80 protein-coding genes and 6 pseudogenes are annotated in these 81,459 nt (G+C 39.8%); 53 read left to right on the top strand and 33 right to left on the bottom strand.

The features are described from left to right. Positions 1–106: 106 nt before the first annotated feature. Together trhA and ACFOSE_RS02230 are read right to left on the bottom strand one after the other, a co-directional pair. Positions 107–763, bottom strand: a complete 657-nt coding sequence (gene trhA, locus ACFOSE_RS02235) for a PAQR family membrane homeostasis protein TrhA (protein WP_380429934.1) — start codon at positions 761–763, stop codon at positions 107–109. Beyond that, positions 753–1,196, bottom strand: a complete 444-nt coding sequence (locus ACFOSE_RS02230) for a DUF1836 domain-containing protein (RefSeq protein WP_380429931.1) — start codon at positions 1,194–1,196, stop codon at positions 753–755. Before ACFOSE_RS02230 ends, trhA begins: the two co-directional genes overlap by 11 nt. Before the next feature lie 242 nt (positions 1,197–1,438). On the opposite strand from ACFOSE_RS02230, the gene ACFOSE_RS02225 reads away from it, so the two are divergent. Both ACFOSE_RS02225 and ACFOSE_RS02220 read left to right on the top strand, forming a co-directional pair. Beyond that, positions 1,439–3,286 (top strand): acyltransferase family protein, encoded by a 1,848-nt coding sequence (locus ACFOSE_RS02225; protein WP_380429928.1) that lies wholly within the window; start codon positions 1,439–1,441, stop codon positions 3,284–3,286. Between the two features lie 52 nt (positions 3,287–3,338). Continuing rightward, the gene (locus tag ACFOSE_RS02220; RefSeq protein WP_380429925.1) at positions 3,339–3,836 is read left to right on the top strand and encodes a YkgJ family cysteine cluster protein; all 498 of its coding nucleotides are present in this window, start codon (positions 3,339–3,341) and stop codon (positions 3,834–3,836) included. A 424-nt stretch (positions 3,837–4,260) separates the two neighbouring features. On the opposite strand, the gene ACFOSE_RS02215 is transcribed toward ACFOSE_RS02220, so the two are convergent. Continuing rightward, a complete protein-coding gene (locus ACFOSE_RS02215; RefSeq protein ID WP_380429922.1) occupies positions 4,261–4,611 on the bottom strand; it encodes a nuclear transport factor 2 family protein in 351 nt (116 codons plus the stop codon). 96 nt (positions 4,612–4,707) lie between these two features. Here ACFOSE_RS02215 and ACFOSE_RS02210 point away from each other — a divergent pair, with 96 nt between their 5' ends. From ACFOSE_RS02210 to ACFOSE_RS02095, 24 genes and pseudogenes are all read left to right on the top strand, one after another. Then, a complete protein-coding gene (locus ACFOSE_RS02210) occupies positions 4,708–5,010 on the top strand; it encodes an ArsR/SmtB family transcription factor (protein ID WP_380429919.1) in 303 nt (100 codons plus the stop codon). Between the two features lie 323 nt (positions 5,011–5,333). Next, a complete protein-coding gene (locus tag ACFOSE_RS02205; protein ID WP_380429916.1) occupies positions 5,334–5,954 on the top strand; it encodes a PepSY domain-containing protein in 621 nt (206 codons plus the stop codon). 173 nt (positions 5,955–6,127) lie between these two features. Next, complete coding sequence (locus ACFOSE_RS02200; protein ID WP_380429914.1) at positions 6,128–6,799, top strand: response regulator transcription factor; 672 nt, start codon at positions 6,128–6,130, stop codon at positions 6,797–6,799. Continuing rightward, entirely contained in the window at positions 6,783–8,138 is a 1,356-nt protein-coding gene (locus ACFOSE_RS02195) for a sensor histidine kinase (protein WP_380429911.1), read from the top strand. The genes ACFOSE_RS02200 and ACFOSE_RS02195 overlap by 17 nt, the downstream gene beginning before the upstream one ends. Positions 8,139–8,258: 120 nt before the next feature. Then, positions 8,259–8,505, top strand: a pseudogene (locus tag ACFOSE_RS02190) (NADP-dependent oxidoreductase); the annotation flags it as partial. 255 nt (positions 8,506–8,760) lie between these two features. Further along, positions 8,761–9,201, top strand: coding sequence for a VOC family protein (locus tag ACFOSE_RS02185; protein WP_380429908.1), 441 nt, complete (start codon positions 8,761–8,763; stop codon positions 9,199–9,201). A gap of 9 nt (positions 9,202–9,210) precedes the next feature. After that, positions 9,211–9,579: a glyoxalase gene (locus ACFOSE_RS02180; RefSeq protein ID WP_380429905.1), complete on the top strand. Its 369-nt coding sequence runs from the start codon at positions 9,211–9,213 to the stop codon at positions 9,577–9,579. A 2-nt stretch (positions 9,580–9,581) separates the two neighbouring features. After that, positions 9,582–10,079 (top strand): phage tail protein, encoded by a 498-nt coding sequence (locus ACFOSE_RS02175; protein WP_380429902.1) that lies wholly within the window; start codon positions 9,582–9,584, stop codon positions 10,077–10,079. A 700-nt stretch (positions 10,080–10,779) separates the two neighbouring features. Then, positions 10,780–12,048 carry a PTS transporter subunit EIIC gene (locus tag ACFOSE_RS02170; protein WP_380429899.1) on the top strand — a complete coding sequence of 423 codons (1,269 nt, stop codon included), beginning with the start codon at positions 10,780–10,782 and terminating at the stop codon, positions 12,046–12,048. 96 nt (positions 12,049–12,144) lie between these two features. Further along, entirely contained in the window at positions 12,145–12,366 is a 222-nt protein-coding gene (locus tag ACFOSE_RS02165) for a hypothetical protein (protein WP_380429895.1), read from the top strand. Positions 12,367–12,390: 24 nt separating this feature from the next. Continuing rightward, positions 12,391–13,032, top strand: coding sequence for a YczE/YyaS/YitT family protein (locus ACFOSE_RS02160; protein ID WP_380429892.1), 642 nt, complete (start codon positions 12,391–12,393; stop codon positions 13,030–13,032). Positions 13,033–13,264: 232 nt separating this feature from the next. Further along, a pseudogene (locus ACFOSE_RS02155) lies at positions 13,265–13,760 on the top strand (glycoside hydrolase family 66 protein). A 417-nt stretch (positions 13,761–14,177) separates the two neighbouring features. Next, complete coding sequence (cas1, locus tag ACFOSE_RS02150) at positions 14,178–15,176, top strand: CRISPR-associated endonuclease Cas1 (RefSeq protein ID WP_380429889.1); 999 nt, start codon at positions 14,178–14,180, stop codon at positions 15,174–15,176. A 5-nt stretch (positions 15,177–15,181) separates the two neighbouring features. Further along, positions 15,182–15,511: a CRISPR-associated endonuclease Cas2 gene (cas2, locus tag ACFOSE_RS02145; protein ID WP_380429886.1), complete on the top strand. Its 330-nt coding sequence runs from the start codon at positions 15,182–15,184 to the stop codon at positions 15,509–15,511. A 335-nt stretch (positions 15,512–15,846) separates the two neighbouring features. After that, the gene (gene cas6, locus ACFOSE_RS02140) at positions 15,847–16,581 is read left to right on the top strand and encodes a CRISPR-associated endoribonuclease Cas6 (RefSeq protein WP_380429883.1); all 735 of its coding nucleotides are present in this window, start codon (positions 15,847–15,849) and stop codon (positions 16,579–16,581) included. Next, positions 16,562–18,877, top strand: a pseudogene (gene cas10, locus ACFOSE_RS02135) (type III-A CRISPR-associated protein Cas10/Csm1). The gene cas6 and the pseudogene cas10 overlap by 20 nt, the downstream one beginning before the upstream one ends. Before the next feature lies 1 nt (position 18,878). After that, positions 18,879–19,289 (top strand): type III-A CRISPR-associated protein Csm2, encoded by a 411-nt coding sequence (csm2, locus tag ACFOSE_RS02130; protein WP_380429880.1) that lies wholly within the window; start codon positions 18,879–18,881, stop codon positions 19,287–19,289. Next, entirely contained in the window at positions 19,289–19,954 is a 666-nt protein-coding gene (gene csm3 / locus ACFOSE_RS02125; RefSeq protein WP_380429877.1) for a type III-A CRISPR-associated RAMP protein Csm3, read from the top strand. The genes csm2 and csm3 overlap by 1 nt, the downstream gene beginning before the upstream one ends. A gap of 1 nt (position 19,955) precedes the next feature. Next, a complete protein-coding gene (gene csm4 / locus ACFOSE_RS02120) occupies positions 19,956–20,858 on the top strand; it encodes a type III-A CRISPR-associated RAMP protein Csm4 (RefSeq protein WP_380429874.1) in 903 nt (300 codons plus the stop codon). Between the two features lie 2 nt (positions 20,859–20,860). Continuing rightward, a complete protein-coding gene (gene csm5, locus ACFOSE_RS02115) occupies positions 20,861–21,910 on the top strand; it encodes a type III-A CRISPR-associated RAMP protein Csm5 (protein WP_380429871.1) in 1,050 nt (349 codons plus the stop codon). Continuing rightward, positions 21,911–23,065 carry a type III-A CRISPR-associated CARF protein Csm6 gene (gene csm6 / locus ACFOSE_RS02110; RefSeq protein ID WP_380429868.1) on the top strand — a complete coding sequence of 385 codons (1,155 nt, stop codon included), beginning with the start codon at positions 21,911–21,913 and terminating at the stop codon, positions 23,063–23,065. It abuts the gene before it with no gap. Between the two features lie 8 nt (positions 23,066–23,073). Then, a complete protein-coding gene (csm6, locus tag ACFOSE_RS02105; protein WP_380429865.1) occupies positions 23,074–24,363 on the top strand; it encodes a type III-A CRISPR-associated CARF protein Csm6 in 1,290 nt (429 codons plus the stop codon). Positions 24,364–24,862: 499 nt separating this feature from the next. Next, positions 24,863–25,063 (top strand): helix-turn-helix transcriptional regulator, encoded by a 201-nt coding sequence (locus tag ACFOSE_RS02100; RefSeq protein ID WP_380429862.1) that lies wholly within the window; start codon positions 24,863–24,865, stop codon positions 25,061–25,063. 9 nt (positions 25,064–25,072) lie between these two features. Further along, positions 25,073–25,210, top strand: coding sequence for a hypothetical protein (locus tag ACFOSE_RS02095; protein ID WP_380429859.1), 138 nt, complete (start codon positions 25,073–25,075; stop codon positions 25,208–25,210). A 3-nt stretch (positions 25,211–25,213) separates the two neighbouring features. Here ACFOSE_RS02095 and ACFOSE_RS02090 read toward each other — a convergent pair whose 3' ends face one another. Further along, positions 25,214–26,473, bottom strand: coding sequence for a hydroxymethylglutaryl-CoA reductase, degradative (locus ACFOSE_RS02090; RefSeq protein WP_380429856.1), 1,260 nt, complete (start codon positions 26,471–26,473; stop codon positions 25,214–25,216). Between the two features lie 128 nt (positions 26,474–26,601). Here ACFOSE_RS02090 and ACFOSE_RS02085 point away from each other — a divergent pair, with 128 nt between their 5' ends. The 15 genes from ACFOSE_RS02085 to ACFOSE_RS02015 all read left to right on the top strand — a co-directional run bounded on the left by ACFOSE_RS02085 (position 26,602) and on the right by ACFOSE_RS02015 (position 41,082). Continuing rightward, complete coding sequence (locus ACFOSE_RS02085; protein WP_380429854.1) at positions 26,602–27,888, top strand: homoserine dehydrogenase; 1,287 nt, start codon at positions 26,602–26,604, stop codon at positions 27,886–27,888. A gap of 1 nt (position 27,889) precedes the next feature. Next, positions 27,890–28,750, top strand: a complete 861-nt coding sequence (thrB, locus tag ACFOSE_RS02080; protein WP_380429852.1) for a homoserine kinase — start codon at positions 27,890–27,892, stop codon at positions 28,748–28,750. Then, entirely contained in the window at positions 28,743–29,645 is a 903-nt protein-coding gene (gene rarD, locus ACFOSE_RS02075) for an EamA family transporter RarD (protein WP_380429849.1), read from the top strand. Before thrB ends, rarD begins: the two co-directional genes overlap by 8 nt. 70 nt (positions 29,646–29,715) lie before the next feature. Continuing rightward, a complete protein-coding gene (locus tag ACFOSE_RS02070) occupies positions 29,716–30,975 on the top strand; it encodes a bifunctional folylpolyglutamate synthase/dihydrofolate synthase (protein ID WP_380429847.1) in 1,260 nt (419 codons plus the stop codon). Between the two features lie 40 nt (positions 30,976–31,015). Next, entirely contained in the window at positions 31,016–31,579 is a 564-nt protein-coding gene (folE, locus tag ACFOSE_RS02065; protein ID WP_380429844.1) for a GTP cyclohydrolase I FolE, read from the top strand. Between the two features lie 2 nt (positions 31,580–31,581). Next, a complete protein-coding gene (folP, locus tag ACFOSE_RS02060) occupies positions 31,582–32,382 on the top strand; it encodes a dihydropteroate synthase (protein ID WP_380429842.1) in 801 nt (266 codons plus the stop codon). 8 nt (positions 32,383–32,390) lie between these two features. Continuing rightward, positions 32,391–32,750 (top strand): dihydroneopterin aldolase, encoded by a 360-nt coding sequence (folB, locus tag ACFOSE_RS02055; RefSeq protein WP_380429839.1) that lies wholly within the window; start codon positions 32,391–32,393, stop codon positions 32,748–32,750. Continuing rightward, the gene (gene folK, locus ACFOSE_RS02050) at positions 32,747–33,229 is read left to right on the top strand and encodes a 2-amino-4-hydroxy-6-hydroxymethyldihydropteridine diphosphokinase (RefSeq protein WP_380429837.1); all 483 of its coding nucleotides are present in this window, start codon (positions 32,747–32,749) and stop codon (positions 33,227–33,229) included. Before folB ends, folK begins: the two co-directional genes overlap by 4 nt. An 83-nt stretch (positions 33,230–33,312) precedes the next feature. After that, entirely contained in the window at positions 33,313–34,215 is a 903-nt protein-coding gene (gene murB, locus ACFOSE_RS02045; RefSeq protein WP_380429834.1) for a UDP-N-acetylmuramate dehydrogenase, read from the top strand. Between the two features lie 25 nt (positions 34,216–34,240). Next, complete coding sequence (locus ACFOSE_RS02040; protein ID WP_380429831.1) at positions 34,241–35,398, top strand: ABC transporter ATP-binding protein; 1,158 nt, start codon at positions 34,241–34,243, stop codon at positions 35,396–35,398. Next, positions 35,382–36,170, top strand: a complete 789-nt coding sequence (locus ACFOSE_RS02035) for an ABC transporter permease (protein ID WP_380429829.1) — start codon at positions 35,382–35,384, stop codon at positions 36,168–36,170. Before ACFOSE_RS02040 ends, ACFOSE_RS02035 begins: the two co-directional genes overlap by 17 nt. 1 nt (position 36,171) lies before the next feature. After that, positions 36,172–36,948: an ABC transporter permease gene (locus ACFOSE_RS02030; RefSeq protein WP_380429827.1), complete on the top strand. Its 777-nt coding sequence runs from the start codon at positions 36,172–36,174 to the stop codon at positions 36,946–36,948. Then, on the top strand, positions 36,941–38,014 hold the full coding sequence (locus tag ACFOSE_RS02025) for an ABC transporter substrate-binding protein (RefSeq protein WP_380429824.1): 1,074 nt from the start codon (positions 36,941–36,943) through the stop codon (positions 38,012–38,014). The genes ACFOSE_RS02030 and ACFOSE_RS02025 overlap by 8 nt, the downstream gene beginning before the upstream one ends. Before the next feature lie 138 nt (positions 38,015–38,152). Then, complete coding sequence (licT, locus tag ACFOSE_RS02020; protein WP_380429821.1) at positions 38,153–38,995, top strand: BglG family transcription antiterminator LicT; 843 nt, start codon at positions 38,153–38,155, stop codon at positions 38,993–38,995. 200 nt (positions 38,996–39,195) lie between these two features. Then, complete coding sequence (locus ACFOSE_RS02015) at positions 39,196–41,082, top strand: beta-glucoside-specific PTS transporter subunit IIABC (protein ID WP_380429818.1); 1,887 nt, start codon at positions 39,196–39,198, stop codon at positions 41,080–41,082. Between the two features lie 238 nt (positions 41,083–41,320). Here ACFOSE_RS02015 and ACFOSE_RS02010 read toward each other — a convergent pair whose 3' ends face one another. Further along, the gene (locus ACFOSE_RS02010) at positions 41,321–42,250 is read right to left on the bottom strand and encodes an AraC family transcriptional regulator (protein WP_380429816.1); all 930 of its coding nucleotides are present in this window, start codon (positions 42,248–42,250) and stop codon (positions 41,321–41,323) included. 154 nt (positions 42,251–42,404) lie between these two features. On the opposite strand from ACFOSE_RS02010, the gene ACFOSE_RS02005 reads away from it, so the two are divergent. The 8 genes from ACFOSE_RS02005 to queF all read left to right on the top strand — a co-directional run bounded on the left by ACFOSE_RS02005 (position 42,405) and on the right by queF (position 49,588). Continuing rightward, the gene (locus ACFOSE_RS02005; protein ID WP_380429813.1) at positions 42,405–43,844 is read left to right on the top strand and encodes a glycoside hydrolase family 1 protein; all 1,440 of its coding nucleotides are present in this window, start codon (positions 42,405–42,407) and stop codon (positions 43,842–43,844) included. Between the two features lie 210 nt (positions 43,845–44,054). Further along, on the top strand, positions 44,055–45,386 hold the full coding sequence (gene trmFO / locus ACFOSE_RS02000) for a methylenetetrahydrofolate--tRNA-(uracil(54)-C(5))-methyltransferase (FADH(2)-oxidizing) TrmFO (protein ID WP_380429811.1): 1,332 nt from the start codon (positions 44,055–44,057) through the stop codon (positions 45,384–45,386). Between the two features lie 56 nt (positions 45,387–45,442). Beyond that, on the top strand, positions 45,443–46,594 hold the full coding sequence (locus tag ACFOSE_RS01995; protein ID WP_380429809.1) for an AI-2E family transporter: 1,152 nt from the start codon (positions 45,443–45,445) through the stop codon (positions 46,592–46,594). 69 nt (positions 46,595–46,663) lie between these two features. Further along, a complete protein-coding gene (locus ACFOSE_RS01990) occupies positions 46,664–47,065 on the top strand; it encodes a hypothetical protein (protein WP_380429807.1) in 402 nt (133 codons plus the stop codon). Between the two features lie 203 nt (positions 47,066–47,268). Beyond that, entirely contained in the window at positions 47,269–47,922 is a 654-nt protein-coding gene (gene queC / locus ACFOSE_RS01985) for a 7-cyano-7-deazaguanine synthase QueC (RefSeq protein ID WP_380429804.1), read from the top strand. A gap of 1 nt (position 47,923) precedes the next feature. Further along, positions 47,924–48,367, top strand: a complete 444-nt coding sequence (queD, locus tag ACFOSE_RS01980) for a 6-carboxytetrahydropterin synthase QueD (RefSeq protein WP_380429801.1) — start codon at positions 47,924–47,926, stop codon at positions 48,365–48,367. Beyond that, on the top strand, positions 48,364–49,080 hold the full coding sequence (gene queE, locus ACFOSE_RS01975; protein ID WP_380429798.1) for a 7-carboxy-7-deazaguanine synthase QueE: 717 nt from the start codon (positions 48,364–48,366) through the stop codon (positions 49,078–49,080). Before queD ends, queE begins: the two co-directional genes overlap by 4 nt. 16 nt (positions 49,081–49,096) lie before the next feature. Then, positions 49,097–49,588 carry a preQ(1) synthase gene (gene queF / locus ACFOSE_RS01970; RefSeq protein ID WP_380429795.1) on the top strand — a complete coding sequence of 164 codons (492 nt, stop codon included), beginning with the start codon at positions 49,097–49,099 and terminating at the stop codon, positions 49,586–49,588. Between the two features lie 300 nt (positions 49,589–49,888). On the opposite strand, the gene ACFOSE_RS01965 is transcribed toward queF, so the two are convergent. Beyond that, positions 49,889–50,719 (bottom strand): PrsW family intramembrane metalloprotease, encoded by an 831-nt coding sequence (locus ACFOSE_RS01965; protein ID WP_380429792.1) that lies wholly within the window; start codon positions 50,717–50,719, stop codon positions 49,889–49,891. Positions 50,720–50,818: 99 nt separating this feature from the next. Next, a complete protein-coding gene (locus ACFOSE_RS01960; RefSeq protein ID WP_380429790.1) occupies positions 50,819–51,514 on the bottom strand; it encodes a CPBP family intramembrane glutamic endopeptidase in 696 nt (231 codons plus the stop codon). Between the two features lie 227 nt (positions 51,515–51,741). On the opposite strand from ACFOSE_RS01960, the gene ACFOSE_RS01955 reads away from it, so the two are divergent. Continuing rightward, positions 51,742–52,392, top strand: a complete 651-nt coding sequence (locus ACFOSE_RS01955; RefSeq protein ID WP_380429787.1) for a response regulator transcription factor — start codon at positions 51,742–51,744, stop codon at positions 52,390–52,392. A 1-nt stretch (position 52,393) separates the two neighbouring features. Continuing rightward, positions 52,394–53,761: a sensor histidine kinase gene (locus ACFOSE_RS01950; RefSeq protein ID WP_380429785.1), complete on the top strand. Its 1,368-nt coding sequence runs from the start codon at positions 52,394–52,396 to the stop codon at positions 53,759–53,761. A 91-nt stretch (positions 53,762–53,852) separates the two neighbouring features. Here ACFOSE_RS01950 and xerS read toward each other — a convergent pair whose 3' ends face one another. From xerS to ACFOSE_RS01880, 14 genes and pseudogenes are all read right to left on the bottom strand, one after another. After that, a complete protein-coding gene (xerS, locus tag ACFOSE_RS01945) occupies positions 53,853–54,923 on the bottom strand; it encodes a tyrosine recombinase XerS (protein ID WP_380429782.1) in 1,071 nt (356 codons plus the stop codon). A 201-nt stretch (positions 54,924–55,124) separates the two neighbouring features. Continuing rightward, a complete protein-coding gene (locus ACFOSE_RS01940; RefSeq protein WP_380429779.1) occupies positions 55,125–55,853 on the bottom strand; it encodes an ABC transporter ATP-binding protein in 729 nt (242 codons plus the stop codon). Between the two features lie 34 nt (positions 55,854–55,887). Continuing rightward, positions 55,888–57,441, bottom strand: coding sequence for an FtsX-like permease family protein (locus ACFOSE_RS01935; protein ID WP_380429777.1), 1,554 nt, complete (start codon positions 57,439–57,441; stop codon positions 55,888–55,890). Between the two features lie 41 nt (positions 57,442–57,482). Next, complete coding sequence (locus tag ACFOSE_RS01930; protein WP_380429775.1) at positions 57,483–58,097, bottom strand: hypothetical protein; 615 nt, start codon at positions 58,095–58,097, stop codon at positions 57,483–57,485. Positions 58,098–58,243: 146 nt separating this feature from the next. After that, positions 58,244–59,503 (bottom strand): MFS transporter, encoded by a 1,260-nt coding sequence (locus ACFOSE_RS01925; RefSeq protein WP_380429772.1) that lies wholly within the window; start codon positions 59,501–59,503, stop codon positions 58,244–58,246. A 91-nt stretch (positions 59,504–59,594) separates the two neighbouring features. Further along, the gene (locus tag ACFOSE_RS01920; RefSeq protein ID WP_380429769.1) at positions 59,595–60,122 is read right to left on the bottom strand and encodes a TetR/AcrR family transcriptional regulator; all 528 of its coding nucleotides are present in this window, start codon (positions 60,120–60,122) and stop codon (positions 59,595–59,597) included. 14 nt (positions 60,123–60,136) lie between these two features. Next, positions 60,137–60,518: pseudogene (dhaM, locus tag ACFOSE_RS01915) on the bottom strand (dihydroxyacetone kinase phosphoryl donor subunit DhaM). A 51-nt stretch (positions 60,519–60,569) separates the two neighbouring features. Continuing rightward, the gene (locus ACFOSE_RS01910; RefSeq protein WP_380429767.1) at positions 60,570–61,304 is read right to left on the bottom strand and encodes a DUF3307 domain-containing protein; all 735 of its coding nucleotides are present in this window, start codon (positions 61,302–61,304) and stop codon (positions 60,570–60,572) included. Next, on the bottom strand, positions 61,297–61,974 hold the full coding sequence (locus ACFOSE_RS01905) for a SatD family protein (RefSeq protein WP_380429764.1): 678 nt from the start codon (positions 61,972–61,974) through the stop codon (positions 61,297–61,299). The genes ACFOSE_RS01910 and ACFOSE_RS01905 overlap by 8 nt, the downstream gene beginning before the upstream one ends. A 61-nt stretch (positions 61,975–62,035) precedes the next feature. Further along, positions 62,036–63,838, bottom strand: a complete 1,803-nt coding sequence (locus ACFOSE_RS01900) for a hypothetical protein (RefSeq protein WP_380429762.1) — start codon at positions 63,836–63,838, stop codon at positions 62,036–62,038. Between the two features lie 38 nt (positions 63,839–63,876). Continuing rightward, positions 63,877–65,439 (bottom strand): signal recognition particle protein, encoded by a 1,563-nt coding sequence (gene ffh, locus ACFOSE_RS01895; RefSeq protein WP_380429759.1) that lies wholly within the window; start codon positions 65,437–65,439, stop codon positions 63,877–63,879. A 36-nt stretch (positions 65,440–65,475) separates the two neighbouring features. Beyond that, the gene (locus ACFOSE_RS01890; protein ID WP_380429756.1) at positions 65,476–65,808 is read right to left on the bottom strand and encodes a putative DNA-binding protein; all 333 of its coding nucleotides are present in this window, start codon (positions 65,806–65,808) and stop codon (positions 65,476–65,478) included. 104 nt (positions 65,809–65,912) lie between these two features. Next, a complete protein-coding gene (locus ACFOSE_RS01885) occupies positions 65,913–66,611 on the bottom strand; it encodes a GntR family transcriptional regulator (protein WP_380429754.1) in 699 nt (232 codons plus the stop codon). A 105-nt stretch (positions 66,612–66,716) separates the two neighbouring features. Then, entirely contained in the window at positions 66,717–68,261 is a 1,545-nt protein-coding gene (locus ACFOSE_RS01880; protein WP_380429752.1) for an HlyD family secretion protein, read from the bottom strand. A 138-nt stretch (positions 68,262–68,399) separates the two neighbouring features. On the opposite strand from ACFOSE_RS01880, the gene guaA reads away from it, so the two are divergent. Continuing rightward, positions 68,400–69,953: a glutamine-hydrolyzing GMP synthase gene (gene guaA / locus ACFOSE_RS01875; RefSeq protein ID WP_380429749.1), complete on the top strand. Its 1,554-nt coding sequence runs from the start codon at positions 68,400–68,402 to the stop codon at positions 69,951–69,953. Between the two features lie 553 nt (positions 69,954–70,506). Here the strand turns inward: guaA and gloA2 are convergent. The 10 genes from gloA2 to ACFOSE_RS01825 are packed head-to-tail and all read right to left on the bottom strand — an operon-like array spanning position 70,507 to position 80,359. After that, a complete protein-coding gene (gene gloA2, locus ACFOSE_RS01870) occupies positions 70,507–70,920 on the bottom strand; it encodes an SMU1112c/YaeR family gloxylase I-like metalloprotein (RefSeq protein ID WP_380429747.1) in 414 nt (137 codons plus the stop codon). A 9-nt stretch (positions 70,921–70,929) separates the two neighbouring features. Next, on the bottom strand, positions 70,930–72,654 hold the full coding sequence (locus tag ACFOSE_RS01865) for an ABC transporter ATP-binding protein (protein ID WP_380429744.1): 1,725 nt from the start codon (positions 72,652–72,654) through the stop codon (positions 70,930–70,932). Next, positions 72,651–74,381, bottom strand: a complete 1,731-nt coding sequence (locus ACFOSE_RS01860; RefSeq protein ID WP_380429741.1) for an ABC transporter ATP-binding protein — start codon at positions 74,379–74,381, stop codon at positions 72,651–72,653. The genes ACFOSE_RS01865 and ACFOSE_RS01860 overlap by 4 nt, the downstream gene beginning before the upstream one ends. Positions 74,382–74,386: 5 nt before the next feature. Continuing rightward, positions 74,387–74,992, bottom strand: coding sequence for a lysozyme family protein (locus tag ACFOSE_RS01855; RefSeq protein WP_380429738.1), 606 nt, complete (start codon positions 74,990–74,992; stop codon positions 74,387–74,389). A 1-nt stretch (position 74,993) separates the two neighbouring features. Further along, entirely contained in the window at positions 74,994–75,971 is a 978-nt protein-coding gene (locus ACFOSE_RS01850) for a nucleoid-associated protein (RefSeq protein WP_380429735.1), read from the bottom strand. Between the two features lies 1 nt (position 75,972). Next, the gene (gene glyA, locus ACFOSE_RS01845; RefSeq protein WP_380429733.1) at positions 75,973–77,223 is read right to left on the bottom strand and encodes a serine hydroxymethyltransferase; all 1,251 of its coding nucleotides are present in this window, start codon (positions 77,221–77,223) and stop codon (positions 75,973–75,975) included. Positions 77,224–77,280: 57 nt separating this feature from the next. Further along, positions 77,281–77,874: an L-threonylcarbamoyladenylate synthase gene (locus ACFOSE_RS01840; RefSeq protein WP_380429730.1), complete on the bottom strand. Its 594-nt coding sequence runs from the start codon at positions 77,872–77,874 to the stop codon at positions 77,281–77,283. Continuing rightward, positions 77,867–78,697, bottom strand: a complete 831-nt coding sequence (gene prmC / locus ACFOSE_RS01835; protein WP_380429727.1) for a peptide chain release factor N(5)-glutamine methyltransferase — start codon at positions 78,695–78,697, stop codon at positions 77,867–77,869. Before prmC ends, ACFOSE_RS01840 begins: the two co-directional genes overlap by 8 nt. Further along, positions 78,694–79,773 (bottom strand): peptide chain release factor 1, encoded by a 1,080-nt coding sequence (gene prfA, locus ACFOSE_RS01830; protein WP_380429724.1) that lies wholly within the window; start codon positions 79,771–79,773, stop codon positions 78,694–78,696. The genes prmC and prfA overlap by 4 nt, the downstream gene beginning before the upstream one ends. Before the next feature lie 4 nt (positions 79,774–79,777). Continuing rightward, on the bottom strand, positions 79,778–80,359 hold the full coding sequence (locus ACFOSE_RS01825) for a thymidine kinase (protein WP_380429722.1): 582 nt from the start codon (positions 80,357–80,359) through the stop codon (positions 79,778–79,780). Between the two features lie 234 nt (positions 80,360–80,593). Here ACFOSE_RS01825 and ACFOSE_RS01820 point away from each other — a divergent pair, with 234 nt between their 5' ends. Then, entirely contained in the window at positions 80,594–80,779 is a 186-nt protein-coding gene (locus ACFOSE_RS01820) for a 4-oxalocrotonate tautomerase (RefSeq protein ID WP_057490821.1), read from the top strand. A gap of 59 nt (positions 80,780–80,838) precedes the next feature. On the opposite strand, the pseudogene ACFOSE_RS01815 reads toward ACFOSE_RS01820, so the two are convergent. Both ACFOSE_RS01815 and ACFOSE_RS01810 read right to left on the bottom strand, forming a co-directional pair. Next, positions 80,839–81,180, bottom strand: a pseudogene (locus ACFOSE_RS01815) (solute carrier family 23 protein); the annotation flags it as partial. Between the two features lie 138 nt (positions 81,181–81,318). After that, a pseudogene (locus ACFOSE_RS01810) lies at positions 81,319–81,396 on the bottom strand (IS200/IS605 family transposase); the annotation flags it as partial. Between the last annotated feature and the right edge of the window lie 63 nt (positions 81,397–81,459).

Here is an 81,459-nt window from a genome sequence, read left to right as displayed (position 1 = left end):
TCCATTTTTCATCTTAAAGATAAGAGACACCAAAAAAGACAAACCTCCAAAAAGAAGTTTGTCTTCGGTCTGAGCGAGCGGGATTTTATCCCGCTTTCTTTTTGCATTATAGCATACAGTAAACAATGGCAATGTATTGGAGAGCAGAAGCTAATAGAATGAAAAGGTGCCAAATCATATGATCATAGGGACGCTTTCTAGCATAGAAGAATGCTCCTATGGTATATGATAAGCCGCCGGCCAACATGAGTGACCAAAAGGCAGGACCAGTTTTGGTAATAATGGCTGGGATGATGAAGATAACTAACCACCCCATCATTAGATAGAGGAAGAGGCTGAATTTTTCATTAATCTTCTTGGCAAAAATTTTGTAAAGAATACCGTAGATAGTACTCCCCCACTGCAGGAGGATAATGAGATAACCTAGCCAACCACCGACTAGTGAGATGGCAACAGGTGTATAGGATCCGGCAATAGCGATATAAATCATGCTGTGGTCAATGATGCGTAAAACATACTTCTGAGGGGAATCATACTGCATGGAATGGTAAATTGTAGAGGATAAAAACATCAGAAAGAGACTGATGACAAAGACGGACATGCCGACTGCGGCCTTGAATCCATAGAGCTGGTAGCTATAAGAAGCTGTAATAGGCAGCAGGATCAGCATAGCAACTGATCCGACAGCATGGGTGACACTGTTAGCGACCTCTTCACCGAATGTAAGACGTTTGCTGAGTTTAAGCGTTTGACTAGTGCTCATGATTTTGACCTCCTTGAAGATCTAAGGCAAGTTGGTGTGTGTATTGATAGAGTTTAAGTGTCCGACAGGCTGAAATGATAATTTCTGGGATATCACGGTCTGTGTCACCGTTCATGCAGGCAACAAAATTATCATAACAATCTTGAGACTTTCCATCACTTGTTAATAAACTTAAGACATGACTGACTTCCTGAATGGAAAAGACGGGTTTGAAAGTCGTAATAGCTATCAGACGAGCCAGTTGCCGACGATTATATTTCTTCTTGATAGGTTTATCAACCAGTCCATGTTTAACATAGTTATTGATCATTGAGGACGTCAAGCCTTTGTCTGCATTAACAAAAGCAGCTACTTGATTGACATAGAGTAGCACCTGATCTAAATATAAATCAATCTCAGGCAGCTCATCCCATTTTGGAAACGATTGTGGCATTAAAGATTACCTTCACATTATCTAGTTTTGATAACTAGATTATACATTTATAAAAAACCTTAGTCAAGCAAAAAATCCATAAAAGCCCTAAAAGTTTAATATTCATTTAAAAACTAAAGTCTTATTTTACAATCAAAAAGCCTATGAAATAAGACTTTCCCAGCAAGATCACCTTGCGAAGAAAGCGATTTTGTGGTATATTTTGGTCAATAAATGACGATGAGACCAAAGGGAGAGCTCTGATGAAAAAACGATATATCACCGGATTTGATGGCTTGAGAATGATTGGGATCTTTGCTGTTATCTTCTACCATATCTATCCCTCCATTTTTAAAGGGGGCTACTTGGGAGTGGCTCTTTTCTTTGTGTTATCAGGCTATTTGATTACGGATCTTTTACTTAAGGAGTATAAAACCAGTGGTAGAATTGACATCAAGGCTTTCCTCCTGAGGCGGCTCAAACGGCTCTATCCCAACATGATAGTGGTTATGCTGCTCAGCACTCTCTATATGTATTTCTTTCAAAGAAACCTCTTAAATGAGATGCGGATGGTTTTTATCTCCAGTATTTTTTCAGTTAATAATTGGTGGCAGATTGCTAAAGGCGGCTCTTATTTTGCCAAGTTGATGGCGGAAGCGCCTTTCCAACATTACTATAGTCTCTCGATAGAAGGGCAATTCTATCTTTTTTGGCCTTTGATTGTCATTGTTTTAATGAGAGTTTTCAAGCGAAATCGGACGGCCATCTTCAATGTTTTAGACATCGTTTTACTCCTTTCCTTCTTAGAAATGACCCTTCTCTTTAAAGCCGGTGTTGATCCTACTCGTATTTACTATGGAACAGATACGCGATTATTTAGTATTCTAATGGGTTCAGCCTTGGCTTTCATCTATCCTAGTGATAGTGCTGAAAGAATCAAGCTAGCCAAGTTTGATCGTTGGGTTTTCAATATCGTAGCCTTGGTTACAATGCTGGTTTTAGGAATTTGTTTCTTCTTTCTACCGGATCAGGAGTGGTTCGCTTATCGCGGTGGGATGTGGCTTTTTAGCTTTTTAGTCTGCATCCTAATCGCTGCTACTGTTCATCCTCAGTTGCTCGTTAATAGATGGTTGTCCAATCCAGTGACGGCTTATCTAGGATCTCGCTCTTATGGTATGTATCTCTGGCAGATCCCAGTTTTGACTTTTGTAGAACTAAAGTTAGCTCACCCTAAGTCCTTACCTTCGATTTTACTAGCCCTGGTTATCTTATTTATCTTGACCGAGGCGACTTATCGTCTGGTTGAGGTTCCTTTACGCCGTATCACTTGGCAGCAGATACGCACTTTTTATACTGAAAAGGGTAGGCGGTATTTCTTGGGGGTTAAGTTACCCATCACTCTTGTGACAGGCTTTGTGCTTGCAGTTGCTCTCTTTTTGGTTTTCACCTCACCAGATAAAAGCAAGGCTCAAAATGCTATCACGGATCAGTTGAAGAACAATGAGGCTCAGATGGCTCAGCAGTCCAAAAATCCTCAGCCTGTCACTACAGGAACCCCAGCTAATCCAGAAATTCTCAATAAATACGGCATCAGTCAAGAAGACTATGATGCCGTCAATCAAATGAAGGTCGCTATTCTTGGAGATTCCATGATTGCTATGACCTATAATGATTTATCTCAAGTATTTACAGGAGCTGTGTTTGATGGGGCTACAGGACGTAAACCTTCAATGGGGTTGGAAATGGTTCAAGAAACTGTGACACAACACCCAGAAGTTGATCATCTGGTTATCGGCTTGGGCATCAATCGCAACGAAGACCAAACGAGCCTACAAGTTAGTCAGATTGACCAAATCATGCAGGTGGCAGGCAATCGGCAGGTCTATTGGATCAATATCAATCTGGATAAGTCCCAATATTACTGGACAGATGAAGTCAATAAAAACTTGACGGAAGCTGATCAAAAATATCAGAATTTCCACGTCATTGATTGGTATGGAATGACCCACGATAAGGAAGATCAATACATGACGGAAGATATGATTCACCCCAATGATCAGGGAGCTATTGCCTATACCAAAATTATTGTGGAAGCCTTGACTAAAAAGTGATTGGCTGGAAGCTATCAGATAATTAAAATCGACTAAGGATAAGAAGTGGATAATGACCCAATTAAATATTGACATCGAAAAATATCATCAGCTAGCTCTGCAAAAGCGCAAGGAGCACCGTCTTTTCTTGCTTTCCTTGAAGCGAAAGGCGCCTAAAAATCTGGATCAAATCGTACAAAAAGTACATAGGGAAGTCTTTGAAGAGATTGATTGTACGGCTTGTGCTAATTGCTGCAAGAGTTTGGGCCCGCTTTTTACGGAAAAAGATATTACAAGAATTGCCAAACACTTTCGCATGAGGCTTCCTGTTTTTGAGGATATGTATCTAAAAGTGGATGAAGATGGTGACAAGATTTTCCAGTGCATGCCCTGCCCATTTCTGGGTGAGGATAACCTCTGCAGTATTTATGATATTCGTCCCAAGGCCTGTCAGGAATTTCCACATACGGATCGTAAGAAAATCTATCAGATTAACCATCTTACCATCAAAAATACCCTAACTTGTCCGGCAGCCTATCTATTTGTGGAAAAATTGAGAGAGCGATTATAATATGGTCAAGACAGTAGGACAAAATTGATGAATTATAACCATATACAATGATACAAAATCGAATTACTGGAACTGAAGGTCTGACATGCCGTCAGACTTTTCTTATATACCTATTTTTCTTATTTTATCTAGAATGATACGATAAGTAGCTAAAAAACTTGATTGTAAAGATACGTTGCTTGTTATGCGCAACTTAATTTAATATATTTGGATTATAAAAAAAGGAGGATACAAAATGATACTTGCAGAAACATTAAAAAAATTAAGAAAACAAAAAAGTAGGCATTATGCATATGGACCGCATCATTAAAATCAAGATTGAGGATATTTATAAGAAATAGGATATATAAAGTAAGAGACTGATACACTTCTCAGTCTCTTTTTTGTATGGATATGTACTCCTTTTGAAGAAAATTTTATACTCTTATTGATCTCCTATAATTTTGAGCTTGATAATTTTATTATTTTTAATTGTGGCAATGTCTCTACCTGTTAAGGTAAAGTAGTCTCCAGATTTTCTTTGTCCAACTACTGCCCAGTTAGCTTGGAACACTCCATCATCTATTGACTGAATATCCCATAAGTGTCTTGTTGCTAAATTGCGGCTAAAAAAGCTTTTAAAGAAAGGAATAATTTCTTTGTCACCTATGTAGGTATGCCCATCATTGGCCTCAATGACCGCTTCGGGGTCAAATAGCTGGCAAAGTTTTTGTAAGCTGTTTTTGTCTTGAACCGCTAAATCAGATAAATAAAAATAGTTATTAAATGTCTTCATGATATGTGACCTCCACTTTTTGTTCGATTATTATTGAACAATTGTAGTATAAACCTTTTTCTGCTAAAATACAAGTAGAAAGAGAGGCTGGCTGATATGGCAGTATTGCACCATCCATCCATAGAGGATATTCGACTTGAACAGGTTCTTTATGCCTTGAGTGAATCTACTCGACTAATGATTTTTAAAAGACTTTACACTTCTAATCAGGAGAGAAACTGTAGTTATTTTGAAGATTTGGGTCGAAAAAATAATTTATCACATCATTATAAAGTGCTACGTGAAAGTGGAATTATTCAAGTTAGGATAGAAGGTCGTCAACGTTTGATATCTCTTAGATTAAATGAGTTGAATAATTGCTTTCCAGGGTTGTTGGATAGTATTTATAAAAATATATGAATTCTATTGATGAAGCGTACAAGAGAGAGTGGTAAGAATCAGCAACCCAGTCAACTCTAGTCGAATTTGTGGAGTCATTCCAATATCAACGTCAACGACCCGTAAAAAATAGAGAATACAACCAAGGTGATACTATGGCAAATAGATTTGATAGGCTTTCTTCACCAGTATTAAAGACAGATATCATAAGAATATTGTTTATGATAATTGTTGTGCTTACTATGTAAATTTTTTCTTTTCATTCATTTTCCCTTCATTTTTCTTTTTTATAATAAAACCATCAAATAAAGATATTTGATAAAAAAAGAAAGAAGGTAAAACAAATGAAAAATTTACTACAGAAAAAATGGGTTTTGGCAACGGCGGCAGGAATTGCTTTGCTGGGCGCTGGAGCAGTCGGTGCTGGAGCGGCTTATGTTTACACTCATGAGCAAGGTGAGCATCGTATGTTTGATGACGATAAAGAGCATCACGACCACGATAAAGACAGTATCGCTTTGGCCAAAGCCAATCCTAAGTTATCCCTTAAAGAAGCTGCGGATAAAGCCTTGGCAGAAGCTAAGTCTGGAACGATCACTAAGATTGAATTGAAGATTGACGACAACAAAGTCTATTATGAAGTTGATATTCAGACTAATAGCACTGAAAAAGAATATGAACTGGATGCGGACACAGGTAAGGTGCTCAGTGCTAAGACCGAGCAATTGGATGCCCAAGACAAGCTGTCAGGAACAGCCAAGAAGACTTTTGAAGACGTGGAAAAAGCGGTTAAGGCTAAATATTCATCAGCCAAAGTTACCGAGATCAAGCTCTATAATGATGGTAAAACAGTAAGTTACAAGGTGGAAATCTTGGATAATAATCAAGAAAAAGACCTTAAACTCAATGCTCAAGACTTAACAATCACAGAGCAAACTGCCAAAGACCACGAAGATAAAGACTAACAAACACAAAAAAACAGGAGTCATGGTTAAAGGTGGGGCGGTTTGCCCCACCTTTTTGACGCTTAGAGCAAAACGACTGATGGGAATGTTCTCTCTTAGCGAAAAAAACAACTAGGAACTCAGTCTGTCAGTCCTATGATATAATAAAAGTAAAAAATGAGAAGGATATGCCCATGAAGTTATTGATTGTTGAGGATGAGCGTGATTTGAATCTCAGTCTTGCCAAACTGCTAAAGACTCATTCCTACAGTGTGGACAGTGCTTTTGATGGCAAGGAAGGGATGGACTTTCTAGCGGTGTCTGACTATGATGTGATAATTTTGGATATTATGATGCCCAAGATGGATGGTTATGCCTTTATTCAAGAGCTCAGACATTCAGGATCTAAGATCCCTGTTCTCGTATTAACCGCCAAAGATACGGTAGAGGATAAGATTACAGGATTGGATTTGGGTGCGGATGATTATCTGGTCAAACCTTTTGAGTTTGGTGAGCTTTTGGCGAGACTCCGTGCTATGTTGAGACGTGACAATCGCGAAGTCCTGACCAGCACCATTCAGCTTGGTTCAGTGACCGTTGATCTTGCAGGGCACCATGTTTCAAAAAATGGACAAGCTGTTGATCTGACGGCTAAAGAATACGAAGTGATGGAATTTCTAGCCCGTAATCCAGGAGTGGTCATGAGCCGTGACAAGATTCGTGAGCATGTCTGGGACTATGATTACGAGGGTGATTCCAACATCATTGATGTCCTGATAAAAAATATTCGACGGAAACTAGACGAGAACAGCAAGGATTCTCTCATTCAGACCAAGAGGGGGCTAGGCTATGTTATTTACAAATAATCTGAAGCAGAATCAACGTCAAAAGAAAGGTTCTAGCATCGTCAAGCAGGTTACCCTTTGGTATTCGATTTTTATCTTTCTCCTCTTGCTAGGGATTTTTGCTTTTGCCTTCTTTGTGTCGGGATCTCTAGCAGATTCTACGGGCAAACAACGGTTGGAAAATGCTGCACTGGAGATGAGTCAGGATATCGAAGATTATGAAGCCTTTGATGATGGTGCCTACTACGCTATTTATGCCAAAGATGGGCGCCTGTTAAGAGGCACTTTCCCTAGGAATTTTGATGCCAATCTGCCTTTTTCAAAGGATAAGGTCAGGACGACTAAGGCAAAAGGTGATTCTTTTTATTACTATGATGTCAAGATTGAGCACTCTAGCCGTTGGCTGCGGGCTGTGAGAGCAAGGACACATATCAGCGAGGAATACCGTTTTTTCCTAATTTCTCTGGGAATTATTGCGCCGTTGCTTTTGGTTTTCATTGTCTGGGGTGGATATCTCATTTTGAAGAGAGCCTTTGTTCCAGTGATCCATATTTCTGAGACGGCTCAGCTTATCACGCAAAGCCAGGATTTTTCTCAGCGTATTTCTGTGACGAATCGATCGGATGAATTAACCCAGTTAGCGGTAACTATCAATAAGATGTTAGAAACCATTGACACTTCCTTCGAACGTGAGAAGCAGTTTAACCATGATGTTTCCCATGAGTTGCGGACGCCTTTGACCGTTATCTTGTCAGAAAGCGAGTATGGCCAGACCTATGCTTCTACTTTGGCAGATGCCAAGGAATCCAACGCTATTATTCATCGACAGGCGCAGCATATGAAAGCCATGGTTGAGCAGATTTTGGAATTATCCCGCTTAGAAAGTCATAAAGAACTATCTCTAGTATCGCTGAACCTATCAGACCTAACCAAGCAAAAGCTGCAAGACTATCAGCGGCTTTTGACAGAAAAAGATATCCAGCTAAGCAGCGATGTTGACGATAATCTGCATGTTTTGGGCAATGAACTTCTCCTCAGCCGTCTGCTGGATAATATTTTCTCCAATGCCATGAAATTTACCAAAGATCAGATTGAAGTGCGTCTGAAGGCGCAAGGAAGGGAGTGTCAGTTAATCATTGCGGACAATGGTCTGGGCATTTCCAAGGCTGAAAAGGAAAAAATCTGGCAAAAATTCTATCAGGTGGATGCTGCCCGCAGCAAGTCACAGCAGCAGGGTGTCGGGCTAGGTCTATCGCTGGTCCAAGAAATTGTTCGCCAGCATCACGGAAGGATTGAAGTGGTGTCATCAGAAAATCAAGGGGCGCAGTTTATTGTGGTTTTACCTTTGAAGGCTGACTAAAGTTGGGTGATGAATATAAAAAAGTTGAGACTTACAGCTAGCAAGATTTGGATTGGACGGATTCGACCAGTAGGGACAAGTGTGAACAGGTGGTTTTAAATAGCAGAGTTGCTATAGACAGATGGCAGTTTCGCCAAACGTATGAATCTTCCAAATGGAGGCAAGTTCTTTTTGGTCTAGCAGGATGCAAGTTTGACAAGATAGTCGCTAAGTATGTGTCCATTATGACTTCATTTGTGTAGAGTGCAACTGCAAGAAATCACTGGTATCTTTAGCCAATTAGAGATACCCCTTTCTATATGATAGCGTCTATCCATTTGAAGAAGTTAATGCCGCACTTGATGAAATCGCTAATAGACGCTCATGAGGAAAAACCATTCCTACTTTCACAGAAAAAAAGAAGATTGATGCCTTATCCTAAAACCAAAAATCAATACCTAGACTTCAAGAGTTAGCAAACCATTTATCATGAGCTTGGGTAGAGTAGTGTTCCGAGGTTTATATGATTTTGGGGAGGCTTAGTCATTTTTTACAACGTGACAAAGAATACCTACCGAACCAATTCTTTGCCTTTTCCTTGCCAAGACGGTAAAATGGAGGAATAATTGAAAAGGAGAAATGAATGATTAAATCACTGGAACTCTATTTGGTTACCAATAATAATGGTTTGGAAGCTGTGGACTTTTACAAAGATGTCTTTAATGCAGAAGTTGTATCTTGCACGACTTTTGGTCAGGCTATTCCTGATACACCTGAGGACAATAAAAATTTGGTCTTAAACGCTAATTTAAATATTGGTGGTATCCGTCTGCAACTGTCTGACAATGGCTCTGAGCATCCTTATGTTCAAGGGATGAATATGACAGCTTGTATTCAGTTGGATGATGCGGCAGAGGCGCGGGCTATTTTCCAAAAGTTGGAAAAAGGAGCACAGCGAATTGATCTGACTTTACAAGAAACACCTTGGAGTCCGGCCTATGGTATTGTGGTGGATAAGTTCGGTATGACCTGGCAAATCAATACTGAGGTTGAAGGCTTCGTGTCTGAGACGGTGTCATTTTAGGGAGAAGTCATGTTTTCAAAAAATACAGCTATCATGCTTTATGTAGAAGATGTAGCAGCTGAGCGCGATTTTTGGTCAGCGATTGGTTTTGAGATTCTTAACAAGACTGAAATGATGGGCTTTGAGACTTTCGATATGAGGCCTCATGCGGATAGCAGCCTGACCTTCACGGTTTATTCTAAAGAGTTTATCTATCAGGTATCGCCGGAGGTGATTGATATGAAGCCAAGCGTTCTTTTTGAAACGACTGATATCGAAGGACTTAGAGCTCGTATCGCAGCAGTTACGGATACAGCTAGTCAGATTAATAGTGAGCCTTTTCCTAACTTTAACTTTGCCAATCCAAGCGGTCATTATTTTGCGGTTAAGGGAATTTAAGTATGATTATTGATTTTAAGACAGTGTCAACATCTGGGTTTGAAAGATCACCAGTTGCTGAGGCGCTTGCTGGTCTTCGTGCCAATGAAGCCCGCTACTTTTGGAATAAATTCAAGGTTCAATTTGAAACCTTCCCTGTTTTGACAAAAGCAGAGCTGATGTCAGATATTGAGGCGCTTTTGGAGCGTGAGCGTGGTCTGATTTTTTCTGCTAAACCGCTGGAAATTGCCCAGCATTTTCTTGAAGATAGAATTCTCTGGACCCACGTTTTCTACGAAGATGGTTTAGCTATCAATGTTCTTTACGAATTGGATAATCCTAAAAAGAGAGCTGTTGGGCTGAAGCTGTCAGATGGCATGGAGATTCCAGCAGAGTTGGTTAATGAGTTCAAATTTGCCCGTCAAAAATCTAAGCTCGCAGGGACTATCAGAGGATCTTACTTTACCCTCAAAGGTGACAACGAGGATCTGATAGCTAAGTGGCTGCAAAACCTGAAATAAGAAAAACATCATTTATAAAAGAACATGCCTCGGTTAGAAAAGCCAGTTGGGGCATGTTTTTTATAGCGAAAGTTAGCGGCGGACCCAGTTAAAACTAGTCTTTCCAAGCAGCTTTAATCTTCTAATGGGAAAGTTGAAAAGTAGGTAAAATTGGAGTTTGCAAAATTTCTGTGAAGGTCTCGGAAGTATTTTGGACTAGAGATTTTGCCTGTGGGATCTGATTTTCAACCTAGTTGAAAAGAATTAGTGAATATTGATCTTGCTTAAGAGTTGGGACGATAATTTCAGCTTTGAAGGTGTTGAGAATTTATAGTAATTTCTTCTTCAAGTGGTCAATCAAGTGGGATTGGACGTCTCCAATTAAAAATAAGCCTTTCAAGACTATTTGGCTTTAAACGATATTCAATTTTTTAATAAGCATGTATAGCTCCCATCTGTATATTGAATCAATCGCATTTTGAAAACAATGTTTTTTCGTCTGAACATGATTCTAACAAATTGTAAACAGTGTTTACAAAAATAAGGTTTCATTCTGACCCTGACTCTGTTATGATATAATTGGTTAGGAATTATCCTAAAGAAAAATTAGTGAGGTGACTTATGGACAATAAAAGATTAGCACTGACTATTCTAGAATTAGTCGGGGGGGCAAGAAAATATCACCAGTCTGACGCACTGCGCGACAAGATTGCGATTTGTCTTGAAAGACGAAAGCAAACCTAAAACTGATGAGATTAAGGCCTTGGAAGGTGTCATGGGAGCTGTTCAAAATGGGGGACAATATCAAGTGGTTATAGGCCCAGATGTGCCGAATGTTTATCAACCTTTGGCGGAGATCATAGGACTTAGCCCAGATGATAAAACACCAGCTGAGCAGGCAAAAGGGCACAAAACCTGGATCGAAAAACTCATGGCAACCATATCGGGAATCTTTACACCAATTTTACCTGTTATCACAGCTGCTGGTATGATTAAAGCAGTTTTATCTTTGTTGGTTGTCTTCAAGCTGGTAACCGCAGATGATCAAAGCTATCAAATTCTAAATTTTATTGGTGATGCAGCCTTTTACTTTTTACCAGTATTTCTTGGTGGAACAGCTGCCAAGCAATTTAAGGCAAATCCTTATCTTGGAATGTTAGTGGGAGCTATTTTGATCCACCCAACCTTTGTAACTATGGTAACAACCGTTAAAGAGTCTGGGGGCAGTATCAATCTTTTTGGTTTGCCAATCTATGCGGCGACCTATTCTTCAACAGTTATTCCGGTTATTTTGGGTGTTTGGTTTATGTCTTATGTGGAACGTTTTGCAGATCATATTTCACCAAAATCCATCAAATTTTTCTCAGTCCCTTTGGTTACGGTTCTTATTACGGCACTAGTTACTTTCTTCATTTTAGGGCCAATTGGCTCCATTGTAGGGACATGGCTAGGATCATTCTTCATGTGGTTGGAAAACTTCGGACCTTGGGTTGTGCCTACTGTTGTTGGTATTATCTCACCGTTCTTGGTCATGACTGGCACCCACTACGGCTTGGTCTCTATTGGAATCAATAACCGTATGACTCTGGGCTATGACACGGTCGCTCAGCCAGGAATGCTGGCTTCAAATGTTGCCCAAGGTGGCGCAGCACTAGCTATCGCATTTAAAACAAAATATACTAATAAAAAAGCCTTGGCATCATCTGCTGGTATCACAGCAGTTTTCGGGATTACTGAACCAGCCTTGTATGGGGTGACTTTACAAAATAAAGCCGCTTTAATTAGTACCATGATTTCTGGTGGTATTGCAGGATTTTTCCTTGGCATCTTTAATGCCCGTAACTTCTCAGGTGGCTCCCCAGGTCTTTTGACGATTGCCAGCTACATTGGTGGCAATACACTCTATTATTTCTATGTGGCAATTGCCGGTTTAGTGATTTCCTTAGTAACATCATTTGTGTTAACCTTGTTCTTGTATAAAGAAAATTAAAAGCAGAAAGCTGGGCTAGTCCCAGCTTTTCGGTTATGAGTAAAGAAAGGATGACTTTGTGACACGATTAAGAGATGATTTTACGAGGTGGAGCCTATGGCTGCCAATCAAATTGGGGGAGGCTATCTAGAAGGTGTTGACCTCATGGGCTATACCCTATGGGGCTGGATGGATTTGGTCTTTGCTTCAACAGGTGAAATAAAAACGTTATGGTTTAGCTATGTTGATAAGGACATGATGGGAAGGGTAGTCTTAAACACTGCCCTAAAAAATCTTTTATCTGTATCAAAAAGTCATTGCACAAATGAAGAAGATTAAAAATGATATTAGAAATAGGGTTCCATGCTTAAACGATTAGTAGTTTTTTGCTTTGGTGTTATAATCTTGGCATTTGGGATTGTTGTAAATACCAAAACAGCTTTAGGCGTCTCATCTATTTCATCGCTGCCTTATGTGTTGAGCCGCACTAGCAGCTTGACCTTAGGGCAAGCTACAATGGCTATGTATATTATTTATATAGTAAGTCAGGCGATTTTGCTAAAAAAATTAACCTTAAAGATGATCTTGCAAATCCCTTTTTCCTTCCTCTTTGGAGGGATTGTGGATTTCTTCGATCAACTCTTGCATATTGTGCCATCTAATGTGTTTTGGTCGCTTTTTTCCCTAGCGCTAGCTATTATCGTGACTGCTTTTGGTGCTTATCTTGTGGTTACTATGGATCTAGTGTTCAATCCGCCAGATGGGATTGTCAATACATTAGCCCAAGTCCTAAACAGGGAGTTTGGGCAGGCTAAGCTCTTTTTTGACTGTAGTGTGGTGACCCTGTCGCTCATCATCTCTTGGGTTTTCAGTCACCATTTGCTAGGATTTGGCATTGGGACCGTTGCTTCAGCCCTCTTTATCGGACGGATGATTTCGGTATTTAATAAACTATTGGATAAACATGTTAAACTAATTGGTCAAAATAGTCAAAAAAGTACATAGATCAAAGAAATCTAAGAAATTAAGAGCGACAAGTCAGATTTACACTTGATTGAAGTGGCATGAGAACAAGGAATTATAACATAGATTACTGCGCGGTGAAGGGTTACGTGAGGTGCCGCAAACTGCAAACATTACGAATGCAGAGGACGAAATGATCGGTTCAGCGGCTGGCTAATCTAACAAGGTTTACACCTTCTCGAAAGAAACGAGTAAGGGTGACCAAGTTGTCCATCTGATCAATCTCATAAATGCTGATAACAAGTGGAATAACAATACAAACAATCCTGCCCCTTCAAAATATTAAGGTAAGTATTCTGTTAAAGCAGGGTGTGACTGAAAAACAAGCAACCAATGCTCGTGTTTACCTAGCCTCCCCTGATGGGCGAGATATCTCTTTATCAAAAATTAGCTTTGGAAAGGCAACTAACTGCTATCAGCTATCTGTTACGCTTCCAAGCCTTGATATTTGGGATATGCTGTATGTTACCAATCTCGTAGAAAATGAAACGCCAGAAGAAGTTGTAAGACCAACTCAGCCATCAACACCGATTGTACCTGATCAACCAAATGTTCCAACAGAGCCGGTAATGCCAACGCCTCAAGTGGAGCCTACTGAACCAACTGCTTCAGAAGTTTTAGGTCCTTCCTTTGAGTCAGGTGAAAAAACAATTAATGCCTCCATCGTAGCAGGTTTGGTTGGTATTGTCTCAGCGATTGCACTGATCTGATGTTGATTAAGCGTCGTCGCAAGGATAGCTAATCCTGAAATTTTTAGAAAGTCATCTTAATAGATGGCTTTTTGTCGTTATTAACTTAAGAATTTGGCTTAATATCGATGGTATATTACATACAACGCTTTTTACTTAATATCAATACGAATGACGAAAAGCGAGATCTCGATTTAATAACCTCTCAAATCATTAAAAGTTTAATGACAAGATAGGGAATATCCCTACCTTAGCCTTTGCTAATAATAGAGTCAGATTGAAGGCAAAGTCCTTAGAAGATATTTTTCTAAAGGGAAAACACACTAATCAAAACTATGACATCATAAAACGCTCTTAGCAAATAAATATAATATTATTCTTGACAAAAAGCGAGTAGGTGATATAATAATTTCCTTTATCAAAATTTAAGGAGTGGATATGTCAGATATTTATTTACAGGGCTCGCAGTTGCATCTGTCATTGCATAATGAAAAGATAATTGTGCGAAATGAGGAAAAAGAGATTGTTCGTGAAGTAGGTTTAGATAAGATAGATAATATCTTGATTTTTGGCCAATCTCAGCTGACTACTCAGCTCATCAGACGCCTTGCCTTAAAAAAAGTTAATGTGTTTTACTTTACGACGGAAGGCCGGTTTATTTCTTTTCTTGATACAATGCGAGAGGCAGATTTTGAGAAGCAGAAGTATCAAGCCAAGTCTCATTTTGATGATGTTTTCAGACTAGAGATAGCACGGTCGATTTTATCAACTAAAATGAAACACCAGATTCATTTGCTCAAAGCCTTTGATGAAGATAAAATGCTAAGTCAAGAAGACTATCAGCGGTTTAACAACTCCTTGAAGCAACTAGAAACTGCAGTTACTATTGCTGAGATGATGGGATTTGAAGGAAGGTGTGCTAAATCCTATTTTTATTATTTGAACTTGTTAGCACCCAGTCAGTTTCGTTTTTATGGCCGTTCCCGTAGACCGGCAAAAGATTGTTTTAATACCTTGCTCAATTTCGGCTACAGTATTTTATATAGTTTTATGATTGGAATGATTCGAAAGAACGGCTTAAGTCAAGGTTTTGGAATGATTCATGATGACCGACATCATCATGCGACATTAGCAAGTGATTTGATGGAAGAGTGGCGTCCAATCATTGTCGATAATACTGTTATGACTATACTGAGAGATGGTTTGTTGACCTTGAAAGATTTTGAAGAATGTGCTGGCGGTGTTTATCTGACCCAACATGGTCGCAAAGTATTTTTGAAAGCTCTCTCGTCTCGTATGTTAGAAATTCATTCTTTTATTGAAGAGGACAGAAAAAGGTATAGTTTTATCTACATGGCAGATATGCAAATTTTATCTTTAATTAAGGCTTTTCAGGAAAATAAACCGGAGTTATATATTAGAAGTTATACAGGTTAATGAAAATGGGACTTTATTTTAATTTGGATGAGGATGAATTGGCTTTTGCTAGAACACAGGACGTTTTTTGTTTGGTGATTTATGATATTATTAGCAATAAGCGGAGGGTGAAATTATCTCGTTTGCTTGAGGCGTATGGAATTCGTGTTCAGCGCTCGTGTTTTGAAATAGCAGTAACCAAGAGTATTTATAAAAAGCTAATAAGGGCGCTTCAGGAATTTTATGATGAGACTGAGAGAGATCAAATTTCGGTTTATAAGGTTTATAATGATGGACAAGTGATTTTTAATGAATACTGTGGTGCTAAAAGCGAAGAAATACAGATTTTCCTTTAATTTGAGATTGGTCACTAAAAATGGTAAACTTAAGTACGGATGTTTCAACTGTATTTTCCTAGATATAGTAGGGAGGGGAAAAGCAGCCACAAGATATGCTATTAGTACCCCCTCCACCTCGTAAGGGGACGGAAACTGAAAAGTTTACGCTTCAAGAATAGAGCAACTGCTAGGAATTAGTACCCCCTCCACCTCGTAAGGGGACGGAAATTGAGTGGCTTCACTTGATTTTTTGATAAAAATAGTGTAAATTAAGTATAATTACATAAGAAAAAAGGGCGCCTTGTTGGTGAAAAGTACTTTTCAACCTAGGGCGTCTTTTTAGGTGTTTAATAATGAAACAGATAACCATTTCCTTTAAAAAAACAAGTTTAAGTTCTGAAGAATTGGCTGTAAAATTTCAGGGATTTCTATTAAGTCAATTACCAAAAGAAGATGGAGAGCAGCTGCATCGTTTGGAAACAAATCCATATTCCCTAATGGTTCAAACTGTTGGAGAGCAGCAGTTTTGGACTGTTAATCTCTTAACAGATGATATGTGTGACAAGTTACAAAACCGTTTACTTTCTCTAGAGACTATTCAACTAGACTCCTATGAAAAGTTGATTGAGATTGAGAAGATAGAAGTTAAGTCACTTTCTACGAAACAGTTAGTTGAGATGTTTAATGCCGACTGTGACCAAGCGACATTTACGATAAGATTTGTATCGCCCACTAGTTTTAAATCTGCAGGGCAATATGTTATTTTTCCGACAGTTAAACTGATTTTTCAGAGCTTCATGCAAAAGTATGGTAGACTTTTTCCGGACATAAGTACATTTGATGAAAATCTATTAAACTACTTAGTTGAACATTCTAAAATAACCAGTTATCAGTTGCAGACGCGTTATTTTGCCGTTCACAGAAATAAAATACCAGCTTTTAAAGGGAAATTGACAATAAAAGTCTATGGTGCATCAACTTTAAAGGCGTTTGTGAAATTGATGATTGCATTTAGTGAATTTTCTGGAGTTGGTATCAAAACAAGTATGGGCATGGGAGGTGTGCGTATTGAAGAAAGAAAAAATTGATTTATTCTATGGCGGTTTATTTCACGATATTGGAAAACTTGTCCAAAGAGCAACAGGTGAACGTCGCAAACATGCTCTTATTGGAGCTGATTGGTTTGAACAGTTTTCAAATAATAAAGCTATTTCACAGCAAATTCGGTATCATATGGCGAATTATCAGTCAGACTTAGCGTCCAATAATCTAGCTTATATTACCTATTTAGCGGATAATATTGCTTCAGGTGTGGATAGGAGAAATAGCCAAGAAGAAGTAGATGAAGGTGTTTCTCAAAAAATTTGGGATACCTATACTAATCAGGCAGACATCTTCAATACTTTTGGAAGGGCAAGAACAGAGCGTTACTATCAACCAAAAGAACTCAATGTTAAAGATACTCCTAACATGCCAAGTCCAAAGAACAGTAAATTTTCAAAGGGGGCTTATGCAGGTATTCTTAATCGGGTAGAGTCAGCTGTTGAGGTCACTGCCTTTGATGAAAACTATATCAACTCCGCTTTAAATCTTATGGAAGCCACCTTGTCATTTGTACCAGCTTCTACAAATACCAAGGAAATGGCAGATATTTCGCTTTATGAGCATAGCAAATTAACAACTGGTTTTGGAGCAGCTATTTATGACTATTTAATGGATGCTGGACGAACAGACTTCAAACAGGAATTATTTGTCAAAAGTGAAAAATTTTATCAGGAAAAGGCCTTTTTACTGACAAGTTTTGACCTGTCTGGTATTCAGAATTTTATTTATAATATTGCCACCAAAGGTGCTGCAAAACAGTTAAAGGCACGCAGTCTTTATCTTGATTTTATGAGTGAGCATATTGTTGATAGTTTACTGTCAGAGCTAGAGTTGACCCGCGCTAATCTCATGTATGTTGGTGGCGGACATGCCTACTTTGTCTTCCCAAACACAGAACATACTAAAACTACGGTGAGCAAATTTGAAAAATCATTTAATCAATTTTTGATACAGCATTTTCAAACTGGGCTTTATGTAGCTTTTGGTTGGAGCGAATTTGCGGCGATAGATATTATGAGTGGTAGCCATTCAGCCTTAGCTTACCGAGCCATTTATCAAAGGGCTAGCCGGCAAATCTCAGATAAAAAGTTAGCTCGCTACGATTGGAAAACCTTGTTGCTTCTAAATCGAGGTGGTAAGAAAGAAGGAAGAGAATGCGCTATTTGCCATGCTGTTGGCGAGTTAAGAGAGAGTTATGATCAAGTGCTCTGTCCAATATGTGATGAGTTGCGACAGTTTGCTAAAAAAATAGGTCAAACTCATTTTAAGATTTCATCAAAAACACAAGGTCTTCCAATCGGCCCCAATGCTTATCTGACAGCCGTTAATGAAGAAAAGATAAAGTCAGGCGTTGAGGGCAAGGTTTATAGTAAAAATGATTTTCAAACCGGTCAGGTTTTGTAAACTCATATTTTTGTTGGAGACTACGCTTACGAAGATACGGAGGGAAATGTTGTTACCATTGACCAATTTGCAGAGCTTTCTACACGAACCTTATTAGATAATGGTGAAAAAGCAGGGATAAAACGCTTAGCAGTTGTCCGTTTGGATGTTGATAATTTGGGTGCAGGTTTTATGGCGGGCTTTTCTTATCAGGATAATGGAAAATTTAATACCTTTTCTAGAACAGCTACCTTTTCTCGCGCTATGACTCAGTTTTTTAAAGTTTATATCAATCAATTTGCTCAAGATAGGAAACTTTCCATTATTTACTCTGGTGGCGATGATGTATTTGCTATTGGGACTTGGCAGGATATTATTGATTTCACCGTTGAACTTAGACAGCAATTTATCCAATGGACAAATGGGAAGCTGACCCTGTCTGCAGGTATTGGTTTGTTTACGGATAAGACGCCCGTTAGCCTTATGGCTCGCATTAGTGGTGAACTAGAAGAAGCTGCTAAAGATAATCCTGATAATGATAAAGACAGCATTGCTTTGTTTAATGATCATTTTGTTTTTCAATTCGATGAGTTTATAGAGGATGTCTATGAAGATAAACTGCAGTTTATTCGCCAGTATTTTAATCAGCAAGACGAGAAAGGAAAAGGCTTTGCTTACCGATTGCTGGAGCTAGTGAAGAGTGAGGATAAGATGGATATTGCCAGATTAGCTTACTATCTTTCCCGTATGGAGGACGCTACAAAGCAGGAAAATAAGGAAGCTTTTAAGAAGTTTAAAACGCAGTTCTTTAAATGGGCTACTGGAAGTAAACAGGTTAAGAAAGAAGCGGAGCTGGCACTAGTACTTTATATCTATGAAACAAGAAAGGAAAAATAGCATGGCGATTTTAACCGATGAAAACTATGTTGACAAAGCAGAAAGAGTGATTAAGGGACTTTCTTATAAGTCAAATAAAAATGGGGAACCGATTTATTATTTAACAACTAGCCAAATCAGAAATCTTTTGTCACTGACAAGTTCTTTATTTGATGAAAGCAATGTCAAAACATTCAAGGAACTTAGTGATAAATTAGCTTATCTTAGAGTCCAGTTTGTTTATCAATCGGGGCGCAATTCAGTTAGGGATAAAAACCAAAGAAAGGATTACTTTCCTGTTAAAGAGCTGGTCGAAAATGCCCAAATTTTGGAAATTTTAAAAGAAATTAAGGATATTCCGAGCTTACAACGCTTTTGCCGCTATATGGAAGCTTTGGTGGCTTACTTTAAATTTTATGGAGGAAGAGATTAATGACATATGCAAAAGTAAAAATTTCTGCAACACTGCATTTAGATAGCGGTTTACACATTGGCGGAAGTAGTGCTTATGCTGCTATTGGGTCTGTTGATTCTCCTGTTATTAAAGATCCAGTGACTCATTTGCCGATTATTCCCGGCTCTAGTCTTAAAGGTAAAATGCGCGCCTTACTATCAAAAACTGATTATAATAACAATACCAGTAGTGATTTAGGCAAGGACAGCGACAAAATCAGCCGCTTATTTGGCAACAGCAAGAAGGAAGAGTTTAAGGTTGGACGATTAATCTTTCGTGATGTTTTTTTGACCAATAAAAAGGATTTGGATAATAGAGGCGTTCACAGCTATACGGAAGTAAAATTTGAAAATACGATTGACCGTATTACAGCTGAAGCAAACCCCCGTCAGATTGAACGAGCTATTCGAACTAGTGAGTTTGGCTTTGAAGTGATTTATGAGATTACAGATAAAAGTATTGACCAAGTTTCAGAAGATATAGCTATTTTACGAGACGGTATTCACCTGCTAGAAATGGATTATCTAGGAGGCTCTGGCAGCCGTGGTTATGGTAAGGTGTCCTTTAAAGATTTAAAAGCAGAAACGGTATATGGAGATTATGATGTAGCGGCAATCAACGCCCTATTAGGTGAGGAGGTCTGATATGACCTATAAACTTTACCAATTACAATTTGATTCGGCTCACTTTGGTGGGGGCAGTTTGGAGCTTTCAGAGTTGACTTTTTCAGCTGATCGTCTTTTTTCAGCTCTTGTTTTGGAAGCAAAGAAGTCCAATCGCTTAGACCAATGGATGGAGCTTGCTCAGTCAGATGCTTTTGCCTTGACAGATGCCTTTCCATATAATTTAGCTCCATTTTTGCCAAAGCCAATCGGTTTTCCTTCATACGAGAAATTTGACCAAACCAAAGATGCAGTCACCTTGCGTCAAGAAGCTAAAAAGACTAAGAAACTTGATTTCATGGAATATGACTTCTTGGCGGATTTCTTAGAAGGCGATATCATTGAAAGCGAAAAGCATTCAGAACAGTTTATTGTAACCAAAAATAGACCTCATGTAGATGGAGCGCTTTACCAAGTTGGTGTGACTGTCCCAAGCAGTGAAGGTATTTCTTTATATATTATTGCTAGCCAATCAAATTTATTTGATGATTTGATGACCTCTCTACAGTTTTCCGGATTAGGTGGTAAGCGCACCAGTGGCTATGGTCGTTTTGATTTAAAAATTTTAGACCTTCCTAGTGAATTGGAAGCTAGATTGACGAACGATCATCCAGGATTAGTCATGGCTTTGACAACCAGCTTGCCCTTTGATGATGAATTAGAAAAAGCTATGACAGGTGCAAAATATCTGCTGAAAAAATCGAGTGGTTTTGCTTTTAGTCAGGACTTAGAGGAAAATTTCAGAAAACAAGATTTGTATAAGTTTAAGGCAGGCTCTACTTTCCAACAAACCTTTAAAGGTCAGATTGTTGACGTTAGACCAAATGACTTTCCTCATCCAGTGTGGAACTATGCTAAACCTTTATTTTATCGATTGGAGGATTAAGTATGAAACATTCTTATAGACAATTTCAAATGGATGTCATTGCTTTAGCTCCAATCCATATTGGCAGCGGTGAGAAGTACACATCTCGTGAGTTTATATATGAAAATAAAGGCTACTATTTTCCGGACATGGGAAAATTCTATCAAGAAATGATAAAACTAGGGTTGGCTGAAAAATACGAACGTTTTCTAATTAATCCCAAAAACAAGACCAATCGTTTAAATCAATTTTTGGATGATAATCGTATTCAAACGAGAGATTTTGGTGGCTATGTCCTTAAGGAGACAGGATTTGAAAAGGAAAAATCAACACCTGGAGCCTTAAATGATATCTCTAAATTTATCAGAGACGGTTTAGGTCAACCCTACGTTCCAGGTTCTTCCCTAAAAGGTGCTATTCGTACGATTTTGATGAATACAGAGTGGAAGGACAAGGATTTTGTAGTTCGAAGTAACGGTAAATCCAAGGAGAATAAAAGTGTTATTCCTTGGGGACCTAAAAAAGGAGAAGTCTTAGATGATATTTTCCATGACATTCGAGTCAGTGACAGCCAGCCACTAGATAATGAAAACCTTCTCATTGTTCAGAAATGGGATTACAGTGTTACCTCTAAGAAAGAAACTTTGAAGCCTTTGCCGCTTTTTAGGGAATCATTGACACCGTTTACTCGCCTGTCTTTTACCATCACCACAACCTCTGAGAGAGCTGCTGGCTTGATTTCAGACTTTGCAAGCTATGCTAATGAATTCTATAAAGACTACAAGACATTCTTTTTAGAGGAAAAATCAAAGCCAGACTATATCCAGTCCAATATTCAGTATCCCATTTATTTGGGAGCTGGCAGCGGTGTTTGGACAAAAACGGTTATGCATCAGGCTAATGGCATTGTTCAAAAACGCTATGCGAGGCTGACAACTAAGATGATTGGCAAAGGTGCAGTGAAACTAACTAAAGCACCTCAAAGAACTTATAATGAGGGCAAAACCCTAGTAAAGAATACAGAACATCTTTACGAAATGGGAAAAGCATGTTTTATGATAAAGGAGATTTAGATGAGAGTTTTAATCTCAGCAACAGGGGATACTGATCCAATCAGAGATTTTCATGACGGCCCTTTATTGCATATTGCAAGGAAATACCGACCTGATAAAATTGTCATCATTTATTCAGAGAGGACCATCGCAAAAAAAGACAAGATGGAATTGGCTATTTGGTCAATTCCACAATACCAACCGGAAATCATCACACATAATGAAATTCTATCTGATGAACTGATTTATCATTTTGATACGATGTATGATAAGATTTCTTCTCTTATCCAAACTTATTTGGATAAGAACAATGAACTCATTCTTAATTTATCAAGTGCAACACCTCAGGTTAAATCCGCTTTCTTCGTTGCAAACCGCTTAAATGATATGAATGTCACGGCTGTTCAGGTGATTAGCTCAGTCCATGGTTCTAATGAAGAAATTCCCCATGCCAACAAAGAAGATATTCATGATTTGATTGAATATAATTTTGATAATGAAGCTGATTACGAAGATCGAACGGTTGAGGACAAAGCGGAGAAATTTGGCTTGGCATTGTTAAAACGAAACCTCAGAAACCTGATTACTCATTATGATTATAAAGCTGCCTTAGATATGCTGGAGCAGGAGGCCGAATTTTCTCAGTCTAATACCCTAAAAGACAAGTTACAAGATATTGTCAAATCGCATAATACGCAAGGACTTCCAAAAGGCATTCAAAAGAAAAAAATAAATGATGAGGAAAAGAAAATCTTAAATAGCTATTTATTGATAGACCTACAAAAGAAGCGAGGAAATCTATCTGAAAGTCTGATTAGGATGAAAAGTTTGACGGAATATTTGTTAGATTATCTGATTACAAAAGAATTTCCGAATGCCGTTACAGTTTACTGTGATACTGAAAATAAGAATTACCTAAATCTGTTTGATTACAAGAGATTGTTGAAAGAACATAAAATGTGGTCAATTCAAAAGCTAATAAAACCAGTATTATCACTAAATCAGTCAAGAAATGCAGTGGCGCACAGTCTTGATCAACTTGATTCTGAAACTATTAAAGATTTGGGACAAGCGGTTAAAAATGTGAAGGCATTGGTTATTGAAAACACAGCAATCACAAATCAAATGTGTCAATTTTATGATGAATTCAATCAAAGCTGCTTAGAATTACTATAGGAGATAAGATGAAAGTATTAATTTCTGCAGTCGGGGATACAGATCCTATCAGGGGCAGTCATGACGGTCCTTTATTGCATATTTCAAGATATTACAGACCAGATAAGATTGTTTTGATTTTTAGCGAGGGGATGCTCCATAAAGAGGAGCGTCTTAAGGCTGCAATTTTATCAATTCCTAACTATCATCCTGAGATTGAAGTTGAATCTAAACTATTATTAGATGATGATGTGTATCGATTTGATAAAATGTATGAACAATTATCGGAAATAATTAGCAGATATACCAGTGGTGATGATGAATTCTTGTTGAATTTATCAAGTTCTACTCCACAGATTATTTCAGCCATGTTTGCAATAAATAAAATTAATGATTTAAATATAAAGGCAATACAGGTTCCCACACCAGTAAAAGGCTCAAATAGAAATAATCCGGATGATTCTAAAGATATAAAAGTTTTAATTGAAGAAAATTATGATAATCAGGATAATCATGAGGTTAGAATCATTGAAGAAAAATCAGAAAAGTTTAATCAGCTATTAGTCAAACGAAATTTGAGGGAACTTATTCGTAAATACGACTATCAAGGTGCTTATAATCTTATGTTGCAAAAAGAAAATGCCAATTTAATTTCAAAATCAAAACAAAAAAAGATGAATAGTCAGCTTGAAAAATTGACGCAATCTTTTAAATACCAAAAATATTTGGACGATTTATTTGCAAGAGATCACGGAAAAAGAGAAGGGGAGCTTAAGGCTTTAAATCATTTTCTACTGATTGATATTCTGAATCGTAGAGATATGGTAGCAGATGTTTTGATAAAGTCAAAATCATTGGTTGAATTTATTCTACAAGATTATATCCAGCAACATTATCCTAATCTCATTATAGAAGAAGATGGTAGACCAACAGTTGACGAGACACACGAGCTGGCTGCTAAAGTTAATGCGTTTATCAGCGAAAAGTTTAGATTAAAATTGGGTGATAGCTATAATCCAGATAGACCATATGATATTCATTCAACACTAAATATCCATTCTTATATGAATATTATTGACTGCCTAGAGTCAAATAATTCATTTGTCCAATATGCTAATCCAGTTTTGGCATTAAATAAAATGCGTAATATTGTTGCACATGGTTTATCAGAGATGGATAACAATCAGGTTAATCGTTCAAAATTAAAAAAAGCAATTAAAGCGATGCATGATTTATTGGCTGAAGTATATGAAATTGAAGAAGAGCAATTCCGCTATTTCGAGGAAAAGAATAGAGAACTCCTGAATTTATTAAAATAAAAATACAGGATAAAAGACGAGTAGGTGATATAGTGGAACTCTCTAACTCAGTTTATCTTTGCCAATTAGAAGGATTACAACTGGTGCGGTTAATACCGAGGATAATTTAATCCATAACTTAAAAGAGTGACTTATAAATTAAACATGAGAGAGAATCAGATTGGTTCTCTTTTTTCTTTCTTTTGTCTCTTAAAGTCTTGATTAATGAAGGCCGTTTCCCCTTATTTTGTGATGCTCATCTTCATTTTGCGATTCGCACCTAAAACATACTAATCTTAATATGCTTAGTTAGACTCAAAAAGCTCCACAATTTCCAAAGTGGATTCACCCACTACAGGTATTATAGAGTCAGCAACAAAAATTTTATAAAAATGTAAAATTCGCTTGACAAAAAATGTAAAGCAAACTAGACATAAAACAGGAGGAAGTAGCAGTGTTGTATAATTTGTCAGACAAAAGATTATAAAGCTTAGCTTTTCTAAAAAATGAAAGGAGTGCAATGAAAACGAGAATCCAAGAACTGCGCAAGGCTAACAAGATTAGTCAGGCTGAGTTGGCAGATGCGCTAGATGTGACGCGACAGACCATTATTTCTCTAGAAAAAGGTCGCTATAATGCGTCACTGGAATTGGCCCATGAGATAGCCAAGTATTTTGGGAAAACGATTGAAGACGTTTTTCTCTTTGAAGACATGGATTAGGAGGGGATTATGAAGAAAGCAGAAGTATCTTCAACTAAAGATTTACAGATAAAAGGAATGAGTTTGATAAGTTTAGGCGGTGCTTGTCTGATGATGGGACTAACATTAGCTAAAAATGTTTCCATTTTCTGTTTGTTGTTTTTTTAGTGATCAGTCTAAATTTTTTAAAATTTTCTGTGCCACTTCCAGATTCATATGCTTTTCTTGCAAAAGTTGACTGACCATTTGAGGAACTTGTTGATCTGTAGCGCCAGCTAACAGGGCTAGTGATTTAGCTTGTAGTTTCATGTGGCCAGCTTGAATACCCGATCCTACCAGGGCTTTGAGAGCCGCGAAATTTTGAGCTAATCCTAGAGAGACAACCAAGCCGGCCAAGGTTTTAGCATCTGGATTTTCTAAAAGATCAAAAGCCAGTTGAACACTGGGATTGAGACCGATTGATCCTCCCTTAGTCGCAATCGGCATGGGCAAAGTCAAGCTACCTATGATCTGATTGGCCTCCCGATCAAAGATCCACTGAGAAAGACCACGATAGCTACCAGTGGCAGCAGCATAAGCATGGGCGCCGGCCTCGATGGCCCGCCAATCGTTACCTGTCGCAATTACTAAGGCGTCGATACCATTGAAAATCCCCTTGTTATGTGTGCTGGCGCGATAAGGGTCGACCTGGGCCAATTCGGAGGCAAGTTCTATTTTTTGTGCTAATATTTGTGCTTCTTTCTTGTTGCGACTTAGATAGCGTAGGTCGACCGCACATTGGGCGGTGACCAGACTATTGGTAGCATAGTTGGAAAGAATAGCCATCAGGCTCTGTCCACCGGTGAGTTGCTCTAGATTAGGAGTGATGGCTTCCATCATGGTATTAACTATATTAGCTCCCATAGCTTCCTGTGTGTCAATACTTAGGTAAACGATTAGGAATTTTTCATTGATTTCTACCTTAATCTCACGCGCTCCGCCACCGCGCTTCACAATAGAAGGGTGAGCAGCATTGGCAGCTGCAAGTAGTTCATCTTCTTGTTTGAGGATTGTCTGCCTAGCTTTTTCATGGTCAACAAGACCGGTGAGAGCGATCTGGCCGATCATTTGTCGTTGGTGAACAGCAGCGGTAAAACCACCCGAGCGTTTGATAAGTTTAGCAGCATAGCTGGCTGCCGCAACAACTGATGGTTCCTCGGTAACCATAGGAAGGTGGTAGACCTCACCATTGACCAAAAAATCAGGAGCAAGACTCAGTGGTAGTGCTAGTCGCCCGATGACATTTTCGGCCATTTGATTGGCCGTAGTCAGTGGCAGGAGGTTCTGCTGGGTCAGTCTTTGTAAGCCCTCTTTTGATATGATTTGATTTTTTTCCAGATGATCCCAGCGTTCAGCTGGGATCTTTTTGGAGAATCCCGTCCAAGATACCATTAAATTCCTCTTTAATATTCGTTTTTTGCTAGTTGCATTATAGCATAAATGTATATTTTCTGTAACTTCCAAAAGGTTTTTGATATAATGAACAAGACTATATTTCTTATTTTAACAAGGAGACGAAGATGACGATAAAAATTGGTTTACTCGGTTTTGGGACGGTTGCAAGTGGGATCCCATTTTTACTGAAAGAAAATAGTGAGAAGATTACTGCTGCGGCTAAATCAGACTTTGAAATTGCTAAGATTTTGGTAAAGGATGATGAAGAAAAAAATCGTCTTTTGGCAGCGGGTAACGACTATAACTTTATCACCAATATTGACGATATTGTCAATGATACCGATATTCAGATTGTGGTTGAATTGATGGGGCGCATCGAGCCTGCCAAGACCTTTATTACTAAGGCATTGGAAGCTGGCAAGCACGTGGTTTCAGCCAACAAAGACTTGATTGCTACTCATGGTAAGGAAATAATTGCCCTAGCCCAAGAAAAAGGAGTGGCTTTCTATTACGAGGCGGCGGTAGCCGGTGGCATTCCAATACTGCGTACCCTAGCTAACTCATTGACTTCTGATAAAGTAACTCGTATTTTAGGTGTTCTAAACGGGACTTCCAATTTTATGATGACCAAAATGGTTGATGAAGGTTGGACTTATGAAGCGGCCCTCAAGACTGCTCAGGAGTTGGGTTATGCTGAAAGTGATCCAACCAATGATGTCGAAGGTATTGATGCAGCCTATAAGGCAGTAATCCTTAGTCAATTCGGTTTTGGTATGACTATTGATTTTGATGATGTCAGCCATCAAGGAATCTCGACCATTACTCCAGATGATGTAGCGGTTGCGCAAGAATTGGGTTATGTCATTAAATTGGTAGGAGATGTGCGTGAAACTGAGTCGGGTATCTCTGCTCAGGTTTCCCCAACCTTCTTACCCAAAGAACATCCACTTTCTAGTGTCAACGGTGTTATGAATGCTGTCTTTGTAGAATCTATCGGTATCGGTGAATCCATGTATTACGGTCCAGGTGCCGGTCAAAAACCAACAGCTACATCAGTCGTCGCCGATATTGTTCGCATCGGTCGTCGTTTGACTGATGCTAATGTGGGTAAAGCCTTCAATGAATATAACCGCCCAGCTAAACTGGCTGATCCTGCTGATGTTAAGAGCGGGTATTATTTCTCACTGAATGTTCCCGATAAAAAAGGACAAATTTTGCGTCTGGCACAAATTTTTAATGGTGAAGATATCTCGTTTTCACAGGTATTGCAACAAAGAGGTGATGGTCAAAAAGCCCATATCGTTATCGTTACGCATGCTCTTAGTCTGACACAATTAAGCAATGTAACGGCTAAATTGAATGCGGAATCTGACTTCACCCTGATTAACAGCTTTAAAGTATTGGGAGACTAATATGAAAATTACGGTTCCAGCAACCTCGGCAAATGTCGGACCGGGGTTTGATTCGATCGGCCTAGCTCTGTCTAAATACCTTAGCATCCAGATTTTAGAGCCGACTAATCAATGGGAAATTATCCATGATTTGGCTGATATCCCAACTGATGAAAATAATCTACTAATTACTACAGCTCTTCAAGTTCAATCAGACCTGCAACCCCATCGTATTAAAATGATTTCCGACATTCCCTTGGCTCGAGGACTTGGATCGTCTAGTTCAGTCATTGTTGCTGGTATTGAGTTGGCTAATCAGTTGGCTGACCTCAAACTTTCTAACGAGGATAAGCTGATTATTGCTACTGAAATAGAAGGGCATCCTGATAATGTTGCGCCAGCTATTTTCGGTAATCTAGTGATTTCCAGCTATGTTGAGGGGCAAGTGGATAGTGTTGTTGCTGATTTTCCCGAATGTGATTTTGTAACTTTTATTCCCAACTATCAGCTAAAAACTAGCGATAGTCGCGATGTTTTACCTGACACACTTTCCTACAAGGAGGCTGTGGCTGCGTCCTCAATTGCCAATGTAGCAATAGCGGCCTTGCTGTCAGGTGACTTGGTCGTGGCGGGACGTGCGATTGAGGGGGATAAATTCCACGAGCTGTACCGGCAGAAGTTGGTTAAAGAGGTAGAGCCCATCAAAAAGATAGCTAAAGAGATGGGAGCTTATGCAACCTATCTATCTGGTGCGGGTCCAACGGTGATGACCTTAGCTCCTAGAGAGATTAGTCAAGCGATTAAGGAAGAAATTTCTGAGTTGGGGCTTGATGGCGATACACTTATCCTGACCTTGGATAAGAAGGGGGTTCGCCTTGACTAAGAAGCAAAAGGGACTTTTGTTGGGGCTAGCAACCTATTTATTCTGGGCCTTTCTATCGCTCTATTGGAAGTTGTTGTCAGGTGTCGATGCTTACAGTACATTTTCTTATCGTATTATCTGGACAGTTATCACAATGTTAATCTACATGATGGTGACCAGAAGTGGAGGTCGTTTTAGTAAGGAATTGAAAAATTTAGCGATGGATAAACTAGGCTTTGCCAGAGCTTTGTTGGCGAGTCTTCTGATCGCGCTCAATTGGCTTACCTATATCTATGCGATTACTAACGGTTATGCGACTCAATCTAGTCTAGGATATTATATGATGCCTTTAGTGTCGGTCTTGTTGGCCTTGGTTTTTTTAAAAGAGAGTCTGACGCCGGCAACCAGCTTAGCTGTCATAATAGCAAGTTTAGGAGTTGTTCTTTTGCTGATACAGACGGGGCAACTACCTGTTATTGCACTTGTTTTAGCCTTTAGCTTTGGCTTTTATAGTTTGATTAAAAAAGGAACCAAGCTATCCAGCGATGTAGCTCTGTTCTTTAAAGCAGGAGTGATTCTGACTTTTGTTCTTATTTATTTACTTTTCTTTAATCAAGAAAGTCCACTAGATTATAGTTTGTCAGAGAATATCCTGCTAGCTATGTCAGGTATTGTGACGGCTATCCCACTCTTACTTTATGCAGAAGCTCTTAAGAGAGCACCTTTAAATCTCATTGGTTTTATCCAGTATCTCAACCCTACAATTCAGCTTTTGATTGCCCTCTTTGTTTTTAAGGAAGACTTGAGCAAGGAACAGCTAACAGGATTGATTTTTATTTGGATCGCTATTATTGTTTTTGTTTTGAGACAAGTTTTACTCTATAATAAGCAGCGGAAGGTAGGAAAAGATTCCTAGCCTCTTTTCCCCTATATTTTATGCTATACTTATTCTATCGAGTTATAAAAGATGCGGAAAGGAAAGAAATGTGAACTATCAAGAAGCCTTGGACTGGATTCATGGTAAGTTAAAATTTGGTATTAAACCTGGTGTTAAACGCATGACGTGGATGCTAGAACAGTTAGGCAATCCTCAAGAAAACCTCAAGGGAGTCCATGTTGTGGGAACCAATGGTAAGGGCTCGGTTGTCAATAATCTCCAACATATTTTTTCGGAGGCTGGTTATGAAGTTGGTACCTTCATTTCGCCTTATATTATGGATTTTAGGGAACGTATTTCACTCAACGGTAGGATGATATCAAAAGAGGATTTGCTGGCTTGCGTTTCACTAGTTAAGCCCGTTGTTGAGCGTCTACCTTTGGAAACAGATCTGAAATCAGCAACTGAATTTGAAGTTATCACTTTGATCATGTTTGTCTATTTCGGCCGTCTGCATCCTGTTGATATCGCTTTTATAGAGGCTGGTCTTGGGGGTCGTGATGATTCGACTAATATTTTTAAGGCGCTGGCGATTGTTTGCCCATCTATTGGCTTGGATCATCAATCCATACTGGGTCAGACCTATGCGGAGATTGCAGCCCATAAGGCTGATGTCTTAAAAGGTGGAGAGCCTTTGATCTTTTCGGTAACTGATTCTTCAGCTAGGCAGGTTTTCGTGGCAAAAGCGCAAGAAATTCAATCATCACTCTATGAGCTTGGCCAGGATTTTTTTATAGAAGAAGTCCAAACGAATCTGACTTTTCATTCAGCTGACTACAGTTTGACGAATCTAAAGCTCGCTATGCCGGGCAGACACCAGTTGGGTAATGCCGCTCTGGCTATCCAGACGGCCTTGCTGCTTAAAGCAGACTATCCCCAAATTAACGACAAAGCTATTCGAAAGGGGCTGGCTCAAGCGTTCTGGTTGGGGCGAACAGAGCTTATGGCCGACAATTTGATGATAGACGGCGCCCATAATAATGAAAGTATCCAAGCATTAGTTAATCTCTTGCAGAAGGATTATGCTGGGAGAACCATCCATTTTCTCTTTGCTGCCATCAACAGCAAGCCCATTACTGACATGTTGGACCAGCTAGCTAAACTTGGTACTGTGTCGGTTACCAGCTTTGACTACCCTAATAGTGTGGCTTTAGCCGATTACCCGAGCGCTTATGCTAAGGTAGCTGACTTTAAGACTTGGTTGAATGAGACCTACTGCAGGGATTCTAAAAATTTTTACGTGATAACAGGTTCGCTTTATTTCATTTCCCAAGTTCGCCAATGGCTTTTGAAAAGTGGCTGTAATTAGGGTATAATGAAAAGCGACTAACGATTTTCAAGAGGAGACTATGATAGATCAAAAAAAAGCAGAAGCAGCTATTTACCAACTGTTGGAGGCTGTCGGAGAAAATCCCAAACGCGAGGGGCTTGTAGATACGCCAAAGCGCGTGACCAAAATGTATGCCGAGATGTTTTCCGGTTTAGAACAGGATCCCAAGAGACAATTTACTGCTGTTTTTACAGAAGAGCATGAGGAGCTTGTCCTCGTTAAGGATATTCCCTTTTACTCCATGTGTGAGCACCATTTGGTACCATTTTATGGGACAGCACATGTAGCCTATCTCCCAAGTCAGGGAAGGGTGACGGGTCTGAGTAAATTAGCTCGAGCGGTTGAAGTAGCTAGCAAACGTCCCCAGCTTCAAGAGCGCCTGACTGCCCAAGTCGCTGATGCATTGGAGGAAGCTCTCAGTCCAAGTGGCGTTTTTGTTATGGTAGAAGCCGAGCACATGTGTATGACTATGAGAGGGATAAAAAAGCCCGGCAGTAAGACAGTAACAACAGTTACACGAGGTCTCTTTAAAGAAGATAGAGAACAGCGTCGAGAAATCCTCAACCTTATTAAGGAGAAATAAGAATGAAGATTGGTCAATTTGAAATTGCCGGCAAAGCTTGTATCATGGGGGTGCTCAATGTCACCCCCGACTCTTTCTCAGATGGTGGCTTTTATGTCGACTTGGAAGCCGCCCTTGAGCAGGCGGCAGAGTTGATTGCATTGGGTGCTGCTGTGATTGATGTAGGAGGTGAATCTACACGCCCAGGGGCAGATTTTGTTACTGAAGAAGAAGAAATCGCAAGGATTGTCCCTGTCATCAAGGCTATTAAGGAAAAATTCGATATCTTAGTCAGTATTGACACCTATAAAACAGCAACAGCTAAAGCCGCTCTTGAAGCTGGTGCTGATATTCTCAACGATGTTTGGGCAGGGCTCTATGATGGCCAAATGTTGACTTTGGCAGCTCAGGCTAATGTGCCCATTATTCTCATGCACAATCAAAAGGATGAGAATTACCAAGATATCACCCAAGAAGTTTGTCATTTCTTGCAAGAGCGAGCTCAAGCTGCCTTGGCAGCTGGCGTAGCCAAGGAAAATATCTGGCTGGACCCTGGTTTTGGTTTTGCCAAAGATGCCCAACAGAATTTAGATTTGCTCAAGGGATTGGATCGAGTGACACGGCTAGGTTATCCGGTACTCTTTGGCATCTCACGTAAACGAGTTGTTGACTATCTTTTAGGAGGTAATACTGAGGCTTTGGAGCGTGATATGGGAACAGCAGCCCTCTCGGTTTATGCTTTAATTAAAGGTTGCCAAATGGTAAGGGTCCACAATGTTGAGGCCAATCGTGATCTTGTCAAGGTTATCAGTCAGTTGATATGAGGTAGAACATGGATAAAATTATTCTTAATGGTTGCCGTTTTTACGGTTATCATGGCGCTCTGTTTGAGGAACAGAGTCTTGGACAGGTTTTTACGGTTGACGCCGAGTTGTTCCTTGATTTAAGTAAGGCCTCCTATTCTGATAATTTAGCTGATACAGTCCACTATGGTCTGGTTTTTGAAACGATTAAACACCAGGTAGAAGGTCAATCTTACAAGCTGCTTGAACGCTTGGCTGGCGCTATTTGTCAAAATTTGCTGGATCAATTTGAGTCTATTCAAGGAATCAAAGTTAGAATCACCAAGGAAAATCCTCCAATTCCTGGACATTATGATAGTATTGGTATTGAATTGGAGCGTTATAGATGACCGTGGTATATTTAAGTTTGGGCTCTAATATTGGTGATCGCAAGGGTTATTTAGAGGCAGCTTTGGCTCATTTAGCGGAGCTTCCGCAGACTGTTTTAGTCAAAAGCTCATCAATATATGAGACACCTGCTTGGGGGGTAACCGAGCAAGCTGATTTTCTTAATTTAGCCTGTCAACTAGAAACCCAGTTAGCACCAGAAGAGCTGCTCATCTTCTGTCAGCAGATTGAAGATAAGTTAGGTCGCATTCGCCAGCAGCATTGGGGACCGCGTACCTTGGATATTGATATCTTGCTCTATGGTTCGCTTATTATCAATACCAAGCAACTCTCGCTCCCTCATCCTTACATGAAGGAGCGAGCCTTTGTTTTGGTGCCTCTACTAGAATTAACTGCTGATTTGAAGGATCCGCAGACCAATCAACTCTATGCTGATGAACTGGCAAGGTTGGATTGTTCAGAGATAAAATTAAATTCTTAGCCTATCGCAAAGATGGCTATTTTTTGGTATAATATTATCGGTTTTATGCCGATTTTTAGTTTAGTATAGAAATTTAAGGACTTATGTTAGAAAAAATGAAAGAAGCGCTTGAAGGTATCGATATCCGTATTGATGAACCTTTGAGATATTACACTTATACCAAGGTAGGTGGACCAGCAGATTATTTAGCTTTTCCACGCAACCGCTACGAGTTGGCCCGCATCGTTAAATTCGCTAATGAGTTCAATATTACTTGGATGGTGTTGGGCAATGCTAGCAATCTTATTGTTCGTGAAGGTGGGATTCGTGGTTTTGTCATCATGTTCGACAAACTCAGTACAGTCACTGTCAACGGTTATACCATTGAAGCCGAAGCAGGAGCTAACTTGATTGAAACAACCAAAGTGGCTGAGTTTCACAGTTTAACTGGTTTTGAATTTGCAGCTGGGATCCCTGGTAGTATCGGGGGAGCTGTTTTTATGAACGCCGGGGCCTATGGCGGTGAAATTTCGCATATCTTAACTTCCGCTCAGATTCTGAGCAAGGAAGGTGATGTTTACACAGTTGACGCGCACGATATGGCCTTTGGTTATCGCCGTTCCCTAGTTCAAAAAACTGGTGAAGTAGTCATCTCTGCTAAATTTGCTCTCAAGCCCGGAGATCATTTACAGATTAAGAACGAAATGAAGCGCCTCAATCATTTGCGTCAATTGAAGCAACCGCTAGAGTACCCATCTTGTGGTTCGGTTTTCAAACGTCCTGTTAATCATTTTGCCGGTCAACTCATTATGGAGGCCGGTTTGATGGGGCATCGTATCGGAGGCGTTGAAGTTAGTAAGAAACACGCAGGTTTCATGGTTAATGTTGATAATGGAACAGCAGACGATTATGAAAATCTTATTGCGGATGTCATCAAAAAGGTAGAAGAGCATTCCGGTATTAGATTGGAACCTGAAGTCCGTATCATAGGAGACTATAAACACTAGAAAATATATGAAAGGACAGTGAGCATTGACCCATCATCCAATTATTGCCTTTCACAATGTAACAAAGATCTTTGGAGATAGTGACACACAGGTCTTGAAAAACATCAACTTTGAGTTGGAAGAAGGAAAATTTTATACACTTCTGGGAGCCTCTGGTTCTGGAAAATCGACGATACTGAATATCATAGCTGGTCTCTTAGATGTCAGCGACGGTGATGTCTACCTTGATGGTAAACGAATCAATGATATTCCTATCAATAAGCGAGATGTTCATACGGTTTTTCAGAATTACGCTCTTTTTCCGCACATGTCAGTTTTTGAAAATGTTGCTTTCCCCTTGCAACTTAAAAAAATGGGTAAGGTCGAAATAGCTAAAAGGGTTGCGGAGACCCTAAAGATTGTTCGATTGGAAGGCTATGAAAAACGCTCTATTCAAAAATTATCAGGAGGACAGCGCCAGCGTGTTGCTATTGCTCGCGCCATCATCAATCGCCCGCGAGTAGTTCTTCTGGATGAACCTCTGTCGGCGCTGGATTTGAAGTTGCGGACCGAGATGCAGTATGAACTCCGAGATTTACAGCAAAGTCTAGGCATTACCTTTGTTTTTGTTACCCATGATCAGGAAGAAGCCTTAGCTATGTCGGACTGGATATTTGTCATGAATGATGGCGAAATTGTCCAATCAGGAACACCGGTAGATATCTATGATGAGCCTATTAATCATTTTGTTGCAACCTTTATCGGTGAATCCAATATCATTGATGGGATTATGATTGAAGACTATCTAGTCGCCTTCAACGGTAAGCGTTTTGAAGCAGTTGATGGGGGTATGCGCCCCAATGAGCCGGTCCAAGTGGTTATTCGACCAGAGGATTTGCAGATTACATTACCTGATGAAGGCAAGCTGCAGGTCAAGGTAGATACCCAACTCTTTCGCGGGGTACACTATGAAATCATTGCCTATGATGAATTGGGAAATGAATGGCTGATTCATTCGACTCGCAAGGCGATTGAGGGTGAGATCATCGGTCTTGATTTCACTCCAGAAGATATTCATATCATGCGTCTCAATGAAACTGAAGAAGAGTTTGATGCGCGGATTGAGGAGTATGTTGAGGTAGAAGAACACGAAGATGGACTGATCAATGCCATTGAGGAGGAGCGCCATGAAGAAAACACCTAGTCTCTTCTCCCTTCCTTATTTTTTCTGGCTCTTTCTTTTTGTCTTAGCGCCTTTGACCTTGATTCTTTATCAATCCTTCTTTGACACCAGAGATCAACTTACTTTGGAGAATTACCGTAATCTCCTAAGCTCTTGGACCTATCTGCGAATGACTGTGAATTCGGTTCTCTACGCTGGGATTATTACGCTTGTGACCCTTCTACTAAGCTATCCTACCGCCTTTATTTTGACAAAATTAAAACATAAGCAGTTGTGGCTCATCTTGGTTATTCTTCCGACCTGGATCAATCTTTTACTCAAAGCCTATGCCTTCATGGGGATTTTTGGTCAAGACGGCAGTGTCAATGCTTTTTTGAGCTTTGTCGGTATCGGACCCAAACAGTTACTCTTTACGGATTTTTCCTTCATTTTTGTGGCCTCTTATATTGAGTTACCTTTTATGATTTTGCCGATTTTCAACACTCTGGATGACATTGATTGCAATCTCATCAACGCTAGTAGAGATCTGGGGGCTAGTGACTGGCAGACCTTTACTAAAGTTATCTTCCCTCTGTCGCTCAACGGAGTGAGAGCGGGAGTTCAGTCGGTTTTTATTCCTAGTCTCAGCCTCTTTATGCTGACCCGCCTCATCGGAGGTAATCGTGTAATTACGCTAGGAACGGCGATTGAGCAGCATTTTCTCATCACTCAAAACTGGGGAATGGGATCAACAATCGGTGTTATCCTGATTTTAGCCATGCTCATGATTATGTGGGCGACAAAGGAGAGGTGATATGCCGAAAATTTCAAAACTTTATTTAATTCTGGTCTTCGCTCTGCTTTATATCCCGATTTTTTATTTGATTTTCTATTCTTTCAATAGTGGCGGGGATATGAATGGTTTTACTGGTTTCACTTGGGAATACTATCAGCAGGTCTTTGCGGATAGTCGTCTGATGTTGATTTTGGTTCAAACCTTTTTCTTGGCCTTTCTCAGCTCGCTCCTAGCCACCCTAATCGGGACTTCCGGAGCTCTCCTTATCCATCAATTCAAGCAGAAGCGGCAAAATATCTTTTTATCACTAAATAATGTACTCATGGTGTCACCGGACGTCATGATTGGTGCTAGTTTTTTGATTCTCTTTACCTTCATCGGTTTTCGTCTGGGGATATGGTCGGTCTTGCTCAGTCATATCGCTTTCTCCATTCCTATCGTTGTCTTAATGGTTCTGCCTAGACTCAAAGAGATGAACCAGGACATGATTAACGCAGCTTATGATTTAGGAGCTACTCGCTTTCAGATGATGAAAGAAGTCCTCTTTCCCTATCTGACGCCGAGTATTATTGCAGGATATTTTATGGCTTTTACCTATTCACTGGATGATTTTGCGGTAACTTTCTTTGTGACAGGCAATGGTTTTTCGACCCTTTCTGTTGAAATCTATTCGCGTGCACGTCGTGGTATCTCCTTGGAAATTAACGCCCTTTCAACCATTGTCTTTCTTTTTAGTATCCTACTGGTGTTAGGCTATTATTTTATCAGTAAGAAAGAGGAGGGTAAGGATGCGTAGACTTTATTCCTTTGTTACTGGCGTCATCGCTATTGTGGCAATCTTGGCTCTGGCTATGTTTTTCATGGAGAAGCAAACCTCTTCTCAGTCCGACACCAAAAGCCTTGTCATCTATAACTGGGGTGATTATATCGCTCCTGAATTACTGACAAAATTTGAAAAGCAGACCGGTATTGATATTCAATATGAGACTTTTGATTCCAATGAAGCTATGTACACTAAGGTTGAGCAAGGGGGGACGCGATATGATATCGCTGTCCCTAGTGATTATATGATTGATAAGATGATTCAGGATAATCTCTTGGTTAAGCTGAATAAATCAAAAATCACCGGCCTCAATCATATTGGTTCGGAGTTTATGAACAAATCCTTTGATCCAGGCAATACATATTCGATTCCTTATTTTTGGGGCACTGTCGGTATTGTCTATAATGATAAGATGATCGATTCCCCTCCCCAACATTGGTCGGACCTCTGGCGTCAAGAATATCGCGATAATATCATGCTAGTTGATGGTGCAAGAGAGGTTATGGGTCTGGGGTTGAATTCATTAGGCTATAGTCTCAATTCTAAGGACATGAGTCAACTCAATCAGGCTTCAGATAAGCTGAGCCATCTGACCCCTAATGTTAAAGCTATTGTCGGTGATGAAATGAAGGGGTATTTGATCCATGGTGATGCAGCTATTGGTGTGACCTTCTCAGGAGAAGCGCGTGAAATGCTAGATGCTAATCCTCACCTGCACTATGTCCTGCCCAGCGAAGGATCAAATCTCTGGTTTGATAATCTCGTTATTCCCAAAACGGTCAAAAATAAGGAAGGGGCCTATGCTTTTATCAACTTCATGTTGGAGCCTGAAAACGCTGCGCAGAATGCTGAATATATTGGCTATACCACTCCAAATGTAGAAGCTAAAGCTCGCTTACCTGAAAGCATTACAGCAGATAAAGCTTTTTATCCTTCTGATGACTTGATTGCTAAACTTGAGGTCTATAACAACCTAGGTCAAAAATGGCTGGGAACTTATAATGATCTCTATCTTCAATTTAAAATGTACCGGCACTAATACACAAAAACACTGCTTAGGTTGACAGTCTATCCAAGTGGTGTTTTTATTATCTTGCTAAAAACTTTAAGAAAAGTTACTAATTTCAATTTTTTCTGCTAAAATAGCACTAACGAGTAAATTCAAGAGGAATTGGGAATGAAGATCGAGCGTGTGTTTAATAATAATGTGGTTCAAATCCAGGAGCAGCAGCAAGAAGTTATTTTGATGGGAAGAGGATTGGGTTTTCAGAAAAAAACTGGGGATGAAGTGAATTTGGACAAGGTCGAAAAGCGCTTTATTCTTGAACAAAGCGATAGCGACCAAGATATGTCTATGGTGCTTTCTCGCGTCTATCAAGATTTGACTAGTGATGAACTAAATCTTGTCCTAAGGATTATCGAATACGGACAAGAAGTCCTAGGGAAGACCTTTGAGATGGCTCTCTACATTGTACTTACTGATCACTTGCAGTACACCATATCGCGAACTCGTCAAGGAATTACCTTACAAAATCCACTAGCTTGGGAAATTCGTAAGTTCTATCCTAAAGAATATCAGATTGGTCAAAAAGCATTGGAGCTGATCAAGGAGATAATTGGTCTGGATATTGAAGAAGCAGAAGCTTCTTCAATCGCTCTGCATTTTATTAATGCCCAAAAAGATGGTGAACAGATTGAAACCAACCACCAAATTACTCAGATTGTTGTCAACTGTCTGGAGATTGTTCGTCTGCATTTTGGTCAACTGGCAGCAGAAGATTCTGTCAGCTACAATCGCTTTGTCACTCATCTTCAATATTTTGCCCAGCGCGTTGTCAATGGAAGGGTGCAGGGGCAAGAGGATGATTTTCTTTATGAGCAGGTACAGGCCAATTATCAGGAAGCCTTTGTCTGTACTCAAAAAATTAAAGAGTATATTCAAAGTCGCTATCATTTTGAGATGAGTAAGGATGAGCAGGTCTATTTAACCATTCATATCCAGCGTCAAAATCAAGATTAATTTTTTAAAATATTTTTGAAAGCCCTTGCATTTTTTACAACCTTTTGATAATATAGAAACATAAATAAGGATTGTTACTGGTTAAGCGGGCAAAACCTAAATAAATACAAATAGTTTGCATCACTTTCGCAACAACTATTTGGTATTTGTTTGGGTTTTTTGTTTGTTTAATTCCTAGTACCAAAGGAAAGGAGCCTCAAATGGCTAAAGATTATACTGAATTAGCTCAGGATATTGTCGAGCACGTCGGTGGGAAAGATAATATTGTGAAGCTTGTCCACTGTGTCACACGTCTGCGCTTCACTCTGAAAGATGAAAGCAAGGCAGATGAAGACTATCTCAAGCAACGTGATGGTATCGTAACAGTTGTTAAAGCGGGTGGTCAATACCAAGTCGTTATTGGTAACCATGTTCCCGATGTTTATGATGCGGTTCTTAAAGTTGCAGGTATTCAAGGTGAAGGCAGCATTGATGTAGATGAAGGTGATGTTTCTAAAGGGAATCTATTTGATCAATTTATCGCTTTGGTTTCTGGCTTATTTCAACCGATGCTTGGCGTGCTTTCTGCAGCCGGTATGCTCAAAGGCCTTGTTGCTATTTTAGTAGCGTTTGGGATCTCGGAAACTGATGGTCTCTATATCGTTTTAAATACGGCTGGTGATGGCTTCTTCCAGTTCTTACCTTTAGTTCTCGCTATTACAGCAGCTAAACGTTTCAAGATGGATCAATTTACTGCTCTGGCACTCGGTTTTGCCTTAGTTTATCCAAATATTGCTGTAAGCTTTGCTAAGGGAGGTGTAACCTTCCTTGGACTTCCTGTTGTATTCCCTGTCTCCAGCTATTTACAAACTGTTCTACCAATCATTCTGACAGTTTGGATAGGTTCTAAGTTTGAACATTTCTTTAAGAAGGTCATTCCGGATGTGGTTAAGGTCTTTATCGTTCCCTTCTTTACCATTTTAATCACAGTGCCACTGGCTTATCTGGCGATTGGCCCAGTTATGAATTACGCCAGTGATCTTGTTGGTAGCTTCTTCACTGGTATTTATGGTCTTAGTCCAATCCTCTATGGTCTTGTTCTAGGAGCTTTGTGGCAAGTTCTTGTTATGTTCGGTCTCCACTGGGGTCTTGTGCCATTAGGTATCTTAGAACTTCAAAAAGGACCTGGAGTCATTCTTGTTGCGACAATCGCTATCTGTTTCGCTCAGGCAGGTGCCCTTCTTAACATCATGTTCAGAAGTAAGGAAGAAAAGGTTAAAGAATTATCTGTTCCTGCCTTCATTTCAGCTCTCTTTGGTGTTACCGAACCTGCTATCTACGGTATTACCCTACCAATGCGCACACCATTTGTTATGACCTGTATCTCTGGCGCTTTAACAGGGGCTTACCTATCCTTCTTTGATGTTAAAATGCAAGTTATGGGTGGTATGGGACTCTTTGCAATCCCGTCATTCATTGATCCTAAGAACTCAATGGTACTTATCCATTTCTTGATCGCTATTGTAGCTAACTTTGTTCTCGGCTTTGTCCTGACACAGTTCATCAAGATTCCTTATCTTTATGGTGGTCCTGATACTGGTGCTAAGGCTGAAACAAAAGCAGCAGAGGAAGTGCAACCACTTAAAGAACTTAAACAAGAAATTATAGCATCTCCTATAATTGGATCTGTTGTTCAATTAGAAAATGTACCTGACCAAGTTTTTGCTTCTGGTGCCATGGGTAAAGGTGTTGCTATTGATCCAACAGATGGTACAGTTGTTGCACCAGCTAATGGTGAAATAACTCTGGTCTTTCCAACAGGCCATGCCGTTGGGATGAGGACAGAAAACGGGGCAGAAATTCTTATTCATATTGGTATGGATACTGTATCGCTAGAGGGTAAAGGCTTTCATACACTGGTTGAAGCGGGACAAAAAGTTGAAGCGGGGCAAAAATTGCTCGAATTTGACCTGGCAGGTGTCCGCGCTGAGGGGCTGCCAGTCGTTTCACCAGTTATTGTAACTAACTTAGACGACTTTGACGATGTTCTGGTTACCCAAGAAAGTCACGTTAAAGCAGGAGACTACCTCCTGACAGCGGTCAAATAGTTAAAAAAGAGAGTGGGATAAAAATCGATAATTTTAAAGAAATTCGATTTTCCTTGCTCTCTTTTTCAGGCTTACATGAGAAGAAGTAATTAAGCTAAATTATTATGCAGCTTATGAGTTTAAAAAGAAAAGGGATCCCTTAATTATAATGATTACACTGTCAAGATTAAGGTGAGTAGATAGATATTGTGTGAGATTCTTTAATAAAAACCCTAGATGTTCTTTAATATCTGGGGTTTTAGATTGACTTTGTCTTGGCTGGATTTGGTTGAATATATTTAATTTTTTTAAATTGCTTACGATATTGACTTGGGGTCAGTTGATAGTAGCGTTTGAATTGTCTATTGAAGTTGGAGAGGTTATTGAAGCCAACCTCTGTGGCTATTTCTAATATTGATTTGCTAGTGTTAGTTAATTCTTCACAGGCCTTACTGAGGCGGACCTGAATGATAAACTCTATACAGGAAGTTCCTGTATGTTTTTTGAAAACAGCCATAAAATGAGTCTTACTGTAACCTATATAATCAGCCAGCGATTCTATTGTCAGGATTTCGTCATAATGTTGATTGATATAATCGATGAGTTGGCGAATTTTTTCGTTTTTGCGATAGGCATCATCTGTGATTTTTCGGACAGTGTAATGATATCGAAAGAGTAAATAGAGAAATTCATTGAGTTTAGCTTTAAGTAACAATTCAAAATGTCTATCTTCCTTTTTTACAAGATCAAATATCTGAATTAAGCAGGTCTTAATTTCCTGGTAGCCTTCCATATCTGGTTTAATTACCGTAATGAACTTAAAAATACTGTTCTGTAAAGGTTGTAAATAACGCAGACTGACCTGATCTAGGATAGAGTAGCCTACCATTTCCAAGTGAAATTGGAAAGTATCGCTGATCTGTTCTTGTTTGCCAATAGGGTGAATGGAGTGCATGCCATTTGGCCTAATTAAGATGATATCGCCAGCTTGACTATCAAAATAGTCATAATCAATATGAAATTTAGCGCTACCCTGATAGATGTAAGTCACCTCCAGTTCAGGATGCCAGTGAAAAAGGGTGTCGGGCCGTCCATCTTTGATTTCAGTATGGTAGAAGTTGTAAGGCAGCAAGTGCTTGTTTGAATTGTCCTCGTCTTTGTAAGGTTCTCTGGAAACTTGTTTTATCATGAAAGTTATCCCCTGTCTAAATGTAAATTATACTTTAGTATTAGTTTACCATATTTCATAGGATAATATTAGTTTTGCCAAGGATAATGCCAGAAATTTACCGAGAAACAGGTTATTCTATTATCATAAATGCTATAGAAGTAGGAGAAATAGGATGTCTAAAAACATATTTCCAGAAGGATTCTTATGGGGTGGTGCAACAGCTGCCAATCAATTTGAAGGAGCTTATAATGCAGATGGCAAGGGACTGTCTGTGCAAGACGTAACGCCTCAAGGTGGTGTGCCAGCTCATCCAGGTGAGCATGACCCTTTGATTACACAGGAACCGAATGCTGATAATCTCAAGTTAGAAGGTATTGATTTTTATCATCGCTATAAGGAAGATATCGCTCTTTTTGCTGAAATGGGCTTCAAAGTCTTTCGTCTGTCAATCGCTTGGTCTCGGATTTTTCCTAATGGAGATGAAATAGAGCCAAATGAAGCGGGGCTGCAATTTTATGACGATGTTTTTGACGAATTGGCTAAATATGGTATTGAGCCTTTAGTAACTCTATCTCATTATGAAACACCTCTCCACCTGGCTCGACAATACAATGGTTGGGCTAGCCGGGACTTGATTGTTTTCTATGAAAATTATGTGCGGACAGTCTTTACGCGTTATAAGAACAAAGTTAAGTATTGGTTGACTTTTAATGAAGTAAACTCTGTTTTGCATGCGCCCTTCATGTCTGGTGGTATTGCGACACCTTTTGATGAATTATCAAAACAAGACCTCTATCAAGCGGTCCATCACGAGTTAGTGGCGTCGGCTTCGGCAACTAAGATTGGTCATGAAATCAACCCGGATTTCAAAATCGGTTGTATGGTGTTGGCTATGCCTGCTTATGGCATGACTTCTAATCCTCTGGATCAGCTGGCTGTGCATGAATTTGAAAATCAGAATTATCTTTTCAGTGATATTCATGCGCGTGGAAAATATCCTAATTACATCAAACGTTTCTTTAAAGAAAATAATATTGAGATTCAATTTGCACCTGGTGATGAAGATATACTTAAAAATACAGTGGATTTTATTTCCTTCTCATACTATATGAGCGTGGCACAAGCTCACAATCCTGAAGATTATGATTCTGGTCGCGGTAATATTATGGGGGGTGTTTCTAACCCTTACCTAGAATCCTCTGAATGGGGATGGCAGATTGACCCAGTTGGTCTGCGATTGGTGCTTAATAATTTCTACGACCGTTACCAATTGCCACTCTTTATTGTAGAAAATGGTCTCGGTGCCAAGGATATCTTGATCGATGGCCCAGATGGCCCAACTGTCGAGGATGACTATCGTATTGATTACCTGCATAAACATTTGGTGCAAGTCGGAGAAGCTTTGAAAGACGGTGTTGAACTCTGGGGTTATACAACATGGGGACCAATCGATTTAGTTTCTGCCTCAACAGCTCAACTGAGCAAGCGCTATGGTTTCATTTATGTTGATCGCAATGACGATGGCACAGGAAGCCTGACCCGTTACAAGAAAAAATCTTTTAACTGGTATAAGGAAGTCATCGCAACAAATGGCGGCAAACTTTACGAATAGGATAGCAGCTCTGGCTTAATGTCAGAGCTTTTTGAATGCACAAAGGTCTTGACTCGTCAGTATAGGGTTTTTCTGATATAATATCAAGGTATTTAAGGAGAGCTATCACTATTTTATCAGTAGACGTTAAAGGATCTTCTTTCTTCTCTAAAATCACTACTAATTAGAAAGATTTGAGCTAGGTTTTTCCTAGTAAAGAGGTAACAGTTCATGTCTCAATCTTATATCAATGTTATCGGGGCTGGCTTAGCTGGCTCTGAGGCAGCTTATCAAATCGCCAAGCGTGGCATACCAGTCAAACTCTACGAAATGCGTGGCGTCAAAGCAACACCTCAGCATAAGACAGTTAACTTTGCAGAGCTAGTCTGCTCAAATTCTTTTCGTGGAGATAGTCTGACCAATGCGGTTGGTCTCCTTAAGGAAGAAATGAGACGATTGGATTCCATCATCATGCGGCAAGGAGAAGCTCATCGTGTGCCTGCGGGCGGAGCTATGGCTGTGGATCGTGAAGGCTATTCTCAGGGTGTTACCGAGGAAATTAGCCAAAATCCACTGATTGAGATCATCCGTGAGGAAATTATCGAGATTCCAGATGATGCCATTACGGTTATTGCGACAGGACCACTGACTAGCCATGCTTTGGCTGATAAGATCCACGAATTTAATAACGGTGATGGATTTTATTTCTACGATGCAGCAGCTCCCATTGTTGATGTCAATAGTATTGACCTCAACAAAGTTTATCTGAAATCTCGTTATGATAAAGGGGAAGCAGCCTATCTCAACTGTCCAATGACTAAGGAAGAATTCACAATCTTTCATCAAGCTCTGACAACAGCAGAAGAAGCGCCACTCAATTCTTTTGAAAAGGAAAAGTATTTTGAGGGCTGTATGCCCATTGAAGTTATGGCTAAGCGTGGGATAAAGACTTTGCTTTACGGTCCTATGAAACCAGTCGGTTTGGAATATCCAGATGATTATCAAGCCAGTCGTGATGCTGGCTTTAAAACCCCTTATGCGGTTGTTCAACTACGTCAAGACAATGCAGCCGGAAGTCTTTATAATATCGTTGGTTTTCAGACCCACCTCAAATGGGGAGAACAAAAACGAGTTTTCCGAATGATTCCTGGACTAGAAAAGGCAGAGTTCGTTCGCTACGGTGTTATGCATCGCAATTCCTATATGGATTCACCCAATCTTCTGACTCAGACCTTCCAGTCACGCCGGAATCCTAACCTTTTCTTTGCTGGTCAGATGACAGGAGTAGAGGGCTATGTTGAATCGGCGGCCTCTGGTCTGGTTGCTGGTATCAATGCTGCTCTTCTCTTTAAAGGAGAAGAAGCGCTAATATTCCCAGAAACAACTGCTATCGGTAGTCTTCCCCACTACATAACCCACACCGACAGCAAACACTTTCAGCCTATGAATGTCAATTTTGGTATTATCAAAGAGCTAGAGGGACCTCGAATCCGCGATAAAAAGGAGCGTTACGAAAAAATAGCTCAACGTTCTCTGGACAAACTGGCCCAACTGATAATTTAAAAAACTGTGTTTGGTAATGGTTGAGCTAGCTGTCTTTTTAAGTTATAATAGGAGTTATGAAATTAACAAAAAAATACTATGGCTATCTTTTCTTAGTTATAGCTTTAATATATGCAACAATCACTTACTGGCCTCTTGGACAAAAATTGTTTTTAATCTGTTATAAAGCTAGTCTCCCTTTCATCGCCGGAGCTGGTATGGCCTATGTCATCAATATTGTCATGTCAGGCTATGAAAAACTTATGCACAAGTTATTTGGACGAGATATCCCAGGTAAACGCACAGTTAGTTTGATTTTATCTTATCTGACCTTTATTATTGCAATTTTTCTTATTTTTTATATCGTTTTGCCCGACCTTTTATCCAGTTTAAAATCCTTACTTACCATTGATGTCAAAGGAGTTGAAAAGCTTTTTAGCAATGTCAAGGAAGATTCAACTATTCAAAAAGGTTTGCACTATTTTGGTATTGATTTAGACCAGACTGCCAGCAAGTTACTATCTAACTATAATAAGCAGATTTCAACGATTCTTATTGGAATTCTAACTAGTCTTTTGACCTCTGTGACGAGCTTTGCCTCAGGTCTTATTTCAGTCTTCATCAGCCTAGTCTTTTCAATCTATGTTTTAGCTGGCAAGGAAAAACTTGGTCGTCAAGGCAATATGTTAGTACATGCTTATCTACCAAAGATTGAAAAACGCTTTCACTATGTCAGACAAATTGCCCACGAGAGTTTTCATGGTTTCTTTGTGGGGCAGACGCTGGAGGCTGTGATTCTAGGTAGCCTTTGCGCTTTAGGAATGACAATCTTTGGGATTCCTTATGCTCCAACAATCGGAATTTTAGTTGGCTTCACTGCCTTGATTCCTGTTGTCGGGGCTTATATCGGCCTTTCAATTGGTGCCATCCTCATTATGACCCAATCAATTCCACAGGCAGCCTTCTTTGTCGTTTACCTCGTAATCTTACAACAGTTTGAAGGAAATCTCATTTATCCTCGTGTCGTTGGTAATTCTATTGGTCTGCCCCCTATGTGGGTTATTCTCGTGATTACAATTGGAGCAGCTCTCTGGGGAGTTTTAGGAATGCTGGTAGCTGTACCGACAGCAGCGACCATCTATAAACTCATCAGAAATCATGTTTATACTAAAAAAGCGGCCGAAGAGGAAGAGTTGGGGGCCTTGGCAGAATCTGATCATTCTGTTTAATAAAGAAATCCTCTATCCTAAGATTAGAAAAGTTATAATATTAGTAATTTAAAAGAAAGTTGAATAAATATGTCAAAAAATACTCTAAAACGTTTTTTTGTTATCCTTACTTTGCTTGTATCGATTCTCCTCCTTGCTATTATCGTTTTAAACGTCTTTGAATTTTACGATATTTTAAGTAAGGTTAATCTGCAATTGGACTTTGAGCATATCAATAAAGACCAACTTAATAAGCTTGACGCTCCTGCTATGCGTCTTAGTTGGCTCATTGCTGGTTGGATTGGTCTACAAATCATCTTTTTCTTCGGACTTTTAATTCATTTCTTCAATACAACTAAAAACAATAACTACCAAGTAACAAGCAAACGCGGTCGCAAGAGCAGTGATAGTGATGATAGCGATAGCGATGCTATTGAAGAATTTAGCAGCAAAACTAAAACTAGCCGTCGCTCCCGTCGTCATAAAGCATAAACATTCTAATGAGCTTGTTTAAAATTCTCAACTTGATTTTAGGCTCCTTTCGTGCTAAGATATTAGAGAATTAATACTGATGTTTGGGAAAAGCCATCGCTAAAAAAAACCTGCCAGCATGGCACACATATTGAAGGCTTTTATTCTTTTAGGATAGAGGCCTTTCTTTTATGCTTAACATCAGTTGAGAAAAGAGGACTAGGATGAAACGTCAATCAGCTCTTGTTGTTTTCAGTGGCGGTCAGGATTCAACAACCTGCCTTTTTTGGGCTTTGAAGCATTATGGAAAGGTTCAAGCAGTCACCTTCTCCTATGGACAGAGACACGGTCAAGAGGTAGAAGTCGCAAAAAATATAGCAGAAGAGTTAAAGATTCCTCATCATATTTTAGATATGTCCCTGCTGGGACAAATTACAGAAAATGCTCTAACATCCCATATAGCTATTCAAGCAGAAGAAGGAGAGGTCCCCAATACCTTTGTTGATGGCCGCAATCATCTTTTTCTTTCCTTTGCAGCAGTGTTAGCTAAGCAAATGGGTATCACTGACATCGTCACTGGTGTCTGTGAAACGGACTTTTCGGGTTATCCTGACTGTCGGGATGCCTTTATCAAGTCTCTCAATGTAACCCTAAATTTGGCTATGGACTATGATTTTGTTATTCAAACACCGCTCATGTGGCTTGATAAAGCGCAAACGTGGGAATTAGCTGATCAACTTGAAGTTTTCGACTATGTCAAGGATAAAACACTGACTTGTTACAATGGGATTATGGGAAGTGGCTGTAGAGAATGTCCAGCTTGCAAATTGCGTCAACATGGACTTGAAACCTATCTTGCACAAAAAGGAGAAGTCTAAGATGTTTCTATCACCTAAAGAAATTAAAACTGAGACAGGGCAATCTCTGCTTTATTGCCCCCACCGAATTCAAGTTTCTAAAGAATTTACCTTTGATGCTGCTCATCATCTTTTTCAGTATGATGGCAAGTGCAAATCCCTACATGGCCATACCTACCGCTTAGAAATTGCTGTCAGTGGCTTTTTAGATCAAAGGGGACTAACTTATGATTTTGGTGAATTAAAAGCCATTTATCAGAGTCAACTAGAACCAAAATTGGATCATCGTTATCTCAATGAAAGCCTGCCTTATATGAATACAACAGCTGAAAATCTGGTTTATTGGATTTACAAAACTGTAGAAGCTGCTCTGCCCAACGAGCGTCAAATACAAATGGAACATGTTCGTTTATATGAAACACCAACTTCCTACGCTGAATTCAGAAGGGAATGGGATGAGGAATGATCAGAAAGCGTGAATTAAAACTTCCTATCCTTGAAATCTTTGGTCCTACCTTTCAAGGAGAAGGACGAGCTATCGGACAAAAAACTATGTTTATCCGAACAGGCGGTTGTGATTACCACTGTGATTGGTGTGATTCATCTTTCACTTGGGATGGATCTGAAAAACCAAAGTCCATGACCAGTGACGAAGTAATAGCAGTTCTGGATGAGCTGGGAACTTATGATTATGTAACTCTGTCTGGTGGCAACCCTTGTCTCTTAGCGGCTAATATGGCTGAACTGGTTGAGAAACTAAAAGCTAGAGGTGTAACCCTAGCAGTTGAAACTCAAGGGTCTCGCTGGCAGGAGTGGCTTTTAGACATTGATCAAGTTACCCTCAGCCCCAAGCCACCTTCCAGTAAAATGGAGGTCAATATGGAAACCCTCGATTTTATCGTTGAAAAATTACCGATCGAACGTGTAACTTTTAAAATTCCTGTTTTTGACGATGCAGATTTAGCCTTTGCCAAGATAATCCAGCAACGCTATAATCCAGATGTTCTCTATCTCTCGGCAGGAAATCCTGAGCCTAAAGCGCAAGGCGATATTATCGATCATCAATTAAATCGTTTGCATGCTCTTTGGGATCGTATCGCTCAGGATGATAGCTGGGGCAATGTTCGCGTGCTACCCCAGTTACACACCCTTGTATACGCTAATAAGCGCGGAGTTTAATCAGAAAGGGAATGATATGTCCAAGCAAGAAGAAATGAAAACTCTATCTCTTTTAGGGAATCAAGAAGTTCCTTATATTTTTGACTACAGTCCAGAAGTTCTGGAAAGTTTTCAAAACCGTCATCAAGATAATGATTATTTTATCAAGTTTAACTGTCCTGAATTCACTTCGCTATGTCCTATTACTGGACAGCCAGATTTTGCTACTATCTACCTATCCTATATTCCCGATAAGCTCTGTGTTGAGTCAAAATCTTTAAAACTCTATCTATTTTCTTATCGCAATCATGGTGATTTCCATGAAAATTGCATCAATACCATCGGCAAGGATTTGATCAATTTGCTCAAGCCTCGCTATTTGGAAGTTTGGGGCAAATTTACACCAAGAGGAGGTATCTCTATTGATCCTTATTACAACTATGGACGTCCAGACAGCAAGTATGAAGAAATAGCCAACTACCGCCTTATGAACCATGACTTATATCCAGAAACAATTGATAATCGCTAAGAAAGATATAAAAATGGCTATCTAATTTCTATTTGGTTTCGTTTTCGTATACACTTTTCTTTCCTATCATCGAAATAATCGAACTATAAAAAGCTGACTTCATATCATTTTGAAAATGGTTCTCCCAAAAGCATTGATAGGCTTGACAAATGATCGAATATATATAACTACAAGAAAACTCTCCTTATAGTTTATAGTGAATTTTTATTTTTCACTGTCTGCTTATAAGGAGAGTATATCATTGTCTACCTAATGTTGTTGCTTTCAAGGAAGAAAATAACTTCAAAAATTCGGGAACTTCTATATTGACGCAAGCATCTCATCTTCTTTGGGCAGTTTATCAACTATTTTAAAGATTGAGAATACAATCATCCAGGAAATAATTCCATAAACGGTATTAACTCCCGAAAAATCTAAGGGTGAGTTCCAAGCAAAGTGGATGGCAACTGGAGCAATAAGATAGAAGACTGCCCGTTTTTTAGAAATAACCTTGCTTTTAGTACAGAGTGCAATCAGGCCAACTGCAAATATGGCAGAAAATACCCAATGACTCAGACCGGCATAAGCAATGCGTTCAAAGGCTGTCACAAAACCATTACCACCATTTTTGAAGATTGTTTGCTGTATATAAATACTGTCTTCAATAATTTGGAAGCCCATGCCGGCAATTATGCCCAATAGCAGGCTGGTTTTTAAAGATGTTTGTCGGAAAAGAAGAACAACTAACAGAACAACTATTCCCTTAGCAATTTCCTCCGTGAAAGGAGCTGTTAGCGATGCTCCCCACTCGTTTAAAAACTGCATAGAAAGATTCATTTTCAGTAAAAGAAGCGATAGAAACTCATTACCTAGAGATCCTATATTTACTGGAATAGCGAGTGCTAAAAACCAAGTCAGAGCAAAAACTGTCTTTGGGACGTCAAACCGTTTTCGTAAGTAGTTGGTAAGCAGAGCAAACGGAATAATATAGATAAGCAGTAATGGGAGGGTCATCAGGAGCTGAGGATATCTGTCAGCATGTCCGTGGGATTTTGCAAACTCTAAAAAGGGAAGTGACATACCTGAAATAGCAAGTATGGCAGTAATAAAGAGAATGAGGTTATTGCGATATTTGTTAAAAAACTTTCTCATAATTAGTCTCCATTCTATAAATGATTGTCGTTGAGAAATAAGATTATATTCAGATAAATTACTTCTGAATCAAGTGAAATAAAGGCGCAAACATAATCCTTAGTTCCAAAAATAGGAGATAACTGATAGACCGATTACATCAGCAAGAGCATGCGCAAGGAAAAAGGGAAGCAGGTTCTGCGGTTTTAATTTTCTGTAGAGCAAATAGAAAATAAAGCCAACTAAAATTCCTAGAGCTAGAGCTGTACCTAAACCTTGGTAAGTATGAAAGCTGATGCGAATTATCAGTGAATAAAGCAAAGCCAACTTAGTATATTCCGACTTGACGGCAAGACAGACTCCCAGGAAAAAGATTTCTTCATAAAAGCCATTCAGCAAGGAATAGAGAATCAGCGATAGGTCTAAATTCGGGAAAAGCCGTGCCAAGCTTGGCGTTACAGAGGCTGACATATTATAACTAATCAAGGCATAGATATCCATAGCTAGAGCCGCCAGAATAAAGATACCTATAATTTTGATTAAAAGCCAGGGCTCAAGAACTATCCTCTTGGTCCAGATGGAGAAATCAAAATTTCTGAAAAGCAGATACATAAAGGCTAGGAAAAGCAGGAGTAACTGCAGAGCCAAGGCTCGGTAATTCTGCATACTGGAAAAGGTCAGATTCTCTTTCAATGTGCTCGTCTGATTGCTTAAAGCCATATACTGGAGTGTAGAATTATAAATCCCGTCACCGAACATGATGATGGTTATGATAAGAATATCAAACCATCTTAAAACAGTTATTTTTTCCTTCATTGAAAACCCACCCTTTCTATTTTTTTATTAAGGTGTCGCTCCTTTTATGTATATTTTAGCAAAGGTAGCTATTTCTCATCTATTTCCCATCTGTTTTTTACCTGTTTTTTAAGAGGCCGCTGGGTAAAAAAGGCAGTTGCTATTTCTTTTCTATAAAATCTCTTGACGACTTGCGAAAACAGCATTTTGTGCTTATAATTAAATAAGAAAAACTAGGAGATTTTTTTATGGCGCATATCATGGTGGTAGAGGATGACAAAGTCATTAATCAAGTCGTCTGCGAATTTTTAAAAGAACATAAACATAAGGTTAGACCAGTATTTGACGGGAAAGAGGCTTTAGCGTTTTTTCAGCAAGAGTCCTTTGACTTGCTGATTCTTGATATTATGATTCCGTCTTTAAGCGGCATTGAGCTTCTTAAAGAAATCCGCAAAACATCTTCAGTTCCTGTCCTGATGCTGACAGCAATGGCGGATGAATATACACAACTAGTCAGCTTTAATCATTTGATTAGCGATTATGTAGTTAAACCATTTTCTCCCTTGATTTTGATGAAGCGGATCGAAAACATCTTGCGGCAGCAAGGGGGGACTGAAAACCTTGCCGTATCAGACATCAAAGTCTACCCTGATAGCGGAGTCATTCAGATGGCTGGACAGGAAATCAGCCTAACCAAAAAAGAATATGACATTTTAATCTTTCTGTTGAAACGAAAGGGACGTATTGTCAGCCGAGACCAGCTGATGATGGCCATCTGGGGCTATAGTGAACTGGACAGCCGAGTTTTGGACAATCATATGAAAAATCTACGAAAAAAACTGCCATCCTTACCTTTGAAGACAGTAATTGGCCGTGGCTATCAGATTGAGGAGGATTAAGATGGGAATCGTTCGAAAAAACTTCCTCATTGTGACCTCCATGATAATCGCTACGGTTCTTGTTCTTTTGGCTGTTATTTATTATGCTATGCCTATTTATTATAATCAGGCTAAACAAGTTGAAATCAAAAAAGATTACCAAACTATTGTCAAGCAATTAGATGGAAAGTCGAAGAAAAAGCTATTGTCCCAGATCGCAGCCTATGACAAGACTAATCCAAATCTTCTGCTGACCTTGATGGATGATTCTGGTAAGATTCTGTATCCAGATGCATCAGATAAAGAGGCTGTCGACCAAAGACAAACTTATCTGGCAAAAGGACAGTTTGATCAAATCGGTAGTTGGTCAAAACTAATTACCAGTTCTGAAGGAGTAGATTATATTATTCAGGCGGAGTATGGCTTTCAGTCCTTGTCAGGCATCAGTCAGATTCTATTGACCTTTTATCCCTTTATTTTAATTTTAATTGTTTCGCTGGCTAGCTTAGTCGCTTATGTTTATAGTCGTCTGTCTAACAAGCGGATTCAGACGATTTCTGAAACAACGCGGAAGATGATGGACTTAGAAGAGGGACTTGCCTGTCAGATTAGCGGTCAAGATGAGATTGCTAATTTGGCTCAAAATATCAATCAACTCTATAAGCATCTTCTGAAAAGTATCGAAGAGTTAAAACAGGAGAACCAGCGGACGGCTGAACGTGAACGCCAGCAGGCTGATTTTCTGAGGATCACATCACATGAATTAAAAACTCCCATCGCCAGCAATCTAGCTCTGGTGGAGGGAATGCTTTATAATGTAGGTGATTTTAAAAATCATGATACCTATCTAAGAAAGAGTCGGGACATCCTTCAGGAACAGTCTGCCCTTGTTCAGTCTGTCCTAGATGCTACCAACCTGAACATAGGGATCAAGTCTCATCAGGAAAACATTGACGTCAAATCACTGATTGAGCAAAATCTAGACAGCTACCATATCTTGGCCGAAATGCGTTCTTATCAATTTTCAAGTGATTTAACCTCCTGTCAGGTAACTGCCAACCCTGCCTATCTTCTGAAAGCTATCAAAAACCTTTTGGACAATGCCTTTCGTTACACAAGAGAAGGAGGAATAATTCATCTAAGTCTTGCCGATGACTGTCTGATACTTGAAAATCAAGCTGAACAATTACTGACTGATGAGGAGTTAAAACACATATTTCAGCCTTTCTACCGACCTGATTTTAGTCGCGATCGCAAAGACGGGGGCACAGGCATGGGACTTTATATAGTTCAGCAGATTCTGGAGCAGCATGGCTTTTCCTATCAATTTAAACGAGAGAAAGATAAGATGCGCTTTGTTTTATTTTTTAAAAAAAGATCACAAGGCTAGGCTTAGCAAAATATCTGCCTAATAAAACCGCAACTTATTTTGAGTTGCGGTTTTATTGTTTACATAATTTATATTACGTTATATTTTAGCCTTATAGATTATCTAAGGCATTCTTTTGTTCATCATTGACGATGTGGGTATAAAGATCAGTAACCTGAGTAGAAGCATGTCCCAACTGATGACTAACTAAGACTTGCGATTTAGTAGCATCATAAAGTCGCGTTGCTAAAGTATGTCGAAGTTTGTGGGGCGTTACACGGACTTTAAAATCCTGTGAATATTTTCCCACCATTTTTTCAATACTAGAAGCATCAATACGATTGGGAAGACCACGGTATTCGGACAAGAAGAGAGCAACATCTTGTTTTTTAGCCTTGTAACGATTTTTCCGGATTTTCAAATAATCTTCTAAGTAGGGCTTTGCGAAACCAGCCACATTGACCGAGTCGTGCTTACCCCCCTTACGCGTAACTTCAATGACCATCATGTTGAGGTTGATATCCTTCAAATCAAGATTGACCGCTTCAGATAGGCGAACGCCAGAAGCTAGGAGCAGGGCCATAATAGCTAAATCACGTTCTTTATTTTTTCGGAAAGATGATTTAGCACGATTGGAGAGCTTATTTTCATATTCATTAGCAACATAGTCTAAGAATTCCATGGTCTCATCCCCTAAAAAGAGCTTTTGTTTGATATTTTCAGCACGGGCAGACAAAGTTTCTTTTTTCTTCTTAGTCGCTACCTTTTTCATGACATTTCGGTAGAAATAGGGTTCTCCCTGATCATTTTCAACCTCCTCAGTTAAATACTTATAGAGACTGGATAAGGCAGATAAGGTACGATTGATAGTGGTCTGCGAGACGCCATTTTTAGTGGAATAAGTGTTGAGCGAGGGACGTTCCCTCAAATAAAGGACAAAAGCTTCCATATCTTTTTTTGTCATTTTTTCTAGTATTTCAAGAGGAATATCAGCAATTTTTGCTACATTAGCGATATCAGAATCAAGCAGCCATTCAAAAAAGCGACGATATTCCTTGAGGTATTCATATAAGGTCGTAAAACTATAAGGAACAGAGAGTTTGGATTGGTAGTATTCTGAAACATACCAGGGCATGGTCGCCTTTAGCTCCTCAATTTTTTCTAACAAGAGTTCACGTTTCATATTTTTTCCTTTTATAATATTATATTGATTAGCTAGTGATAGTATACCATATACTTAGATATTTTTCAAGAAAATTACAGTTTTTCGGAAAGAAGTATGTAGGGTTGTCACCCCTAACAATTTCAGCAAGATTGATATATACAAACAGTAAATGTCAAAACGACTGCAAATCCTCAAAGTTTATTTACTTTGAGGATTTGATTATATTCCCAATCTTTTTGTTTCTTTTTCTATTTTGTTTCGAAAATCTGTATCTGTGCTTTTTGTGATTTCAGAAATAATCCGACCATCCTTCATAAATAAGATGTGTTTAGCATACGCAGCTATATGGCTGTCGTGTGTGATAAGGACAATAGTCTTTCCCTCTTCGTTTAATTTTCTGAAAATCTCCATCACTTCTTGACTCATTTGGGAATTGAGAGCCCCAGTTGGCTCATCAGCAAATATAAGAGACGGCTCATTAATCAATGCTCGACAAATATTAGCACGCTGTAGTTGTCCACCAGAAACTTGCTGGATAGTTGAATAAGCTAAATCACTTATCTTCATCATTTCAAGCAATTCGTAGCTGCGTTGATAAATCCTCTTTTTCTTCTGTTTTTTTAGCTGGAGAGCTGGCAAAACAATATTATCAACAATGGACAAATCACTGAGAAATTGACTTTTTTGAAAGACAAACCCCATATTTTCCAATCGCAGCTTACTTAACTGGCTATCAGATAAGTGCTTGAGAGAATTTTCATTAATGAAAACTTCCCCGTACTCATATTCATCTCTGTCCAATCCACTGATTTGATATAAGAGAGTCGATTTTCCGCAGCCTGACGGTCCCATAATCGTCATAAAATCTCCTTTTTGGACAATTAAATCAATATCCGTTAAGACTTGGTTCTTTCCGAAAAATTTTGATAAATGCTGAACTTTTAACATAAGATCCTTTCCCTTTTCTTTGATGTTTATTAGTTTAGTCGTTTTTATATGCTAATAATGATGTCTTTTTAGCAGGAATTAAGGTGAGGTAAGTGATGATAGCGAGATTCATGAAAATAATACAAAGAAAATTAACTAATTCAATCCAGTTCATTTCTATAAATGATATTTGCTGAATCCCAGAATTTATCAGTTGTAACAATATACTTATGAGAAATTTTCCTAGATACTGCACTGCTATTATTCCGCTAAAAGCTCCTAATAAAGAGCTTATGAGTAGCGGATACAGTTCCTGAAGGTAGATAGAGGAAAAGGGAATTCCTAAAGTACGTTTAAAGATAATTTCTTTTTGATGTCGATTGATATGTAAAGTCAAAAAGAAGAATAAAATACCACTGAAAACCAGTAAACACACACTTAGCATAGCATAGAAGGTTTTTTGAAGCTGTTGAATCACACCTCCTAAGGTCTGTTGGATAAATCCTTGTGCATCACTAATACGGTATCCTGTCTTACTGAATGCGGAAGATAGCGCTCGCAAGGTTGCTTTCTTTTGCTTGCTGTTAGCAAGATGCAGATAAAAGATGTATTTTTGAGCATTTGCTTGAGGAAGGTTTCTAGTCATTTTAGCTGTCTTACCACCATTTGTGATATCTTGATACAGCCCTACAATTTTTAAAGAATAGGATTGACCATTAACAGTAAAAGTAAGCGTGTCTCCTACATTTTTTCCGAGTTCATCGGCGGCAAGAAGAGAAAGACTGATTTCTCGGTCAGTTTTTGCTGACGAACCTTTAAGGTAATGAAGTTTTGTTCCGGTATTTTTTCCTATATCCGTTGGCAAGCTGATCACTTTTCCTTCTGAAGAAATTGCTTGTAAGGATGTTCGTTTAATTTCATCATAGGAAAATGAGTGGGGTTTAGCGAATGTTTGCAAGATTTGTTTAGCTGTTTTCGCTCTACTTTCTATTGCTCTCCCCTCTACTACTTCCACAGAAATATCATAGGGTCTACTCCCCATGTAGGTGATAAATTCTGAATCATTCATGGTACTAATGAGACGATAAGGCAGAAAAATAGCAAAACTTACTAAAAGGCAGAGCCAGAATGGAAAAGCGTAGCTATTTTTTAGTTTTCGTCTTGTTACCAAACCATTTGCAGATAAGTGATGAACAGGAGGGAGCGAATGCTTTTTCTTACGCAGTTTGCTGAATCCATTTTCCTGAACAAGAAGCTCCACAACACTCGCTTTCTTAATCCGATTTAAAACCTTAGAGGAATAAAAACAAACAAAACAGAAAAGTAAGAATGCAATCACAAATCCTAATACCCCGTTAGATAAGGATAGACTCGTCTCCCCGAAGGTTTCTCGGATTCTCTTGGTGGTAATAGGTAAGAAAAGAATCGCCAAAGGATATCCTATCAAACTGCCGACACTAGCTATCAGAACTATCTTTTGCAGATAAAGCCATTTAAGTGTTTTGTTGGGTAGTCCAATGGCTTTTAAAAGACCTATTTCGCTGCTTTCTCTCTCAATCTCTGCCAGTAGAATAAAACGAAGGCAAATCAGCGTGATGAGAACTAACAAGCCTCCTGCCATAAAATAAATAGCTGCACTAGCCAAATCTGTCAAAGCACTGATAAAAAAAGCATTTGGTAGGTTAGAGAGGGGCCATTTTGCGGTAAATTTTCTTTTTTATAGGCTGATTGGTAGCTGTTCGCTTGATCTTTATCTGTAAAATAGGTCTCAATGATGGCTTCCTTTTGCGAAAGTTCTTTTGCCAACTCTGCAAAATCAGTATCACTTACCAAAAAACGTGTGGAGGAGGCAAGTGTTGAGTTCATCTGTGCGTCATGCGCCACTTCTGTGATGGTAAATGTTTTACTAAACGTTCCTTCTTGAATACGCAACCGATCTCCAACTTCCATAGAAAATTGATCCAACAAAATTTTAGGAACCGCTATTTCTCCTTGTTTCAGTTGTATTTTTTCGTTCTTGGCATCTAAAAGGAGATCGTAGGTCTTATTTTGCTTAACAAAACTGATATCTAACTGATAAGCTGACAAGGAATAATGATCATTGTTATGGTAGACTGTCAGTTGATTCCCTTCAACATTAAGGAGCTGAACAGTCTGCCAAGCCTTAACTCCAAGATAAGATTGATTAAAGCGATTAATGTCTGCTTGGTTTAATAGACCACGATGCATTTGAATAAAATGCGGTGGCTTTGCAACTTGATACATATCTGAAATACTGACTACTGTCTGGCTAATGAGAAAAAAAAACTGTACAGGCAATAAAAGTTGATAAGCCTATCAAAATAGCCAGCAAAGCATTTCTCGCGGGGTGTTGCTTGAGGTGAGTCTTTAATAATAGTTGATAGAACATCTCATCTCTCCTTAACTATGTTGATTTGTTTGATAGAGCGATTACGGCCAATCATAAGAGAACTAATGATAAGACCAACTCCCGATATAATCAGCATAAGACCAATCCCTCTACCTGCACCGCTTCCGATTAATCGTCCAATTGTCCGTGCCAGAAAACCTTGTTCAGCCATAGCAGGTTCAAATAAATGGTCTGCCAGAAAACCGGCACATAAGTAAGCAATGACCGTTCCAAATTGAGTTATAAAACTAATCATCCCCCACATTCTTCCCTGCAATTCATTGGGAATGGCAACCCTGACCAAAACATCAGCGCAGCTATTAACAAAGGCCAAAGTCACAAAGAAAAGGAAAATCATGATACCGACCCACCAGACTTGCATAACAAAACCAGATAGCCCGATGAAAATACCAGCTAAAAAACCAGCTTGTGCTAAAATCTCCGCATGCCGACTATGAATGCCTTTGGTCCCAATCCATAGACTTCCAACTAATAATCCTACTGTACAGAGCGCTTCCATAACCCCAACAGTTTGTGTATCAGCCATATTTAAGACTAGAGGCTCTATCAAAACTTGAACCAAACCGATGAAGAAACACACCAAAGTCATCATGCTAATCAAGGATTGTAAACCTTTGTAACTTCGGGTGAGCTTCCACGTTTCGCCAAATGAAATTTGATCCTTGTGTGCTTGATTTGAAGTCTTTATCCCTTTTTTAACAAAGAAAATCAAGAGAACAGCTACTATGAATGATACAATATCCAGCCAAAGTATAAAACGGATATCAAAGTAAGCCAGAAAGAATCCTGCCAGTGCAGGAGAAATCAAGTATCGTGAACTAGCAGCCAGCTGAACCATACCGCTGGCCTTAGCATACTCATCTTTAGTCAATAAGTCACTCACGGTTACACGATATGCGGGTTCAACGAGTGCTGAAAAGATTGCACTTACAGTAACGCCAAGATAAATAGGACATAAATCAGTTGATCCAACATCCACTTGCCAGACAATATAGAGCAGGCCTAAGATAGAGAAGCTATCGCCAATCATCATTAAAAGTCTGCGGTCGTAACGATCCGCCAAGAAACCTCCAAACGGAGCTAATAAAACAGTTGGTAAAAATGCCAACAAGGTGATGAGCGAAACAGCTGTTACGCTGTTAGTAACCTTTAAAGCGTAAATGGTCATAGCAAAAGCAGACATTCCTCCGCCAATACTGGAGATGAGCTCTCCAAACCATATGGTTAAAAATTTTTTCATTGCTTTTCTCCTTTAAAATAACAAAAATAGACCGTCGGTCGGTAGAGCCTAAAAAGAAAATTGCAGTTACTGCAATTCTTTAACGAGCAGCCTAGTTTTCGATTCCTAACTGTCTAAACAGTAAAAATTGAAAAGCTTCTAACAGCTGTTCTTCTTCTTGCTTATCTAACTGGAAAATTCCTTCATCAAAGAGTGTAGCCACAGCAACAAGGATAATCTGTATCAGCTGTTTGGGGTAAGGACAGTCAAACTGACCCTGCTGCACCCCTTCTTCGATAATCGCAGTTAGAAGAGGCGTCATTTCCTGCAAAATGGCTTGTAATGATTTTTGATGCAAGAGAGCATTTTTAGGCTTATGCATATCTTTTAGGAGATTGCCTCCGTAAACATCTGTGATATTCATGCTTTGAAAAGCCTCTAAAAGCTTTGTTTTGGGATCACTAGTTGATTTGACGACCTTTTGTACTCTTGCTTTAAGGAGTGATGTGGCTTCACTGACCACCGCCTCTAATACCTCTTCCTTAGATTTAAAATAATAGTAAAAAGTCCCCTTCGCAATTCCGACAATCTTTAAAATGTCATTAACACTGGTTTTTTCAAATCCCTTTTCTTGAAACAAATTTGTTGCAGCAGCTAGAATTTCTTCTCTTCGCTCATCAATTTCTCCAACTGTTCTTCGATTGCTGACAAATCGGCTCCTGCTTGTACGAGGGCAGCAGCTGCATAAGCTCCTTCAACAATAGGAACATTTTTAAGGAGAATATTTTTATCGGAGAAGTCAGCAATCATTTCTAGGTTCATTTTGGCAGATCCTAAATCAAAGAAAGCTAAAAGCTAAAAGATTGGTTTTGAGATTATTTTCAATGACTTTTTGCACTTGATTAAAACTTGTACCTATTCCTCCAGTTTCATTGCCACCAACATAAGTAATAGCAACATCTTTGGCGACTTCTTCAATTAAGTCTGCAACGCCTTGTGCAATATTTTTTGAATGCGAAACAATGACAATTCCAATTCATAGAAAAAACCGAGACTAAATTTTTCAATCTCGGTTGACTTATTTAACTTAAGAAAACAGAAAATAAATGATGAGCACACTAATAATGCTGAATAAGGATCCGATTAGATAATATTCTGCAAAGGCTTGGTTTTTAGAGATTTTATCGTAACGGGCAATTGATTTGGCAGTAAATACCAATGCTATGGCTGCGAATTGTCCTAAGATCAGCAAAATCCCCATGGTAAGACGCTCTAAATTTCCAATAAGAGCACCAGCTCCTACGATCGTCTCGTCCTCCTCTTCTGAGGCTGTCTGAACCTGATATTTGCTGAAGAAGAGTTTAAAAGCAATATTGACAGGCTTGGTTATCAGAAGTAAGAATAAAGCAATTTGAATAAGCTGACTATTGCTTTCTAGCCAATCAGAGGTTGCTGGCTTAAGCAAGTTATAACTGGCAACAATGGCGGTATAATGCAGCAATTGGTCGATCAGAAAGATGTATTTATCTTTATCTTGAGCAGAAATTATGGGGGCTAGGTAGAATTTAGCATAGTCAATCAGGATATGACTAAATAAGGCCAAGCTCAAAAAATTCCAGGCTGACGAATCAATCAGTAAACAAATTAGCAAAGGAATGGCAACAATGACCAAGTGCTGATTGAGAGCTGCCTTGCTGTAAACTTTTTTATCTGCTAGTGACTGACTTTGCCATTGAAAATCCGCCAGAAAATGTGCGATAAAGGTCAAAGTTAAAATTGGATTCTCCAATAAATAGGTTGAAAGAGATAGGTTTTCAAGCATTGTTTTGCTCCACCTCCTTAATGTTACTCAATATCAGGTCTGCCGCTGTTTTGCGGCCGCGCAAATAATGTTTGATACCACTAGCCTTGAGACGTTTGGTAAAACCGCTGGGTTCGATGCCTAGGAATCTGGCAATTTTTTGATGCTCAAAATATTCCTGATAGTTGTTTTCTCGCAATAACTCACGAAGTATGGCTTGCTGATTGCTGGTCCATTTAGATTTTATGAAATCCCCTGCTGACAGCAGGCTATTGACGGTATTTTGAAGCAGTTGATCATCACAGTTTAGAGCTATTTGCGTAACACCGTAGTCATTTTTGTCATGAACATAATCAATTGCTGAACGGGCCAACCAAAAGGCAGGACCGTCCGATCCGATGCTCTGGACTGTGTTGATTGGTGTCGCCATGCTGCCGAGACCTAGACCGAAACGGACCTTAATAGGATCTAAGGCTACTGCGATATCATCGATTAACTGAAAAAGATTATCGTTAGGTGTTAATAGAGCCTGAAATTCATCACCGGTCGTTACGGTAAAGGGCGACACCAGAATATCTTGGTATTTTTGATTGATTTTAGTCATCAGTGACAATAGTTCTTCTTGCACTTGAGCTCGTTTTTCTATTTTTTTGGAATCAATAAGGTCACCAATGATAGCAATGTAAAGCATAGGAAGAAACTTCTTTCTGTATTTTTTGTCTATTATAACAGACAAAAACAAAAATGTCTATTCAAATAGACATTTTATAAGGTGTTTTTCTTTTCATTCGTTTGAGTGCTGGTAACCAGCTGCTAAAATGCCTCAAACTATTATTGATATAGACGATATGAACGATAATATTGAGCAATGTCAGGACTGAGAAAAGAAAGGCAATTTTAGCTAGAGGGGTGTAGTCGTAGCTAATTTCTACCTGGTGCTCTCCGGGCGGCAGATAGACCATAGTTGATCCACTGCTTTTACTCAAGAGGCTAGAAACAGGCTGACCATCAATCCAAGCAATTTGCCCCTTATAATGATAGACAGGCAAATCGACAATTTGGCTATCCCAGCTCGGATTGATAACTGTAAAGATGGCAGAGGAATTTTCAAAGCTTGCCCAGCTCTCCAGCTGATTACTGGTTGAATTGTGTTCAAAGACACGATGATGGATCTTGTTATCCGCATCATAAATCTCACGCTTCTTCCCTTGCGAATGATTGGCATAGTCGGTCAACATTATAGAGTTAGCTAATTTATTTGGACTGTTGCGCTTAGAGAGTTCGCTAGAGTGGTTGACAGGATTCTTGTGAACATCATTAAAGTAATTGTAGCATGTTGTGCTATGGACGAGCATCAAGGTCACTAATAAGATGAGGTAGATAGATCCTCGTCCTAAATACTTAAATGAGCTGTGACCAATAAACTTGGCCAATAAAAAGAAGACAAATAAAGAAATATAGGCATTCAACCGCCAGACAAATTGAATGGTGCTAAGAGCCGACAGGTCAAAGAAAGGCGTTTCTAAGATAATTAAAATAAGGGTCAGACCAAAGAGATAATAATCAATGGCCTTAATTTTTTTGATAAAGAAACTCCGGATAAGGAAACCGATAACTAAAAGAAAACTGATTAGGACAAAGAGACCGAAGGTATGCTGCTGCAAATCGTTTAAAAAGGCAGTCGAAATCAGGTCTGATAATTTTTTAACTTCGAGATCATCGGTGAATTTCCCGGGGATAATCAAACGATGATAATTTAATTGCTCTAACATGGGGAAGAGCTGGAAACTTCCCATAGCAAAGCCGGCCAAGCCGGCTACGGCCAAATAACCACTGCGGACCAGTCGCTCTTTGGAAAACCATATTGTCGTCAGGTAGATAAAGATAACAAGGACAACAGCCATGACAAAAGATAAGATATGACTGTAAAGAATCAAAGTAATCCCAAAAGATAGGTAATACCACTTTCCATAATTACCTCGGAGAATCAGATAAAGTCCAGAGAATACTAAGGGAAGAAAGGTTATGGCGATAAGTTCCCCCACAGCAAAGCGAATGATAAAATTATCCAGACGATAAGCTGCGAAGGTATAGAGCAGGGCAAATAAATGGGAAGACCAACGCGAATGTAAGATTTTTAGACTTGAAAAGTAAGCGATAAAATAGGTTAAACTTGTTAGGATGTAAAAGTAAATCATCCAAGCCTTGTAAAAATCATGAAAAAGAGAATATAAGAGATAATAGGGATAATAAGTCAGATAGGGATAAAAGAAATTGATTCCCTGCCCTACCTTATAAAAGGATCGAAAATTAACTGGACTGTGCCAGATACCAGCAAGACCACGCACCCTATCAATATGGAAATGTAAATCATCCCCATACAGTCCCCCTCTACTTCCAAATAATACGGGAAGTAAGTAGAGTAAAGAGACCAAGAAAGAAATGATAGCTACTTGAAAATAATGAGGTAGGCTAAGAAAGCGACTTTTTGCCGAATAATAACCATCTTTAATCAAGGTCATCATTTTGCCTGGGATAGCAAGCTGTGAATTCATTTAGAGTCTTTCTCCAAGTTTGTTTAAATGTAACTTATTTATTTTTTGCGTTTCTTCTTCGCTTTTTTGAGTTTGTTGGCTTGACGTTTCATGGCTTGTTTCATGGCGAAGGAACCAACTTTTCCTTTGAGACCGCCCCCCATCATTTGACTGAGGTCCATATCACGCCCTAACGCTGACAAGTCGGGCATCCCCCTTTGTCCCATCATGCCTTCAAGGGTACTGGCATCCATGCCGGCAGGCATATTTTTGGGCATATTATTAGGATCGATCCCCATCTGACGCATAGCCTTGTTCATATCGCCAGACATTACCCCCTGCATCATGGATTTAGCCTGATTAAAGTCCTTAATGAATTTATTGACATCCACAAAACTATTTCCAGAACCCGCTGCAATACGACGGCGACGGCTAGGATTGAGCAAATCCGGATTTTCACGTTCTTCTGGCGTCATTGACGAAACAATGGCACGTTTGCGAGCGATATCGCGCTCATCAACCTTGACATTAGCTAAAGCTGGATTATTGGCCATACCAGGAATCATCTTGATGATATCTTCCATCGGTCCCATATTTTGCACCTGATCCAATTGTTCAATAAAGTCATTGAAATCAAAGGTGTTTTCACGCATTTTTTCAGCAATCTCTGCTGAGCGCTGCTCATCATATTCTTGACTGGCCTTTTCAATCAAGGTCAACAGGTCGCCCATACCCAGGACTCGACTGGACATCCGATCTGGGTGGAAGGTTTCAATATCGGTAATCTTTTCGCCAGTACCGGTGAATTTTATTGGTTTACCAGTAATTTGGCGCACTGAGAGAGCGGCCCCACCGCGAGTATCCCCATCAATTTTAGTTAGGACTACCCCAGTGATATCAAGCTGTTGATTGAACTCACGCGCAATATTGGCGGCTTCCTGACCAATCATACTGTCGACAACTAGTAAGATTTCATTTGGTTGGGCTAGATCTTTGATGTCCTGCAGTTCTTGCATAAGGGTCTCATCAATTTGTAAACGACCAGCCGTATCAACCAGAACATAGTCATTGTGTTTTTCTTTGGCTAGTGCTAGACCATTTTTAACAATATCGGTAGCCGAAACTTCAGTTCCCATATCAAAGACAGGAACATCAATTTGTTCCCCAATTGTCTTCAACTGGTCAATAGCAGCGGGACGGTAGATATCCGCCGCAATCATTAAGGGACGTGCATTCTCTTCTTTGATGAGCTTGTTGGCCAATTTACCGGCAAAAGTTGTCTTACCAGCCCCTTGTAGACCAATCATCATAATGACGGTCGGAATCTTAGGTGCTTTTTCGATTTCAGCTGTTTCTGCTCCTAAGATCTCAGTCAGTTCTTCATTGACAATCTTAATAATTTGCTGCGTTGGATCCAAGGTATCGATAATCTCGTGCCCGACAGCACGTTCACGAACCCTTTTGATGAAATCCTTGACAACTGGCAGAGCAACGTCTGCTTCCAGTAAGGCCAGACGAATCTCTTTAGTAACTTCCTGAACATCCTTATCAGAAAGTTTCTTCTTTCCTCGGATATTTTTAAAAACACCTTGTAGGCGTTCTGTTAAACTTTCAAAAGCCATAATAGCAGTCTTCCTTCACTTCTACTTCTGTTTTATTTAGTCGCGATTATCAATACTGGCTAAAAGAGAAATATTTTCCTGAAGAAAAAGATCATCCGGATATTTCTCCATAATAGCATCGAAAATTTCGCTGCGTACAATATAGTCAGAATACATATGGAGTTTCATCTCATAGTCTTCTAAAATTTTTTCGGTACGTTTGATATTGTCATAAACAGCCTGACGACTGACACCGAACTCTTCAGCAATTTCGGCCAGACTGTAGTCATCCGCATAGTAGAGCTCTATATAGTTCATTTGTTTATCCGTCAATAACGGTGCATAGAACTCAAAGAGCGCATTCATACGATTGGTTTTTTCAATTTCCATAAGCCATATTATATCAAAAAAATCTAGTATTTTATAGCCTATTCCTCTCAGATTTCTTATTAAAAACAAAATTAAAAATTTGCATAAATAAAAATACGCAAACTTTATTTGTTTTCGAGATAAAACTCAAAACGACCAGCAACATATTTGCTACGTACAAATTCAAAGGGGCGGCCATCTTCCAAATAAGAAGTCTGGGTTAAGGCTAGCATAGCATGCCCTTCTTCAATGGCCAGATAGGAAGCCAGTTTTTTGTCGGCGATATCTGCCGAAATGGTCTGCTGACTTTTGCCAATGATGTAGCCGTGATTAGTCAGCGTTTGGAAGAAATGCTCTGTCACTTCTTCTCTCTTAAAGGGACGAATCAATTTTTCGGGAACACTGGTCACCTCATAAACGACGGGAATATCATCTGCATAACGTACCCGCTCCATTCTTATAATGTAAGATTTTGGTGTAATCTCTAAATGACGTATTTCCTTATCATTGGGATAACATCGCTTGTAAGAAATCAATTGACTGGATGGTTCTTTTCCTTGGGATTTAATAATCTCTGTAAAACTAGTTGTTCCCCGCATTTTATCTCGCACGCGTTGGCTGGCAACATAGGTTCCGCTGCCTACACGACGTTCTAAAATTCCTTCATCTACCAACAGGGTGATAGCTTGACGCAGGGTCATTCGGCTGACGTCAAAGCTGTCTGACAGATCTCTTTCGCTGGGCAGGCGGCTTCCGATTTTCCAAATACCCTGATCGATGTCGTGTTTAATAGCATCATGAATCCGAATATAGGCTGGTAACATTAGGAATCTCCTTTTGAATTGTCTATATAGTATTGTAGCATTTTTTAGTTTAAAAAAATAGCAAAGCTCCGCCATTCAAATAACGGAACTTTTGCATATTTATGGTTAATCAATGGTATTATTATAGACAGAATCCCCAGAACTTTCAGTGAAATGGATTGGATCAAATACCCAGTCATCTTTCTTGTTAAACCGTGTTGAAAGGGTTGAGGTAAAGGTATTGCCTGTGACTGTGATTGACCCTACATCAGATGAGTGTTGTCCCAGTGTGGCACTGTAGGCAACAATTTTCCCAGAACTGTCCTTGTAAGGGAGGAAGGAATTTCCTGTCACTTTGATATTATTGGAGAGTACTTTATTCTGGTTGTTGCTAGTGTAATTTGAATCAATTTTTTGAATGAGTCCACCATCCCAGACACCTTTATTATCGGAAGCATCGAATTGAATAGCTTCTGCATAAACGGCATGATCATCCGATACATCAGACAAGGATGTCGTGTTGGATAGATCAGGTGCATAGCCGATGAAGTTATTATCGGTGAAACTGGAGTTTTGAAGACCGCCCAAATCAAAAACATGGCTACCTTTTTTATGAACCATGGTGAAAGTATTATTAGCAATATCCCAGTTGCTACCATGGTTAGCCATAACCATAAATTGATCTCCGTTGGTTAGATCTTTGGCTTCAACAGTAATATCTCTCATGGTGAAATTCTGAACGCCATCTGAAGCTCCTGAACCTGTTGCTAGACCAAACCAATAGGCTGTCCCATCAACAACTAATTTCGTGTTATCCCCGCGAATTTGTGTATCGGAAGCCAACAGAATATAGTCGGATTCTGGATTTTGACTACCGATGGTGAAGTTACCGCTTGGCAAGCCTAAAATAGTACCGGGATGGTCCTTGGCATACTGAAAAGAATCTTTTAAAACTTGATTGTTCTGAGCAGCCGAATTATGTTCTTTAAGGTCAACATGATAGATATCATTCAAACTGTACTCGGCAACGTTGGAATAAGTTGTCCCATCATCAAAACTGAGATCATATTTATAACCACCACCGTCAGAGTAATTATATCCGATGGAAGATACCTTGGCAGCATCTCCTTTGACACCGCTTAGGTCGTAACCATCAAGGTCAGTTTCAGCAGATTGACTAACTTGGACAATCTTATCCTTGCTAAACTTTGAATGGGGCGCTTGAGCGATATCAGATTCCTTGACACCCTTGATACTGTCACCGTTATCAAAAGCGATGGTATAGGTCATGACAGATTTACCATCATCAGTATCCACCTGATTGTTAGACTGGATTTTACCAATCCACTGCTTATACCGGGTTAAATCTTTACCGCCAATTGACTTATCAGTTCCCTCAGAAACTTGAACAACTTGATTCTGTTGATACTTGGGTTTCAGATTTTCAGAACCGATTTGAAAATGACTGGTAATATTTAACACGTCTCCTTTCAGAACTTTAAAACTACCTGTCACAAGCAGTAAGATAATGGCGGAAACGATTAAAACTGCGAGAGCTACTAATTCTTGCCAACGAAAGAGCCCTTTGCTCTTTTGTTTTTGGCGGTTTTCTCGCAACAGAGGTTGTTTGATCTCTTTTTTATGTGTTTTAGGGGGAGTTTTTTCTCGCATAGAGATTATTATAACATAGTTTTTCTGGTGAGAATAGAGGAGATTTCTTTTCTGAATTTTCGAGTGCGTAAACAGCTAAAGTGTGCTAAAATAATTGTGATAACTGCCGGTCAAACCGGTAAAATGGAAAGGGTTAAGATGACTGAATTTAATAATCTTGAAAAGATCATCGTTTTAGACTACGGCAGTCAATACAATCAGTTGATTGCTCGCCGTATTCGTGAAATCGGAGTCTTTTCTGAATTAAAAAGCCATAAAATTACGGCTGATGAGGTAAAAGCCATTAATCCGATTGGTATCGTGCTATCTGGTGGACCAAACTCCGTCTACGCCGAAGATTCTTTCGGTATCGATGAAAAAATCTTCGACTTAGGCATTCCTATTTTGGGGATTTGCTATGGTATGCAACTACTGACGGATCGTCTCGGTGGTAAGGTCCTACCAGCCGGTCAAACAGGTAATAGCGAATATGGGCAATCTACTCTCCAACTCCGTCAAAGTTCAGCTCTGTTTGCTGGTACTCCAGATAATCAAGTCGTTTTGATGAGCCACGGCGATGCTGTTATTGAAATCCCTCAAGGATTCCAATTAGTGGGAGATTCTGCTGACTGTCCTTACGCTGCTATTGAAAACACTAATCGCCAAATCTATGGAATTCAATTCCACCCAGAAGTACGCCATTCTGAATACGGAAATGATATTCTGCGTAATTTCGCTATCAATATTTGTAGAGCTACGGGCGATTGGTCTATGGACAATTTCATTGATATGGAAGTTGCTAAGATCCGTCAAACGGTTGGGAACCGCAAGGTCCTCCTTGGTTTGTCAGGTGGGGTTGATTCATCTGTCGTCGGGGTCCTCCTGCAACGCGCCATCGGCGATCAGCTGACCTGTATCTTTGTTGATCATGGTCTACTTCGTAAAAATGAAGGTGATCAAGTAATGGAAATGCTAGGAGGCAAATTCGGACTCAATATTATTCGTGTCGATGCTTCTAAACGTTTCCTCGACTTATTGGCTGATATTAATGATCCAGAGAAAAAACGTAAGATCATCGGAAATGAATTCGTCAATGTCTTTGATGATGAAGCCAGCAAACTTAAGGGCGTCGACTTCCTAGCACAGGGAACCCTCTATACCGATATTATCGAGTCCGGTACCGAAACTGCGCAAACCATCAAGTCCCACCATAATGTGGGCGGATTGCCTGAGGATATGCAGTTCGAATTGATTGAACCGCTCAATAGTCTTTTCAAAGATGAGGTTCGTGCTCTAGGCACTGCTTTAGGAATGCCAGATGAAATTGTTTGGCGCCAGCCCTTCCCAGGTCCTGGTCTTGCTATTCGGATTATGGGAGACATTACGGCTGAAAAACTGGAAACCGTACGTGAATCTGATGCTATTTTGCGCGAAGAAATTGCCAAGGCAGGGCTTGAACGTGATGTCTGGCAATATTTCACAGTCAATACCGGCGTGCGCTCTGTCGGCGTTATGGGAGATGGTCGAACTTATGATTACACTATCGCCATTCGTGCAATCACCTCTATTGATGGAATGACAGCCGACTTTGCAAAACTCCCTTGGGAAGTTTTGCAGAAAATCTCAGTTCGTATCGTCAATGAAGTTGATCACGTGAATCGCATCGTCTACGACATCACCAGCAAGCCACCAGCAACTGTTGAGTGGGAATAAAACGAATTATTAAATTCGGATTTATCTTTATAAAGCCTTTTATTCTTTTATGATGGCAGGCTTTAAATATGGAAAAAGCTGAGGATAAAAACTCAGCTTTTATCATATTCTCACTACAATATCATTTATCTTTTAAACAATAGATTCCAGACCACTGACACCAGAAATGTGAGAATGCTAGCGAGACTGAGAAATGGACTGATAAAAATGGTTAATAAAATGACAAAGCCTTCCATTACAAAAAAGTAGCCTAAAATTTTCATCAGTATCTTCATAAATTAATTTTACACAAAAAGCACCCCAATTGTTAGATTTTTGTCTAACTTTAGGGGGGCTATTCAGAACATCCTGTCTTTTTATGTGATTGACCGAGCCTTAAAGAGTCTTCTTTGCAGCCTTTCTTTTAAGAAAGGCACTGAATTCGATGATAATGAACCTTAGTTAAATCAGAATTCAAAATCCTGATTGGATCTGACATTTTATGGTATCGACCACAGTGTTTATTTTAAAACATATTTAACATAATTATTATTATGTTAAATATGTAGGCGCTCTATTCGTGCAACTCCAAAGGAAGACCATCGGGGTCAAAGAAAAAAGTCATTTTCCTTCCGGTATAATCGTCAAAGCGAACCGGTTCGACAAAGATGCCCTGCTGCTCCAACTCTGCTTTATAGGTCTCAATATCATCTACGTAAAAGGCTAAGTGGCGCAGACCACAGGCTTCTCTATCGTACTCAGGTCTACCAATCCGTTTAGGTGGTGCACTATAAGCTGGATCGGTAATCTTATTGCCAAAAATCTCCAATTCTAGTTGTCCGCATTTTAAGTCAAGTTTATAATCGTGGCGTTCAGGCCGATGATTTTCACTAATGATTTCAAACCCTAGTTTATTCACATAAAAGTCACGGGATTTCTCATAATCTGAGACGATAATAGCGATATGATGGATAGCTGTAAATTTCATAATTCCTCCTTAGGATTGATTTTGAGCTATCTGCATTTGGTAATAAAAACCTTGGGCTGCCATGAGCTCTGAGTGAGTACCGTGTTCAACAATATCTCCCTCAACCATAACTAGGATGATATCAGCCTTTTGAATTGTTGACAGGCGATGAGCGATAATAAAACTGGTTCGTCCCTGCATAAGAGTTTCCAATGAATCTTGAATCAAGCTCTCAGTGCGTGTGTCAATAGAAGAGGTCGCTTCATCTAAAATTAAAATTTTAGGGACAGCAACGAAGATTCTAGCGATGGTCAGCAGCTGGCGTTGCCCTTGAGACAAGGAGGCGCCGGCATCAGCTAAGTAAGTATCGTAACCTTGAGGAAGCTGTCTGATAAAGAAATCGACATTAGCTGCTTTGGCTGCTTCTACGACCAATTCTCGCGTAGCATTGGGATGTCCAAAGGCAATATTGTCATGCACCGTAGCCTCCTGAAGCCAAGTCTCCTGAAGAACCATACCAATCTGTCGTCGCAAGCTACTGCGAGTATAGTTAGTGACAGGCTGATGATCCAATAAAATGTGTCCCGCTGTTACTTCGTAAAAGCGCATCAAAAGATTGATTAAGGTCGATTTCCCCGCACCTGTCGGACCAACGATAGCCACACGGCTGCCAGGCGGAATATGGATAGTGAGATTCTTAATCAAGGTCTTGTACGGCGTATAGCCAAAACTAACCTCTTCAAAATCAATCTGCCCTTGAACTTGGTCGCTTACTAGCTCCAGCTGACCTGTTTCGGCGAGACTTGCTTGATCCAATACCTGATAAAGCCTCTGAGCAGCAGCCAGGGACCCCTGTAATTCTGCTAGGACTGAAGATACATCATTGAAGGGCTTGGTATATTGGATAACATAGTTAAGAAAAGTTGTCAGTTGACCAATGGAAAAAGCACCATTCATGATACGCAGAGCTCCTACTGCTGTTAAAAGTGCATAAATAAGAGCATTGACAAAACGTGTCACGGGATTAACAATAGAGGAATAGAAAATAGCTTTTTGAGAATAGCTGGCATAATCCTCATTGAGATCGAAAAAGCGCTCAATAAATTGCTCCTGCGCATTAAAACTCTGAATTAAACTCTCTTGGTTCAAACTCTCTTCAACCATCTGGGTCTGACGGCCACGAGCCTGTGTTTGTTTTTGAAAGAGAACAAAGGATTTTCGTGCAATAAAGCGAGCTAAAAAGAGAGACAGGGGCGTCAAGCAGAGTACTAGCATCATCATCAATGTATCGATTTTAGCCATGGTGATTAAGGTGACCAGAATAGTTAGGGTACCGACAAAGAACTGGTTAAAAACCATTAGCAGACCGTTATTGAGCTGCTCAACATCAGTTGTGACTCGGCTAACCATATCGCCAACTGATTGGCTTAGATAGGCCATAGGAAGCTGATGGACTTTCTCAATAACTCGTTGGCGTAAATCCCGACTAAATTCAAAGACTAGCTTGTTATATATAAGAGGATTGAGGTACTGGATTAGCGTATTAACCACAATGATTATCAGCATCTTTAAGATAATGCCTAAGATTAGGCTACGATTGTCAGGGAGCACGACCGCATCCACTGCTCTTCCAATTAATATTGGAAGATAAATCGTTAATGTGACCTGCAGAACAATCCCTACTAGAGCAAAACTGAGCCATAGACCTTGCTTGGAGAAATCGCGGACCAAACGGTTTAATGGTGAAGATATCATGCTTGGTCCTCCTTGTCGTGTTGCGAATAGTGGATTTCTCTATAGGTGGAGCAGGGTTCCAAAAGTTCTTCGTGACAACCAAGTCCAACTTGTTTTCCTTTTTCTAGGACCAGAATTTGGTCGGCTTCCTTTAGACTATTGGTTCGCTGCGAAATTAAAATAAGGTTGGTTTGTAACTCCGAGCTAATGGCTTTGAGCAACCGGTTCTCCGTCAGGTAATCCAAGGAGGAAGTTGAATCATCTAGGATTAAAAAAGGAGCCTGTCTAAGAATAGCTCTGGCAATGGTTAGACGCTGTCTTTGTCCACCAGAAAAATTACGACCAAACTCTTTAACCTCAGCATCCAGCCCTGCTTCTTTTTCTTTGACAAAATCGCTAGCTTGGGCGATATCCAAGGCCCACCAGAGCTTACCGTCAGATATTTCGTCAGTCTCTAAACCTAAGGTTAGATTGGAGCGAATGCTTCCCAAGAATAGCTCGGCTTTTTGAGGAACAAGCCCCATCCAAGACCGCCATTCTGCTAGATTGGATGGACTTTGCCCTTGATTAAAAACACTGATATGTCCCTTTTGAACTTGGTAGAGTCCCATAAGCAACTGAACCAAGGTAGATTTACCCGATCCTGTTCCCCCTATAATTCCTAAGGTCTGACCTTGAGACATTTTTAGGGAAATATCCGATAGGCAGGCTTGGGCTGCCGTTGGATAAGTGAAGCTGATATCTGAAATAGCAAGAGTTTGATGAACATCTGGTTTTAGTTTTTCAATACTGGTTTCTAGGTCTTCTTCATTTTGATAAAAAACTTCGGTGATTCGGCCAGCACTAATGAAACTCTGGTTAAGATTGGTCACCATCATTGCTAGTTTGAGCAATTCGGTCAGGATATTGAGCAGATAGTTGACTAAAGCAATCAAGGTTCCTTGGCTGATAGCGTCATCAGCAATCGCAAGATTCCCTTGCCAAACCACAATAACTAGCGTTCCATTGACAATGAAATAGGTTAGGGGACTAACCAAGCTAGCCAGAGCCCCTGTTTTAAGCTGAGTCTTAGTATAGAGTTGATTATGGTCGGCAAACTGCTTCTTGAGGCGGTCAGTTTGACCGAAAGCACGGATGACCTGCATACCTTCGAGTTGTTCCCGTGTTAAGCTTACCATCTTATCAGTCAATTTTCTGATGCATAAATAGAGAGGGTTGACTAGTCGTGACATACCATAAATCAACAGAGTTAAGAGAGCTACCATCAATAGGAACCACAGAGTAATTTGAGGGCTGATTAAAAAAGCCATAATAACTGATCCGAAAACGATAATCGGAGCTCTGAGAAAAAGTCGCAAAAATTGGTTGATACCCGTCTGAATCTGAAAGGTGTCGCTGGTCAAACGCGTCAAAAGACTGGCGGTCGTCAAGCGATCCCGATTCTCCTTGGGCAAACGCATAATCTTTCGGTAGAGATCCTTGGTCAACTGTTTGGTGTAACCTACTGCTGCTTTGGCCGAAAAATACTGAGCTGTTACTGCTGCAATGACACCAAGAACTGCTGTACAAAATAGAAGAAAAATCATCCCGTACAGATGATTTTTATCTTTGTGAGGAATCGTAGAATCGACGATTTTTGCAATGATAAGAGGTACCAGCAATTCAAAGCTAGCTTCCAGCAGCTTGAAAATAGGACCTAAGAAAGTTTCTTTGAGATAACCTCTAAAATAGACGAATAATTTTTTCATAATTTTTATAACCTATCAACCAGACGTATCAAAAAGAGATTGAACTGAACCTGCTTGGCATAGTAAATATTGCCCCCATCAACGTAAAGTTTACCACCTCCATAGAGAATGGAAACAATATTGTAGTAATGATAGGTGCGGCCGCTCTTATTACCCAGACTTGGAGCTACAACATCTCTAGAATACTTCCTAGCTAAATCGATAGTGTTTTTACCCCCGTGTTTGGAAACATAGGGGATATAAGACGAACCATAGTTATAGGCTTGAATGGCAGTCCAAGAATCGGTGTCAGCAGCCTGTGCTTTTTCAAGGTTTTCAGCCAGAACCTTGGTTCCTTGTTTGATACTGGAGCGATTATCGCTGATTGACTCAGTTGTTCCGGTGGAACTTTCGCTGGACTGCATGACATCCTCTGATTGTCCCTTGGTTTCGGTATAGATTACTGCTAAGACCAGATCCTCATTAGTATCATTGTCATCCTCGTCCAAAACTTGCTCGACCAAGGGGCGATAAGCTAGAACATTTTTAACTGCCCGATAAACTGTAATCCCTTTATAAATAAGCAGGAGGAGGAGAAGGATATATATCAATCGTCTAATCTTTTTAAACATATTATTTGTTTTGAATATCTGCAACATTTTTAATTAAGATGGAATACGTTCCATTAGCGTTTTGGATGAATTCTACCGATTCGGCATCTTGATAAATTTGGTTAGGTACAATCAATTCAATACCGTTCGATAGAGATAACTTTTGATTTTCTAACTTTTTGGATTGATGAGAATAATCAACATCCGCCACTGAAATTGGTTGAGGAATGGTTTCTTTGAGTTGATCTACAAAAGTTAGGCGAGCTGTTAGATTGTCATCAAAGAGTTGATTGGCTAAGGTCTCTGGTGAAAGTTCCTGATCTTCTTCCAAATTTTTGAAAATGGCTGACTTCATCTTGGACTGAAAATTAAAATCGTCCTTATTAAAGTCGTCAGCTACTTTTTGGGCCGTCTTTTCCAAGAGATTGATAGACTTTTTCACAGATTGCTCCGGATGTACCTTGAGTAGATTTTCAGAGAAATAGTTAGCAAAGCTACCATTGTGCTTAATGCGCTTTTCAATCAGGTAGTATTGATTGGTTTGACGGTTGATAACCAAAGCCTCATCCGGTGTCTGAGCCGCACTAGGTAGATTGTTTTGAATCAACTTTAAGGGTTGCTCAGCATCCCCTAGAATATGTGCCAAACCTTCTTTTAAGGCCAGCCGTAAAAAAGCAAAATACTCAAGACCTTCTTTATCAAATTGAATAAAGACAAGGTCATTGGTCTTTTGACCCTCGCTGATGACAAATTCCTCTTTCCAGAGCTGGGCAATCTTACGGGAAGATTCCATAAGATTACCGTCTAAATTAGCAAGAAAGCCATTTTCAGGATCAAAATGTCCGCGCTTAGCATCAGTCGTAAAAACCTTGCTTAATTTTTTGCGAAAATATTCATCCAGCTTTGGCGTAAGAGTCAATGATTTGTCGGCGAAGATAATCTCCGTATCATCAGGGCTAAATTGATGAACGATAATTTTTTTTAGGTATAAATCTAACATCTTAATACAGTGGGAAGCTATCAGTCAGGGTCTTTACATCTTGACGGATGCGTTCAAGAACAGCTTTGTCTTCATGATTTTCGAGTGCTTGAATCATCAACTCGGCGATTTTCGTACTCTCAGCAACTCCCATGCCACGGCTAGAAATTGCAGGACTACCGATACGGATACCTGAAGTTTTAAATGGTGATAGTGTTTCAAAAGGAATACTGTTTTTATTCAAGGTGATATTGACATCTTCAAGGATGTTTTGAGCAAGTTTGCCATTTTCGACAACCTTGGTCACATCAACTAAGAAGACATGATTATCAGTACCGCCAGAGATGACATGAAATTCTGGGTGCGCGGCAAAGACATCGGCCATTGCCTTGGCATTCTTGATGACAATTTCTCCATAGTCTTTAAAGGTAGGATCCAAAGCTTCTTTGAGGGCCACTGCTTTAGCAGCAATAACATGTTCCAAAGGTCCTCCTTGTAAAGCAGGGAAGACGGCAGAATTGATTTTCTTAGCGATATCTTCATCGTTACTCAAAATCAGACCACCCCGAGGACCGCGCAGGGTCTTGTGAGTCGTGGTAGTGGTCACATGTGCATAAGGTACTGGATTAGGATGGAGACCAGCTGCGACCAGTCCAGCAATATGGGCCATATCAACCATCAAATAAGCTCCAACACTGTCTGCAATTTCACGGAATTTGGCAAAATCAATGATCCGCGAATAAGCTGAGGCACCAGCAACAATCAATTTAGGTTGAGAATCTTGGGCCAACTGATAAATTTCATCATAGTCAAGCACCTCAGTTTCCTTATTCACATTGTAAGGTAGGAAATGATAAGTCTTGCCAGAGAAACTAACAGGAGATCCGTGAGTCAAATGACCACCGGCTGACAGATCCATTCCCAATACAGTATCCCCAGGCTGGATCAGGGCCATATATGCTGCCGCATTGGCCTGACTGCCGGAGTGAGGCTGAACATTAGCAAACTTAGCATCAAATACCTCTTTAGCGCGTTCGATGGCTAAATTTTCTACAACATCCACGACATCGGTACCACCGTAGTAACGTTTGCCCGGATAACCTTCTGCATATTTGTTGGTCAAGACACTTCCTTGGGCTGCCATAACAGCCTTAGAAACAACATTTTCTGAAGCAATCAGCTCAATATTATTTTGCTGACGCACTCCTTCTGCTTGAACAGCCTGCCACAATTCAGGGTCAAAATCCTTGTAGTCTTCTTTGTCAAAAATCATAAGTTTACCTCATATCTATAAAATAAGTTAATGTTCCATCGTTTGGCGAATTGGTTTTCAATAAAAGTCTAATTCAGGAACTCTTGTTAGCAAATCTTCTTTAGTAATCGCTCCTTGTCTCAGGATTTTAGCACGAGTATCAGACAGATCCAGAATTGTCGAATCTTGACCAGTAATGGCTTCGTCATCTTTTACTCCTGCTACCTGTCCAGCAAAGTCAACCACAAGCTCATCAAATTTGCTACCGCTCGCCTTCCCTGAAAGATTAGCAGAAGGACCAATCAAAGGACCATATTCTTTAATCAAATGCTGAGTCACAGGATGCTTGGGAAGGCGAAAGCCAACCGTATCAAGACCTGAATTAATCCAGCTGGGCACCTTGTCATTGGCCTTGAGAATAATGGTCAATGGGCCGGGCAGAAAGGCCTCACAGAGAGACTTAAGAAAAATAGGCTGAGCCTTTGAGAATTTTAGAATATCCTTATAGGAAGCAACATTTAGGTTCATAGCCTTGTCGCGCGGACGCTGTTTCAGTTCATAGACCCGATTGACAGCCTTCTCATCAAAAGCCGGAGCAAAGAGCCCATAAACTGTCTCAGTCGGCAAAATAACCGGTTGAGCACTCGTTAATTTTTGGACGATCTCATCCATTGTCCACCACCACCATTCTGTCCTGACCGAATTGATCCTGTAAGATGCGGACGCATCTATCTGGAAACTGATCTTGAAAGAGGGCCTTAACCCGCTCCCCTTGTTTATAGCCGATTTCTAAATAGATTTTTCCATTCAGCTTTAAATGGCTGGTAGCTCCTTGAGCAATTTTTTGGTAAATTGCTAAGCCCTCTTCCTCAGCAAAGAGAGCTTGGTGAGGCTCTGAAGCCAAAACATTGAGCCCTACTTCATCTTCATCTGCCCTAGCTATGTAGGGCGGATTGGACACAATTATATCGAAAGGAGCTGAAAGGTTACTGAAAACATCAGATTGGATAAGCTTGAGTGCTGTCTGATAGTGAGAAGCATTTTCTGCAGCTACTGCTAAAGCATCAGCTGAAATATCACTTGCTGTTACAGACCAGCTTGGGCGATGATAAGCCAAGGAAATAGCGATAGCTCCGCTCCCTGTCCCTATATCTAGGACAGCTAGTTCAGTCTGCTTGTTCTCCGCAAGAATGATATCAACCAATTCAGCTGTTTCCGGTCGGGGGATCAAAACTCGCTCATCCACCTTGAATCTTAGATTGTAAAAGATTTCGTAACCAATGATGTACTGAGCAGGTCTGTGGGCTAAAAGCTCTTTAGCAATAGAATCAATTAAAGCCTGATCCTCTGGACTAACTTCCTGACGTAAGAGGAGGAGAAAAGCTGTCATATCTAGATTTTTAAGAGCTCGAAAGGTAAAAGTCAAACTTTCTGCTTCTTCCCCCACTGCTGCTAGCTGATTTTCATAAGTGACAAAAATTTGAGCATAGGTCATTTGTTGAGCTCTTCCAATTTTTGAGTTTGATCATAGAGAACAAGGGCATCAATTACCTCGTCTAACTTACCAGCCAAAATACTATCTAGCTTTTGCAGGGTCAAGCCGATGCGGTGATCGGTCACGCGGTTCTGTGGGAAATTGTAGGTGCGGATACGTTCTGAGCGATCGCCTGTACCAACTGTTGATTTACGCTCAGCGTCCTGTTCATCTTGAGCGATTTGTGCAAAATGATCAGCTACACGCGCACGGATAATTTTCAAAGCCTTATCCCGATTTTTCTGCTGAGTACGCTCCTCCTGCATTTCTACCTTGATACCCGTTGGAATATGGACCATACGAACGGCTGTCGCCACTTTATTGACGTTTTGTCCACCAGCACCCGATGCATGGTAGATATCAACCCGCAAATCTTTGGGATCGATATCATATTCCACCTCTTCGACTTCGGGCATGATGAGGACGGTTGCTGTTGAAGTGTGAACTCGTCCCTGGCTCTCTGTCACCGGTACCCGCTGCACACGGTGGGCACCTGATTCGTATTTGAGTTTGGAATAAACCGATTGTCCAGAGATCATGGCAACGACTTCCTTGATACCACCTACACCATTATAGGAAGCTTCCATAACTTCGAAGCGCCAACCTTGTGTTTCAGCATATTTTTGATACATTTGCAAAAGGTCTCCTGCAAATAGAGCTGCCTCATCACCGCCAGCTGCTCCACGGATTTCTAAAATGATATTTTTATCATCGTTAGGATCCTTGGGCAAGAGTAAGATTTTAAGGCGCTCTTCATAGTCTTCCTTGGCAGCCTTGGACTCTTTGAGTTCCTCTTTAGCCATCTCTTCAAGCTCAGCATCGCCACCGGCATCTTTTAACATATCTTCGGCATCAGCAATATCTTGGATGATTTTCTTGTAGTCACGATAAACGTTGACCGTTTCGCGGCTGTTAGCTTCCTCGCGGGATAGCTTCATGAACCGTTTAGTATCAGCGACAACTTGAGGGTCGCTGAGCAATTCCCCCAATTCCTCATAGCGATCTTCAACCGCTTGTAACTGATCATAAATATTCATTTGTTTAGTGGTCTCCTTCTATTTCAGGATGGTAATAATGTCTGCGGCAAACAGAGATATAGGTTTCGTGTCCTCCGATTTGAACTTGCTCACCTTGGTAGACAGGCTTGCCATCTTCAATGCGTAATACCATAGTGGCTTTTTTGCTGCAATACTGGCAGATTGTTTTAATTTCCTCGATCTTATCTGCTAAGAGCAAGAATTCACGGGAACCTTCAAAGAGACGATTGCGAAAGTCGTTTTTAAGCCCAAAAGCCATGACTGGCACATCCAGTTCATCAACTACGCGAGCTAGGTCAAAGACGTTGGCCTTGCTTAAAAATTGACATTCATCAACGAGAACGCAGTAAGGTTTCTCAGCAAGATTTTCAATGTAGCCAAAAATATCGGTTTTACCAGAAATTGGTAAGGCCTTACGTTTAAGACCAATCCGGCTAGCAACCCAGCCATATCCTTCGCGTGTATCCAGAGCGCTGGTCATGAGAATAACCGGTTTTCCCTGCTCCTCATAATTGTAAGCGACCTTGAGAATCTCAATGGATTTCCCTGAATTCATTGTGCCATAGCGAAAATATAACTGTGCCAAAAATATCTCTTCCCATCTAAAAATTTTATCATCTTATTCTATCATAAATAGCTTCTTTTAGCAGTAGCCAATCCAGGAAAAATATTATGAATCATTTTTAAATTTGAAAAGATCTCTACTCCTTCTAAGCCAACAAAAAAACTATTTCTTCCTATCATCTCCTAAAATTTCATGTTAAAATAAAAGGGTAGAACAGCAAGGCTGATATACAAGAAAACAAAAAGGAGAAAACTTATGCCATTTGTAAAAATTGACCTGTTTGAAGGCCGTACTGAGGAACAAAAAATCGAATTAGCACGTGAAGTGACGGAAGTCGTTTCACGTGTTGCCAAGGCGCCTAAAGAAGCTATCCATGTTTTCATCAATGACATGCCAGAAGGAACTTATTACCCACATGGCGAAATGAAAAAGAAAGGCTAAGACCTAAAAAAGAGGATTTCCTTGATTTCACATCGAAATCAAACAGGGAATCACTCTTTTTATTTATCCTTGGTTTTACCGTTTAAAATAAAATTCAATATCACTGCTGATAAAGTAGCGATAATAATCCCATTGGTCAGGAACATCTGCAAACTCTCCGGTAGGCTATCGAAAATATTAGTCCCGTTGAAACCAACCCCGGCCGCAATAGAGACGGCGGCGATGATAAAGTTATGTTCACTGTGCTCGAAACTCACCTCGTTTAGCATCTGTATCCCCTGAAGGGCCACCATACCAAACAGTACTAGCATAGCACCACCTAGGACAGGGCTCGGAATCATCTGTGCCATAGCTCCAAATTTAGGAAGCAAGCCCAACACCACTAAAAAGAGGGCAGTGTAGTCATAACCACCCGTGAAAACGGGTGGCTTGTACACCGGCTATAAGCCGTTTCTCTCCAGCGACGTCTAAAGACGTTCGCTGAACTTCGTTCAGGTTAGTGCTATAATTACTTGACTAATGCCCGTAACAACGGGCTTTTATCTCGTTCTAAAACTGCCATCTGAAAATGGATCTTCATACTCTTTGACACTCAATTTATCAAGTGCAATGTCATTGAACAACTAATCTCCCAGATTAGTTGTTTACTCGCGAATATATTTCGCAACTGTCTTTTCATT

Source organism: Streptococcus dentapri, assembly GCF_042649885.1.
Classification (GTDB): Bacteria; Bacillota; Bacilli; order Lactobacillales; family Streptococcaceae; genus Streptococcus; species Streptococcus dentapri.
Note: the sequence above shows the minus strand (reverse complement) of the source record. Positions and strands in the feature narration are given on the sequence as shown.

Bases quoted from the DNA above. Each gene is read 5' to 3' on its own strand.
- ACFOSE_RS02030 (WP_380429827.1), top strand. From the start codon at position 36,172: ATGCCGAAAATTTCAAAACTTTATTTAATTCTGGTCTTCGCTCTGCTT.
- ACFOSE_RS01855 (WP_380429738.1), bottom strand. From the start codon at position 74,992: ATGTTTAAAAAGATTAGACGATTGATATATATCCTTCTCCTCCTCCTG.
- murB (WP_380429834.1), top strand. From the start codon at position 33,313: ATGTTAGAAAAAATGAAAGAAGCGCTTGAAGGTATCGATATCCGTATT.
- ACFOSE_RS02185 (WP_380429908.1), top strand. From the start codon at position 8,761: ATGATTAAATCACTGGAACTCTATTTGGTTACCAATAATAATGGTTTG.
- ACFOSE_RS02090 (WP_380429856.1), bottom strand. From the start codon at position 26,473: ATGGTATCTTGGACGGGATTCTCCAAAAAGATCCCAGCTGAACGCTGG.
- ACFOSE_RS02195 (WP_380429911.1), top strand. From the start codon at position 6,783: ATGTTATTTACAAATAATCTGAAGCAGAATCAACGTCAAAAGAAAGGT.
- queD (WP_380429801.1), top strand. From the start codon at position 47,924: ATGTTTCTATCACCTAAAGAAATTAAAACTGAGACAGGGCAATCTCTG.
- queC (WP_380429804.1), top strand. From the start codon at position 47,269: ATGAAACGTCAATCAGCTCTTGTTGTTTTCAGTGGCGGTCAGGATTCA.
- ACFOSE_RS02175 (WP_380429902.1), top strand. From the start codon at position 9,582: ATGATTATTGATTTTAAGACAGTGTCAACATCTGGGTTTGAAAGATCA.
- prfA (WP_380429724.1), bottom strand. From the start codon at position 79,773: ATGAATATTTATGATCAGTTACAAGCGGTTGAAGATCGCTATGAGGAA.
- ACFOSE_RS02215 (WP_380429922.1), bottom strand. From the start codon at position 4,611: ATGAAGACATTTAATAACTATTTTTATTTATCTGATTTAGCGGTTCAA.
- ACFOSE_RS01990 (WP_380429807.1), top strand. From the start codon at position 46,664: ATGTCAAAAAATACTCTAAAACGTTTTTTTGTTATCCTTACTTTGCTT.
- ACFOSE_RS02225 (WP_380429928.1), top strand. From the start codon at position 1,439: ATGAAAAAACGATATATCACCGGATTTGATGGCTTGAGAATGATTGGG.
- csm3 (WP_380429877.1), top strand. From the start codon at position 19,289: ATGACATATGCAAAAGTAAAAATTTCTGCAACACTGCATTTAGATAGC.
- ACFOSE_RS02200 (WP_380429914.1), top strand. From the start codon at position 6,128: ATGAAGTTATTGATTGTTGAGGATGAGCGTGATTTGAATCTCAGTCTT.
- glyA (WP_380429733.1), bottom strand. From the start codon at position 77,223: ATGATTTTTGACAAAGAAGACTACAAGGATTTTGACCCTGAATTGTGG.
- ACFOSE_RS02005 (WP_380429813.1), top strand. From the start codon at position 42,405: ATGTCTAAAAACATATTTCCAGAAGGATTCTTATGGGGTGGTGCAACA.
- ACFOSE_RS02095 (WP_380429859.1), top strand. From the start codon at position 25,073: ATGAAGAAAGCAGAAGTATCTTCAACTAAAGATTTACAGATAAAAGGA.
- ACFOSE_RS01995 (WP_380429809.1), top strand. From the start codon at position 45,443: ATGAAATTAACAAAAAAATACTATGGCTATCTTTTCTTAGTTATAGCT.
- ACFOSE_RS02165 (WP_380429895.1), top strand. From the start codon at position 12,145: ATGGCTGCCAATCAAATTGGGGGAGGCTATCTAGAAGGTGTTGACCTC.
- ACFOSE_RS01840 (WP_380429730.1), bottom strand. From the start codon at position 77,874: ATGGATGAGATCGTCCAAAAATTAACGAGTGCTCAACCGGTTATTTTG.
- ACFOSE_RS02205 (WP_380429916.1), top strand. From the start codon at position 5,334: ATGAAAAATTTACTACAGAAAAAATGGGTTTTGGCAACGGCGGCAGGA.
- folK (WP_380429837.1), top strand. From the start codon at position 32,747: ATGACCGTGGTATATTTAAGTTTGGGCTCTAATATTGGTGATCGCAAG.
- csm4 (WP_380429874.1), top strand. From the start codon at position 19,956: ATGACCTATAAACTTTACCAATTACAATTTGATTCGGCTCACTTTGGT.
- ACFOSE_RS01820 (WP_057490821.1), top strand. From the start codon at position 80,594: ATGCCATTTGTAAAAATTGACCTGTTTGAAGGCCGTACTGAGGAACAA.
- ACFOSE_RS01950 (WP_380429785.1), top strand. From the start codon at position 52,394: ATGGGAATCGTTCGAAAAAACTTCCTCATTGTGACCTCCATGATAATC.
- ACFOSE_RS01885 (WP_380429754.1), bottom strand. From the start codon at position 66,611: ATGTTACCAGCCTATATTCGGATTCATGATGCTATTAAACACGACATC.
- trmFO (WP_380429811.1), top strand. From the start codon at position 44,055: ATGTCTCAATCTTATATCAATGTTATCGGGGCTGGCTTAGCTGGCTCT.
- ACFOSE_RS01925 (WP_380429772.1), bottom strand. From the start codon at position 59,503: ATGAAAAAATTTTTAACCATATGGTTTGGAGAGCTCATCTCCAGTATT.
- licT (WP_380429821.1), top strand. From the start codon at position 38,153: ATGAAGATCGAGCGTGTGTTTAATAATAATGTGGTTCAAATCCAGGAG.
- ACFOSE_RS01890 (WP_380429756.1), bottom strand. From the start codon at position 65,808: ATGGAAATTGAAAAAACCAATCGTATGAATGCGCTCTTTGAGTTCTAT.
- ACFOSE_RS01930 (WP_380429775.1), bottom strand. From the start codon at position 58,097: ATGTATCAAGTTGCAAAGCCACCGCATTTTATTCAAATGCATCGTGGT.
- ACFOSE_RS02100 (WP_380429862.1), top strand. From the start codon at position 24,863: ATGAAAACGAGAATCCAAGAACTGCGCAAGGCTAACAAGATTAGTCAG.
- queF (WP_380429795.1), top strand. From the start codon at position 49,097: ATGTCCAAGCAAGAAGAAATGAAAACTCTATCTCTTTTAGGGAATCAA.
- queE (WP_380429798.1), top strand. From the start codon at position 48,364: ATGATCAGAAAGCGTGAATTAAAACTTCCTATCCTTGAAATCTTTGGT.
- ACFOSE_RS02035 (WP_380429829.1), top strand. From the start codon at position 35,382: ATGAAGAAAACACCTAGTCTCTTCTCCCTTCCTTATTTTTTCTGGCTC.
- ACFOSE_RS01940 (WP_380429779.1), bottom strand. From the start codon at position 55,853: ATGTTAAAAGTTCAGCATTTATCAAAATTTTTCGGAAAGAACCAAGTC.
- cas1 (WP_380429889.1), top strand. From the start codon at position 14,178: ATGTCAGATATTTATTTACAGGGCTCGCAGTTGCATCTGTCATTGCAT.
- ACFOSE_RS01850 (WP_380429735.1), bottom strand. From the start codon at position 75,971: ATGTTAGATTTATACCTAAAAAAAATTATCGTTCATCAATTTAGCCCT.
- ACFOSE_RS01960 (WP_380429790.1), bottom strand. From the start codon at position 51,514: ATGAAGGAAAAAATAACTGTTTTAAGATGGTTTGATATTCTTATCATA.
- thrB (WP_380429852.1), top strand. From the start codon at position 27,890: ATGAAAATTACGGTTCCAGCAACCTCGGCAAATGTCGGACCGGGGTTT.
- ACFOSE_RS01865 (WP_380429744.1), bottom strand. From the start codon at position 72,654: ATGATATCTTCACCATTAAACCGTTTGGTCCGCGATTTCTCCAAGCAA.
- guaA (WP_380429749.1), top strand. From the start codon at position 68,400: ATGACTGAATTTAATAATCTTGAAAAGATCATCGTTTTAGACTACGGC.
- csm5 (WP_380429871.1), top strand. From the start codon at position 20,861: ATGAAACATTCTTATAGACAATTTCAAATGGATGTCATTGCTTTAGCT.
- ACFOSE_RS01905 (WP_380429764.1), bottom strand. From the start codon at position 61,974: ATGCTTTACATTGCTATCATTGGTGACCTTATTGATTCCAAAAAAATA.
- ACFOSE_RS02015 (WP_380429818.1), top strand. From the start codon at position 39,196: ATGGCTAAAGATTATACTGAATTAGCTCAGGATATTGTCGAGCACGTC.
- xerS (WP_380429782.1), bottom strand. From the start codon at position 54,923: ATGAAACGTGAACTCTTGTTAGAAAAAATTGAGGAGCTAAAGGCGACC.
- csm6 (WP_380429865.1), top strand. From the start codon at position 23,074: ATGAAAGTATTAATTTCTGCAGTCGGGGATACAGATCCTATCAGGGGC.
- ACFOSE_RS02210 (WP_380429919.1), top strand. From the start codon at position 4,708: ATGGCAGTATTGCACCATCCATCCATAGAGGATATTCGACTTGAACAG.
- cas6 (WP_380429883.1), top strand. From the start codon at position 15,847: ATGAAACAGATAACCATTTCCTTTAAAAAAACAAGTTTAAGTTCTGAA.
- cas2 (WP_380429886.1), top strand. From the start codon at position 15,182: ATGGGACTTTATTTTAATTTGGATGAGGATGAATTGGCTTTTGCTAGA.
- folP (WP_380429842.1), top strand. From the start codon at position 31,582: ATGAAGATTGGTCAATTTGAAATTGCCGGCAAAGCTTGTATCATGGGG.
- folB (WP_380429839.1), top strand. From the start codon at position 32,391: ATGGATAAAATTATTCTTAATGGTTGCCGTTTTTACGGTTATCATGGC.
- ACFOSE_RS01860 (WP_380429741.1), bottom strand. From the start codon at position 74,381: ATGAAAAAATTATTCGTCTATTTTAGAGGTTATCTCAAAGAAACTTTC.
- ACFOSE_RS02160 (WP_380429892.1), top strand. From the start codon at position 12,391: ATGCTTAAACGATTAGTAGTTTTTTGCTTTGGTGTTATAATCTTGGCA.
- ACFOSE_RS02010 (WP_380429816.1), bottom strand. From the start codon at position 42,250: ATGATAAAACAAGTTTCCAGAGAACCTTACAAAGACGAGGACAATTCA.
- folE (WP_380429844.1), top strand. From the start codon at position 31,016: ATGATAGATCAAAAAAAAGCAGAAGCAGCTATTTACCAACTGTTGGAG.
- ACFOSE_RS01910 (WP_380429767.1), bottom strand. From the start codon at position 61,304: ATGCTTGAAAACCTATCTCTTTCAACCTATTTATTGGAGAATCCAATT.
- ffh (WP_380429759.1), bottom strand. From the start codon at position 65,439: ATGGCTTTTGAAAGTTTAACAGAACGCCTACAAGGTGTTTTTAAAAAT.
- ACFOSE_RS01965 (WP_380429792.1), bottom strand. From the start codon at position 50,719: ATGAGAAAGTTTTTTAACAAATATCGCAATAACCTCATTCTCTTTATT.
- csm2 (WP_380429880.1), top strand. From the start codon at position 18,879: ATGGCGATTTTAACCGATGAAAACTATGTTGACAAAGCAGAAAGAGTG.
- ACFOSE_RS02180 (WP_380429905.1), top strand. From the start codon at position 9,211: ATGTTTTCAAAAAATACAGCTATCATGCTTTATGTAGAAGATGTAGCA.
- csm6 (WP_380429868.1), top strand. From the start codon at position 21,911: ATGAGAGTTTTAATCTCAGCAACAGGGGATACTGATCCAATCAGAGAT.
- ACFOSE_RS02025 (WP_380429824.1), top strand. From the start codon at position 36,941: ATGCGTAGACTTTATTCCTTTGTTACTGGCGTCATCGCTATTGTGGCA.
- trhA (WP_380429934.1), bottom strand. From the start codon at position 763: ATGAGCACTAGTCAAACGCTTAAACTCAGCAAACGTCTTACATTCGGT.
- ACFOSE_RS01955 (WP_380429787.1), top strand. From the start codon at position 51,742: ATGGCGCATATCATGGTGGTAGAGGATGACAAAGTCATTAATCAAGTC.
- gloA2 (WP_380429747.1), bottom strand. From the start codon at position 70,920: ATGAAATTTACAGCTATCCATCATATCGCTATTATCGTCTCAGATTAT.
- ACFOSE_RS02220 (WP_380429925.1), top strand. From the start codon at position 3,339: ATGACCCAATTAAATATTGACATCGAAAAATATCATCAGCTAGCTCTG.
- ACFOSE_RS02230 (WP_380429931.1), bottom strand. From the start codon at position 1,196: ATGCCACAATCGTTTCCAAAATGGGATGAGCTGCCTGAGATTGATTTA.
- ACFOSE_RS01880 (WP_380429752.1), bottom strand. From the start codon at position 68,261: ATGCGAGAAAAAACTCCCCCTAAAACACATAAAAAAGAGATCAAACAA.
- ACFOSE_RS01900 (WP_380429762.1), bottom strand. From the start codon at position 63,838: ATGAATTCACAGCTTGCTATCCCAGGCAAAATGATGACCTTGATTAAA.
- prmC (WP_380429727.1), bottom strand. From the start codon at position 78,697: ATGACCTATGCTCAAATTTTTGTCACTTATGAAAATCAGCTAGCAGCA.
- ACFOSE_RS02085 (WP_380429854.1), top strand. From the start codon at position 26,602: ATGACGATAAAAATTGGTTTACTCGGTTTTGGGACGGTTGCAAGTGGG.